The sequence below is a fragment of the Pseudomonas protegens genome (assembly GCF_013407925.2).
In the GTDB taxonomy this organism is placed as follows: Bacteria; Pseudomonadota; Gammaproteobacteria; order Pseudomonadales; family Pseudomonadaceae; genus Aquipseudomonas; species Aquipseudomonas fluorescens_AP.
Genome location: NZ_CP060201.1, coordinates 3,779,616 through 3,893,930, shown reverse-complemented (window position 1 = coordinate 3,893,930; position 114,315 = coordinate 3,779,616). Strand labels below are relative to the sequence as shown.

103 protein-coding genes, 1 pseudogene and 1 riboswitch (2 of these 105 running past the window's edge) are annotated in these 114,315 nt (G+C 63.9%); of the genes and pseudogenes, 46 read left to right on the top strand and 58 right to left on the bottom strand.

The genetic code is table 11. From position 1 onward, the window contains the following. Positions 1-412, top strand: the 3' portion of a protein-coding gene (locus GGI48_RS18030) for a hypothetical protein (RefSeq protein WP_179599439.1). Its footprint begins 167 nt before the window's first position; the window shows 412 of its 579 coding nt (coding positions 168-579); its start codon lies beyond the left edge, outside the window; the stop codon is at positions 410-412. 62 nt (positions 413-474) lie between these two features. Here the strand turns inward: GGI48_RS18030 and GGI48_RS18025 are convergent, their stop codons facing one another. After that, a complete protein-coding gene (locus tag GGI48_RS18025) occupies positions 475-789 on the bottom strand; it encodes a type II toxin-antitoxin system YafQ family toxin (RefSeq protein ID WP_179602052.1) in 315 nt (104 codons plus the stop codon). Then, positions 755-1,045, bottom strand: coding sequence for a type II toxin-antitoxin system RelB/DinJ family antitoxin (locus GGI48_RS18020; RefSeq protein ID WP_060841436.1), 291 nt, complete (start codon positions 1,043-1,045; stop codon positions 755-757). Before GGI48_RS18020 ends, GGI48_RS18025 begins: the two co-directional genes overlap by 35 nt. A 445-nt stretch (positions 1,046-1,490) precedes the next feature. Between GGI48_RS18020 and GGI48_RS18015 the strand changes: the two genes are divergently transcribed. Beyond that, positions 1,491-1,763 carry a hypothetical protein gene (locus tag GGI48_RS18015; protein WP_047306413.1) on the top strand — a complete coding sequence of 91 codons (273 nt, stop codon included), beginning with the start codon at positions 1,491-1,493 and terminating at the stop codon, positions 1,761-1,763. Between the two features lie 205 nt (positions 1,764-1,968). Here GGI48_RS18015 and fdhA read toward each other — a convergent pair whose 3' ends face one another. The 8 genes from fdhA to GGI48_RS17975 form a co-directional block, all read right to left on the bottom strand. Then, a complete protein-coding gene (fdhA, locus tag GGI48_RS18010; protein WP_047306414.1) occupies positions 1,969-3,168 on the bottom strand; it encodes a formaldehyde dehydrogenase, glutathione-independent in 1,200 nt (399 codons plus the stop codon). A 183-nt stretch (positions 3,169-3,351) separates the two neighbouring features. Then, positions 3,352-4,209 carry a formyltetrahydrofolate deformylase gene (purU, locus tag GGI48_RS18005; RefSeq protein WP_179599437.1) on the bottom strand — a complete coding sequence of 286 codons (858 nt, stop codon included), beginning with the start codon at positions 4,207-4,209 and terminating at the stop codon, positions 3,352-3,354. A 118-nt stretch (positions 4,210-4,327) separates the two neighbouring features. Beyond that, a complete protein-coding gene (locus GGI48_RS18000; protein ID WP_047289634.1) occupies positions 4,328-4,960 on the bottom strand; it encodes a sarcosine oxidase subunit gamma in 633 nt (210 codons plus the stop codon). A 157-nt stretch (positions 4,961-5,117) separates the two neighbouring features. Next, entirely contained in the window at positions 5,118-8,135 is a 3,018-nt protein-coding gene (locus GGI48_RS17995; RefSeq protein ID WP_179599435.1) for a sarcosine oxidase subunit alpha, read from the bottom strand. Next, the gene (locus tag GGI48_RS17990) at positions 8,132-8,434 is read right to left on the bottom strand and encodes a sarcosine oxidase subunit delta (RefSeq protein WP_011063902.1); all 303 of its coding nucleotides are present in this window, start codon (positions 8,432-8,434) and stop codon (positions 8,132-8,134) included. Before GGI48_RS17990 ends, GGI48_RS17995 begins: the two co-directional genes overlap by 4 nt. A gap of 14 nt (positions 8,435-8,448) precedes the next feature. Beyond that, entirely contained in the window at positions 8,449-9,699 is a 1,251-nt protein-coding gene (locus GGI48_RS17985) for a sarcosine oxidase subunit beta family protein (protein WP_060841439.1), read from the bottom strand. 23 nt (positions 9,700-9,722) lie between these two features. Then, positions 9,723-10,976, bottom strand: coding sequence for a serine hydroxymethyltransferase (locus GGI48_RS17980; RefSeq protein ID WP_047306418.1), 1,254 nt, complete (start codon positions 10,974-10,976; stop codon positions 9,723-9,725). Between the two features lie 355 nt (positions 10,977-11,331). Continuing rightward, positions 11,332-12,072 (bottom strand): TraX family protein, encoded by a 741-nt coding sequence (locus GGI48_RS17975; RefSeq protein ID WP_179599433.1) that lies wholly within the window; start codon positions 12,070-12,072, stop codon positions 11,332-11,334. A gap of 100 nt (positions 12,073-12,172) precedes the next feature. Here GGI48_RS17975 and GGI48_RS17970 point away from each other — a divergent pair, with 100 nt between their 5' ends. From GGI48_RS17970 to GGI48_RS17960, 3 genes are all read left to right on the top strand, one after another. Continuing rightward, entirely contained in the window at positions 12,173-13,213 is a 1,041-nt protein-coding gene (locus tag GGI48_RS17970) for a low specificity L-threonine aldolase (RefSeq protein WP_179599431.1), read from the top strand. 249 nt (positions 13,214-13,462) lie between these two features. Continuing rightward, the gene (locus GGI48_RS17965) at positions 13,463-14,908 is read left to right on the top strand and encodes a purine-cytosine permease family protein (RefSeq protein ID WP_016964287.1); all 1,446 of its coding nucleotides are present in this window, start codon (positions 13,463-13,465) and stop codon (positions 14,906-14,908) included. Continuing rightward, the gene (locus GGI48_RS17960) at positions 14,905-15,732 is read left to right on the top strand and encodes a nitrilase-related carbon-nitrogen hydrolase (protein WP_179599429.1); all 828 of its coding nucleotides are present in this window, start codon (positions 14,905-14,907) and stop codon (positions 15,730-15,732) included. The genes GGI48_RS17965 and GGI48_RS17960 overlap by 4 nt, the downstream gene beginning before the upstream one ends. 78 nt (positions 15,733-15,810) lie before the next feature. Here the strand turns inward: GGI48_RS17960 and gbcB are convergent, their stop codons facing one another. Further along, positions 15,811-16,911: a glycine-betaine demethylase subunit GbcB gene (gene gbcB, locus GGI48_RS17955; protein WP_103740393.1), complete on the bottom strand. Its 1,101-nt coding sequence runs from the start codon at positions 16,909-16,911 to the stop codon at positions 15,811-15,813. A gap of 290 nt (positions 16,912-17,201) precedes the next feature. Here gbcB and gbcA point away from each other — a divergent pair, with 290 nt between their 5' ends. Next, complete coding sequence (gene gbcA, locus GGI48_RS17950) at positions 17,202-18,497, top strand: glycine-betaine demethylase subunit GbcA (protein ID WP_016964284.1); 1,296 nt, start codon at positions 17,202-17,204, stop codon at positions 18,495-18,497. Between the two features lie 57 nt (positions 18,498-18,554). Here the strand turns inward: gbcA and GGI48_RS17945 are convergent, their stop codons facing one another. The 9 genes from GGI48_RS17945 to GGI48_RS17905 form a co-directional block, all read right to left on the bottom strand. Next, a complete protein-coding gene (locus GGI48_RS17945; RefSeq protein ID WP_179599427.1) occupies positions 18,555-19,811 on the bottom strand; it encodes a metallophosphoesterase in 1,257 nt (418 codons plus the stop codon). Between the two features lie 47 nt (positions 19,812-19,858). Beyond that, positions 19,859-21,727 carry a hypothetical protein gene (locus tag GGI48_RS17940; protein ID WP_179599425.1) on the bottom strand — a complete coding sequence of 623 codons (1,869 nt, stop codon included), beginning with the start codon at positions 21,725-21,727 and terminating at the stop codon, positions 19,859-19,861. 129 nt (positions 21,728-21,856) lie between these two features. After that, complete coding sequence (locus tag GGI48_RS17935; RefSeq protein WP_179599423.1) at positions 21,857-25,309, bottom strand: GMC oxidoreductase; 3,453 nt, start codon at positions 25,307-25,309, stop codon at positions 21,857-21,859. A 1,189-nt stretch (positions 25,310-26,498) separates the two neighbouring features. Then, positions 26,499-27,269, bottom strand: coding sequence for an electron transfer flavoprotein subunit beta (locus tag GGI48_RS17930; RefSeq protein ID WP_179599422.1), 771 nt, complete (start codon positions 27,267-27,269; stop codon positions 26,499-26,501). A 9-nt stretch (positions 27,270-27,278) separates the two neighbouring features. Then, positions 27,279-28,499: an electron transfer flavoprotein subunit alpha/FixB family protein gene (locus GGI48_RS17925; protein WP_179599420.1), complete on the bottom strand. Its 1,221-nt coding sequence runs from the start codon at positions 28,497-28,499 to the stop codon at positions 27,279-27,281. Beyond that, a complete protein-coding gene (gene dgcB, locus GGI48_RS17920) occupies positions 28,499-30,448 on the bottom strand; it encodes a dimethylglycine demethylation protein DgcB (RefSeq protein WP_179599418.1) in 1,950 nt (649 codons plus the stop codon). Before dgcB ends, GGI48_RS17925 begins: the two co-directional genes overlap by 1 nt. Positions 30,449-30,651: 203 nt before the next feature. Next, positions 30,652-32,712: a dimethylglycine demethylation protein DgcA gene (gene dgcA / locus GGI48_RS17915; protein ID WP_179599416.1), complete on the bottom strand. Its 2,061-nt coding sequence runs from the start codon at positions 32,710-32,712 to the stop codon at positions 30,652-30,654. Positions 32,713-32,727: 15 nt separating this feature from the next. After that, complete coding sequence (locus GGI48_RS17910; RefSeq protein WP_016962810.1) at positions 32,728-33,258, bottom strand: 4-vinyl reductase; 531 nt, start codon at positions 33,256-33,258, stop codon at positions 32,728-32,730. A gap of 161 nt (positions 33,259-33,419) precedes the next feature. Next, the gene (locus tag GGI48_RS17905) at positions 33,420-34,397 is read right to left on the bottom strand and encodes a dipeptidase (RefSeq protein ID WP_179602050.1); all 978 of its coding nucleotides are present in this window, start codon (positions 34,395-34,397) and stop codon (positions 33,420-33,422) included. A gap of 235 nt (positions 34,398-34,632) precedes the next feature. On the opposite strand from GGI48_RS17905, the gene GGI48_RS17900 reads away from it, so the two are divergent. Further along, the gene (locus tag GGI48_RS17900; RefSeq protein ID WP_016967158.1) at positions 34,633-35,034 is read left to right on the top strand and encodes a lysozyme inhibitor LprI family protein; all 402 of its coding nucleotides are present in this window, start codon (positions 34,633-34,635) and stop codon (positions 35,032-35,034) included. A gap of 122 nt (positions 35,035-35,156) precedes the next feature. Here the strand turns inward: GGI48_RS17900 and GGI48_RS17895 are convergent, their stop codons facing one another. Genes GGI48_RS17895 through GGI48_RS17885 form a run of 3 tightly spaced genes read right to left on the bottom strand, consistent with a single transcriptional unit; the run spans position 35,157 to position 37,408 of the window. After that, positions 35,157-35,507, bottom strand: a complete 351-nt coding sequence (locus GGI48_RS17895; protein ID WP_047306429.1) for a hydroxyisourate hydrolase — start codon at positions 35,505-35,507, stop codon at positions 35,157-35,159. Continuing rightward, positions 35,504-36,013: a nucleoside deaminase gene (locus GGI48_RS17890; protein WP_179599414.1), complete on the bottom strand. Its 510-nt coding sequence runs from the start codon at positions 36,011-36,013 to the stop codon at positions 35,504-35,506. The genes GGI48_RS17895 and GGI48_RS17890 overlap by 4 nt, the downstream gene beginning before the upstream one ends. Positions 36,014-36,070: 57 nt before the next feature. Further along, entirely contained in the window at positions 36,071-37,408 is a 1,338-nt protein-coding gene (locus GGI48_RS17885; protein ID WP_179599412.1) for a nucleobase:cation symporter-2 family protein, read from the bottom strand. 177 nt (positions 37,409-37,585) lie between these two features. Here GGI48_RS17885 and GGI48_RS17880 point away from each other — a divergent pair, with 177 nt between their 5' ends. From GGI48_RS17880 to GGI48_RS17870, 4 genes and pseudogenes are all read left to right on the top strand, one after another. After that, entirely contained in the window at positions 37,586-38,500 is a 915-nt protein-coding gene (locus tag GGI48_RS17880) for a LysR family transcriptional regulator (protein WP_179599410.1), read from the top strand. Between the two features lie 99 nt (positions 38,501-38,599). Next, a pseudogene (locus GGI48_RS31175) lies at positions 38,600-38,853 on the top strand (type II toxin-antitoxin system RelE family toxin). Beyond that, positions 38,837-39,160 carry a helix-turn-helix domain-containing protein gene (locus tag GGI48_RS17875; RefSeq protein WP_016967163.1) on the top strand — a complete coding sequence of 108 codons (324 nt, stop codon included), beginning with the start codon at positions 38,837-38,839 and terminating at the stop codon, positions 39,158-39,160. The pseudogene GGI48_RS31175 and the gene GGI48_RS17875 overlap by 17 nt, the downstream one beginning before the upstream one ends. Before the next feature lie 34 nt (positions 39,161-39,194). Continuing rightward, positions 39,195-39,611, top strand: a complete 417-nt coding sequence (locus GGI48_RS17870) for a DUF3010 family protein (RefSeq protein WP_016967164.1) — start codon at positions 39,195-39,197, stop codon at positions 39,609-39,611. 53 nt (positions 39,612-39,664) lie between these two features. On the opposite strand, the gene GGI48_RS17865 is transcribed toward GGI48_RS17870, so the two are convergent. Continuing rightward, positions 39,665-40,624, bottom strand: a complete 960-nt coding sequence (locus GGI48_RS17865) for a GlxA family transcriptional regulator (RefSeq protein ID WP_103740381.1) — start codon at positions 40,622-40,624, stop codon at positions 39,665-39,667. Between the two features lie 194 nt (positions 40,625-40,818). Here GGI48_RS17865 and GGI48_RS17860 point away from each other — a divergent pair, with 194 nt between their 5' ends. The 5 genes from GGI48_RS17860 (at position 40,819) to GGI48_RS17840 (ending at position 45,589) form a co-directional block, all read left to right on the top strand. Then, entirely contained in the window at positions 40,819-41,763 is a 945-nt protein-coding gene (locus tag GGI48_RS17860; RefSeq protein ID WP_047306438.1) for a choline ABC transporter substrate-binding protein, read from the top strand. Between the two features lie 88 nt (positions 41,764-41,851). Beyond that, complete coding sequence (locus tag GGI48_RS17855; protein WP_047306439.1) at positions 41,852-42,739, top strand: 3-keto-5-aminohexanoate cleavage protein; 888 nt, start codon at positions 41,852-41,854, stop codon at positions 42,737-42,739. Positions 42,740-42,850: 111 nt separating this feature from the next. After that, on the top strand, positions 42,851-43,816 hold the full coding sequence (locus GGI48_RS17850) for an L-carnitine dehydrogenase (protein ID WP_179599408.1): 966 nt from the start codon (positions 42,851-42,853) through the stop codon (positions 43,814-43,816). Between the two features lie 110 nt (positions 43,817-43,926). After that, positions 43,927-44,403, top strand: coding sequence for a thioesterase family protein (locus GGI48_RS17845; protein WP_016962897.1), 477 nt, complete (start codon positions 43,927-43,929; stop codon positions 44,401-44,403). Positions 44,404-44,428: 25 nt separating this feature from the next. Continuing rightward, entirely contained in the window at positions 44,429-45,589 is a 1,161-nt protein-coding gene (locus GGI48_RS17840; RefSeq protein WP_179599406.1) for a gamma-butyrobetaine dioxygenase, read from the top strand. Positions 45,590-45,906: 317 nt separating this feature from the next. Here the strand turns inward: GGI48_RS17840 and GGI48_RS17835 are convergent, their stop codons facing one another. The 3 genes from GGI48_RS17835 to GGI48_RS17825 are packed head-to-tail and all read right to left on the bottom strand — an operon-like array spanning position 45,907 to position 47,626. After that, positions 45,907-46,335: a DUF4952 domain-containing protein gene (locus GGI48_RS17835; RefSeq protein WP_260620460.1), complete on the bottom strand. Its 429-nt coding sequence runs from the start codon at positions 46,333-46,335 to the stop codon at positions 45,907-45,909. Between the two features lie 3 nt (positions 46,336-46,338). Continuing rightward, positions 46,339-47,109, bottom strand: coding sequence for a hypothetical protein (locus GGI48_RS17830; RefSeq protein WP_179599404.1), 771 nt, complete (start codon positions 47,107-47,109; stop codon positions 46,339-46,341). A 10-nt stretch (positions 47,110-47,119) separates the two neighbouring features. Further along, the gene (locus tag GGI48_RS17825) at positions 47,120-47,626 is read right to left on the bottom strand and encodes a PAAR domain-containing protein (protein WP_179599402.1); all 507 of its coding nucleotides are present in this window, start codon (positions 47,624-47,626) and stop codon (positions 47,120-47,122) included. Between the two features lie 271 nt (positions 47,627-47,897). On the opposite strand from GGI48_RS17825, the gene GGI48_RS17820 reads away from it, so the two are divergent. Together GGI48_RS17820 and aac(6') are read left to right on the top strand one after the other, a co-directional pair. After that, positions 47,898-48,161, top strand: coding sequence for a hypothetical protein (locus tag GGI48_RS17820; RefSeq protein WP_016962894.1), 264 nt, complete (start codon positions 47,898-47,900; stop codon positions 48,159-48,161). Between the two features lie 66 nt (positions 48,162-48,227). Beyond that, the gene (gene aac(6') / locus GGI48_RS17815) at positions 48,228-48,674 is read left to right on the top strand and encodes an aminoglycoside 6'-N-acetyltransferase (RefSeq protein ID WP_179599400.1); all 447 of its coding nucleotides are present in this window, start codon (positions 48,228-48,230) and stop codon (positions 48,672-48,674) included. On the opposite strand, the gene GGI48_RS17810 is transcribed toward aac(6'), so the two are convergent. Further along, entirely contained in the window at positions 48,675-49,778 is a 1,104-nt protein-coding gene (locus GGI48_RS17810) for a GlxA family transcriptional regulator (RefSeq protein ID WP_016962892.1), read from the bottom strand. Between the two features lie 446 nt (positions 49,779-50,224). Then, entirely contained in the window at positions 50,225-51,601 is a 1,377-nt protein-coding gene (locus GGI48_RS17805; RefSeq protein WP_047306446.1) for an L-serine ammonia-lyase, read from the bottom strand. 427 nt (positions 51,602-52,028) lie between these two features. Here GGI48_RS17805 and GGI48_RS17800 point away from each other — a divergent pair, with 427 nt between their 5' ends. The 3 genes from GGI48_RS17800 to choV all read left to right on the top strand — a co-directional run bounded on the left by GGI48_RS17800 (position 52,029) and on the right by choV (position 55,062). After that, positions 52,029-52,976: a choline ABC transporter substrate-binding protein gene (locus tag GGI48_RS17800; RefSeq protein ID WP_179599398.1), complete on the top strand. Its 948-nt coding sequence runs from the start codon at positions 52,029-52,031 to the stop codon at positions 52,974-52,976. Between the two features lie 65 nt (positions 52,977-53,041). After that, positions 53,042-53,887 carry a choline ABC transporter permease subunit gene (gene choW, locus GGI48_RS17795; RefSeq protein WP_016966356.1) on the top strand — a complete coding sequence of 282 codons (846 nt, stop codon included), beginning with the start codon at positions 53,042-53,044 and terminating at the stop codon, positions 53,885-53,887. Then, a complete protein-coding gene (choV, locus tag GGI48_RS17790) occupies positions 53,884-55,062 on the top strand; it encodes a choline ABC transporter ATP-binding protein (protein WP_016966357.1) in 1,179 nt (392 codons plus the stop codon). The genes choW and choV overlap by 4 nt, the downstream gene beginning before the upstream one ends. A 185-nt stretch (positions 55,063-55,247) precedes the next feature. Here the strand turns inward: choV and GGI48_RS17785 are convergent, their stop codons facing one another. Continuing rightward, entirely contained in the window at positions 55,248-57,200 is a 1,953-nt protein-coding gene (locus GGI48_RS17785; RefSeq protein ID WP_260620676.1) for a BCCT family transporter, read from the bottom strand. A gap of 486 nt (positions 57,201-57,686) precedes the next feature. Between GGI48_RS17785 and betI the strand changes: the two genes are divergently transcribed. The 9 genes from betI to yccS all read left to right on the top strand — a co-directional run bounded on the left by betI (position 57,687) and on the right by yccS (position 71,331). Further along, positions 57,687-58,307, top strand: a complete 621-nt coding sequence (gene betI / locus GGI48_RS17780) for a transcriptional regulator BetI (protein WP_016966359.1) — start codon at positions 57,687-57,689, stop codon at positions 58,305-58,307. An 81-nt stretch (positions 58,308-58,388) separates the two neighbouring features. Then, entirely contained in the window at positions 58,389-59,861 is a 1,473-nt protein-coding gene (gene betB / locus GGI48_RS17775) for a betaine-aldehyde dehydrogenase (RefSeq protein ID WP_016966360.1), read from the top strand. 142 nt (positions 59,862-60,003) lie between these two features. Beyond that, complete coding sequence (betA, locus tag GGI48_RS17770) at positions 60,004-61,707, top strand: choline dehydrogenase (RefSeq protein WP_016966361.1); 1,704 nt, start codon at positions 60,004-60,006, stop codon at positions 61,705-61,707. A 216-nt stretch (positions 61,708-61,923) separates the two neighbouring features. Beyond that, complete coding sequence (locus GGI48_RS17765; protein ID WP_103740372.1) at positions 61,924-63,366, top strand: TldD/PmbA family protein; 1,443 nt, start codon at positions 61,924-61,926, stop codon at positions 63,364-63,366. Continuing rightward, the gene (locus GGI48_RS17760) at positions 63,366-64,703 is read left to right on the top strand and encodes a TldD/PmbA family protein (protein WP_179599397.1); all 1,338 of its coding nucleotides are present in this window, start codon (positions 63,366-63,368) and stop codon (positions 64,701-64,703) included. The genes GGI48_RS17765 and GGI48_RS17760 overlap by 1 nt, the downstream gene beginning before the upstream one ends. 74 nt (positions 64,704-64,777) lie before the next feature. Then, positions 64,778-66,208: a multidrug transporter subunit MdtD gene (gene mdtD, locus GGI48_RS17755; protein ID WP_179599395.1), complete on the top strand. Its 1,431-nt coding sequence runs from the start codon at positions 64,778-64,780 to the stop codon at positions 66,206-66,208. A gap of 145 nt (positions 66,209-66,353) precedes the next feature. Continuing rightward, positions 66,354-67,691, top strand: coding sequence for an ATP-dependent RNA helicase DbpA (dbpA, locus tag GGI48_RS17750; RefSeq protein ID WP_233172385.1), 1,338 nt, complete (start codon positions 66,354-66,356; stop codon positions 67,689-67,691). 39 nt (positions 67,692-67,730) lie between these two features. Then, the gene (locus GGI48_RS17745) at positions 67,731-68,909 is read left to right on the top strand and encodes an NAD(P)/FAD-dependent oxidoreductase (RefSeq protein ID WP_179599393.1); all 1,179 of its coding nucleotides are present in this window, start codon (positions 67,731-67,733) and stop codon (positions 68,907-68,909) included. A 229-nt stretch (positions 68,910-69,138) separates the two neighbouring features. Next, positions 69,139-71,331, top strand: a complete 2,193-nt coding sequence (gene yccS, locus GGI48_RS17740) for a YccS family putative transporter (RefSeq protein ID WP_103740368.1) — start codon at positions 69,139-69,141, stop codon at positions 71,329-71,331. A gap of 96 nt (positions 71,332-71,427) precedes the next feature. On the opposite strand, the gene GGI48_RS17735 is transcribed toward yccS, so the two are convergent. Beyond that, positions 71,428-72,165, bottom strand: a complete 738-nt coding sequence (locus tag GGI48_RS17735) for a substrate-binding periplasmic protein (RefSeq protein WP_047306453.1) — start codon at positions 72,163-72,165, stop codon at positions 71,428-71,430. 277 nt (positions 72,166-72,442) lie between these two features. Here GGI48_RS17735 and GGI48_RS17730 point away from each other — a divergent pair, with 277 nt between their 5' ends. Further along, positions 72,443-72,895: a GNAT family N-acetyltransferase gene (locus GGI48_RS17730; RefSeq protein WP_016966369.1), complete on the top strand. Its 453-nt coding sequence runs from the start codon at positions 72,443-72,445 to the stop codon at positions 72,893-72,895. Positions 72,896-72,898: 3 nt separating this feature from the next. Here GGI48_RS17730 and GGI48_RS17725 read toward each other — a convergent pair whose 3' ends face one another. Genes GGI48_RS17725 through GGI48_RS17715 form a run of 3 tightly spaced genes read right to left on the bottom strand, consistent with a single transcriptional unit; the run spans position 72,899 to position 75,898 of the window. Next, entirely contained in the window at positions 72,899-73,195 is a 297-nt protein-coding gene (locus tag GGI48_RS17725) for a helix-turn-helix domain-containing protein (protein ID WP_011063952.1), read from the bottom strand. Positions 73,196-73,218: 23 nt separating this feature from the next. Then, positions 73,219-73,731 (bottom strand): M48 family metallopeptidase, encoded by a 513-nt coding sequence (locus GGI48_RS17720; protein WP_016966370.1) that lies wholly within the window; start codon positions 73,729-73,731, stop codon positions 73,219-73,221. A 43-nt stretch (positions 73,732-73,774) separates the two neighbouring features. Beyond that, positions 73,775-75,898, bottom strand: a complete 2,124-nt coding sequence (locus tag GGI48_RS17715; RefSeq protein ID WP_179599391.1) for a bifunctional diguanylate cyclase/phosphodiesterase — start codon at positions 75,896-75,898, stop codon at positions 73,775-73,777. A gap of 315 nt (positions 75,899-76,213) precedes the next feature. Here GGI48_RS17715 and GGI48_RS17710 point away from each other — a divergent pair, with 315 nt between their 5' ends. Continuing rightward, the gene (locus GGI48_RS17710) at positions 76,214-76,885 is read left to right on the top strand and encodes a polysaccharide lyase family 7 protein (protein ID WP_016966372.1); all 672 of its coding nucleotides are present in this window, start codon (positions 76,214-76,216) and stop codon (positions 76,883-76,885) included. Between the two features lie 133 nt (positions 76,886-77,018). On the opposite strand, the gene fba is transcribed toward GGI48_RS17710, so the two are convergent. The 6 genes from fba to tkt all read right to left on the bottom strand — a co-directional run bounded on the left by fba (position 77,019) and on the right by tkt (position 83,350). Further along, positions 77,019-78,083 (bottom strand): class II fructose-bisphosphate aldolase, encoded by a 1,065-nt coding sequence (gene fba, locus GGI48_RS17705; protein ID WP_003229012.1) that lies wholly within the window; start codon positions 78,081-78,083, stop codon positions 77,019-77,021. A gap of 211 nt (positions 78,084-78,294) precedes the next feature. Continuing rightward, entirely contained in the window at positions 78,295-78,624 is a 330-nt protein-coding gene (locus tag GGI48_RS17700; protein WP_179599389.1) for an MliC family protein, read from the bottom strand. 60 nt (positions 78,625-78,684) lie between these two features. Beyond that, positions 78,685-78,906 carry a hypothetical protein gene (locus GGI48_RS17695; RefSeq protein WP_016966374.1) on the bottom strand — a complete coding sequence of 74 codons (222 nt, stop codon included), beginning with the start codon at positions 78,904-78,906 and terminating at the stop codon, positions 78,685-78,687. 32 nt (positions 78,907-78,938) lie between these two features. Beyond that, complete coding sequence (locus GGI48_RS17690; RefSeq protein WP_016966375.1) at positions 78,939-80,102, bottom strand: phosphoglycerate kinase; 1,164 nt, start codon at positions 80,100-80,102, stop codon at positions 78,939-78,941. A 17-nt stretch (positions 80,103-80,119) separates the two neighbouring features. Then, positions 80,120-81,199 (bottom strand): erythrose-4-phosphate dehydrogenase, encoded by a 1,080-nt coding sequence (epd, locus tag GGI48_RS17685; protein WP_179599387.1) that lies wholly within the window; start codon positions 81,197-81,199, stop codon positions 80,120-80,122. Between the two features lie 153 nt (positions 81,200-81,352). Continuing rightward, positions 81,353-83,350: a transketolase gene (tkt, locus tag GGI48_RS17680; protein WP_179599385.1), complete on the bottom strand. Its 1,998-nt coding sequence runs from the start codon at positions 83,348-83,350 to the stop codon at positions 81,353-81,355. Positions 83,351-83,608: 258 nt separating this feature from the next. Here tkt and GGI48_RS17675 point away from each other — a divergent pair, with 258 nt between their 5' ends. The 4 genes from GGI48_RS17675 (at position 83,609) to GGI48_RS17660 (ending at position 88,218) form a co-directional block, all read left to right on the top strand. After that, complete coding sequence (locus GGI48_RS17675; RefSeq protein ID WP_016966378.1) at positions 83,609-84,604, top strand: ArsR/SmtB family transcription factor; 996 nt, start codon at positions 83,609-83,611, stop codon at positions 84,602-84,604. Between the two features lie 19 nt (positions 84,605-84,623). Next, positions 84,624-85,814: a methionine adenosyltransferase gene (gene metK, locus GGI48_RS17670; protein ID WP_047306459.1), complete on the top strand. Its 1,191-nt coding sequence runs from the start codon at positions 84,624-84,626 to the stop codon at positions 85,812-85,814. Between the two features lie 211 nt (positions 85,815-86,025). Beyond that, positions 86,026-87,699: an NAD-dependent DNA ligase LigB gene (gene ligB, locus GGI48_RS17665; protein WP_179599381.1), complete on the top strand. Its 1,674-nt coding sequence runs from the start codon at positions 86,026-86,028 to the stop codon at positions 87,697-87,699. Positions 87,700-87,822: 123 nt separating this feature from the next. After that, entirely contained in the window at positions 87,823-88,218 is a 396-nt protein-coding gene (locus GGI48_RS17660; protein ID WP_016966381.1) for a DUF1090 domain-containing protein, read from the top strand. A 28-nt stretch (positions 88,219-88,246) separates the two neighbouring features. On the opposite strand, the gene GGI48_RS17655 is transcribed toward GGI48_RS17660, so the two are convergent. Further along, positions 88,247-88,696, bottom strand: a complete 450-nt coding sequence (locus tag GGI48_RS17655; RefSeq protein ID WP_179599379.1) for a c-type cytochrome — start codon at positions 88,694-88,696, stop codon at positions 88,247-88,249. Positions 88,697-88,827: 131 nt separating this feature from the next. Between GGI48_RS17655 and GGI48_RS17650 the strand changes: the two genes are divergently transcribed. Further along, positions 88,828-90,003, top strand: a complete 1,176-nt coding sequence (locus GGI48_RS17650; RefSeq protein ID WP_179599377.1) for a murein transglycosylase A — start codon at positions 88,828-88,830, stop codon at positions 90,001-90,003. An 80-nt stretch (positions 90,004-90,083) separates the two neighbouring features. Here GGI48_RS17650 and GGI48_RS17645 read toward each other — a convergent pair whose 3' ends face one another. Then, positions 90,084-90,467 carry an MAPEG family protein gene (locus GGI48_RS17645; protein ID WP_016966384.1) on the bottom strand — a complete coding sequence of 128 codons (384 nt, stop codon included), beginning with the start codon at positions 90,465-90,467 and terminating at the stop codon, positions 90,084-90,086. A gap of 35 nt (positions 90,468-90,502) precedes the next feature. Beyond that, a complete protein-coding gene (locus tag GGI48_RS17640; protein ID WP_179599375.1) occupies positions 90,503-91,336 on the bottom strand; it encodes an EamA family transporter in 834 nt (277 codons plus the stop codon). A 365-nt stretch (positions 91,337-91,701) separates the two neighbouring features. On the opposite strand from GGI48_RS17640, the gene GGI48_RS17635 reads away from it, so the two are divergent. Further along, positions 91,702-92,961, top strand: coding sequence for a cation:proton antiporter (locus GGI48_RS17635; RefSeq protein ID WP_016966387.1), 1,260 nt, complete (start codon positions 91,702-91,704; stop codon positions 92,959-92,961). On the opposite strand, the gene GGI48_RS17630 is transcribed toward GGI48_RS17635, so the two are convergent. After that, the gene (locus GGI48_RS17630; protein ID WP_179599373.1) at positions 92,962-93,849 is read right to left on the bottom strand and encodes a formate/nitrite transporter family protein; all 888 of its coding nucleotides are present in this window, start codon (positions 93,847-93,849) and stop codon (positions 92,962-92,964) included. Positions 93,850-93,923: 74 nt separating this feature from the next. Beyond that, complete coding sequence (locus GGI48_RS17625; protein ID WP_011063971.1) at positions 93,924-94,328, bottom strand: acyl-CoA thioesterase; 405 nt, start codon at positions 94,326-94,328, stop codon at positions 93,924-93,926. A 187-nt stretch (positions 94,329-94,515) separates the two neighbouring features. Next, a riboswitch (S-adenosyl-L-homocysteine riboswitch) is annotated at positions 94,516-94,622 on the top strand. Positions 94,623-94,643: 21 nt separating this feature from the next. Between GGI48_RS17625 and ahcY the strand changes: the two genes are divergently transcribed. The 4 genes from ahcY (at position 94,644) to GGI48_RS17605 (ending at position 100,110) form a co-directional block, all read left to right on the top strand. Further along, complete coding sequence (gene ahcY, locus GGI48_RS17620; protein WP_047306464.1) at positions 94,644-96,053, top strand: adenosylhomocysteinase; 1,410 nt, start codon at positions 94,644-94,646, stop codon at positions 96,051-96,053. Positions 96,054-96,240: 187 nt separating this feature from the next. Then, a complete protein-coding gene (gene metF, locus GGI48_RS17615; RefSeq protein ID WP_179599371.1) occupies positions 96,241-97,086 on the top strand; it encodes a methylenetetrahydrofolate reductase [NAD(P)H] in 846 nt (281 codons plus the stop codon). A 119-nt stretch (positions 97,087-97,205) separates the two neighbouring features. Beyond that, positions 97,206-98,003 carry a substrate-binding periplasmic protein gene (locus tag GGI48_RS17610; RefSeq protein WP_179599369.1) on the top strand — a complete coding sequence of 266 codons (798 nt, stop codon included), beginning with the start codon at positions 97,206-97,208 and terminating at the stop codon, positions 98,001-98,003. A 241-nt stretch (positions 98,004-98,244) separates the two neighbouring features. Then, complete coding sequence (locus GGI48_RS17605; RefSeq protein WP_016966393.1) at positions 98,245-100,110, top strand: DEAD/DEAH box helicase; 1,866 nt, start codon at positions 98,245-98,247, stop codon at positions 100,108-100,110. A gap of 303 nt (positions 100,111-100,413) precedes the next feature. On the opposite strand, the gene GGI48_RS17600 is transcribed toward GGI48_RS17605, so the two are convergent. Next, the gene (locus GGI48_RS17600; RefSeq protein WP_011063976.1) at positions 100,414-101,010 is read right to left on the bottom strand and encodes a YceI family protein; all 597 of its coding nucleotides are present in this window, start codon (positions 101,008-101,010) and stop codon (positions 100,414-100,416) included. 32 nt (positions 101,011-101,042) lie between these two features. Next, a complete protein-coding gene (locus GGI48_RS17595; RefSeq protein ID WP_179599367.1) occupies positions 101,043-101,594 on the bottom strand; it encodes a cytochrome b in 552 nt (183 codons plus the stop codon). Positions 101,595-101,912: 318 nt separating this feature from the next. Between GGI48_RS17595 and GGI48_RS17590 the strand changes: the two genes are divergently transcribed. Next, positions 101,913-103,319 (top strand): adenosylmethionine--8-amino-7-oxononanoate transaminase, encoded by a 1,407-nt coding sequence (locus tag GGI48_RS17590; protein WP_179599366.1) that lies wholly within the window; start codon positions 101,913-101,915, stop codon positions 103,317-103,319. Between the two features lie 172 nt (positions 103,320-103,491). After that, entirely contained in the window at positions 103,492-104,211 is a 720-nt protein-coding gene (locus GGI48_RS17585; RefSeq protein WP_016968751.1) for a 16S rRNA (uracil(1498)-N(3))-methyltransferase, read from the top strand. A 53-nt stretch (positions 104,212-104,264) separates the two neighbouring features. Here GGI48_RS17585 and GGI48_RS17580 read toward each other — a convergent pair whose 3' ends face one another. Genes GGI48_RS17580 through GGI48_RS17570 form a run of 3 tightly spaced genes read right to left on the bottom strand, consistent with a single transcriptional unit; the run spans position 104,265 to position 106,810 of the window. Continuing rightward, complete coding sequence (locus GGI48_RS17580) at positions 104,265-105,167, bottom strand: transporter substrate-binding domain-containing protein (RefSeq protein WP_179599364.1); 903 nt, start codon at positions 105,165-105,167, stop codon at positions 104,265-104,267. A 29-nt stretch (positions 105,168-105,196) separates the two neighbouring features. Beyond that, positions 105,197-105,547, bottom strand: coding sequence for a RidA family protein (locus GGI48_RS17575; RefSeq protein WP_047306471.1), 351 nt, complete (start codon positions 105,545-105,547; stop codon positions 105,197-105,199). Positions 105,548-105,568: 21 nt separating this feature from the next. Then, positions 105,569-106,810: a D-amino acid dehydrogenase gene (locus GGI48_RS17570; protein ID WP_179599362.1), complete on the bottom strand. Its 1,242-nt coding sequence runs from the start codon at positions 106,808-106,810 to the stop codon at positions 105,569-105,571. A gap of 122 nt (positions 106,811-106,932) precedes the next feature. Between GGI48_RS17570 and GGI48_RS17565 the strand changes: the two genes are divergently transcribed. Further along, positions 106,933-107,844, top strand: a complete 912-nt coding sequence (locus GGI48_RS17565) for a LysR family transcriptional regulator (RefSeq protein ID WP_179599360.1) — start codon at positions 106,933-106,935, stop codon at positions 107,842-107,844. Here GGI48_RS17565 and trhA read toward each other — a convergent pair. After that, positions 107,832-108,449 (bottom strand): PAQR family membrane homeostasis protein TrhA, encoded by a 618-nt coding sequence (gene trhA, locus GGI48_RS17560; protein ID WP_103740353.1) that lies wholly within the window; start codon positions 108,447-108,449, stop codon positions 107,832-107,834. The two genes, GGI48_RS17565 and trhA, sit on opposite strands and share 13 nt — an antisense overlap. A gap of 154 nt (positions 108,450-108,603) precedes the next feature. On the opposite strand from trhA, the gene GGI48_RS17555 reads away from it, so the two are divergent. Next, on the top strand, positions 108,604-109,521 hold the full coding sequence (locus tag GGI48_RS17555; RefSeq protein ID WP_047306474.1) for a LysR substrate-binding domain-containing protein: 918 nt from the start codon (positions 108,604-108,606) through the stop codon (positions 109,519-109,521). Positions 109,522-109,647: 126 nt separating this feature from the next. On the opposite strand, the gene madM is transcribed toward GGI48_RS17555, so the two are convergent. The 7 genes from madM to GGI48_RS17520 all read right to left on the bottom strand — a co-directional run. Continuing rightward, positions 109,648-110,415 (bottom strand): malonate transporter subunit MadM, encoded by a 768-nt coding sequence (madM, locus tag GGI48_RS17550; protein WP_102881151.1) that lies wholly within the window; start codon positions 110,413-110,415, stop codon positions 109,648-109,650. 5 nt (positions 110,416-110,420) lie between these two features. Then, positions 110,421-110,813 carry a malonate transporter subunit MadL gene (gene madL, locus GGI48_RS17545; RefSeq protein ID WP_047306475.1) on the bottom strand — a complete coding sequence of 131 codons (393 nt, stop codon included), beginning with the start codon at positions 110,811-110,813 and terminating at the stop codon, positions 110,421-110,423. A gap of 67 nt (positions 110,814-110,880) precedes the next feature. Beyond that, positions 110,881-111,816: a malonate decarboxylase subunit epsilon gene (mdcH, locus tag GGI48_RS17540; protein WP_179599359.1), complete on the bottom strand. Its 936-nt coding sequence runs from the start codon at positions 111,814-111,816 to the stop codon at positions 110,881-110,883. Then, positions 111,813-112,439 carry a malonate decarboxylase holo-ACP synthase gene (locus GGI48_RS17535; protein ID WP_179599358.1) on the bottom strand — a complete coding sequence of 209 codons (627 nt, stop codon included), beginning with the start codon at positions 112,437-112,439 and terminating at the stop codon, positions 111,813-111,815. Before GGI48_RS17535 ends, mdcH begins: the two co-directional genes overlap by 4 nt. Next, entirely contained in the window at positions 112,436-113,239 is an 804-nt protein-coding gene (gene mdcE, locus GGI48_RS17530; RefSeq protein WP_179599357.1) for a biotin-independent malonate decarboxylase subunit gamma, read from the bottom strand. Before mdcE ends, GGI48_RS17535 begins: the two co-directional genes overlap by 4 nt. After that, positions 113,236-114,087 carry a biotin-independent malonate decarboxylase subunit beta gene (locus tag GGI48_RS17525; protein WP_047306478.1) on the bottom strand — a complete coding sequence of 284 codons (852 nt, stop codon included), beginning with the start codon at positions 114,085-114,087 and terminating at the stop codon, positions 113,236-113,238. The genes mdcE and GGI48_RS17525 overlap by 4 nt, the downstream gene beginning before the upstream one ends. Further along, on the bottom strand, positions 114,080-114,315 hold the 3' portion of the coding sequence (locus GGI48_RS17520) for a malonate decarboxylase subunit delta (protein ID WP_016968739.1). Its footprint extends 64 nt past the window's final position; only the last 236 of its 300 coding nucleotides appear in the window; its start codon lies beyond the right edge, outside the window — the gene reads right to left on this strand; it ends in the stop codon at positions 114,080-114,082. The genes GGI48_RS17525 and GGI48_RS17520 overlap by 8 nt, the downstream gene beginning before the upstream one ends.

Sequence of the window (114,315 nt, the reverse complement as noted above, 5' to 3'; positions counted from 1 at the left end):
CGGCGCCCACTGGCAAGAGGAAATCAACTCACTGATCATTCTCGGAATCCCGGAGGCCCAGGCCCTGGCTCGCCAGTCCCCGGCCCACTACTGCGACGCCCTGAACCTGTTGGAAAACCCGCAACGCGCGCCCACGGAAAAATTTCATACCGCGGTGCTGATGCTCTCGCTGCCCATCGACTACTACCTGGACTTCATGGACCGCAGCCACCAGCTGTATCAGCGCGGGCTCATCGACCGATCAGTCCTCAGCATGGTGCTGATGCCAAGAGGCACGGCGCTGAACTACTGGTGGCTGCCCCAGTGGCGCTCGCGTTTCCAGCGGGATGCGCCGGGGCTTTTTAGCGATGACCAGATGAAGGAGATCCTTCGGGGAGAACACTGGTTCGACTACCCGGGCCGGGGTTATTGATCGAGTCGGATTTACAGGCAACGAGAAGCCCGCCAATAGGCGGGCTTTTCAGTCGGCATGAACTATCTGAACAATTCGGCATGGCTGCCCAGGTCGACAAAGGTCACAAGACCGGCTCGGGCCACGTCATAAATCAGCAGAAAATCGCCACCGATATGACACTCCCTGAAACCGTCCCACTCCCCCTTCAGCGCATGATCGAGGTACTGCGCCGGTAGCGGCTCCCCCAGGAACAGCAGCACCATGACCTTGCGCACTTCGTGCATGTCGCGACGCCCCGCGCGCTGGTAGCGCTCCCAGGACTTTTTAAACTCCGGCGTTTGTGCGCATTGCCTGGGCCGCTCAGCGCGCTTTTGCTTCTTCTCCGGCTTCGCCATCAGCATCCCTCAACATCTCGTCGATCGAATCGTACTGACGACGAATCTCCCGCGCCTGCGCCATGGCACGAGCGGTTTTCTCCGATGGGACACGCACTTCGAAGGGCAGCCCCTGCACGGCCACAACCTGACGCAGGAACAGGCGCATGGCCTCACTGAGGCTCAGCCCGCAGGCTTCCAGCACAGCAGTAGCACTGACCTTCAAGTCCTCGTCTATGCGGCAACGCACGTCAGTGGTTTTCAGTAATGCAGCCAAGGTATCACCTCTATTGGTTATTTGTAGCTACATTGTCGCTACGTTTTTCCATTCTGCGAGGTCGACTCTTTGCGGTCAACCGATTTCAGTGGACCGGCCTCGTGGACAGCGCCTCGTGCACGTTCAGCGACGCTTCAGCGGACGAAACCTTCTGCAAGACATCCACCCCCCAGCGCCTTGCTGCCTCACGCACCAGCGGCTTATAGTCCGCCGGTCGCTCAAATAGCGACCGGGTTTGGCGACCCGACGAACTACGGTCAGAAGCGTCCTGCTTTGTTGGCAGGACGTTCTGCACCCGCAACGTTGCCGTTATGGCAGCTGTGCGTGGGAGACCTTCGGGTCTGCCGGTTCCGTGTGTTCCCGGTTCGCCAACCTGCGTACAGCTGCCACCCATCGTTTGGCGACGAATCCGTGGCGGTTCTCACTGAACTGCGGAGAACTTTCCATGAACCGTTACATGCCGATCACCGGCCACGACTGCAATATCCCCTCCCTACTGATCGACACTCAGGCGCCGCTGGATGTGCTCCATGAAGCCGCCGCCTTCCGTATCCGTGCCGTGACCCAGGTGCTGGAGCAACTGGCCTTGAGCGATGCCCTGGGCAAGGACCCGGTACTGGCCCAGGAGCTGGCCCAGCTCTGCGCCATTCCCCTGCGCGATGGCTGCGACCTGATGGATGTGCTGGGACGGCGCTTGCGCGCCACGCTGATCGCCTGATTGAAAGCGGCTGCTGTGGCGAGGGAGCTTGCTCCCGCTCGGCCGCGCAGCGGTCGTAAAACCTGCCGGCGCGATTCATCAGGCTCACCGCGTAGACGTTGGTGGGGGCGCTGCGCACCCCATCGGGAGCAAGCTCCCTCGCTACAAAAGAAAAAAACGCCGCCTTCTCGGCTAGAGAAGGCGGCGCTTTCGTTACTGACGGTCCTCAGGCAGCGCTGAACAGCTTGTGCGGGTCGATGACGAATTTCTTCGGTACACCGGCATCGAACTCGCCATAGCCGCGCGGGGCATCGTCGAGGCTGATGACTTGCACGCCCACCACTTCGGCGATGTTGATGCGGTCCCACATGATGGCCTGCATCAGTTGGCGGTTGTACTTCATCACCGGGGTCTGGCCGGTGTGGAAGCTGTGGGACTTGGCCCAGCCCAGGCCGAAGCGGATGCTCAGGCTGCCCATCTTCGCCGCGGCGTCCACCGCGCCCGGATCTTCGGTGACGTAGAGGCCGGGAATGCCGATCTTGCCCGCTACCCGCACCACGCCCATCAGCGAGTTGAGCACCGTGGCCGGGGCTTCGTGCTGGGCACCGGCATGGCCGTGGCCCCGGGCTTCAAAGCCCACGGCGTCCACCGCGCAGTCGACTTCCGGCTCGCCCAGCAGGGCGGCGATCTGTTCGTGCAACGGGGTGTCCTTGGACAGGTCGGCAATTTCAAACCCCTGGGCCTTGGCGTGGGCCAGGCGCACCGGGTTGACGTCACCGACGATCACCACCGCCGCCCCCAGCAGGCGCGCCGAGGCCGCAGCCGCCAAGCCGACCGGGCCGGCACCGGCCACATAAACGCTGCTGCCCGGGCCAACGCCGGCAGTCACCGCGCCGTGATAACCGGTGGGCAGGATGTCGGAGAGGCAAGTCAGGTCGCGGATCTTCTCCATGGCCTTGTCGCGATCCGGCAGTTTCAGCAGGTTGAAGTCGGCGTAAGGCACCAGCACGTACTCGGCCTGGCCGCCGGTCCAGTCGCCCATGTCGACGTAGCCGTAGGCGCCACCGGCGCGGGCCGGGTTGACGGTCAGGCAGACCCCGGTGTGTTGCTCCTTGCAGGAACGGCAGCGCCCGCACGCCACGTTGAACGGCACCGACACCAGATCACCGATCTTCAGGTTCTCGACGTCGCTGCCCTTCTCGATCACTTCGCCGGTGATTTCATGACCCAGGACCAGGCCGACCTGGGCGGTGGTACGGCCACGGACCATGTGTTGGTCCGAACCGCAGATGTTGGTGGAGACTACGCGCAGGATGACGCCGTGCTCGATCTTCCTGCCGCGCGGGTCCTGCATTTTTGGATAGTCGATTTTCTGTACCTCGACCTTGCCGCTGCCCAGATACACGACACCACGATTACCAGACATGCTTTCACCTCGCTGTTGTTGTTATGGAACCGCGTTACCCAAAGGGGGAAACACGTGGATTGCTCGGGTACAGATGCTGTTTCGTTTTCAAAATCGCTTCGCGAGCAAGCTCGCTCCCACACGGCGTGCCCCCTGTAGGAGCGAGCTTGCTCGCGAAGGGCTGCGCAGCAGCCCCAATAATCATCAGAGCACCACCGTGCGATTGCCGTTCAAGAACACCCGCCGTTCGATGTGATACCCCACCGCCCGGGCCAGGGTCAGGCCTTCAATGTCACGCCCCTTGGCGATCAAGTCTTCGGGGTAGTAGCTGTGGTCCACCACCTCCACGCCCTGGGCGATGATCGGGCCTTCGTCCAGGTCGTTGTTGATGTAGTGCGCGGTGGCGCCCACCAGTTTCACGCCTTTGTTGTAGGCCTGGTGATACGGCTTGGCGCCCTTGAAGCCCGGCAGCAGCGAGTGGTGGATATTGATCGCCTTGCCATCGAGCTTGCGGCACAGCTCCGGCGACAGCACTTGCATGTAGCGGGCAAGGATCACCAGTTCGGCGCCGGAGTCCTCGATCACCTGCCACACCCGGCGCTCCTGGGACGGCTTGTCGTTGGGGTCGAGGGGGAAGTGGTGGTAGGGAATCTGGTGCCAGTCGGCCAGGGGCTTGAGGTCCGGGTGGTTGGACACCACCGCCACCACGTCCATGGGCAACTGGCCGATGCGCTGGCGGTAGAGCAAGTCGTTGAGGCAGTGATCGGCCTTGGAGACCATGATCACCACCTTCGGCCGGTAGTTGGGCGCGGTCAGTTCGAAGTTCATCGCGAAGGCTTTGGCGCGCTCGGCCAGCCCCTGGCGAAAGCCCTGCTCGTCGAGGCCGTCGGGCTGGCGAAACTCCACGCGAATGAAGAAGCGCCCCGAAAGCCGGTCATCGAAGGAGTGGTGTTCAGTGACGTAGCAGCCCTGCTCGAACAGAAAGCGGGTCACCGCGTCCACCGTGCCGAGCACGCTGGGGCAGTCGGCGGTGAGAATCCAGGTATCGGGGGCGCGGCTCATTCAATAGGCTCCTGTTGATGACGGCACTGTAGCCGCTGCCGAAGGCTGCGATCGGCCCCGCAGGGGACGGCTCTTCGAGCCTTGTCGCAGCCCGCGGCAGCGGCCACAGGGTTAGGGTTCAGGCCTGGACGCTAAGGCCGTATTCGGCGGCCGCATCCTGCAGCCACATCCACCAGTAATCGGAAAAACTGCGACGCACCAGCAATTCCCAGGTGTCTTCGCCGGTGCGGCGGATCACCAGCTGCGACTTGGCGAACACCGTGCCCACCGCCTTGCCCACCGGGAAGTTGTTGGGGTGCACGTCGTAGCTGGTGGACTTCATCAGCACCTGGCGCACGTTGGGGCCGGACAGTTCGAGGATCTGCTGGCCGCCGCTGACGTTGACGATCTGGATATGCAGGTCGCCCAGGGCCGCCCGCAGGTTCTGCTCGGCGGCGAATTCTTCGCCGCTGGGCACGATCAGCAGCCACTCATCCGGGCCCAGCCATTGCAGGCTGGTTTCACCCTTGACCACCACGCTCAGGGCACCCGGCAATTCGATGCCCAGGGCCTTGTGCACGCCGGCGGCGAAGGCCGGGTCGTGGCCGTCGCCACGGATCGTCAGGTGACCGAGGAGTTTTTTCTCGCGCAGGATCACCCCGGCGTTCTTGCGGCCCTTGCCCACCAGGCTCGGCAGGTCGGCGTGGTGCAGGGGCGACTCGGCCTTGGCCCCGGTGGTGGGGCGCTGTTGGTAAACGTTGACTGCGGTCATGGAGCACCTGTCCTTTATTCTGTGGTCCGGTTCCGGTTGCCGCTGCCGGAGGCTGCGGTCGTATGAGAACCGGGCGCAAGCTTTTGCATCCCGGGAAGGTCCTGCGGACCTTGGCGCAGCCTGCGGCAGCGGCTACAGGGTGCGCCCCGGGTTCATGTCATATGTTCTGGCGGTCGCCCTTGGGGTCGAAGAACACCGAGGAAACGATTTCCGCCTCGATCACCCGGCCATCGGCCAGCGGCGCGAAGACCCGCTCGCCCAGGCGCTGGAGGCCGCCCTTGACCACGCCCAGGGCAAAGGAATAACCCAGGGAGTTGTGGGCGTAGCTGGAGGTCACGTGACCGACCATGCTCATCGGGATCGCCTGCTTGGGGTTGAACACCAGTTGCGCGCCTTCCGGCAGCCACTGGGTCGGGTCGATCGGCTTGAGGCCCACCAGTTGCTTGCGCTGCTCGCGCACGCAGTCTTCACGGTTCATGCCGCGCCAGCCGATCCACGAGAACGGCTTGGTCCGGCCCACGCACCAACCCATGTTCAGGTCGTCCGGGGTCATCGAGCCGTCGGTGTCCTGGCCGACGATGATGAAGCCCTTCTCGGCCCGCAGCACGTGCATGGTTTCGGTGCCGTAAGGGGTCAGGTTGTACTTCTTGCCAGCCTCGACGATCTGCTCCAGCACGCCCATGGCGTAGTCAGCCTGGACGTTGACCTCGTAGGACAGCTCGCCGGTGAACGAGATGCGGAACACCCGCGCCGGCACGCCGCCCACCAGGCCTTCCTTCCAGGTCATGAACGGGAAGCCGTCCTTGTCCAGGTCGATGTCGGTGACTTCGCTCAGCAGCTTGCGGCTGTTGGGGCCCGACAGGGTCATGGTGGCCCAGTGGTCGGTGACCGAGGTGAAGTACACCTTGAGGTCCGGCCATTCGGTCTGCTGGTAGATCTCCAGCCACTGCAGCACGCGAGCCGCGCCGCCGGTGGTGGTGGTCATCAGGAAGTGGTTGTCGGCCAGACAGGCGGTGACGCCGTCGTCGAAGACCATGCCGTCTTCCTTGCACATCAGGCCGTAGCGGGCCTTGCCCACGTCGAGCTTGGTCCAGGCGTTGGTGTAGATGCGGTTGAGGAACTCGCGGGCATCCGGGCCCTGGATGTCGATCTTGCCCAGGGTCGAGGCGTCCAGCAGGCCGACGCTGTCACGCACCGCCAGGCATTCACGCTTGACCGCGGCATGCAGGTCTTCGCCGTTTTTCGGGAAGTACCAGGGGCGCTTCCACTGGCCGACGTCTTCGAACTCGGCGCCGTTCTTCACATGCCAGGCATGCAGCGCGGTGAAACGCACCGGCTCGAAGATGTGCCCGCAGTGCCGGCCGGCCACGGCGCCGAAGGTGATCGGCGTGTAGTTCGGGCGGAACATGGTGGTGCCCATCTGCGGGATGCTGACGTTCAGCGAACGGGCGGCGATGGCCAGGCCGTTGACGTTGCCCAGCTTGCCCTGGTCGGTGCCGAAGCCCAGGGCGGTGTAGCGCTTGACGTGCTCCACCGACTCGAAGCCCTCGCGGGTCGCCAGTTCGATGGCGGCGGCGGTGACGTCGTTCTGCAGATCAACGAACTGCTTGGGCGCCCGCGCCGTGCCTTTTTCATGGGGCACCTGGAACAGCGCCAGGGTCGGTTCTTCCAGGCGGGTCAGAGCCTTGGGCAACACGCCCTCAACGCTCTGGAACCCGGCTTCGCTGGCGGCGCGCACACCGCCCTCGAAACCATCGGCCAGGGTATCGCCGAGGCTGTAGACGCCGTTGATGCCACCGACGCACACGCGCTTCTGCGGTGCTTCACCGGGCACGAAACCGAGGATGTCTTCACGCCACACCGGCTTGCCGCCCAGGTGCGAGGCCAGGTGCACCACCGGGCTGTAGCCGCCTGAGCTGGCGATCAGGTCGCAATCGAGCCATTCGCCGGGGCTGGTGACCTTGTGCGCCTTGACGTCGATGGCCGCTACGCGGGCGCCGGTCACGTGCTTGCTGCCACGGGCCTCGATCACCGCGCTGGAGGTGAGGATGCGAATACCCTTGGCCCGGGCTTCTTCCACCAGGGCGCCGCGGGGGTTGTGCCGCGCATCGGCGATGGCCACCACTTGCAGGCTGGCGTCGAGCCAGTCCAGGGCCACGCGGTAGGCGTGGTCGTTGTTGGTGGACAGCACCAGTTTCTTGCCCGGGGCCACGCCGTAGCGGCGCACGTAGGTGGAGACGGCACCGGCCAGCATGTTGCCCGGCACGTCGTTGTTGCCGTAGACCAGCGGCCGCTCGTGGGCGCCGGTGGCCAGCACCACGCGCTTGGCGCGGACCCGGTGGATACGCTGGCGCACCTGGCCGATGGGCGCGCGGTCGCCGAGGTGATCGGTAAGGCGCTCGTGAATGGTCAGGAAGTTATGGTCGTGGTAGCCGTTGACCGTGGCCCGTGGCAGCAGCAACACGTCCGGCAGCGACTTGAGCTCGGCGATCACGCTGGCCACCCACTCCACCGCCGGCTTGCCGTCCAGGCTTTCGCGGCTGTCCAGCAGGCTGCCGCCGAACTCTTCCTGCTCATCGGCGAGGATCACCCGGGCGCCACTGCGGGCAGCGGCCAGCGCGGCAGCAAGACCGGCGGGGCCGGCGCCGACAATCAGCACGTCGCAGTGCTGGTTCATGTTGTCGTAGGTGTCCGGATCGTTCTCGGTAGGCGAGCGACCGAGGCCCGCGGCCTTGCGGATGTACTTCTCGTAGGTCATCCAGAACGATTGCGGGTACATGAAGGTTTTGTAGTAGAAGCCCGGCGGCATCAGCTTGCCGCCGACCTTGCCGAGAATCCCCATCATGTCGTTGTTGACGCTGGGCCAGCCGTTGGTGCTGGTGGCCACCAGGCCCTGGTACAGCGCCTGTTGGGTGGCGCGCACGTTGGGGATCTGGGTGGCTTCGGTGGCGCCGATCTGCAGCACCGCGTTGGGCTCTTCGCAGCCCGCGGCGAAGATGCCCCGGGGCCGGGAGTACTTGAAGCTGCGACCGATGATGTCCACGCCGTTGGCCAGCAGGGCCGAGGCCAGGGTGTCGCCCTCAAAGCCTTTGTAGGTCTGGCCGTTAAAGGTGAAGGTCAGGACTTTGTTGCGGTCGATGCGTCCGCCGTTGGACAGGCGATTGGTCTGGCTCATACCTTCTCTCCAGCAGCCTTGGCGGTGAACTGCGGTTTGGTGCCTATCTTGTAGGTTTCAAGAATTTCGTAGGTCACGGTGTCGCGGGTGGCGTTGAAGTACTGGCGGCAACCGGCGGCGTGGATCCACAACTCGTGGTGCAGGCCGCGGGGGTTGTCGCGGAAGAACATGTAGTCGCCCCACTCCTCGTCGGTGCAGGCGTTGGGGTCCAGCGGCCGGGGAATATGGGCCTGGCCGGACGAGTGGAATTCCTCTTCGGAGCGCAGCTCGCCGCAGTGAGGACAGAAGATATGCAACATAGGGAGTTGTCCTTTTAGTGGGCGACCGCAGCAGCGCCGTGTTCGTCGATCAGCGCGCCGTTGTGGAAACGGTCGATGGAGAAAGGGGCGGCCAATGGATGCATCTCGCCCTTGGCCAGGCTCGCGGCAAACACGTTGCCCGAGCCCGGGGTGGCCTTGAAGCCGCCGGTGCCCCAACCGCAGTTGAAGAACATGTTCGGCACCGGGGTCTTGGAAATGATCGGGCAGGCGTCCGGGCTGGTGTCGACGATGCCGCCCCACTGGCGGTTCATGCGCACCCGGGAGAGGATCGGGAACATCTCGACGATGGCCTGGATGGTGTGCTCGATCACCGGGTAGGAGCCGCGCTGGCCGTAGCCGACCCAGCCGTCGATACCGGCACCGATCACCAGGTCGCCCTTGTCCGACTGGCTGATATAGCCGTGCACCGCGTTGGACATGATCACGCTGTCGATGATCGGCTTGATCGGTTCCGACACCAGCGCTTGCAGCGGGTGGGATTCGATCGGCAGGCGGAAGCCCGCGAGTTTGGCCATGTGCCCGGAGTTACCGGCGGTGACCACACCGACGCGCTTGGCGCCGATAAAGCCCTTGTTGGTCTCGACGCCGATGCATACGCCGTTTTCCTTGCGAAAACCGATGACTTCGGTCTGCTGGATCAGGTCCACGCCCAGGGCGTCGGCGGCCCGGGCAAAGCCCCAGGCCACGGCGTCGTGACGGGCCACGCCGCCACGGCGCTGGACCGTGGCGCCGAGGATCGGATAACGGGTGTTTTTCGAGCAATCCAGGTAGGGAATCTCGTCCGCCACCTGCTGGGTGTTGAGCAATTCGCCGTCGATGCCGTTGAGGCGGTTGGCGCTGACCCGACGCTCGGAATCACGGATGTCCTGCAGGGTGTGGCACAGGTTGTAGACCCCGCGCTGGGAGAACATCACGTTGTAATTGAGGTCCTGGGACAGCCCTTCCCACAGCTTCATCGCATGCTCGTAAAGCTGCGCCGACTCGTCCCACAGGTAGTTGGAACGCACGATGGTGGTGTTGCGCGCAGTGTTGCCGCCGCCCAGCCAGCCCTTTTCCACCACCGCGACATTGGTGATGCCGTGTTCCTTGGCCAGGTAGTAGGCGGTGGCCAGGCCATGCCCGCCACCGCCGACGATGACCACGTCGTAGACCTTCTTCGGGGTCGGCGTGCGCCACATGCGCTGCCAGTTTTCATGGTGGCTGAGAGAGTGCTTGAAGAGGCCGAAGCCCGAATAGCGTTGCATAGTCATTGCTCCAGTTGCGGCTCTCAGCGGTAAACCGGGAAATCAGCGCACAGGGCTGCCACCTGGCGCGCGACATTGGCCTCGACGTCGGCATCGCCGAGGTGATCGAGGATGTCGCAGATCCAACCGGCCAGTTCAGTGCACTGGGTGACCTTGAATCCGCGGGTGGTGACCGCCGGGGTGCCGATGCGCAGGCCGGAGGTGACAAACGGCGACTGCGGGTCGTTGGGCACGGCGTTCTTGTTCACGGTGATGTGGGCGCGGCCCAGGGCGGCATCGGCATCTTTACCGGTCAGGCCCTGACGGATCAGGCTGACCAGGAACAGGTGGTTGTCGGTGCCGCCGGACACTACATCGTAGCCGCGTTTGATAAATACGCCGGCCATGGCCTGGGCGTTGTCGATCACCTGTTGCTGGTAGGCCTTGAACCCCGGCTCCAGCGCTTCCTTGAAGCACACCGCCTTGGCGGCGATCACATGCATCAACGGACCGCCCTGGGCACCCGGGAACACCGCGGCGTTGAGTTTCTTCTCGATCTCTTCGTTGGCCTTGGCCAGGATCAGCCCGCCACGGGGACCGCGCAGGGTCTTGTGGGTGGTGGTGGTGACCACGTCGGCATAGGGCAGCGGGTTGGGATACAGACCGGCGGCCACCAGCCCGGCGACGTGGGCCATGTCGACGAACAGCAGCGCCCCGACCTTGTCGGCGATCTGCCGGAAACGCGGGAAGTCCAGGGTCTTTGAGTAGGCCGAGAAGCCGGCGACGATCATCTTCGGCTTGTGTTCCACGGCCAGGCGCTCGACTTCGTCGTAGTCGATCAGCCCGGTGGTGGTATCGATGCCGTACTGCACGGCGTTGTACAGCTTGCCCGAGGACGACACCTTGGCGCCGTGGGTCAAGTGACCGCCATGGGCCAGGCTCATGCCGAGAATGGTGTCGCCGGCCTGCAGCAGGGCCAGGTACACCGCGCTGTTGGCGGAAGAACCGGAATGCGGCTGGACGTTGGCGTAATCGGCGCCGAACAGCTGCTTTGCGCGCTCGATGGCCAGGGCCTCGACCTTGTCCACGTGCTCGCAGCCACCGTAGTAGCGCTTGCCCGGATAACCTTCGGCGTACTTGTTTGTCAGCCCGCTGCCTTGCGCCTGCATCACCCGCTTGCTGGTGTAGTTCTCCGACGCGATCAGCTCGATGTGATCTTCCTGGCGTTGTTCCTCGGCATTGATCGCCGCCAGCAGTGCATCGTCGTAACCCTGGATCTGGTCTTGCTTGCTGAACATCACGTCTCTCCCAGCGGCGGCGCTGCGCCTTTCGTCTCGGTGAGGCGAGCCTTACAGCTGCGCCCTTTGGATGCGATGGTATGACCGGCAAGGGGAACTCAAATGCCTATGGACGCCACGCAAAGGTGCGTTTACGACATGCTTTGGCGCACGCAGATAAATGCCTCGGGCCACAGCCGGGGGAAGGCTCTGGATCGGCGCCCTGCGGCCCTGTAGCCGCTGCTGAGCCCGCGAAGCTGCGCAAAGGTCCGCAGGACCTTGCCTGGCGATCTCCAGCCAAACCTCTAAACCTTCAAGATCGCCCCGTCTGCCACGTCGAAATGCCGCCCAAGCCGTTCGCAGCCTGCGGCAGCGGCTACAGGAGTTGGCGCAGGGCCAGCAGCAGGAGAAAGTGCGCCGGGTACAGCAGGTAGGCCCAGCGGCGCATGGCCGGCACCGACCCGCCACGCAGCCCCCGCAGCAGCATCAGCCCGAGCAACGGCGCCAACAGACAGGCGGCAATACCGCAGGTCGCCACCCAATTGCCCAGGCGCGCCGCCGGGAACAAGGTTTCCCATTGGTTGGCCGCCAGGCACAAGGCCCCGGGCAGCAGGCTGAAATACCAGGGGCGGCGCTGCACCAGCAGCAGGGCCAATGGCAGCAACACCCCGAACGCGCCAAACATCAGCCAACGGGAAAACCCCAGCGCCAGCAGCAGAGCCGCCAAGCCAAGCGCCAGCGCCAGCCCCCTGGGCCGCTGCCAGCCCCGGGCCACCAGCAACCCCAGGGCCAGGGTCGGCAATACATTCAAGGTGTCGGGATCGGGCACGAACAGGCGATAGGGAATCTCACTGAGCCCGCTGAACAGCAGCAGCCTGCCCAGGTAGCGCCATTGCCCGAGCTGGTGGCCAGACCGATCAGCAACCCGCGCCAGATTCACCGCCATCGCCAGGCAGAACCAGGGAAACGCCAGACGCCCGGGTACGTAAAGCCAGTCCAGGCTCAGGCCTACATAACGCAGGTGATCGAGGACCATGCTCAGCAGCGCCAGCCACTTCAGCGCATCCAGCGCCCCATCGCGCCGAGGGTTGTCGGTTTTCAGCATCGCATCACGCATAAATCCTTATGGGCCCTGCATTATTCCGGCATAAACAGAGCGTGTGCTGAGCCATTGTTCTTGGGTAAAGTGCGCACCATCATCGACCACGGAGCCGGCCATGACCGACAAGAGCCAACAATTCGCCAGCGACAACTACTCCGGCATCTGCCCCGAAGCCTGGGCCGCCATGGAGCAGGCCAACCACGGCCACGAGCGCGCTTATGGCGACGACCAGTGGACCGCTCGCGCCGCCGATCATTTCCGCAGATTGTTCGAAACCGACTGCGAAGTGTTCTTTGCCTTCAACGGCACCGCCGCCAACTCCCTGGCCCTGTCGTCGCTGTGCCAGAGTTACCACAGCGTGATCTGCTCGGAAACCGCCCACGTCGAAACCGACGAATGCGGCGCCCCGGAGTTCTTCTCCAACGGTTCCAAGCTGCTGATCGCCGGCACCCAGAACGGCAAGCTGACCCCGGAATCGATCCGCGAGATCGCCCTCAAGCGCCAGGACATCCACTACCCCAAGCCGCGGGTGGTGACCCTGACCCAGGCCACCGAAGTGGGCAGCGTCTACACCCCGGAAGAAGTGCGCGCCATCAGCGCCACCTGCAAGGAACTGGGGCTGAACCTGCACATGGACGGCGCGCGCTTCTCCAACGCCTGCGCCTTCCTCGGCTGCACCCCGGCGGAGCTGACCTGGAAGGCCGGCGTCGACGTGCTGTGCTTTGGCGGCACGAAAAACGGCATGGCGGTGGGTGAAGCGATCCTGTTCTTCAACCACCAGCTGGCGGAAGACTTCGACTACCGCTGCAAGCAGGCCGGCCAGCTGGCCTCGAAAATGCGCTTTCTCTCGGCGCCCTGGGTCGGCCTGCTGGAAAACGACGCCTGGCTCAAGCACGCCCGCCACGCCAACCACTGCGCGCAGTTGCTGGCCCAGCTGGTGGCCGACACTCCTGGCGTGGAGCTGATGTTCCCGGTGCAGGCCAACGGCGTGTTCCTGCAACTCTCGGAACCGGCGATTGCCGCCCTGACCGCCAGGGGCTGGCGCTTCTACACCTTCATCGGCAAGGGCGGCGCGCGCTTCATGTGCTCCTGGGACACCGAAGAAGAGCGCGTGCGCGAACTGGCAGCCGACATCCGCACCGTGATGAGCGCCTGACCCACCCCCCCCCCGCATGTAGGAGCTGGCTTGCCAGCGAACAGGCCCGCAACCCGGGCGCCAGTCTCACGGACGCCTTCGCCGGCAAGCCGGCTCCTACAAAGACACACCCTCCTCCACAGGAACTGGCTGGTCAGCGAAAGCATCAGTTCACAAATTCCTGAACTGATTATTTGCCCCTGCTGATTCAACATCCGCCGCCTTTATCCGAGACTCCGGGGTCGACCTATAAAAACAAAGGCTCCACCCATGACGACTCAGTCTTGCGTCACCGAAAAGGCCCAGTCTCCTGGCCTGAAGATCGAAACCCGCTCCATCGACTACGTGCCGCGCAACGAGCGCCACGGCAAGGTCTGGCACCAGGGCCCCTTCTGGTTCACCGGCAACTTCGTGCTCACCACCATGGTCACCGGCTTCACCGGCGCGGCCCTGGGTCTGGCCCTGCAATACGCCATCCTGGCGATCGTCATCGGCGTGTGCCTGGGCACCTTCTGCATGGCCTTCCACGCCAACCAGGGCCCGCGCATGGGCCTGCCGCAGATGATCCAGTCCCGCGCGCAGTTCGGCCTGCGCGGGGCCATCGTGCCGTTCACCGCGGTGGTGTTCGTCTACATCGGCTTCAACGTGTTCAACGTGATCCTCGCCACCGACGCCATCAACACGGTGATCCCCGGGGCCCGGGCGCCCTGGTACACCTTGATGATCGCCATCGCGGTGCTGATCGCGGTGGTCGGCCATGACCTGCTGCACACCGTGCAGCGCTGGCTGACCTACGTGATGATCAGCGTGTTCGCGGTGCTCACCGTCAGCGCCCTGCTGACCCTGCAGGCCGATGCCGCCGTGGCCGACGCGCATTTTTCCTGGTCGGCGTTCCTGATCCAGCTGTCGGCCGCCGCCGGTTACCAGATCAGCTATTCGGTGTACGTCTCCGACTATTCGCGCTACCTGCCGCACCAGACGCCATCGCGCAAGGTGATCTTCTGGACCTACCTGGGCGCCGCCGGATCGGCCCTGTGGCTGATGTCCCTGGGGGCCTTCCTAGCCTCGGCACTGCCCTCGCCGGACGCCATCGCCAGCGTGCGCGAAGTGGGCAACCAGCTGATTCCGGGCTTCGGCACCTTCACCGTGCTGATCGCGGTGCCGGCGCTGGTGGGCATCATGGCGGTCAACTGCTACGGCGCCATGCTCACCGGCATCAGCGCCATCGACGGCTTCAAGTCGATCCAGCCCACGCTCAAGAGCCGGGTGACCGGCATCCTCCTGGTGGCGGTGGTGATCTTCCTGATCGCCATGAACATCCCCGAGAGCTACCTGGGCAGCTTCAACACCTTTGTCCTGCTGATGCTGTACTTCCTGGTGCCCTGGACCGCGGTCAACCTGGCGGACTTCTACCTGGTGCGCAAAGGCCGCTATGCCATCAGCCACATCTTCAATCCCGCCGGCATCTATGGCCGCTGGTCCAGCGCCGGGTTGCTGGCCTACTTCCTCGGCCTGCTGGCGATGGTGCCGTTCATGTCCCTGAGTTTCTACCAGGGCCCACTGTCCCAGGCCCTGGGCGGCGCCGACATTGCCTTCGTGATTGGCCTGGCGGTGGCCGGGCTGGTCTACTGGGCCCTGACCCGTAACCTGGACCTGGAAGCCGAACGCCTGGCTATCCAGGCCAGCGAACAGCAACTGGAAGGAGGCGCGCAATGATCCCCCAGACATCCCTGAAAGTGGCCTGCCAGCAACTGGCACCGCGAATCGGCGACCTGGACTACAACCGCAACCTCAGCGCCGAGGCCATCCGCCTGGCCGCCGCCCGCGGCGCCCAGGTGGTGGTGCTGCCGGAACTGGTGCAGAGCGGCTACGTGTTCCGCGACCGCCAGGAAGCCCTGGCGCTCTCGGAAAGCCTCGACGGGCCGACCCTGAGCCTGTGGAAAACCCTGGCTGAAGAACTGCAGGTGGTGATCGTCGGCGGCTTCTGCGAGCGCCTGGACGATCAGCGCGTGGCCAACAGCGCGGCGCTGATCGAGCCGGAAGGAACGCTGACGGTGTATCGCAAGGCGCACCTGTGGGACCGGGAAAACCTGATCTTCACCCCCGGCGACGAACCGCCACCGGTGGTGCCCACCCGCTTCGGGCCGATCGCCATGATGATCTGCTATGACCTGGAGTTCCCCGAATGGGTGCGCCTGCCGGCCCTGGCCGGGGCGGCGCTTTTGTGCGCGCCGGTGAACTGGCCGGACGGCCCGCGCCCGGCCAGCGAACGCCCGGCGGAGATGATCCGGGTACAGGCCAACGCAGCAGTCAATCGGATGTTCATCGCCGCCTGCGACCGCTGTGGCGAGGAGCGTGAGGTGAACTGGGTCGGCGGCTCGACCATTGTCGACGCCGACGGTTATCCGCTGGCGGGCAAGGATCGGGAACGCACCGAGCAGTTGCTGCTGGCGGAGCTGGATCTGGCCCAGGCCTGGCACAAGTCCATCAGTGAACATAACCACGTGCACCTGGATCGGCGCCCGGCGTTGTATCAGTAACCGGGGGATCAGGTTGCACCTGTTCGCTGGCAAGCCAGCTCCTACAGCAGATGGGCGTAGGCGCGGGCTTGCCGGCGATCAGAACTCCACCCGCACGTCGCCCTTGGGCACGCTGCAGCAGGACAGGATGTAGCCTTCGGCTTCGTCTTCCTCGGTGATCCCACCGTTGTGTTCCATCACCACTTCGCCCCCCAGCTTGAGCACCTTGCAGGTGCCGCAGATGCCCATGCCGCAGGCCTTGGGGATCATCAGGCCGAGCTTGGCCGCGGCCGCGTGCACGGTTTCCCCCGGGGCCACGCGGATGCTCTTGCCGGAGGCGGTGAACTCCACCTGATGCAGATCGGCCAGGTCCGGCTCCGGCGCTTCGGCCGCCTGTTCGGCATGTTCCACGGCGTCGGCCCGGGCTTCGGGCGGGGTCGCACCGAAGGATTCCTCGTGGTAGCGCGCCATGTCGAAACCGGCGGCTTCCAGCAGGCGCTTGACCGCGTTCATGTAGGGCGTGGGGCCGCAGCAGAACACTTCCCGTTCAAGAAAGTCCGGGGCCATCAGCTCCAGCATCTTGTGGTTCAGGTAGCCGCGATAACCGGCCCAGGGCTCGCCCAGGCCGTGTTTCTCGCAGATCAGGTGCAGGCTGAAGTTGTCGATCCGCGAGGCCATGTGCTCCAGCTCGCGGTGGTAAATGATGTCCTTGGGTGAGCGGGCGCTGTGGATAAACACCATGTCGACGTTGGCGTTGGTGTCGTAGAACCAGCGCGCCATGGACATCACCGGGGTGATGCCGACGCCGCCGCTGAGGTAGAGCACTTTCGGGCTGGGGAAGTCGATGGCGTTGAACAGCCCCACCGGCCCGTGCACCGCCAGCTCCTGGCCCTCATGCAGGGTGTCGTGCAGCCAGTTGGAGACCTTGCCGCCCGGCACGCGCTTGATGGTCACCGAGAAGCTGTAGGGCACTGAGGGCGAGCTGGAAATGGTGTAGGAGCGCATCACCGGCTGGCCTTCGATCTCCAGCTCCAGGGTGACGAACTGCCCGGGCTTGAAGAAGAACATGATCGGCTGGTCGGCCATGAAGCAGAAGGTCCGCACGTCCCAGGTTTCCTGGATGACTTTGACGCAACGGACGATGTGACGGCCATTGGCCCAGGTCTGGGTGGTTACCGGGTTGAGGAAGGTGTTGGACATGCTGTTCTCCGCGGCCGACTGTCGGCGTCTTGTCAGCGATTCTGCGTAAGGCTTCTCGCGCCCATTTACCTATCTGCGACATTCACATGCTTATCGCGACCAGCCCCCAGCTGCCGGGGCTGGCGCGTCGGGAACAGATTGGGCCATGTCGCCCACGGATAAGGTTCAAGGCGCCCGCGGACCCACACTCGCCTCAAACACGACAACCGATTTTTCGTGACTTGCGTAGCACCCACCGTAGCCACTATTTAATTCGCCGGCCGCACCGAACGGCCATGAGGACTTGAACGATGGACGTCACCGCAACCCTGAGCTTGGGCGATCCACTGGAACCTGCACGCAAGGCCACTGCACAGATGCTGCAGGAGCGCGAGCGGACCTTCTCCCTGCCGCAGCCCTTCTACTGCGATGAAAGACTGTTCGATATCGACATGCAGGAGATCTTCCAGAAGGAATGGCTGATCGCCGGCATGACCTGCGAGATCCCCACCAAGGGCAACTACATCACCCTGCAGATCGGCAAGAACCCGATCATCGTCATCCGCGGCGCCGACGGCGTGGTCCACGCCTTCCACAACGTCTGCCGCCACCGCGGTTCGCGGCTGTGCACCAGCGACAAGGGTAAGGTCGCCAAGCTGGTCTGCCACTACCACCAGTGGACCTACGAACTGGACGGCCGCCTGCTGTTCGCCGGCACCGAGATGGGCGCCGACTTCGACATGAAGCAGTACGGCCTGAAACCGGTGAACGTGAAGACCGCCGGCGGCTACATCTTCATTTCCCTGGCCGAGAACCCGCCGGCCATCGACGACTTCCTCTCCACCCTGGCCCATTACATGGAGCCCTACGACATGGAGAACACCAAGGTGGCGGTGCAGACCACCTTGCATGAAAAGGCCAACTGGAAGCTGGTGCTGGAGAACAACCGCGAGTGCTACCACTGCGGCGGCTCGCACCCCGAGTTGCTGAAAACCCTGCTGGAATGGGACGACGTCACCGACCCGCGGGCCGACCAGGCGTTCAAGGACCACGTGGCCGCGTCCGCCGCCGCCTGGGAAGCCGAGAAGATCCCTTACGCCCACGCCAGCTTCGGCCTGCGCAACCGCATCGTGCGCATGCCGCTGCTCAAGGGCACCGTGTCCATGACCATGGATGGCAAGCAGGGCTGCGCCAAGCTGATGGGGCGGATCAAGAACCCGGACCTGGGCTCGATGCGCATCCTGCACCTGCCGCACTCGTGGAACCACTGCATGGGCGATCACATCATCGTGTTCACCGTGTGGCCGATCAGCGCCCAGGAAACCGTGGTCACCACCAAATGGCTGGTGCACAAGGATGCCGTGGAAGGCGTGGACTATGACGTCGCGCGCATGCGTCAGGTGTGGGACGCCACCAACGACCAGGACCGGCGCCTGGCGGAAGAGAACCAGCGCGGCATCAACTCCACCGCCTACCAGCCGGGCCCGTACTCCAAGACCTACGAGTTCGGCGTGGTCAACTTCGTCGACTGGTACAGCGAGCGCATGCTGAACAACCTCGGCGCGGAACCGGCGCCCTACCTCAAGGGCGTGCCGGTCACTGGCTGATACCGCCAGCACGGCAGCGGCTACAGGGTTTGTGTAGCCGCTGCCGCGGCAGGGCCTTCAGGGCCGTGACCAACTGATCGCGCCGGTCTCTCCAATGAAGTCTTCGCTGATCTGCGAGCCGCTCAATCTCACCCTCACATAACCATTGCGCACCCGCAGCGGGTAGTTCGGATCACCCGCCGACAGGGTTTCCGACCACAGCACCTGAGGGTTGCCTTTCAGCTCGCGGGTGACGCCATAGGGAATCGCCCCGTGGCCGATGCAGCGCCCGTACATGCCGTCCTTGGGCGCATAGCAGATGCCATTGTGCAGGTGCCCCCAGTACCAGTAATCCGGAACCCGCCCCAGGGCCGCGACCACCTGCTTGTACAGCACCGTCTGCTGCTGGCCGCTGATATCCAGCCCCTGGTGATGACTGAGCACCATGATCCGCCGCCCCTGCCCCTTGCTGACCATCAGGTCCTCGAGCCATTGCTGCTGTGGGAGATTGAGGTTGCCGTCCATGTACAGGTTCATTTCGTCGGCGGTATAGGCACTGTCCAGGCCGACGATCAGCCAGTGGCTGTTGAACAGGGCGAAGTAGCTGGTGCCCTGCTGCTTGGGAAACAGCGCGGCGATCTCGGCAAAGTAGCCATGGGCACCGCTGTACATCTCGTGGTTGGAGTTGAGGCTGAATGACGCCAGGCTGCCCTGGGGCCAGTCGACCAGGTCGGCGCCCTCCTCGGTGCCGGTGCCGGCGTAGTACACATCCCCCAGGTGGACGGTGACATCCGGCTGGTCCTGCTTGATCAGGTCCGCCACGCGCTGCGCCGCCGAATTGGGCTGAAAATAGCCGGTGCCCCAGTCTCCGGCCATGTCCAGCAGCACGTTGTCGGCCATCTCGATCAGCGCCGGGGTGCTGCCGAAGGGCGCGTGCTTGTGCAGGTTCTCGATCCAGTTGAGCAGGGCCTCGCTCCAGCGCAGGTCCAGCAGTTCCCATTGGCGACAGCCCAGCAGGGTGCCGTCCTTCATCACCTGGGTCTGCAGCTCGGCCACCGTTTGCGGCAAGGGCTTGGCGTTGCCCAGGTGCAGGACCGACAGGCCGTGGGCCAGTTCCCAGGGCACCGGCGCCTGACCGGGGGGCAAGTCGCCATGGATCAGGGCGTACTGCGCCTGGTCATGGGCCCGCTGCAGCAGTTGCACGATCGCCTGCAGTTCCGCCGGCTCAAGCTGGCTGGCGAGTTTTTGCCAGGCCAGGTCGAGCCTGGCCAACAGCCCGTCGACCCGGGCTTTCACCTGTTCGTATTCGTGTTCCAGATTGCTCACAAATGACATGCTGGCATCCCTCTTGATGGTCCCTCTGCTCAAACGCCGAACGGGCGTCACAGGGTCTTCATGTATTCGATCAACTGCCACTTCTGCTCTGCGGAAAGCTGCGTGCCGTACAGATGGCCGCTGTTGCTGTTGCCCTCCAGATGCGTGTCGTACTTGAAGTAGCCAGGGCCCTGTACCGTCGCGCCACTGGTGATGAAGCCGACTTTTTGCGGGTCATACACATCCGAGCCGGTGAAGAACACCTGGGGCCGCAATTCCGGCGCCTGCAACAGGTCCCACAGGCTCGGCACCGAGCCGTTGTGCAGGTACGGCGCGCGCAGCCAGATGCCGTCGGTGGGGGTGTTGCTGTAGCTCTGGGTCTTGCGATAGGCGCCAAAGTCGAACGGCGGCTTCTTGAAGCCGTGGAAGGCTTGCACCAGGCCGGTGGTGAAGGAGTCCAGGCGATGGGGGTCGGTGCCCAGCGCCTGAATGTTGGTGGTGACCTGGCCGGTGTCGGCCTTGCCGAAATCATGGCAACCGGCGCAGTTGGCCTCCCACAGCGGCTTGCCCTGGGCCACCTTGGCCTGATCCAGGGCGAACGGCCAGGCCGGCGGCTTGTGCCCCAGCAGCCAGTTGGTGACCCGGTTGAAGCTCTGCGGCAGCACCGATTGCGGGGTAGCGCCCACCGCCATCGCCGCCGCGTAGTTGCGCTCGCGGATCTGGTTGTTGTTGCCGTCCCAGTGCAGGTACATCGATTCCCGGGGCTTCTGGTTCCAGATCTGCGGCAGGTCCACGGTGCCGATGGTCGAGTCGTCGGGAAAGCCGAACACCACCATCTTGGTCGGGTTGAAGGTGTCGGTACGCCCCGGCCCCTGCTGCGGCCGCAGCTTCTGCCAGGCATAGGCCTGCTTCTGCTTGAGCAGCGCGCTCTTGGCCATGGGGATGATCAGGTAGCGGTTGTACAAGCGCTCGATGAAGCCCAGCTGGAACTTGGCGTTGATCGCGTTCATCACCGCATCCACGGTGAATTTAGGGTCGCTGGCGCAATCGTAGGCGAACCACTGGAAGGCCTGGAGCTGCATCAGGTTGGCCGGTGCGGTGGGCACCACCTGGGACACATCGCTGGCGCTGGCGCGGTAGGCACCGGTGTGGCACAGGGCGCAGTTGGGCTCCACCGTGGGGTAGCCGAGCTGCCGCTTGGCCATGCCCACCGGCAGGTCCCGGCCGTTCTCGTAAAGGAAGCCGAAGACCTCGTAGCCACCGGCTCGCGGCAGTTTTTCCGGGCACATCTGCGGCAGCACGGCGAACAGGTAGTAAGGAATCCGCGCCTCGATGCCCAGGCCGATGGCGGCGTACTTGAAGTGATCCTCGTCGGAGGCTTCCACCGGCTGCGGCACCTCGCGCAGCATGTTGACCCAGGTCTGGTAGCCGACAAACCCCAGGACCAGCAGCGACACCAGGGCGCCGACGCGAAAGCTGTGGCGTGCCCAGCAGGCGACCCAGTGTTCACGCAGGCCCTGCAGTCCGGCACAGAGCAAAGCCCAGGGCCGGTTGGCCGGGGCACTGCCCAGGTACAGCAGGATGCCGAGGATCAGGAACATGCCGAGGTCGCCCATCAGCATGGGCACGAACACCTGGGACTGATTGCTGGTGTCGATCAGGTAGATCCAGAACACCACGGCAATCAGCCGCGACAGCACGCACAGCCAGGAATGCACCACGAAACGCGGCGCGTTGCAGCCCGAAGGCAGGTAGAACAGGCTGATGCCCACCAGCAGCATGCCGGTGTTTTCCAGCCAGGGATCGGACAGCACCGGCGGCAAACCGACCACCGCGGTCAGCAGCGCCGGGGCAAACAGCGCCGGCAGGGCGAACACCATGTTCATGGCGATGCCCAGCCAGATGAAGCGTTGGAACCAGCGGATATAAGCGTTCATCTCAACCTTCCCTGCATCCATGTGGAGCGGCCGCCGCAGCCTGCACTCGGCCTCCAAGTGCGCTTGCTGCGGTGCCTGTTGCCTGATCTGGCGCGGGCCCGCGGTGATCTTGCCGCGGGCTGGCCTGGGTCAGCCCTGGGCGGTCTTATCCAGGTGCGCGAGGATCAGCGGGTACACATCCACCACGGCGTTCTTGCCGAAAATGCAGTCGATGTGCCCGTAACCCTGCACCACGTGGCGGCTGAACAGCTCGGGACCATGCAGTTGGCACAGGCGCTCGTAGGTCTTCTGTGTGCTTTGCGGCAGGTAGCACTGGTTGTCGGCACCGCTGATGAAGCAGATCGGCAGCTTCAGCCGGTCGAAATGCGCCATGTAGACGTCGCGCCCCTTGAAGTCCACCAGATGCCCTTTGCGGCAGATCAACGCCAGGTGCTCGAAGGTTTCGATATTGGACGCGCCGAACAGCTCGTGCAGGTTGTCGTGCAGGGTCTGGTTGAGGGTGTCGTGGCGGTACAGCGAGGCGTACATGAAGGTGATGCGATGGCACACCGGGTTGGTGCAATAACCCTGGGCTTCAAGCCGGGCATAGCCGTTGAGGGCCGTGTCGTAGAGCTTGTTGAACCAGCTTTCCTTGCTGTCGGCATAGGCCGTCAGCGACTTGATGCCGATGGCGTCGAGCATGCCCGGCAGGTGCAACCCGGCCTTGATCCCGGTGGCAGTGGCCACCACGGCGTCGGCGGCGATCTGCGAGCAGACCACCGAGCGCACGTCCTTCAAGCCCGCCAGCAACGACATGAAGAAGGTCGTGGCGCCGTAGCAGTGCACCACGCACTGCACGTCCCGGGCCCCGGTCGCCTGCTTGATCTGGCCGATGGCGGCCTTGAAATCGTAGGCAGCGATCTGGTCGCCATTGCATTCCTGCTTGCTCGCCGGCAGCAGGATGCTGACCCGGAAATCCAGGAGCCAGACGTCATAGTCGTGCTTGCACAGGTACTCCAGCAGGTTGGTCTGGATGGTGTCGGTGGAGAAGATATTCGAGCCCACGCCCAGCCCGTGCACCAGCATCACCGGGCCTTTGCTGCCGGCCTGATAACGGGTGAGGCGCAGGTGCACCTGGTCCTCGGTCTGGAAGAAATGCACGGTCGGCGCCGGCGCGTCCAGGGGCCGTTTCAGCCGGGGCGGCGCGTCGGGGTTGAAGTAGATATCCCCGGCGAACACCCCGCCGTAGCTCTCCCAGAGAATCCCGGCGAAAAACTTGCCAAAGCGCGCCAGGCCCTCGATGCGCTCGCGTTCGTTGCGTGCGTTGAGCACCTTCATGGTGGTCATCTGCTTGGCGAAGTCCGCCGGCAGGATGTGCATCACCCCGCTGCCCAGCACCGGGCCGCTCTTGTCCTGGCCGCGGTACAGGGTCACGTAGAGGGTGCTGGTGTCGGGCCAGATGTTCAGCACGCCGTGGTCCTCGGGCACGGTCTTGAAGGCGCTGAAAAAATACTCGTGGCCGTCCTCGGCGCTCAGGCGCATGTCGTAGTTCATGTGGCGCACGCCCACTTGCTGCTGATACTCCTCGAACAGGTTGAACACGCCGTGGCTGGCCACCAGCGGCTGGGCCGACAGCGCCGGGGCATTCAGGGTGCCGACCAGGGTCGCGGCGTGCGCGGGTTCCTTGATCATCCGGTCGAGGTCGTCGGCGGTGATGGTCAGGGTGAACTCGATGGGGGAGTTCTGCGCCTCGCCGCGCTTGGCCGCCGCCTGATAGAGCGTCAGATCGGTGCCCTGGGGCTGGGTGAAGGCGGTGGAAAAATAACCCTTCATGGTCTCGGTGAACTGCACGCCCAGGGTCGGCGCCGGCACCGCCTTGCTGGGGGCCGAGGGCAGGCTGTAGTCGATCTTCCAGCCGCGATCCTCGGCCAGCAGGCGCATGTTGCGCTCGCTGACCGCCGAGATGGTCAGCAGCGGATTGACCGCCAGTGACGTCGGAATCACCGCGCCGTCCGCCACATACAACCCGGGGTAGACCTCGGTGCCGCTGGCGCCGCAAAACACCTGGCCCTTGTGGTTGACCACGCCCTGCCCGGCATCCTCGCCCATCACGCAGCCCCCCAGCGGGTGCACCGAGACGATGCTGTGCTTGAGCAGCTGAGTCCAGATCGGGTTCTCCACCCAGATCCCGCCCAGGGCCTTGGTGCACTGGTACAGGCGCTCGTTGCCGAGGACCACGTTGGGTTGCTCGCCAACGCCCGGCCAGTCGATGCGCAACTGGTCCTGGTCATCGAGCAGCATGCGCCCGCGGCCATTGTCGTGACTCATGATCAGGTAGGTCTGCATATTGTGCAGGGCGCCGTAGTAGGGCCCCCGCACAAAGCTTTCGGCCTCGCGCGCCTTGTAGCCCAACCGACCGCCAAGGCTGTCGTCGGTGGCCTTGCCCAGGGTCCCGGCGAACAGCGCCATGCTCGGCACCATGGCCCGCCCCAGGGCGCCGGGAATCGAGCCCTCCTCGATCACCATGCGGCTGCGCCAGTCGCCCTCGCCGCGCATGTCGATCACCGAAGTGATGCACGGCCCCACGGGCTTGAGTTCATCGGCCGAGTGCGTGCCGAAGCCGATGCCATTGATGGTCTGCTCGCAGTTGTGGCCAAAGCCGAGGATGTCGCCGTTGCCGCTCATGTGCTCGCCGAGCTGGGCCGAGGTGGACAGGCCCTTGGCCTTGGAGCGCAGGAGGATTTCCGTGGAACCCAGGGTCCCGGCGGACAGCACGACGATGTCGGCCTTGACGAACAGGGTCGGCGCCGAGAACGTCTCGCGGCCGCTGTCCAGGTACTGGAAGTGCACGATCCAGCCGTCGCCGTCACGCTCCAAGTAGCGCACCTGGGCCTGGCAGAAAATCTGCGCGCCATGATTGCAGGCGTCCGGCAGGTAGTTCATCAGGGTGGTGTTCTTGGCCTTGTTATTACAGCCCGAGACGCAGTCGCCACAGTGATTGCAGGGCAGTTGCTCGACCCCGACGTGGTTGAGGTTGTTGGGCAGCTTGTTGAAGGTCACGTTGATCGGCGGCTTGTAGAAGTGCGAGCCCTGCTTGAGAAACTCCGCGGATTTGCGATGAGCCACCAGCTTGGGCAAGGTCGGCGCCGAATCCGGATAGGGATTGGGCTTGAGCATCTCCCGGGCCCGGGCGAAGCCCTCCTTGAGCAGGGTGTCACGGTGCTCGCGCACCGCCTGGGGCCAGCGTGGGTCATCGAACACCCCCGGTTCGGGTTCCAGGGCGACGTTGGCGTTGATCAGCGAAGTGCCCCCCAGGCCACAGCCCACCACCACGTTCTGCTGGGCGTTGACGTGCAGATCGAAGAGCCCGGTACGCGAACCGATATGACCTTCGGGGTCATGCACCTGCAACTCCTCGGTGGCGCTGGCCAGGGTGTTGGGGTACTCGCCGGGCTGGATCTCCCGGCCCCGCTCCAGCAGGCAGACCCGGCGGCCGGCCCGGGACAATCGGGAAGCGGCGATGCCGCCCCCGTAGCCGGAGCCGATGACAATCACGTCGTAGTGTTCCTGGATCTCGCTGATGGGGGTCGCGATCCGAGTCATGGCGGGGTTCCTCTCAGGCAGATGGGGCAACTCGTGGGTCGCCTCTAATGGGTGCATCCGTTGGCGCGCAGGCAGCCGAACAGGCAGGCCTTGGCGCCTGAAACACCTGCAGTGCAGTCAGTGAAGGGACAGAACGAAGGGCAGGTCTATAGGCGTGCGCGCTGGTTGGCGGCACGGCGACGGGTACGTCGAGGGAGGGGGGCCCCGGTCGGATAAACCTGCGATGAACGACAATCCATTGCCTGCGCTCCCTGAGCCGGATGTGGATAAGTTGCCGCTAAGTCCTTGATGCCTCAGTGAAGACAGGCCCATTGCCAGTGTCAAGAAAGCCCTTAGAACTGTATGAAATTTGACCTATTGCCGCGCACGCTATGAATCACAAGGGGTCCAGCCGTTGGCGAACACCTTATCCACACCTTGACCCACAGCAACTGTGGGCAAGTGCCTCGGGGTTGGGGATATTTCGCCGGGCAATGCCAATAAAAACCGTGACTTATGCAGAAGCAGCGGTTTTTGGCTGCATTGGTCAGTTTTTGAACAACCACCTGAAAGCCACGGAATCAGAAGCCTGTAGCGGAAGGCGAACACCTTATCCACAGAAAGGCCAACAGACTTTGGGGGCAACTGTGGGCAATGCCCCGGGGCATTGTGGAAAACCCCTGAAAGCCGCGAATAATCGGGTTCCTGACGGGGTAACGGGCGGAAAAACCGGCATTTGGCTATTTTTTGAGCAAAACCCTGCAAGGCACGATCTGCAAGTCCTGTAGCGCTAAGCGAACATCTTATCCACAGAAGCGCCAACAGACTTTGGGGGCAAGTGCTGTGCAAAAGTCGCTTCGGCGATTTCCCCGCCCAGGAAAAAAAGCCTTAAAAAACGCCCGCTTAGCCTGATCAAATTCTGTACAGACGGCTACAGGGCTTGTTGCACATGGGCTGGAGCAAGGCGCGAACACCTTATCCACAGCTCCGCGCACAGGGATTGTGAGTAACCCATCGCTACTCTAGTAGGCGCTGGCTTGCCAGCGAATGGCGGTCCCCAGAGATGTGCAAAACCCCAGCGACCCCTTCGCCGGCAAGCCGGCTCCTACGGTGGGTGCAGACGCGATTTCCCTGGTAGGAGCTGGCTTGCCAGCGAACCGCGGAGCCCAAAGGTGGGTGCACGGCCCGAGGGTTGTGCATAAACCTGAGCTCAGCGAACCACGCCTTCTTCGATCAGCAGTTTGAGGATGGCCTCGGCGCCGGCCTCAGGGCTTACGCCCTTGAGCACTTGACCGGTGCCGCCGCTGGCCTTGGCGGTGGCGGCCTTCATGCGGTCGGCGCCGCTCTTGGCCTTGATCACTTTCAGGCGCTTGGGCCGGGGCTTGGCCGGTTGCAGGCTGGAGGCTGTGAATAACTCGTCTTCCACCACCACGACCTGATCGGCCTGCAGTACGCCACGGCGCGCCGGGCCGTAGGCGCTTTGCCGCGGTTTCGGCGCGGCGTTATCCACAGTGGCGAGAAACGGCAGGCGCACCTTGAGCCGCCGCCGCTGGCCACGGGGCAAGGCTTGCAGCACATGAGCCACGCCGTCGGCCAGGGACTCGACTTGCGCCAGCCCCACCACCAGCGGCCAGCCGAGGTTCTCCGCCAGCAGGAACGGCAGCATGCCAGAGCCCTCGCCGGTTTCCGCCTGGCTGCCGGTGAGCACCACTTGGGCGCCCGCGTCGCGCAGGTACTGGGTCAGGATCGGCAGGGCATCGGCGCCTACCGGTTGCTCCAGCACGTGCAACTGCTCCAGGCCCATGCCCAGGTAAGCGCGCAGGGCCGGTTCGGCGACGTCGCCGGCATGCAGCACCTGCAGTTTGTCCCCCGCCAGTTGCAGGCCCAGCTCCACCGCGCGGGCGTCCTGTTCGGCGCGCCGTGGACGGCCGGAGGTCGGGTGCGCGCCTATCGATACCAGGCTGATCACATTGCTGTTCATAACGTCCCCTTAAGCCGCATCGCGCTTGGCGTCGTTGCGGTAGGCCGCTACCGCCGCGATCAAGGCCTTGAGAATGTCCGCGCTGTCGCCAATCACCGACAGATCGGCGCGTTTGATCATGTCGCAGCCCGGGTCGAGGTTGATCGCCACCACCTTGTCGCAGGCGCCGATGCCCTGCAGGTGCTGGATCGCCCCGGAAATGCCCACCGCCACATAGACCCGCGCGGTGACCCAGATGCCGCTGGCCCCCACTTGCCGATCCCGGGCCATGAAGCCGTCGTCCACCGCCACCCGCGAGGCGCCTTCGGTGGCGCCCAGGGCCGCGGCGGTCTGGTGAAACAGTGGCCAGTCCTTGACCCCGTTGCCCCCGGAAAAGATGAATTCGGCCTCGGCCATGGGAATCACCGCCGGGTCCACCGCCACCGCGCCCAGATCCTCGATCCGCGCCAGGCTGCGGGCCACCGTTGTGGATAACTCCACCGGCAAGGCTTCGTGGCGGGTGTCGCTGACCGGCTCGGCGCATTCGGCGGCGGCCAGGATCAAACGTGGCGCTGGTCGCGCCAGGTCCTGTAGACCGGCGCCGGCACGGCCGATGCACTGCCCGTCCTTGACCTGCCAGACCCGGGTCGCTGGGCGTTCGCCCAGGGCCGCGGCCAAGCGCCGGCCCAGTTCGCCACCGCCGCTGCGACTGTCAGGCAGCAGCCAATGGCGCGGGCTGAACTGGTTATCCACAGCCCGCAGGCCCTGCACCCGTTGTTCCGGTGCATAACCGTCGAACTCGCTGCCGTGCAGCACCAGCAGGCGGTCGACACCCGCCGTGGCAAAGGCCGATTCCTTGTGCTCGCCAAACACCACCGCCAGCACCGCGCCGTCCTGGCCCGCCAACTGATGGGCCAGGCCCAGCAGGTCGCGGTCGTGGCTGCTCAGGCGGCCGCCGACCATATCCGGCACCACGCTGATGTAGAACGCCGGCTGCGCCACTTGATGCAGCGGCAACTGCACCTCGGCCGCCGCCGTGCGCTTGGCGCTGCCGCCCTGCTGGGCGCCACTGCGGTCGATGCGCTTGAGGCCATTGGGCCCGATGAAACCGATGCCGTGGGGGTTCTTGCGGATCAGGCCATTGGGCCCCATACAGCTGTGTTGCGCCGGCTGCATGGCCGCGTGCAGCGGGTGCAGGCGGTTGCGGGCGATCCATTCGGCGCGGGGATCGCGGCGGATAATCTCGCTCATCAGTGCACCTCCGCAGGTTCAGGTTTCACCGACGCCGGCGCTTTGCTCGGGGCGGCGTCTTCGAGCAAGGCGTCGGCCACCAGTTCGGCGATGTCCTTGATCATCGGCCGCGGCTCCACCACCCCTTCGAGCATGGCCGTGCACTGTGGACAACCCACGGCCACCAGCTCGGCGCCGGTCTCGCGGATGTCTTCCATGCGCATGTCGGGAATCCGCTGCTTGCCCGGAATGTCGGTGATCGGCGCCCCGCCGCCACCGCCGCAGCAACGGGAACGGAAGCCCGAGCGCTGCATTTCCTTGATCTCGATACCCAGGGCCCGCAGCACTTCGCGCGGCGCTTCGTACTCGCCGTTGTAGCGGCCCAGGTAGCAAGGATCGTGATAGGTCACGCTGCTGCCTTTGTGCTGGCCCAGGTTCAGCGCACCGGCACCAATCAACTCGGCCAGGTAGGTGCTGTGGTGCTGCACCAGGTAGTGGCCGTTGAAGGCGCCGTACTCGTTTTTCAGCACATGGAAACTGTGGGGGTCGCAGGTGACGATGCGCTTGAAGCGGTACTTGGCCAGGGTCTGGATATTGCGCTTGGCCAACAGCTGGAAAGTTGCTTCGTCCCCCAGGCGTCGGGCCACGTCGCCGCTGTCGCGTTCTTCCAGGCCGAGCACGGCGAAGTCCACCTTGGCTGCTTTCAGCACTTTGACAAAGGCCCGCAGGGTGCGCTGGTTGCGCATGTCGAAGGCGCCGTCGCCGACCCAGAACAGCACGTCGGTGCTTTGCTTTTCGCTGAGCAGGGACAGGTTCAGGTCCGCCGCCCAGTTCATCCGTCCGCCGGGGTTGAAGCCGCCGGGGTTGTCGGTGGCGATCAGGTTTTCCAGGACCTCGGCGCCCTTGTTCGGGGTCGCGCCCTTTTCCAGGGTCAGGTGACGACGCATGTCGACGATGGCATCGACGTGCTCGATCATCATCGGGCATTCCTCGACGCAGGCCCGGCAAGTGGTGCAGGACCACAGCGTCTCGGCGTCCACCAGGCCGTTGACGATGGGCTGGTGCGGATGGCCGCCGTGTTCGCCAATGGCTTTGCCAGGGTACGGGCTGCCAGCGAACTGCGCGTCGGTGCCACCGGCCAGGCCGACCACCATGTCCTGGATCAGCTTCTTCGGGTTCAGCGGCTGGCCGGCGGCGAAGGCCGGGCACGCCGCCTCGCACTTGCCGCACTGCACGCAGGCGTCGAAGCCCAGCAGTTGGTTCCAGGTGAAGTCCTTGGGCTTTTCCACCCCCAAAGGCGCACTTGGGTCTTCCAGGTCCAACGGCTTGAGGCCGGTGGAGCGACCGCCGCCAAAGCGCTCGGCGCGCCGGTGCCAGGCCAGGTGCAGGGCGCCAGCGAAGGCGTGCTTCATCGGCCCGCCCCAGGTCATGCCGAAGAACAGCTCGGACACGCCCCACAGCACACCCACCACCAGAATCGTCGCCAGCACCCAGCCACCAAAGTGTTCCGGGAGAATCCCGGCCACCGGCAAGGTCACCACAAAGAAACTCACGGAAAACGCCAGCAGGCTTTTCGGCAAGCGCATCCACGGGCCCTTGGACAGGCGTGCCGGCGGGTTGCGCCGACGCTTGGCGACGAACAGCGCGCCGACGAACATCAGCGTGGTGGCCAGCAGCAAGGCGTAGCCGAGGATGCGGTTATGCAGGCCGAAACCATGCACCAGGATCGCCAGCACCGCCGCCAGGACGAAACCGCCGGCGGTGGCCACGTGGGTGTTGGCCATGTATTTGTCCCGGGCCACCACATGGTGCAGATCCACCATGTAGCGCTTGGGCATGGCCAGCAGGCCGCCGATCAGATCGACCTTGGAGGCTCGCCCCCGGCGCCACAGGGCCACGCGTCGCAGCGCGCCGAGGAGCGCCAGGCCGACGGCGGCGAACAGCAGAATGGGAAGCAGGGTGTTCAACATCACAATCACCTTAGGGTCAGCTGCAAGCGGCTAGCTTCAAGCGGCAAGAAAAAGCAGGGCTGAGCATGCGCTCTCACTGGCCGCGCAAAACGTGCAACGGCGGCTAAAAGTCCTTACAGAGCGTAAGAGGCATGCGACAAGCAAAAGCACTGCCGAATGCCTGCTTTAGCTTGCCGCTTGCCGCTTGAAACTTGCCGCTGCCGTCAGAAATCCTTGCACAGGCGCAGTGCGTCGTAGATCGCGGCATGGGTGTTGCGCTGGGATACGCAGTCGCCGATGCGGAACAACAGGTAGCCCTCCCCCGTCTCGCTCAGGCACGGCTGCGGCTTGATCGCGAACAGCGCCTCGACGTCGATCTGGCCCTTGTTGCGCGAACCTTCCTTGAGCCCGTAGTAGAGCTCTTCGTCGGGACGCACGCCGTTTTCCACCACCACCTGGTCCACCACCCGCTCTTCGCGGGCGCCGGTGTATTCGTTCTCCAGCACCGCCACCAGCTTGTCGCCCTCGCGGTAGACCTTCTCCAGGGTCAGGTCCCCGGTCATGATCACTTCCTTGGGGTACAGGCTGCGGTAGTAGGTGGGGAACGAGGTGCCGCCGACGGCGATGCCCGGCTTGATGTCGTCGGTGACGATCTCCACTTGCGAGCCCTTGTCGGCGATGAAGTCGGTGACCGACATGCCGGTGAACTCGCAGATGGTGTCGTAGACCAGCACGTTCTTACCCGGCGCCACCTTGCCGTCGAGGATGTCCCAGCTGCTGACCACCAACCCTTCGGCGGCGCCCCAGTGTTCGTTCTGCTCGATGAACGGATGGCCGCCCACGGCCAGCACCACCACGTCGGGGCGCAGGTCGAGGATGGTCGCGGTGTCCGCCGCGGTGCCCAGGCGCAGATCGACCTTCAAGCGCGCCAGTTCCAGCTGGTACCAGCGGGTGATGCCGGCGATCTGGTCCCGTTGCGGGGCCTTGGAGGCGGTGGTGATCTGCCCGCCAATGGCGTCTTTTTTCTCGAACAGGGTCACCTCGTGGCCACGTTCGGCGGCGACGCGAGCGGCTTCCATGCCGGCAGGGCCGGCGCCGACCACCACCACCTTGCGCTTGATGCCGGTGGTCTTCTCGATGATGTGCGGCACGCCCATGTATTCACGGGAGGTGGCGGCGTTCTGGATGCACAGCACGTCCAGGCCCTGGTACTGGCGGTCGATGCAGTAGTTGGCGCCGACGCACTGCTTGATCTGGTCGATCTGGCCCATCTTGATCTTGGCGATCAGGTGCGGGTCGGCCATGTGGGCGCGGGTCATGCCGACCATGTCGACGTAGCCGCCTTCGAGAATCCGCGTGGCCTGGTTCGGGTCCTTGATGTTCTGTGCGTGCAGCACCGGGACCTTGACCACTTCCTTGATGCCCGCCGCCAGGTGCAGGAACGGCTCCGGCGGGAAGCTCATGTTGGGGATCACGTTGGCCAGGGTGTTGTGGGTGTCGCAGCCCGAGCCGACCACGCCGATGAAGTCCAGCATGCCGGTGTCGTCGTAGTACTTGGCGATCTGCTTCATGTCCTCGTGGGACAGGCCGTCCGGGTGGAATTCGTCGCCGCACAGGCGCATGCCGACGCAGAAATCGTCACCCACTTCAGCGCGCACCGCCTTGAGCACTTCCAGGCCGAAACGCATGCGCTTCTCAAAGGTGCCGCCCCATTCGTCGGTACGCTTGTTGACCCGCGGGCTCCAGAACTGGTCGATCATGTGCTGGTGCACCGCCGACAGTTCGACGCCGTCCAGGCCGCCGGCCTTGGCCCGGCGCGCGGCCTGGGCGTAGTTGCCGATCACCCGCCAGATCTCTTCCGGCTCGATGGTCTTGCAGGTGGCGCGGTGCACCGGTTCGCGCACCCCGGACGGCGACATCAGGGTTGGCCAGTTGAAGCCGTCCCAGCGCGAGCGGCGGCCCATGTGGGTAATCTGGATCATGATCTTGGCGCCATGCTTGTGCATGGCGTCGGCCAGGTTCTGGAAGTGCGGGATGATGCGGTCGGTGGACAGGTTCACCGAGCTCCACCATTCCTGGGGGCTGTCGATGGCCACCACCGAGGAACCGCCGCAGATCGCCAGGCCGATGCCGCCCTTGGCCTTTTCTTCGTAGTACTTCACATACCGATCAGTCGTCATGCCGCCGTCGGTGGCGTAGACCTCAGCGTGGGCGGTGCTCAGCACACGGTTGCGGATGGTCAGTTTGCCGATCTGGATCGGCTGGAACATCGCTTCGAAAGCCATTTTTCTTAACTCCGCTTACAACGGTTTGACGACGAACAGGCCATCGTCGTGGCCTTCTTCGGAACCACCGTAAACCTGCTCTGCCACGGTGCGGATCTTGCTGCCCCGGGCGGCCAGGATCTGGTCCATGGCGCCGGCGAACCAGCCGGTGAACATGTAGTCGACCTTGCGCCCGACCTTGCCGTACACGTAGACGAACGCCGAGTGTTCGAGCTTGACGCTGGCGGTGCCTTTATCCAGGTCGATGTCCTGGATCTTGAACAGGCCCCAGCCACGCTGGGACAGGCGCTTCATGTAGTGTTCGAACACCGCGACGCCTTCCAGGCCGTGGCATTCGGCTTCTTTTTCGCACCAGTGCCAGGCGGACTTGTAGCCGGCCTTGTAGAGGATCTCGGCATAGGCCTCGGCGCCCAGGACTTCCTCGATGCCCATGTGGTTGTTGACGAAGAAATGCCGTGGCACGTAGAGCATCGGCAGGGCGTCGGAGGTCCAGACACCGGTTTCGCTGTCGACTTCGATAGGCAGTTGCGGGGCGATCTTGGCCATGTTTCAAAACTCCGGAATTCTGTAGATAAGTACGTCTGTAGCCGCTGCCGCAGGCTGCGAAAAGGCTCGAAGAGCCTTCCGAGGGCCGCAAGAGCGCGTCTCCTTCGGAGCCGATCGCAGCCTGCGGCAGCGGCTACAGGAATGTGCTGTGGGGGGAGGCCTTATTCGCCCCAGACGTCCTTGAGGACACTGACCCAGTTCTCGCCCATGATCTTGCGCACCACGCGCTCGCTGTGGCCGCGTTTGAGCAGGGTCTCGGTGAGGTTGGGGAACTCGCCCACGGTGCGGATGCCCAGCGGGTTGATGATCTTGCCGAAGTTGGTCAGGCGGCGGGCGTAGCCCTTGTCGTGGGTCAGGTACTCGAAGAAGTCCTGGCCATGGCCCTGGGTGAAGTCGGTGCCGATGCCGATGGAATCCTCACCGACGATGTTCATGGTGTACTCGATGGCTTCGGCGTAATCGTCGATGGTCGAATCGATGCCCTTGGCCAGGAACGGCGCGAACATGGTCACGCCGACGAAACCGCCGTGGTCGGCGATGAATTTCAGTTCGGCATCGGACTTGTTGCGCGGGTGCTCCTTGAGCCCCGACGGCAGGCAGTGGGAGTAGCAGACCGGTTTCTTGGATTCGAGGATCACTTCCTCGCTGGTCTTGGAACCGACGTGGGACAGGTCGCACATGACCCCGACGCGGTTCATCTCGGCAACGATCTCGCGGCCGAAGCCGGAGAGCCCGCCATCACGCTCGTAGCAGCCGGTGCCCACCAGGTTCTGGGTGTTGTAGCACATCTGCACGATGCCCACGCCCAGCTGCTTGAACACCTCGACGTAGCCGATCTGGTCTTCGAAAGCGTGGGCATTCTGGAAGCCGAAGAGGATGCCGGTCTTGCCCAGCTCCTTGGCCTTGCGGATGTCCGCGGTGGTGCGCACCGGCATCACCAGGTCGCTGTTTTCGCGGATCAGTTTCTGGCTGGCGGCAATGTTGTTGACCGTGGCCTGGAAGCCTTCCCAAACCGACACCGTGCAGTTGGCCGCGGTCAGGCCGCCCTTGCGCATGTCCTCGAACAGCTCGCGGTTCCACTTGGCAATGATCAGCCCGTCGATAACGATGCTGTCGGCGTGTAATTCGGCTGGGCTCATCAGGCTGTCCCCTTGTTGGCGATTCATGCGCCGAATCGTCTGCCGGCGCTTTGGGGTCAGCATATGCTTGAGGGCCGGGGCGCCTGGGTGCAAAAACGACAGGGGAATTGCCGAAAGCGTCAAGCACCGACAAAGGGCCGGACGCAGGGCACAGACCGCCTCTGTTCTTTACCGGGGGCTTGCGCCAGAATTCGCCGCTTCAACGAAAGCGTCACTGGATGAGGGCAGCGCTGCAATGAAACCGATCTTCCTGGCCTTGTTACTGATAACGACCGGCGTACAGGCGGCCGAAGAGGCCGACAACACGCCCTGCGACGGCGTGGAAAACGACGTGCAGACCCTGGAATGCGCGACCTACAACCGCACCACCGCCGAACAGTTGCTGAGCGACAACGTGCAAAGCCTGCTGGAACGCCTGGGCACTCTGTACGGCAACGACAAGGCGCAACTGGCCGACATCAGCGCCAAGGTCAAGAACGCCCAGCAGCTGTGGCAGAAGCAGCGCGAAGCCGACTGCGCGGTGGAATCCTTCCCGGCCAAGCCCGGGACCAAGGCCTACACCATCGCCACCAATGATTGCCTGGCGCGGATGAGCGACGAGCGTTCGGAGTTCATCGAGTCCATCGCCCAGGAATGACCCGCCACCGCGGGTGGGAGCGGGCTTGCCCGCGAAGCATGTCCGGCCCGAACCCATGTCGCGGCTGGAAGAGCTTCGCGAGCAAGCTCGCTCCTACACGGGTCAGGGAGTCCGCGGCGGGGTCAGGCGCCGCCGCGAAAGCATGAGACGCCCCAGGCGGTGAGCTTGAACGGCAGGTGGTAGTGCTGGCGCGGGTCGTCCAGGCCGAAGCGATACACCAGCACATCGAGAAACGGCACGTGCGGCGAGGCGTGGCCCTGGGCTCGATAGAACGCCGCCACGTCCAACTCCACCTCGTAGACGCCCCGTTCGAAGCGGTTCGCCAGCTCGCTCAGCGGGGCCAGCAGGCCGTTGTCGGCAATCTGCCCTTCGCAGAGCCACTCCTCGCCCAGGCGGCGTACCCGAACCTGCATGCCTGCGGCCACCTGGCCGCTGGCGACATCCACCACATGGATGGACACTCCGCCGTTCATTTCCAGAACCCCACATGGGCCTGGGCCGCTTCGTTCTCCAGCATCGGCCCGAACACCGGGATCTGCCGTTGCCCGCGGGCAAAGACTTCCCGGCATGGCAGGGAAAAGGTCGGGTTTTCCGGGTGATCGCCGGTCAGTTCCAGCAAGGCGTGTTCGGACAGGGCGTAGACCACCCGGCCAATCCCGGTCCAGTAGATGGCCCCGGCGCACATGCAGCAGGGCTCGGCGCTGGTGTACAGGGTGCACTGGGCCAGCTCCTCGGGGCCCATGAGCCTTGCGGCCTTGGCGGCAGCGGCCAGTTCGGCGTGCTGGGTCGGGTCGCCTTCGGGGGGCATGGAGTTGTTGCCGGCACTGGCAACGATCTTGCCGTTGCGGTCCGCCACCAGGGCGGCGAACGGGTGGCGACCGCGGGCCTTGGCCTCTTCGGCCAGTTCGATGCTCTGACGCAGCAGGTGCAGGTCCAGTTCGCTGACGCCGGCAGGGATAGGAGAAAGCATCTGGGTCATGGAGACCTCCTTTTCATGGGCAGAGTCCCGTCGAAAAAGACGGGTTGAAAGCAACTGTCAGTCATCGAGTCCGGCATGGATCGGCAGCGCGTCGGCCGCCGGCTCGCGGGGGTTGAGCAGCAGATTGAGGACGATGGCGGTGATGGCGCCGAGAAAGATGCCGCTTTCCAGCAGCAGTTTGAGGGGCCCATGGGCGTGGGCGAACAGCGCCGGAAAGGACATCGGCAGCACGCCGACACTGACCGACACCGCGACGACGATCGCGTTGCGGGTGCCCTCGAACCTCACCCGCGACAGCTCCTGGATCCCGGCCACGGTGGTCATGCCGAACATCACGATGGCGCAACCGCCGAGCACCGGAGTCGGCACTGCGGCCACCAGGGCGCCGAGCTTGGGAAACAGGCCCATGAGCACCATGATGGCGCCGGCGGCGGCCACCACGAAGCGGCTCTTGACCCTGGACAGCGCGATCAGCCCGGTGTTCTGGGTAAAGGCGTTGTAGGGAAAGCTGTTGAACAGGCCGCCCACCAGGGTCGACAGACCATCGGCGCGAAAGGCATCGCCCAGGGTGCGCTGGGTGGTTGGCTTGCCGGTGAGCTTGCCGATGGCCAGGCAGTTGCCGGTGGTCTCGGCCATGATCACCAGCATCGCCAGGGTCATGATCAGGATCGGCATCAGGGAGAACTGCGGGGTGCCGAAAGCCATGGGCGGGCTCAGTTCGAACCAGGCCGCGTCGCCGACCTGGGCGAAGTGGGTCATGCCGAACGCCGCGGCGATCAGGCTGCCGACCAGCAGGCCGATCAGCACGCTGAGGTTGCCGACAAACCCGGAGAACCTGCCGTAGATCACCAGGGTCACCGCCACCGTGGCCAGGCCCAGCAGCAGATTGGCCGGCGCGCCGAAATCCGCCGCCGCCGGGTTGCCGCCCCCCAGCCAGATGGCCGCCGCCGGCATCAGGGAAATGCCGATGATGGTGATCAGGCTGCCGATCACCACCGGCGGAAAGAACCGCAGCAGACGACTGAACAGCGGCGCCAGGGCAATGGTCAGGGCACCGGCGGCGATCACCGCACCGAACACTTCGGTCAAACCAAACTGCTTGCCGATCATGATCATTGGCGCCAGGGCAATGAACGAACAGCCCTGGATCAAGGGCAGCCGCGCGCCGAACCGCCAGAAGCCCAGGGTCTGGATCAGAGTGGCAATACCGGATGTGAGCAGGTTGGCGTTGATCAACAAAACCACCTGGGCCGGGGTCAGGCCCAGGGCATTGCCTAGAATCAACGGCACCGCCACGGCGCCGGCGTACATCACCAGCACGTGTTGCAGGCCGAAGCTGAACAACTGGCGAACGGGCAGGACCTCGTCCACGGGATGTACACGGGAAATAGTCATGTCGCAGGTCTCCTGAAGGTGCGGCTTTTGTTGTTCTGGCAGGCATCCGGGAGCAGCGCCCCGGCAGGAAGTTCGGACGGCGGCGCCCATGATCTGTGCTTGAATGCGATGCAACAAATGAGCACCCATCGTTTTTAACGATGGATGGCACAAGCCTGTCTGGGCTCGGGAGACGCGATGCGCTTTTCACTGGAACAACTGCAGATGTTCGTCCAAGCGGCACAAACCGGTTCGTTTTCGGCGGCTGCACGCAAGCTGGGCAAGACCCAGTCCACGGTCAGCGTGGCCATCGCCAATCTGGAGGACGACCTGGGAGTGGAGCTGTTCGACCGCAGCAGCCGCAGCCCGGTGCTGACTGCCAGCGGACGCAAAATGCTGCTGCAGGCCGAGGCGGTGCTGGAGCGCTGCCTGACCCTGCAGGCCAGTGCCGACTGCCTGTCCCAGGCGCTGGAGCCGCAACTGACGCTCGTCATCGAAACGCCCTACGGCCCGCTGATGCCGGCGTTGCAAGAGTTCGAGCAAGCCTTCCCCTATGTCGACCTGCTGATCCGCCATCCGCTGTCCGGCGATGCCAGCGAACTGGTGACCCGGGGCGAGGCGGTGCTGGGCATCGCCTTTTCGCAACCCGGCTATCCCCAGGAACTGGAGTTCCAGCAGTTGGGCAAGCTGATCATGTTGCACGTCTGCCACCCGGACCACCCGCTGGCGCGACTCGACAGCGTGACCTTCGACGACCTGCATGGGCATCGGCGCCTGGCCTTCAGCGCCCACGCCGACAAGCTGCCCAGCAGCGAGTACCTGCGCTGCAGCCAGCTGTGGCAGGCGGAAAACTACCTGGCGCTGCTGGAGATGGTCCGCGCCGGCCTGGGCTGGGCCACCCTGCCCCGGCAACTGATCCAGCGCGAACTGGCCAAGGGCGAGCTGGTGGAACTGCAACTGGGCGCCTACCCCCATACCGACTGGCTGGTGGGCGTGGACCTGCTGTGGGCCCGGCAGCGAGTGATGGGCAAGGCCGAACGCTGGCTCAAGGAACGGCTGCTGCGCCAGAAGGTGTACGAAGTGGACCGGCGCGGGCAGTCCACGACCTGGTAACGCTGGCGCGGGCAACAAAGCGACAAGGTTCCAGGCTTGGCCGGACAGAAAATATAAGCAAGGATTCGTAATCCTTATAAAAGGCTTATATAGTCCGCCATGAACGAGATCCTCTGGAGTCGAAAAGCGGTCAAGCAGTTGATGCGACTGCACCACGAGCATCAGGTCCAGGTTCGTGATGCGATTGCCCTGCTGGCCGACATGCCCGCCAGTGGCAGCGTCAAAGCCCTGTCCGGCCACACTATGCCTATCGCCTGCGGGTCGGGCAGTACCGGGTCCTGTTCGACTGGGATCGAGTTATCCACATCGTCAGTGTTCAAGAGGTCAAGAAACGTGATGAACGCACCTACTGACATCCAGATCATCCACGGCCCGGACGGCAGCCCGGCATTCGTGGTGATTCCCTACGCGCAGTACATGGCACAACACCAGGAAGCCGATCTGATTCCCCATGACGTCGTCAGCCGCATGGTCGACGGCGCCACGCCGATCCGCGCCTGGCGCGAGCACCTGCACCTGACCCAGGACGAAGTCGCCAGGCGCCTGGGGATTTCCCAGCCGGCCTTTGCCCAGCAGGAAAGCGTCGCCCGCCCGCGTCGGGCCACCCGGGAAAAGATCGCCGCCGCCTTCGGCATACGCGCCGACCAGCTGGAGCTGTAAGCTGCGCCTCACTCACTGATTGAAAGGGTTCCCCATGAGCATTTGCGGTATCGAGATCAAAGGCAGCGAAGCCATCTTCGCCCTCGCCACCCTGCAAGACGGCGCGCCGCAGCACCAGCCGCTGAGCGTCAAGAAAATCGCCCTGGAAGACGACGATGAAGCGGGCAACGTCCGGGCCTTCGCCGCCCGGATCGATGCCTTTGTCCGCGAACACCGGATCACCCGCATCGCCATCAAGAAGCGCAGCAAGAAAGGCGAGTTCGCTGGCGGCCCCACCACCTTCAAGATCGAAGGCGTGTTGCAACTGCTGGAACACTGCGAAGTGACCCTGCTGTCGCCGCAGACCATCAATGCCCAGCACAAGAAGCACGACTTCGCCCTGCCGGCGAGCCTCAACAAGTACCAGCACGAAGCCTACAAGACCGCCTGCGCCGCCCTGTTCAAACAATAACCGTAGGAGCCGGCTTGCCGGCGAACAGGCTCGCCAGCGCTACCGAGCCCGAGTCAAACCAGTTCCCGGCTACCCCCCGACTGCCGCCGATCCTCCCGCGGACAATTCACGAAGCGCGCGCGGTAGCTGCGGGTGAAGTAGGACGGCGACTCAAAGCCGCAGGCGATGCTCACCTCCAGCACGCTCATGTCGGTCTGGCGCAGCAGTTGCCGGGCTTTCTCCAGGCGCAGGCCGAGGTAGAAGTTGCTCGGGGTGTCGTTCAGGTGCAGGCGGAACAGGCGCTCCAGCTGGCGCCGGGTGACCTTGATCGACTCCGCCAGAGCCAGGGTGCTCAGGGGCGGCTCGCTGTGCTGCTCCATCTCGCCGATCACCTGCACCAGCTTCTTGTTGCTGATGCCGTAGCGGCTGGCCACTTCCATGCGCTGGTGATCCTTGCGCGGGCGGATGCGCCCCAGCACGAACTGCTCGCTGACCTGAATCGCCAGTTGCGGGCCGTGGGCCTGGGCGATCAGGTCGAGCATCATGTCGATGGACGCGGTGCCGCCGGCGCAGGTGATCCGCCGCCGATCGATCTCGAACAGTTCCTGGGTCACGCTCAGTTGCGGGTAGGACTCCTTGAACGCCTCGATGGCCTCCCAGTGCAAGGTCACCCGGTGCCCCTCCAGCAGCCCGGCCTCGGCGAGGATCACGCTGCCGGTGTCGATGCCGCCCAGGGTCACGCCCTCCAGGTCCAGGCGGCGCAACCAGTGCTCCAGGGCTGGCGTCAGGCACTTCAGCGGTTCGAAACCGGCCACCACCCACAAGGTGGCGCCCTTCTTCAGCGGCTCCAGGGCCGCGTCAACATTGACCGACATGCCGTTGCTGGCCAGCACCGCGCCGCCGTCGGCACTGAGCACATGCCAGCGATACAGCTCGCCACGAAAGCGATTGGCCACCCGCAGCGGCTCGATGGCGGAAATGAAACCGATGGCGGAGAACCCCGGCATCAGCAGGAAGTAGAAGTCCTGGGACATGCAACGCACTCCGGTGACGGCCAGCGTGGGCCCTGTGATACGCCAAATGCCCCCCTGTCACAAGGGGCCAGGTCGCTGCAGTGCAAGAGTCGGTCGCCGCTGTGCGTTTGCCGTCCCTGGCGCCTGCGTACCTTGAGCTCACCGACGCACCAAGACGCCGGGATCGACAATAACGACCTGCCGAGGGAACCCACATGAAACGACTGATCAGCCGCTGTGTGCTTGCGCTTAGTGGTAGCGTTTTTCTGATGTCAGGGGCCATGGCCGCCGACGCCCCCAGTTGCCAGAACGTGCGCCTGGGCGTGGTCAACTGGACCGACGTGATCGCCACCAGCGCCATGACCCAGGTCCTGCTCGATGGCCTGGGCTACAAGACCAAGCAGACCAGCGCCTCGCAGCAGATCATCTTCGCCGGCATCCGTGACCAGCGCCTGGACCTGTTCCTCGGCTACTGGAACCCGCTGATGACCCAGACCATCACCCCCTTCGTCGAGGCCAATCAGGTCAAGGTCCTGGCCGAGCCCAGCCTCAAGGACGCCCGCGCCACCCTGGCCGTGCCCTCCTACCTGGCGGACAAGGGCCTGAAGACCTTTGCCGACATCGCCAAGTTCAAGAAGGAGCTGGGGGGCAAGATCTACGGCATCGAGCCCGGCTCGGGCGCCAACACCCAGATCAAGGACATGATCGCCAAGAACCAGTTCGGCCTGGGCCAATTCCAGCTGGTGGAGTCCAGTGAGGCCGGCATGTTGTCGGCGGTGGCCCGGGCGGTGAAGCGCAACGAGGCCATCGTGTTCTTCGGCTGGGCGCCGCATCCGATGAACGTCAACTTCAAGATGACCTACCTCAGTGGCAGCCAGGACGCCCTGGGCCCGAACGAGGGCCAGGCCACGGTGTGGACCGTCACCGCGCCGACCTATGCCGAGCAGTGCCCGAACGTGCACCGGCTGCTGACCAACCTGACCTTCAGCGCCGAAGACGAGAGCCGCATGATGCAGCCGCTGCTGGATCACAAGGACGCCCTGGAATCGGCCCGCCAGTGGCTCAAGGACCACCCGCAGGACCAGCAGCGCTGGCTTGAAGGGGTCACCACCTTCGATGGCAAGCCGGCCGCCGAACACCTGCAACTGACCAGCAAGTAAACAACCGCCACTACCGCCGCGCAGCCCGCCCAGGGCTGCGCACGGCCACCTCACGCCCCCAGCAAACCCGCCTGTAAGGAATCGCACCATGAACCACGACGTCATCATCACCTGCGCACTCACCGGTGCTGGCGACACGACCGCCAAGAGCCCCCACGTGCCGGTCACCCCGAAACAGATTGCCGCCGCCGCGGTGGAGGCCGCCAAGGCCGGGGCCACGGTGGTCCACTGTCACGTGCGCGACCCGGCGACCGGCAAGTTCAGCCGGGACGTGGCGCTGTACCGCGAAGTCATGGAGCGCATTCGCGAGGCCGACATCGACATCATCGTCAACCTCACCGCCGGCATGGGCGGCGACCTGGAGATTGGCGCCGGTGAACGTCCCATGGAGTTCGGGCCCAACACCGACCTGGTGGGGCCGCTGACCCGCCTGGCCCATGTCGAGGAGCTGCTGCCGGAGATCTGCACCCTGGACTGCGGCACCCTCAACTTCGGCGATGGCGACACCATCTACGTCTCTACCCCGGCCCAACTGCGGGCCGGCGCCAGGCGCATCCAGGAACTGGGGGTGAAGGCCGAACTGGAGATCTTCGACACCGGCCACCTGTGGTTCGCCAAGCAGATGATCAAGGAAGGCCTGCTGGACGACCCGCTGTTCCAGCTGTGCCTGGGCATTCCCTGGGGCGCCCCGGCGGACACCACCACCATGAAGGCCATGGTCGACAACCTGCCGGCGGATGCGGTCTGGGCCGGCTTCGGCATCGGCCGCATGCAGATGCCCATGGCCGCGCAGGCGGTACTGCTGGGAGGCAACGTGCGGGTCGGCCTGGAAGACAACCTGTGGCTGGATCGCGGCGTGCTCGCCACCAACGGCCAACTGGTGGAGCGGGCCACGGAAATCCTCAGCCGCCTTGGCGCCCGGGTCCTGACCCCGGCCGAGGGCCGGCAGAAGATGGGCCTGAAGCAACGCGGCTAACCCACACACCCTCCCCCTGTAGGAGCGAGCTTGCTCGCGAAGAGGCCCGCAAGGCCGCCGACAGCTTCGCTGGCAAGCCAGCCCCTACGGGGTGTTTATCTGGAGCACGCAATGACCTTTATCACCGAAATCAAAACCTTCGCCGCCCTGGGCAGCGGCGTGATCGGCAGCGGCTGGGTGGCCCGCGCCCTAGCCCACGGCCTGGACGTGGTGGCCTGGGACCCGGCCCCCGGCGCCGAAGCCGCCCTGCGCAAGCGAGTCGCCAATGCCTGGAGCGCCCTGGAACAACAGGGCCTGGCGCCCGGCGCCTCGCCACAGCGCCTGCGCTTTGTCGCCACCATCGAAGAATGCGTGAAAGACGCCGACTTCATCCAGGAAAGCGCCCCCGAGCGCCTGGAACTCAAGCTGGAACTGCACAGCAAGATCAGCGCCGCGGCCAAGCCCGAGGCCCTGATCGGCTCCAGCACCTCGGGCCTGCTGCCCAGTGAATTCTACGAGGGCTCGACCCACCCGGAACGCTGCGTGGTGGGCCACCCGTTCAACCCGGTGTACTTGCTGCCGCTGGTGGAAGTGGTGGGCGGCCAGCGCACCGCACCCGCCGCGATACAGGCGGCGATCCGGGTCTATGAATCCTTAGGCATGCGCCCCTTGCACGTGCGCAAGGAAGTGCCGGGTTTCATTGCCGACCGCCTGCTCGAAGCGCTGTGGCGCGAAGCCTTGCACCTGGTCAACGACGGGGTGGCGACCACCGGTGAGATCGACGATGCGATCCGCTTTGGCGCCGGCCTGCGCTGGTCGTTCATGGGCACCTTCCTCACCTACACCCTGGCCGGGGGCGACGCCGGCATGCGCCACTTCATGGCCCAGTTCGGCCCGGCGCTGCAACTGCCCTGGACCTACCTGCCGGCTCCGGAGCTGACCGACCAGCTGATCGACGACGTGGTCGAAGGCACGGCCGAACAACTGGGCAGCCACAGCATTTCGGCCCTGGAGCGCTATCGTGATGACTGCCTGCTGGCGGTGCTGGAGGCGGTCAAAACCACCAAGGCCAAGCACGGCATGCACTTTCACGATTAACCCCAACCTCCGTAGGAGCTGGCTTGCCAGCGAACAGGCCGTCAAGCCAGGCGCAACCCCAACGGACGCCTTCGCCGGCAAGCCGGCTCCTACCGTTATCCGGTGACCTTATGCCTGCCCTGACCACCTACAGCACCCGCATCATCAACGACTGGGTCGACTACAACGGCCATCTGCGCGACGCCTTCTACCTGCTGATCTTCAGCTACGCCACCGATGCCCTGATGGATCGCCTGGGGCTCGACAGCGACCACCGCGAAGCCAGCGGCCACTCGCTGTTCACCCTGGAACTGCACCTGAACTACCTGCACGAAGTGAAGCAGGGCACCGAGGTCCAGGTGCGCACCCAGATCATCGGCCACGACCGCAAGCGCCTGCACCTGTATCACAGCCTGCACAAGGTCGGTGATCCCCAGGAGCTGGCCGGCAACGAACAGATGCTGCTCCACGTCGACCTGGCCGGACCGCGTTCGGCGCCGTTCAGCGAGCCGGTCCTGCAGCGCCTGCAAGCTCTGACCGTCGAACAGGCCGATCTGCCGCGCCCGGCCTACATCGGCCGGGTCATCGGCCTGCCCGCAGCGCAATAGCAACCCGCCCGAAAAGGAGATCACCGTGAACACCGCCGCCCTTGCCGACTATCGCCGTTACCCGCTGATCAGCCCGTTGAGCGCCCTGCAGCTATTGCCGGACCGGGTTCAGGTGCGCTGGGGCGATAAGCGCCTCAGCCCCTTTCACCATCAGTGGCTGCGGGACAACTGCCCCTGCCCGGAATGCGTCTACAGCGTGACCCGCGAACAGGTACTGGAAATCGTCGACGTCCCCGAAGACCTCGGCTGCCTCGGGGCGCGCATCGATAGTCAGGGCTGCCTGTGCCTCGACTGGTCGGACGGCCACCAGAGCCGCTTCGACCCCGGCTGGTTGCGGGCCCACGCCTATGACCGGCAATCCCGCGAGGAGCGCCGCGCCAACCAGGCGCAGCACCAGCTGTGGGACAGCCAGCTGCAACTGCCGGTGTTCGACTATCAGGCCCTGATGGAAGACTCCAAGGCGCTGCTGCAATGGCTGCTGGCCCTGCGCGACATCGGCCTGACCCAGGTACGCGGCGCGCCCACCGAACCCGGATCCCTGGCCCTGATCGCCCGGCGTATCTCATTTATTCGCGAGAGCAACTTCGGCGTGCTGTTCAACGTGCAGTCCAAGGCCGACGCCGACAGCAATGCCTACACCGCCTTCAACCTGCCTTTGCACAGCGACCTGCCGACCCGCGAACTGCAACCGGGGCTGCAGTTTCTGCATTGCCTGGTGAATGATGCGACGGGCGGCGAAAGCATCTTCGTCGACGGTTTTGCCATAGCCGACGCCTTGCGCCGCGAAGACCCCGACGCCTTCCGCGCGCTGTGTGAAATACCCGTGGAGTTTCGCAACAAGGACCGCCACAGCGACTACCGCTGCCTGGCGCCGATCATCGCCCTGGATGCCCTGGGCGAAGTGGCGGAAATTCGCATGGCCAACTTCCTGCGTGGTCCTTTCGACACCACCGAACAACAGATGCCGCGGCTGTACCGCGCCTACCGGCGCTTTATCGGCCTGACCCGCGAAGCCAGGTTCCGGGTGATCCGTCGCCTCGACCCGGGCCAACTCTGGTGTTTTGACAACCGCCGCACCCTGCACGCGCGCAACGCCTTCGACCCGGCCAGCGGCGCCCGACACTTCCAGGGCTGCTACATCGACCGCGACGAACTGCTCTCCAGAATCCTCGTGCTGCAACGCTGATCCTCATCCCTCAGCACCGGCGCCCCCCGCAGGAGCCGGCTGGCCGGCGACGCATGCCGGCCAGCCTTCCACAGGCAAAAAAAAGCCCCGATCAAGCCGTGACAGGATCGAGGCAGGGACTACTACTGAGGAGCTGCGGTGAGAAGGTGACCAAACCATCATGACGCGAGCTAAGTGCAGTCTGCCGACTCTACTCGCGAGCCGGTTAGCCGAAAGCGACGTGTTCGTAGGTAATAGAGCCAGCGGCGCCCTTCAGACCGCCTCGGTAAACAGCACCACCCTCACATAGAAACAGCCGGCCTTAGACATGAACAGCGTCAAAGGGGCTCTCTCAAGTGAACAACCGTTATATAGAAATACCCAATCTTGCTCCACTCTTCCCTTTTATTGTGAATCGTTTCTTCAGACCCCATTCTGATGTGGTACCCGAGCCCGGTTTTCTTATCTTTATAGAAGGTTTCACCTCTCACCTCCCAGACACAGCAGACAAACTTCATACGCTCCGTTACACCCATCTTTTTATCAAGATAGAGTTCTACGGCAAGTGCATCCTTTCCTTTAACTCTATATAAAGCAGTCAAGGGAGCACCCTGCCTCGTGGGCTCCGACTCACAACCAACGAACTCAATAGTATCCGGCGGGCTGGCAATACTCCTCAAAAAATCCCCGCAACCAATTGACGCTGACGCGCCGTTAGATGCCGCCATCAGAAAAAAAATAAAAACAGCTCTGAAGATATTTCTCACTTATCACAACTCCACTATCAGCTCACCAATGAATTTCCCAGCAGTATTGGGAACTCGTTTATTTATAAGGTAGTCATAAAGTGGATTCCATTTAAGAAGTTCGTAAAAAGTAACACAACCTTCCGAAACATGTCCGACGTGGAGATATCGAGTGCTATTTACTTTCGTCCCTTCTAATGCGATAGGAAACCAAACATCAGTACAAAGAACCTTACCAGGATGGGCGGCTCTGTATGCTGCGGTGCTGACATGGGCATGAGAATAATCTGGCGCCATGATCTTGTGTTTCCCAGGTGGGATGGGAGTATAAATCCCATTCCAAACACTGTTGAGCGTTACCTGCGCACTAAGACCAGCAAAAGTTGCCACCGCCCATTGTTGCCTGAAAAAAAGCCGCCTGATTTTTGACTCGACGTTGTCTTGCAGAGTTGAGTACTTAACCCTGACTATTGCGCCACTTTTTTCTGGGCCAACATCAGACATATACAAAGGAACATTAGAGTTACTCAGCGCAACTTCCTTACCCACATACTCTCCATTGCCATCCATCACTTTGAAAGCCGTATATTTACTATCAGCCCTCAACATTATTAATTTCGTATACTCGCACAAATAAACACGATCATATTTATATGGAAACAGTGGTTTAACACCTAACCAGCCACCTTTATCATCCGCCCGTCTCACATACTTGGTAGTCACACCAACGCGCTGTCGAGTGTTTGCATCCCTGGTAGTAGCATGCACATTGTTAGCCAGCACTATCTGATTCATGAGCGGCTCCTTAAACGACATCATCCGGTTCTATACGAAGCAGTTCGCTCGCGTTGGTAAAGACACGTTGCGTCAATCCATTGGAGTCCGTTACACCCCGATAGACTTTCCCTCCCGGGGTCACAATCTTGTAGCTAAAACCGGGAACCGGTTCGCCTTCAGCATCCAGCAGTTCAAACTGTTCGTTGTATGACTGTTGAATAGTCAGAGGAACAATAGGAGTGAATTCAGCAACGGTGACTGTAGTTCCGATAATGACCGTTCCCGATCCACCAATAACCACATTACCGTGGCTGCCCAGCGAATCCGTGGTAGCAACAGGTCGGCCATTGATCAATACATTACTGATCAAGTTACCCGTCAACGTCGCTCCACAAGCCGTCTGATCCCCCTCACGAGCAACTGGTAATCCATCGAAAATGACATCGGGCGAGCCACTGACGATGGGATTCACTCCATGCCCGGGAATCGGGCAGGCGGTGGGGTCGGTGGCTCGTGCAGCGGGCTTCCCTGACATGATGATTGCTCCTTGAGAACGGCGTTCAGCGATAAGGCCTGAATCATTGCGCTACCTCTTATGCCGCCAGGAGACAGGTCAAACAAGGCAGAAGAATCTGAAATGCAAGTCAGATCCGTAGCTAGACGACGACAGGGCCCATAGCACCGAGTTAGCCGAAAACGACCTGTTCATAGGTAAACGGGCCATCGCGACAATCTGCCCTTGCCGCCACCCGGACGGCCTACCAGAATCGGTTGACGACCACGCTCCCTGAACAAGGATAAAAGTCATGATGCATGCGGATCTGATTGACCAGGACGACCTGTTGGGACAACTCCGGGCCCTGGGTTTCGAAATGCCCGCAGGCGCCAGCGCCGAGCAGGCCTGCGAATGTGCGGTAAGGGGTTTGAGCGACGCGCGGGCCAAGGCGCTCAAGGGCATGGTGGAGCAGATGCTCACCGGCAATGCGACCATTCTGCCGGCGGTGCGCCAGGCCATCGACCGTCAGTTGCTGCCGGCGCTGGCCGAATACCTGCAGCACAAGCGCGCGTGAAAGTCCCCAAGGCCTGAGTCGGTTGCTAGAGTCCGCTCTCCCCAAACCGACACAGGCAATTTCCTCATGATCCGCATTCAACCCGGCGCCCTCAGCGAACCGTCCGGCTGGCTGCAATTGCGCCAGGAGCTATGGCCCGACTGCCCGCCGCAAGAGCACCTCGCTGAAATCCGCCAGATGCTGGCGCAGCCCGAGCGCTATGGCAGCTGGCTGGCCTATGGACAGGACGGTACGGCGGTGGGACTGGCCGAGGCGGCATTGCGCCACGACTACGTCAACGGCACCGAGAGCTCGCCGGTGGTGTTTCTCGAAGGGATCTATGTGGCTCCCGAGCAGCGGCGCCAGGGCATTGCCCAGCGGCTGATCGAGCAGGTGGCGGCATGGGGACGACAACAAGGCTGCGTGGAACTGGCCTCGGATACCAGCCTGGACAATCTGCCCAGCCAGAATTTGCACCACGCGCTGGGCTTCGAGGAAACCGAGCGCGTGGTGTATTTCAAGAAGCGTCTTTGACTACAGGCGCACGCTGGCGAAGGTCGACTCGTTGCGCGCCTGGCTCAAGGCCGACAGCGGGCCGGACAGCGGCGCCAGGACCATGGCTTGCGGCAGCGGCATCATCGCCACCTGCTGGGTGGTGTTGGAGCCGATGCGCTCGTCACGAGGCGGAATGCCGAAGTATTCGCGGTAGCACTTGGAGAAGTGCGGCGTGGAAACAAAACCACAAACCGAAGCCACTTCGATGATCGACATCGGCGTCTGCTTGAGCAGTTGCCGGGCACGGATCAGTCGCAGCTTGAGGTAGTAGCGCGACGGCGAACAGTGCAGGTACTTTTGGAACAACCGCTCCAGCTGACGCCGGGACACAGCGACGTACACCGCCAACTCGTCCAGATCGATCGGCTCTTCGAGGTTGGCCTCCATCAGGGCGACGATTTCCTGAAGCTTGGGCTGGTTGGTGCCGAGCATGTGCTTGAGGGGCACGCGCTGGTGATCCTGTTCGTTGCGGATGCGCTCATAGACGAACATTTCCGAGATTGCCGCCGACAGTTCGCGGCCATGATCACGGCTGATCAGGTGCAGCATCATGTCCAGCGGCGCGGTGCCACCGGAGCTGGTGAAGCGGTTGCGATCGAGGGTGAACAGGCGGGTGCTCATGGACACCCGAGGGAAGGCTTCCTGCATCGCCGCCAGGCATTCCCAGTGCACGCTGCAATCGAAGCCGTCCAGCAGGCCGGCACAGGCCAAGGCCCAGCTGCCGGTGCACACCGCACCCAGACGACGGGACTGGCGCGCCTGGCTTTGCAACCAGGACACATGCTCGCGGGTCACGGTGCGCTGGATGCCGATGCCGCCGCAGACGATCACGGTGTCGAGGCTGGGGGCTTTGTGCATGGAGGCGTCGGGGGTGATTTGCAGACCGTCACTGGCCCAGACCTGACCGCCATCGACGCTGAGGGTGGTCCAGCGATACAGCTCGCGGCCGGACAGTTGGTTGGCCATGCGCAGGGGTTCGACTGCGGAGGCCAGGGAAATCAGCGTGAAATTGTCCAGCAGCAGAAAGCCGATGGATTGAGGCGCACGGTTCTGGGGTTGGGCCCCGGAGTTGAACGACGTCATCGCGATATCTCCTCACACAAAGCGGGTGATGGCCTCAGGCGGAGGCTCTTTTTATGTGCCCTGCGACTCATCGGAGGCGGGCTTGATATTCACAGAGCAATTGCCATGCCTAAAGTTGAATGGGCATTCAATAACTCCTGAAAACGACGTCGCGACGCGTCTATATAGCCCTTGTCAATGTGCGGATAAGAAGCGCCGAAAGGCGCGGCGCAGCGGCGCCGACAAAAGCGGTGAGCAGTTAGGTAGCACTTGGGCCGCCAAGGCGTTGCGCCAAGGCCGGCGAGTGTCACTCAAAGCACAGCGCGCCGACCCACGGACAGGTCCGCCGGCGCGCCGGGCAACTTGTCTATTCGCGACGCGCTAAAAGGTGGCGCGCCACGGCTCGAGTGAGCCATTTGCGCGCGCCGGCGCCCCTGGTTCACACCCGGCAGAGCGTCGAGGGAGGCTCAGCATTCCACCGCGCTCACGGCCAGGCCGCCACGGGAAGTCTCTTTATATTTGTCATGCATGTCCGCCCCGGTATCACGCATGGTGCGAATCACCCGATCCAGGGAGATGAAGTGCTGGCCATCGCCGCGCAAGGCCATCTGCGCGGCATTGATCGCCTTCACCGCGGCAATCGCGTTGCGCTCGATGCAGGGCACCTGCACCAGCCCGCCCACCGGATCGCAGGTCAGGCCCAGGTTGTGCTCCAGGCCGATTTCCGCGGCGTTGCACAACTGCTCGGGGCTGGCCCCGAGGATCTCCGCCAGCCCCGCCGCCGCCATGGCGCAAGCCGAACCCACCTCGCCCTGGCAACCGACTTCGGCACCGGAGATCGAGGCGTTCTTCTTGCACAGGATGCCGATGGCCGCCGCGCCGAGGAAGAAATCCACCACGTTGGCGTCGGTCACGTCCTCGCTGAATTTCATGAAGTAGTGCAGCACCGCCGGAATGATCCCCGCCGCGCCATTGGTGGGGGCGGTAACCATGCGTCCACCGGCGGCGTTCTCTTCGTTCACCGCCAGGGCGAACAGGTTGACCCACTCCATGGCGCTCAAGGTGGAGCCGATCACATTGGGCTTGTTCAATTCCTGCAAGCTACGGTGCAACTTGGCCGCACGCCTGCGCACATTGAGCCCGCCGGGCAGGATGCCTTCGTGCTTGAGGCCCTGCTCCACGCAATCCTGCATGGCGCGCCACAGCGCCATCAGGCCGCTGCGGATTTCCTCCTCCGAGCGCCAGACCTTCTCGTTGGCCAGCATCAGCTCGGCGACCCGCAGCTTGTGCTGCTGGCACAGATCCAGCAGCTCCACCGCGCTGGAGAAGTCATAAGGCAGCTCGCTGCGATCCAGGTCCGCCACACCACTGCTGGCCTGGGCCTGGTCGACGACAAAACCGCCGCCCACCGAATAGTAGGTATCGCGGTACAGCTCCGTGCCTTCAGCCTCCGCCACCAGGGTCATGGCGTTGGGGTGAAACGGCAGGTTCTCATCCAGCAGGCGCATGTCCCGGGCCCAGACGAAAGGCACCGGCAGGCGCCCGTCCAGCAGCAAGGTGTCGGTTTCCCGCAGCTGCTGGATACGCGGGCCGATCAGCGCAGGGTCGATCGCGTCCGGCCACTCCCCCATCAGCCCCATGATCACCGCGTTGTCGCTGCCATGGCCGATGCCGGTGGCCGACAGCGAGCCGAACAGCTGCACCTCGACCCGCCGCACCCGCTCCAGCAGTTGCCTTTCCTTCAATGCCTGAACGAACAGCGCCGCGGCACGCATGGGTCCGACGGTGTGGGAACTGGAGGGGCCGATGCCGATCTTGAACAAGTCGAAAACACTGATAGCCATTACTGCGTAACTCCTCGATGAGCACAGTCCAGGCGTCGAAAACGCCCTCTGACGGAGCTGCTACGCTCAAGCTGCAATCCGCCGAGAAGGGCGCATCATCAGGCTTTTACCGTGCCTCGCGACGTCTGACACCGACCCACTCATGCCCACCAACGCCGCCTGGCGCGAGGCTCGGGTTGCGGGCGTTTTTTGCGGTGCAGATGCTGGAAAAAATGCCCGGAAACACTGTAAGCGACCTCACCGACACTGGATGCGACCCTCCCTGTACTGGATACGACGCACCCCGTAGGCGACAGTTTTTCACTGGTACATGATCAGTCTCGACTCGATTGCAAGGCACGGTGGTAGAGCTGTCCCCGGCACACCAACCGCCACACTTATAAGCGCGGTCCACACGCCGCCAGAAAAACATCCAGGAGTCCCCCCTATGAAAGGTTCCCCGTCGTTGTTGTTGGCCGCCATGCTGAGTCTGCCGCTTCTGGCACACGCCGCAGAACCGGAGCAATGCAGTACCGTAAACTTCTCCGATGTCGGCTGGACCGACATCACCGTGACCACCGCCACCACCAGCGTTGTGCTCAACGCCCTGGGCTACAAGACCAAGACCACGATGATTTCCGTGCCGGTGACCTACAAGTCCCTGGCCGACGGCAAGAACATGGACGTGTTCCTCGGCAACTGGATGCCGACCATGGAAAACGACATCAAGCCTTACCGCGACGCCGGCACCGTGGAAACCGTGCGCGCCAACCTGGAGAACGCCAAGTACACCCTGGCAGTCCCCGAGTCCTTGTATGACAAGGGCCTGAAAGACTTCGCCGACATCGTCAAGTTCAAGAAGGAACTGGACGGCAAGATCTACGGCATCGAGCCGGGCAACGACGGCAACCGCACCATCCAGACCATGATCGACAAGAACGCCTTCGGCCTGAAGGACGCCGGCTTCAAGGTGGTGGAGTCCAGCGAAGCAGGCATGCTGTCCCAGGTCGAGCGCGCTCAGCGACGCGACACCGCGGTGGTGTTCCTGGGCTGGGAACCGCACCCGATGAACACGCGCTTCAAGATGAAGTACCTGACCGGGGGTGACGAGTACTTCGGCCCCAACTTCGGCCAGGCCACCATCTACACCAACACCCGCAAGGGCTACACCACCGAATGCAGCAACGTCGGCCAGTTGCTGAAGAACCTGTCGTTCACCCTGAACATGGAAAGCAGCCTGATGGGCAACGTGCTGGACGACAAGATGAAGCCTGAAGCGGCCGCCAAGGCCTGGCTGAAAAAGAATCCACAGGTGCTCGATACCTGGCTCGCCGGCGTGACCACCATTGACGGTAAACCCGGCCTGGAAGCCGTGAAAGCCAAGCTTGCCCAGTAATCGCTTACGCCGGGCGGGCTTGCCCGCCCGGGCTGTTTTTTCCTTGCATGCGGACGTTCAATACCATGCTCACTGATCAGAAAATCCCCCTGGGCCAGTACATCGCGGCTTTCGTAGAGTGGTTGACGAAGCACGGCGCCGGCACCTTCGACGCGATCGCTACCACCCTGGAAACCATGATCCACGGCGTGACGTTCGCGCTGACCTGGTTCAACCCCCTGGCCCTGATCGGCCTGATCGCCCTGCTGGCGCACATGATCCAACGCAAATGGGGCCTGACCGTATTTGTCGTGCTGTCCTTCCTGCTGATCCTCAACCTGGGGTACTGGCAGGAAACCATGGAAACCCTGGCCCAGGTGCTGTTCGCCACCCTGGTCTGCGTGGTCATCGGCGTACCGCTGGGGATCGTCGCCGCGCACAAGCCGCTGTTCTTCACCATGATGCGTCCGGTCCTGGACCTGATGCAGACCGTTCCCACCTTCGTCTACCTGATCCCGACCCTGACCCTGTTCGGCCTGGGTGTGGTGCCCGGCCTGATTTCCACCGTGGTGTTCGCCATCGCCGCGCCGATCCGCCTGACCTACCTGGGCATTCGCGATGTTCCACAAGAGTTGATGGACGCCGGCAAGGCCTTTGGCTGCTCGCGCCGTCAGTTGTTGTCGCGCATTGAGCTGCCCCACGCCATGCCGAGCATCGCCGCCGGTATTACCCAATGCATCATGCTCTCGCTGTCGATGGTGGTGATCGCCGCCCTGGTCGGCGCCGACGGCCTGGGCAAACCCGTGGTCAACGCACTCAATACCGCCGACATTGCCCTGGGCTTTGAAGCCGGTCTGGCCATCGTGCTGCTGGCGATCATGCTCGACCGTATCTGCAAACAACCTGAAGCCAAAGTAGGGGGTGACGCATGAGCATAATCCGCTTCGACAACGTAGACGTTATCTTCTCCAAGGATCCTCGGGAGGCGCTCAAGCTGCTGGACCAGGGCATGACCCGCAACGAGATCCTGAAAAAGACCGGACAAATCGTCGGCGTGGAAAAAGCCAGCCTGGACATCCAGAAAGGCGAGATCTGCGTACTCATGGGCCTTTCCGGCTCCGGCAAGTCCAGCCTGTTGCGTTGCATCAACGGCCTCAACACCGTGAGCCGCGGCAAGCTGTTCGTCGAGCACGAAGGCAAGCAGATCGACATTGCCTCCTGTACCCCCGCCGAGCTGAAGATGATGCGCACCCAGCGCATCGCCATGGTGTTCCAGAAGTTCGCCCTGATGCCCTGGCTGACGGTGCGCGAGAACATCAGCTTCGGCCTGGAGATGCAGGGCCGACCGGAGAAGGAACGGCGCAAGCTGGTGGACGAGAAACTCGAACTGGTGGGCCTGACCCAGTGGCGCAACAAGAAGCCCGACGAGCTGTCCGGCGGCATGCAGCAGCGCGTGGGCCTGGCCCGCGCCCTGGCCATGGACGCCGATATCCTGCTGATGGACGAACCCTTCTCGGCCCTCGACCCGCTGATCCGCCAGGGGCTGCAGGACGAATTGCTGGAACTGCAACGCAAGCTGAGCAAGACCATCGTCTTCGTCAGCCACGACCTGGACGAAGCCCTGAAACTGGGCAGCCGCATCGCCATCATGAAAGACGGGCGGATCATCCAGTACAGCAAGCCGGAAGAGATCGTGCTCAACCCCGCGGACGACTATGTGCGCACCTTCGTCGCCCACACCAACCCGCTGAACGTGCTTTGCGGTCGCAGCCTGATGCGCAGCCTGGACAACTGCAAGCGGGTCAACGGCTCGGTGTGCCTGGACCCGGGCGGCGATTCCTGGCTCGACCTGGCGGAAGGCAACACCATCAAGGGCGCCCGCCGCAACGGCTCGCACATGGACCTGCAGAACTGGACTCCAGGGCAGGCGGTGGAAGAACTGGGCCGGCGTCCGACCCTGGTGGACTCCAATATCGGCATGCGCGACGCGCTGCAGATCCGCTACCAGACCGGCAACAAACTGGTGCTCCACGACAACCAGCAAGTGGTGGGCATCCTGGGCGACAGCGAGCTTTACCACGCGCTGCTCGGCAAGAACCTGGGTTAAGCCGCAGACACGAAAACGCCGCGAGCAATCGCGGCGTTTTGCTTTAACGGCCCCCCCCTTCTGTAGGAGCTGGCTTGCCAGCGAACAGGCCCTGAAGCCTTGCAGTGCCCTGAAGGGCGCCTTCGCCGGCAGCCGACTCCTACAGCGGCTGGAGCCGCTCCGTCGGGAGCGGTCCGTTACTTCACTCAGCTATAGACACGGCCGAGGAGCTGCCGATGGCTTTCGAACTGATCGAGCACATCACGGGTGATCTGCTCCTGGGTGAAGCCCATCAAGTCGTATTCCTGGCTGCCGTTGTGCAGGTAGACCTCGGCGCGGTAGAAACGGCTGCGCACTTCGCTGTCCGCCCCTTCCGGCTGGGTCGATTCGCTCGGCGCCGCCAGGTAGCCGTCCAGGCTCACTTCATAGACGAAGGGATTGCCCTCTTCCATTTCCACCCGCAGGCCCAGCAGATTCTTGGACTTGCCCAGGTTGGCCTGCACCTCATGGCCCAGGTTGCGCAGTTGCGCGGCGGCTTCCTGCAGGGCCGGGCTGATGTGCTTGTCCATGTAGCGCTGCACCACCGACTGGGTCGGTTGCAGGTCCAGCTGGCTCAGGCGTTCGCTGAAGCCGCGACGGCCGCGCTCGGCCAGTTGCGCTTGTTCCTGCTCGATCTGCACGTCCTGGCGCATGGCCTTGTGCAAGCCGAACATGAAGAAGATCAGCACCACCGAGAACGGCAGGCCGGCCAGCACCACCATGGTCTGCATGGCTTCGAAGTTGCCGGCGAACAACAGACCGATAGTCACCAGGGTGATCACCACCGACCAGAAGATCCGCAGCCAGTGCGGGGCGTCTTCGTCGACGTTGCCGCCCTTGCAGGACAGGTTGGCCATCATCACCGCGCCGGAGTCGGCGGGGGTCAGGAACAGCACGAAGCCGACGAAGATCGAGACACCGATGACAATCTTCGATGCCGGGTAGTGCTCAAGCAGTTGGTAGATCGCCATGGACGGCTGTTCCAGCGCCGTCTTGCCCAGCTCCACCGCGCCCTGGTTGACCACCAGGTCCAGGGCCGAGTTACCGAAGATCGACAGCCAGGCCAGGGTGAAGCCCAGGGGAATAAGCAGCACGCCGGCCACCAGCTCCCGCACGGTGCGACCGCGGGAAATACGCGCAATGAACATGCCCACGAAAGGTGCCCAGGAAATCCACCAGGCCCAGTAGAACAGGGTCCACAGGCCCAGCCAGCGGTCGGACTTGGCGTTGTCGCCTTCATACACATAGAGGTCGAAGGTCTTGAGCACCACACCGTTGAGGTAGTCGCCGATGTTCTGCACGAAGCCGTTGAGCAGGTGCAGGGTCGGGCCGAACAGCAGGACGAAGATCAACAGGCCGCTGAACAGCACGATGTTCAGGTTGGACAGGCGGCGAATGCCGTTCTCCACGCCGGACACCGCAGCGATGGTGGCCACCGTGCTCATGACGATGATCACGATCAGCAGGTTGGTGTTGCTGTGCTCCATGCCGAACAGGTTTTCCAGGCCGGAAGACACCTGCATCGAACCAATCCCGAGGTTGGTCACCAGGCCCAGCAGGGTCACGAACATGCCGAAACCGTCCACCGCGTGGCCGGCCGCGCCCTTGACCCAACGCTCGCCCACCAGCGGGTACAACGCCGAACGCAGCGCCAGCGGCTGGTTATGCCGATAGGCGAAGTACGCCACCGCCAAACCCACCAGGGCATAGATCGCCCAGCCATGCAGGCCCCAGTGCAGGAAGGTCAGCTGCAACGCCTGGCGTGCCGCCAGGTTGCTGCCGGGTACGCCTTCCGGCGGATTGAAGTAGTGGTCCAGGGGCTCGGAAGCACCGAAGTACAGCAGCGAGATACCGATGCCGGAGGAGAACAGCATCCCCGCCCAGGCGCCGTAGCTGAAGTCCGGGGTGTCTTGCTTGGTCCCCAGCTTGAGCTTGCCGTAGGAGGAGAACGCCAGGCCCACCACGAACACCAGGTAGGCGGCGATCACCACCATGTAGTACCAGCCGAAGCTGCGGGACAACCAGGCCTGGGCAATGCCCAGCAATCTGCCGGCCTCTTGCGGGGCGATGATCAGAATGGCGGTCAACAACAGGATCAGCGCGGTGGAGGTGTAGAACACCCAACCGTTGACCCGCACCTTCTCCGGTGGGGTCTTTATAAGAGAGGCAGAACTCATTGCACAGATGCTCCAGGCAGTGCGAGAGAAGGACACAAGGCAACACCGCACCCGACCAATCGGTTAGTTGGCAGCCGATCATCGGGTGATATAAAGACACCCCGAAAAAGCCCGAAACCGCAAAAGCCGCGTTGCGCACCCGCATCCAAGGTCAGTGACGAACCTGCAGCTCGTCGCCTGTTCCCCGGAGCGTCCTGCCCCTTCAACACGTTCTTACTCTTGCCGGTCCACGCCATGCCACGTGTAAGTTTTGGGCTATTTCGGAGGTCGTTTTCCCGCCGTCCGCGAGTAGGAAAACCTCCCCAGGCAGCGACGATTTGTCGCAGATCTTATTCTTTGTTGATTGAACGTTCAATCAAAACAAAATAGACTGGCCCACAAGTCGACTGGCGTCATACGCCCGCCGACAGGCCTAAGGAGAGGTATCAGATGCCCAAGGTCGGTATGCAACCCATACGCCGCCAGCAATTGATCGAAGCCACGCTGCAAGCGGTCGATCAGGTCGGAATGGGGGACGCCAGCATTGCGCTGATCGCCCGTTTGGCCGGTGTTTCAAACGGCATCATCAGTCACTACTTTCGGGACAAGAACGGCCTGATCGCAGCGACGATGGGTTACATCATGAGCATGCTCAACGAAGGCGTCAGAGCACGCCGCCAGGCCCTGACGGACGACAGTCCGCGCGCTCACCTGAAAGTGATCATCGAGGGCAACTTCGATGCCAGCCAGGTGAACGGCCCGGCAATGAAAACCTGGTTGGCCTTCTGGGCTTCCAGCATGCACCAGCCCGATTTGCACAGGTTGCAGCGGATCAACGACCACCGCTTGTATTCCAACCTGTGTTGCCAGTTCCGCCGTGCCCTGCCGCTCTACCATGCGCGCAAGGCTGCCCGCGGCCTGGCGGCTTTGATCGACGGTTTGTGGCTGCGTGGTGCCTTGTCGGGTGATGCATTCGACACCGACCAGGCGATACGGATCGCTTACGAATACATGGATCTACAACTGGCTAAGCAGGAGCGCCAGAGCACAAAAGAGACGCTCGGCCCCTGAACCGCCACTGATCAGCGCGCCCTGAACTTCGGGACACGCCCGGTGGTCAAGCCCACTACTTAATGCACTTGCGAGGACACTATGGCCCGTTTCGGACTGCAAAAACTCTACATCGACGGCGGCTACACCGATGCCGGCAGCGACGCTACCTTCGATGCCATCAACCCGGCCAACGGTGAAGTTCTCGCACAAGTGCAACGTGCGACCTTTGATGACGTGGAACGCGCCGTGGTCAGCGCCGAAAAAGGCCAGAAGATCTGGGCCGCCATGACCGCCATGGAGCGTTCGCGCATCCTGCGTCGCGCCGTGGAAATCCTCCGCGAGCGCAATGACGAACTGGCCGCCCTGGAAACCCTGGACACCGGCAAGGCCTTCTCCGAAACCAAGTACGTGGACATCGTCACCGGCGCCGACGTGCTGGAGTACTACGCAGGCCTGGTACCGGCCATCGAAGGCGAGCAGATCCCGCTGCGCACCACCTCCTTCGTCTACACCCGTCGCGAGCCCCTGGGCGTGGTGGCCGGCATCGGCGCCTGGAACTACCCGATCCAGATCGCCCTGTGGAAATCCGCGCCGGCCCTGGCCGCCGGTAACGCGATGATCTTCAAGCCCAGCGAAGTGACTTCGCTGACCACCCTGAAACTGGCCGAGATCTACACCGAAGCCGGCCTGCCGGCGGGCGTGTTCAACGTGCTGACCGGCAGCGGCCGTGAAGTCGGCACCTGGCTGACCGAGCACCCGCGCATCGAGAAAGTCTCCTTCACCGGCGGCACCGACACCGGCAAGAAGGTCATGGCCAGCGCTTCCAGCTCCTCGCTCAAAGACGTGACCATGGAACTGGGCGGCAAGTCGCCGCTGATCATCTTCGACGACGCCGACCTGGACCGCGCCGCCGACACCGCGATGATGGCCAACTTCTACAGTTCCGGTCAGGTCTGCACCAACGGCACCCGAGTGTTCGTACCGAGCCACCTGAAGGCCGCTTTCGAAGCCAAGATCGCCGAGCGCGTGGCGCGCATCCGCATCGGCAACCCGGAAGACGAAAACACCAACTTCGGTCCGCTGGTCAGCTTCCAGCACATGGAAAGCGTGCTGGGCTACATCGCCAAGGGTAAAGAAGAAGGTGCCCGCGTACTGTGCGGCGGCGAGCGCCTGACCGACGGCGAATTCGCCAAGGGTGCCTTCGTGGCGCCGACCGTGTTCACCGACTGCACCGACGACATGACCATCGTCCGTGAAGAAATCTTCGGCCCAGTGATGGCGATCCTGACCTACGAAACCGAAGAAGAAGTGATCCGCCGCGCCAACGACACCGACTTCGGCCTGGCCGCCGGTATCGTCACCAAGGACCTGAACCGCGCCCACCGCGTGATTCATCAGCTCGAAGCCGGTATCTGCTGGATCAACGCCTGGGGCGAATCCGACGCCAAGATGCCGGTTGGCGGCTACAAGCAATCGGGTGTTGGCCGTGAGAACGGCATCAGCTCGCTGAACAACTTCACCCGCATCAAGTCGGTGCAGGTCGAGCTGGGCGACTACGCCTCGGTGTTCTAAGCAGCTGCCAGCAGCCAGCTACAAGCGGCAGGCCCAGGCAACAGCCTGGCTTGCCGCCTGCTCCCCATTCAATGCCAAGCCCGCTTCGCTGCCTTCCCTGCAGCTTGAAGCTTGAGGCTTGCAGCTCTCCACGGAGGCTCCAATGGCCCAAGAATACGATTACATCATTGTGGGTGCCGGTTCGGCCGGTAACACCCTGGCGACCCGTCTGACCGAAGACGAAGGCGTCACTGTCCTGCTGCTGGAAGCCGGCGGCCCGGACTATCGTTTCGACTTCCGTACCCAGATGCCGGCGGCTCTGGCCTTCCCTCTGCAAGGCCGGCGCTACAACTGGGCCTACGAGACCGACCCGGAGCCACACATGGACGGTCGGCGCATGGAATGCGGTCGCGGCAAGGGCCTGGGTGGCTCGTCGCTGATCAACGGCATGTGCTACATCCGCGGCAACGCCATGGACTACGACGGCTGGGCCAAGCTGCCCGGCCTGGAAGACTGGACCTACCTGGACTGCCTGCCGTATTTCCGCAAGGCGGAAACCCGTGATATCGGCCCCAACGACTACCACGGTGGCGAAGGCCCGGTCAGCGTGACCACGCCCAAGGCCGGCAACAACCCGCTGTTCCACGCCATGGTCGAAGCCGGCGTACAAGCCGGTTACCCGCGCACCGAAGACCTGAACGGCTACCAGCAGGAAGGCTTCGGTCCGATGGACCGTACCGTGACCCCCAAAGGCCGTCGCTCCAGCACCGCCCGCGGCTACCTGGACATCGCCAAGAAGCGTTCGACCCTGACCATCGTCACCCACGCCCTGACCGACAAGATCCTCTTTGAGGGCAAGCGCGCGGTGGGCGTGAGCTACCTGCAAGGCAGCACCGAAGAGCGCGTGGAAGCCCGCGCCCGCAAGGAAGTGATCGTCAGCTCCGGCGCCATCGCCTCGCCGCAACTGCTGCAACGCTCCGGCGTCGGCCCCCGCGCCCTGCTGGAAAGCCTGGACATCCCGGTGGTTCACGACCTGCCGGGCGTGGGTGAAAACCTGCAGGACCACCTGGAGCTGTACCTGCAGTACGCCTGCACCCAACCGGTGTCGCTGTACCCATCGCTGCTGTGGTGGAACCAGCCGGCCATCGGTGCCGAGTGGCTGTTCAACGGCACCGGCATCGGCGCCAGCAACCAGTTCGAAGCCGGCGGTTTCATCCGTACCCGTCCGGAATTCGAATGGCCGAACATCCAGTACCACTTCCTGCCGGTGGCGATTAACTACAACGGCAGCAACGGTGTGAAAGAGCACGGTTTCCAGGCGCACATGGGTTCCATGCGCTCGCCGAGCCGTGGCCGCGTGCAGCTCAAGTCCAAGGACCCGCGCCAGCACCCGAGCATCCTCTTCAACTACATGGCCACCGAGCAGGACTGGCAGGAATTCCGCGACGGCATCCGCCTGACCCGGGAAATCATGCAGCAGCCGGCCCTGGACGCCTTCCGCGGTCGCGAGATCAGCCCGGGCATCGAGGTGCAAACCGATGAGCAGCTGGACAAGTTCATCCGCGAGCACGCCGAGACTGCGTTCCACCCGTCCTGCTCGTGCAAGATGGGCACCGACGACATGGCGGTAGTGGACGGCCAGGGCCGCGTGCACGGCATGCAGGGCCTGCGCGTGGTGGATGCCTCGATCATGCCGATCATCACCACCGGCAACCTCAACGCGCCGACGATCATGATGGCCGAGAAAATCGCCGACAAGATCCGTGGCCGTCAGCCGCTGCCCCGCAGCAAGGCCGACTACTACGTAGCCGGCGACGCTCCGGTACGTGGCAAGCCACTGCGCGACGTCAGCCCGACCGCGCAGTAAGCGACACGGGCGCCGACCGCAAGGGTCGGCGCCCTTTCTCACTTCCCCGCCCCACCCCGCAAAACGACCGCCTTGATCGCAGCCTTGGGCAGCGGCTACAGTTCTGCAACTTGCACATCCCCTTCGCCCCAGAGCCCATCAGCACCTACACCTGTAGGAGCCCGCTGGCTGGCGAAACGCGCCAGCCCGCTCGCGCGCCTCACAAGGAGGTCCTCCATGTTCGACTTTCACCCCCAGCTCAAGCAGCGCTTCGCTGCCTTGCGCACGGGCGCCGAATTCTTTTCCCTGCGCTATGTGCGCGAGTCGAACCAGTACCTGTCGGTACGCAAGAACATTGCCGAACCACCGAGCCTGGGCCGTGACGAAGGGGCGATGCTGACCGTGCGGGTACGTGGCGTGGAAGCCTACGCCGCCACCAACGACCTGTCGCCACGCGGCCTGCAAGCCGCCCTCGACCGCGCCGAACAACAGGCCCGGGTGATTGCCGCCCATGCCCTGCTGGACCTGCGCGAGCAGCCGGTGTCCAGCCAGCGTGGGGACTACTTCTCGCCCAACCTCGACCAGCCCTTCCCCTCCCTCAGCGACTGCTACCAGTTGCTGGGCGACGAGTCGGCCTCGGTGCCCAAGGATGAACGCCTGGTGAACTGGCAAGTGGGCATCGGCGTGACCCAGGTCGAGCAGATCTACCTCAACAGCGCCGGCGCCGAGCTGCGCCAGGCCCAGCGCTTCGTCTACCCGGGCCTGGACGTGACCGCCTACGACGGCAGCGACAGCCAGACCCGCAGCCTGGGCCGGGAAAACTTCGGCCAGCAGGGCGCCGGCGATGTGATCAGCCGCTGCGGCCTGCTGGGCGCCGCGCCCCGGGTGGCCGACCAGGCCCTGCAACTGCTGCTGGCGCCGAACACCCCGCCAGGCCAGCGGGACCTGCTGCTGATGCCGGACCAGATGATGCTGCAGATCCACGAATCCATCGGCCACCCCCTGGAGCTGGACCGCATTCTCGGCGACGAGCGCAACTACGCCGGCACCAGCTTCGTCAAACAGGAGGATTTCGGCCGCCTGCAATACGGCTCGGCGCTGCTCAACGTGACCTTCGACCCACAGATTCCCGAGGAGCTGGCCAGCTATGGCCATGACGACGACGGCACGGCGGCGAGCAAACAGTTCCTGATCCGCGAAGGCCTGCTGGTGCGGCCGCTGGGCAGCGCCCTGTCGCAATACCGCAGCGGCCTCGACGGCGTGGCCAACAGCCGCGCCAGCAGCTGGAACCGCGCGCCCATCGATCGCATGGCCAACCTCAATATCGAACCCGGCGACCAGCCTCTGGAACGCCTGATCGGCCAGATCGAGCACGGCATCCTGATGTCCACCAACCGCTCCTGGTCCATCGACGATGCGCGCAACAAGTTCCAGTTCGGCTGCGAATGGGGCCAACTGATCGAGAACGGCGAACTCAAGGGCGTGGTCAAGAACCCCAACTACCGGGGCATTTCCGCGCAGTTCTGGCGCAACCTCAGCGCGGTGGGCGATCGCAGCACCTTCCAGGTCCTGGGCACGCCCAACTGCGGCAAGGGCGAACCCAACCAGGTGATTCGCGTGGGCCATGCTTCGCCGGCCTGCGTGTTCAGCAAGATTGACGTATTTGGAGGAGACGCCTGATGACCAGGACGATGAATCAGGCCGAGCAGTTCAAGGACCTGGTGCAATGGCTGCAGGAGGCAATCAGGGCGCCGGAGCAGTTCACCCTCAGCTACTCGGCCGAAGCCTCGGAGTTCATCCGTTTCAACCACGCCAAGGTGCGCCAGGCCGGGCAGGTGCAACAGGCCAGCCTGCGTTTCAAGCTGATCGACGAGGGGCGTCACGCCGACCTGGACATCACCCTGAGCAATGACCCCGAGGTCGATCGCCAGCGCCTGGCCGAGGGCTTGCACCAGCTGCGGGACACCCTGGCGCTGCTGCCGGTGGACCCCTACCTGATGCTCAATCACAGCCAGTGGCAATCCCATCACGTACAGGAACACCCACTGCCCGGCAGCGAGCAGGTGGTGGCGCAGATCGGCCGCGCGGCGGCGGGCCTGGATCTGGTGGGCATCTACGCCGCCGGGCCCATCAGTCGCGGCTTCGCCAGCTCCGCCGGGGCTTTCGGCTGGCACCAGGCCAACAGCTTCAATTTCGACTTCAGCCTGTTCCACGCCAACGGCGAAGCGGTGAAGGCCAGCTATGCCGGACACGCCTGGGACAGCGACGCCTTTGCCCAGCGCTTCGATCAGGCCCGCCAGCAACTGGAGTTCCTCGGTCGCCCGCTGCGCACCCTGGCGCCCGGGCAGTACCGGGCCTACCTGGCACCGGCGGCCCTGGAGGAGATCATGGGCATGCTGGCCTGGGGCGGTTTCTCGGCCCAATCGATTGCCAGCAAGCACAGCCCCTTGCAGAAACTCTATGCCGGTGACGCCGCCCTGAGCCCGCAGGTATCACTCGACGAACAGGTCAGCGGCTCCCTGAGCCCGGCGTTTTCCGACGAAGGCTATCCGCGCAGCGACCTGTCGCTGATCGCCCGGGGCGCGGCCAATGACCGCTTGATCAACTCCCGCAGCGCCGCCGAATACGGCCTGAGCAGCAACGGCGCCGGCAATGGCGAGTACCCCAGCGCGCTGAGCATGGCGGCGGGCCAGTTGCCCCGGCAGGAGATCCTCAAGCAACTGGGCACCGGCCTGTACATCAGCAACCTGTGGTACCTGAACTACTCGGACCTGCCGGCGGCACGACTGACCGGCATGACCCGCTTCGCCACCTTCTGGGTGGAAAACGGCGAGATCCAGGCCCCGGTCAGCACCATGCGTTTCGACGACAGCGTCTACAGCCTGCTGGGTTCGCAACTGGAGGCCCTGACCGAACAGCGCGAACTGCTGCTCTCCGCCAGTACCTACGGCCAGCGCCAGACGGCTTCGATGCACTTGCCCGGAGCACTGATCAGCCGCCTGACCCTGACCTTGTGAAATCAGCCTCAAGCTGCAAGCCACAAGCTTGCAGCCTGAGGCTGGCCACTTAACGCTGCCCTGACTGAGGTCCCATGCCCGAACGCTCGCCGCTCGACGCCACCACTGCCCGCTGGCTGCCCTGGGTGGTGGCCATCGCCTTCTTCATGCAGTCCCTGGACGGCACCATCCTCAACACCGCACTGCCGACCATGGCCCAGGACCTGGCGGAAGACCCGCTGCGCATGCAGGGGGTGATCATCGCCTACATGCTCACCGTGGCCCTGCTGATCCCGGCCTCGGGCTGGATCGCCGACCGCTTCGGCACCAAGAAGATCTTCTTCGGCGCCATCTTGCTGTTCAGCATCGGTTCGCTGCTGTGCGCCCTGTCCAACACCCTGAGCCAACTGATCGGCGCCCGGGTGATCCAGGGCCTGGGCGGAGCACTGATGCTGCCGGTGGGGCGGCTGGTGGTGCTGCGGGCCTACCCGCGCTCGGAGCTGGTGCGGATCATGGGCTTCATTACCATTCCGGGGCTTTTGGGGCCGTTGATCGGCCCGACCATGGGCGGCTGGATGGTGCAGTACCTGACCTGGCACTGGATCTTCCTGATCAACCTGCCGGTGGGGGCCGTGGGCTGCTACGCGGTATGGCGCTTCATTCCCGACCTGCGGGGCAGCGAGCGCACGCGCTTCGACGGCCTGGGCTTTGTGCTGTTCGGCGCGGCGATGGTGCTGATCACCATTGCCATGGAAGGCCTGGGTGAACTGCACCTGCCGCACCTGCGGGTGATGCTGCTGCTGTTTGGCGGCCTGGCCTGCCTGGCGGCCTACTGGCTGCGGGCCGGACATGTGGACAACCCGCTGTTCGCCCCGTCGCTGTTCAAGGTACGGACCTTTGCCGTGGGCATCCTCGGCAACCTGTTCGCCCGCCTCGGCAGCGGCGCCCTGCCGTTCCTGGTGCCGCTGCTGCTGCAGGTGGCCCTGGGCTACTCGCCGTCCCAGGCCGGGATGAGCATGCTGCCCCTGGCCGCCGCGGCCATGGTGGCCAAGTCCATTGCCCGCCCCCTGATCGAGCGCCTGGGCTACCGCATCGTGCTGACCGGCAACACCCTGGCCCTGGGCCTGATGCTGGCGAGCATGGGCCTGGTCAGCGAACAGACGCCCTACCCGCTGCTGCTGGCCATGCTGGCGGTGCTGGGGGCAATCAACTCGCTGCAGTTCACGGCGATGAACACCGTGACCCTGATCGACCTCGACGACGCCGCCGCCAGCAGCGGCAACAGCCTGCTGTCGGTGGTGGCGCAACTGTCCCTGAGCCTCGGGGTGGCCTGTGCCGGTGCGCTGCTGGGGGGCTTTACCGCGCAAGTGGGCAATGACGGCGTGGACACCGTGCTCGGTGCCTTCCAGCTGACCTTCCTCACCGTGGGCATCATGGCGATGCTGGCGGCGGCGATCTTCCTCCAGCTGTCGCCCACCGATGGCCGAAGGGCGCGCAAGGTCGAAGAGCAGCACATCGAGCATTGAGCCGCACACCTCCCTGCGCGGTTGCTCGTCCAGAATTTGCAGGTTGTGGGAGCGGGACTGATACACTGCGCGACATTTTGTTTTGCAGGCCAGTCCCGTGACCACCATCGCCACCGCTTTTAATACTTTGCCCCTGTCTCCCGCCATGCTGGCTAACCTCGACTCCCTCGGGTATGCCCAGATGACGCCGATCCAGGCGCAGAGCTTGCCGGTGATCCTCAAGGGCATGGACCTGATCGCCCAGGCCAAGACCGGCAGCGGCAAGACCGCGGCCTTCGGCATCGGCCTGCTGAACCCGATCAACCCGCGCTACTTCGGCTGCCAGGCCCTGGTGATCTGCCCGACCCGCGAGCTGGCCGACCAGGTGGCCAAGGAAATCCGGCGCCTGGCCCGTGCCGAAGACAACATCAAGGTCCTGACCCTGTGCGGCGGCGTGTCCTTCGGCCCGCAGATCGCTTCACTGGAACACGGCGCCCACATCATCGTTGGCACCCCGGGGCGTATCCAGCAACACCTGCGCAAGGGTTCGCTGGTGCTTGATGGCCTGAACACGCTGATCCTCGACGAAGCCGACCGCATGCTCGACATGGGCTTCTACGACGCCATCGAAGACATCATCGAAAAGACCCCGTCGCGCCGGCAGACCCTGCTGTTCTCCGCCACCTACCCGGTGGGCATCAAGCAACTGGCGTCGAAGTTCATGCGTGATCCGCAGACGGTGAAAGCCGAAGCGTTCCACGACGACACGCAGATCGAACAGCGTTTCTACGAGATTTCCCCGGAAGAACGCATGAGCGCAGTGACCAAAGTCCTGCACCACTTCCGCCCGGCTTCCTGCGTCGCTTTCTGCTTCACCAAGCAGCAAGTGCAGGAAACCGTCGATCACCTGACCTCCAAAGGCATTTCCGCCGTCGGCCTGCACGGCGATCTGGAACAGCGTGACCGCGATCAGGTACTGGCGATGTTCGCCAACCGCAGTACTTCGGTACTGGTCGCCACCGACGTGGCCGCCCGTGGCCTGGACATCGATGCGCTGGACATGGTGATCAACGTCGAGCTGGCCCGCGATTCGGAAATCCACATTCACCGCGTTGGCCGTACCGGTCGCGCTGGCGAAAAAGGTATCGCGGTCAGCCTCGTCGCACCGTCCGAAGCCCATCGCGCGCAAGCCATCGAACAGCTGCAGAAAGCCCCGCTGAACTGGGATCAGATCGACAACCTCAAGTCCCAGGGCGGCGCCCCGCTGCAACCACCGATGAGCACGCTGTGCATCGCGGGCGGGCGCAAGGACAAAGTGCGTCCGGGCGATATTCTCGGTGCACTGACTGGCGACGCCGGCATCCCGGGCGCCCAGGTCGGCAAGATCGCGATCTTCGACTTCCAGTCGTATGTGGCGGTTGAACGCACCGTGGTCATGCAAGCGCTGCAACGTTTGAACAACGGCAAGATCAAGGGCCGTTCGCTGCGCGTGCGCGTCCTCTAACCCCATCGCCCCTACACAAATTTGTGCGAGGACACCGTTTTGCGTTCTACCCAAGTCGTGATCATCGGCGCCGGCGCGGCCGGCCTGATGTGCGCCCTGACCGCGGCCGGCCGCGGTCGCCAGGTCTTGCTGCTGGACCACGCCAACAAGGCCGGCAAGAAGATCCTGATGTCCGGCGGCGGCCGCTGCAATTTCACCAATATGTACACCGAGCCGGCCAACTTCCTCTCGCAGAACCCGCATTTCTGCAAATCGGCCCTGGCCCGCTACACCCAGTGGGACTTCATCGGCCTGGTGGCCAAGCACGGCGTGCCCTACCACGAGAAGAAACTCGGCCAGCTGTTCTGCGATAACAAGTCCAGCGACATCCTCGGCATGCTCCTCGACGAGTGCGATCAGGTGGGCGTGGAACTGCGCCTGGACACCTCGATCCAGCAGATCGAGAAACTGGAGTCGGGCTATCTGTTGCAGACCACCCTGGGCGCCGTGCAGTGCCAGTCCCTGGTGATCGCCACCGGCGGCCTGTCGATTCCGACCCTGGGCGCTACCGGTTTTGGCTATCAGGTGGCCAAGCAGTTCGGCCACGAGCTGCTGCCGACCCGCGCCGGCCTGGTGCCGTTCACCATCACCGACCAGCTCAAGGAACTGTGCGGCGAGCTGTCGGGCACCTCGGTGGACTGCCTGGTGAGCTGCAACGGGCAGAGTTTCCGCGAAAACATCCTGTTCACCCACCGCGGCCTCAGCGGCCCGGCGATCCTGCAGATTTCCTCCTACTGGCAGCCCGGCGACGCCGTCGAGATCAACCTGCTGCCGGACCACGACGCCCTGGGCTGGCTGCAACAGCAGCAGGCCGAGCGCCCCAACAGCGAGCTGAAAACCCTGCTGGGGGAAATCTTCACCAAGAAGATGGCCGGGCTGCTGGCCGAGCACTGGTTCGTCTCCAAGCCGATGAAGCAATACACCCCGGCGGAACTGGCGGACGTGGCGCAGAAACTCGGCAGCTGGCAGCTGGTGCCGGCGGGCACCGAGGGCTACCGCACCGCCGAAGTGACCCTGGGCGGGGTCGACACTCGCGAAGTGTCGTCCAAGACCCTGGAATCGCTGAAGAGCCCGGGGCTGTATTTCATCGGTGAAGTGCTGGACGTCACTGGCCACCTGGGGGGCTTCAACTTCCAGTGGGCCTGGGCCTCGGGTTACGCGGCGGCGCAGTACGTCTGAGCCGCTGCGTGTCCCTGTAGCCGCTGCCGCAGGCTGCGAACGACCCGAAGGGGCGCGGCGATCCAAAGTCCGCTGAGGTCCTGCGGACCTGTCGCAGCCTGCGGCAGCGGCTACAGATGCCCGACCGGCAACGGCAACAGAATTTGCTGGCAGATGTGACGGCGGCATTGCGCCGTCGTCAATACTGGCTCAATTTAGCTGCATCGCCCCGGAAGGCCTGTCCCACTCCATGTCATCGACTTCTTTTCGTCAGTCTCTGCGCCGTCTCTGGGCGCTGGATAAATTCAGCTACAGCGTGCGGGTGTTCATCGCCCTGACCGGCAGCATGGCGCTGTGCTGGTATCAGGATGAGATGGGCCTGTTGATCCCGCTGTTCCTCGGCATCATCGCCAGCGCCCTGGCGGAAACCGACGACAGCTGGCAAGGCCGGCTCAATGCCCTGGCCGTGACCCTGGTGTGCTTCAGCATCGCCGCGCTGTCGGTGGAGCTGCTGTTCCCCTACCCCTGGATCTTCGCCATCGCCCTGGCCCTGGCCAGCTTCGGCCTGACCATGCTCGGGGCGCTGGGCGAACGCTACGGCGCCATTGCCTCGGCGACCCTGATTCTCTCGGTCTACACCATGATCGGCGTCGATCAGCGCGGCGGCGCAGTGATCGATTTCTGGCACGAGCCGGTGCTGCTGGTGGCCGGCGCCGCCTGGTATGGCCTGCTCTCGGTGCTGTGGCAGGCGCTGTTTTCCAACCAGCCGGTGCAGCAGAGCCTGGCCCGGCTGTTCCGCGAGCTGGGTTTCTACCTCAAGCTCAAGTCGTCGCTGTTCGAACCGATCCGCCAGCTGGATGTGGAGGCCCGGCGCCTGGAGCTGGCCCAGCAGAACGGCAAGGTGGTGGCGGCCCTCAACGCGGCCAAGGAGATCATCCTGCACCGGGTCGGCAATGGTCGGCCGGGGTCGAAGGTCAGCCGCTATTTGAAGCTGTACTTCCTGGCCCAGGACATCCACGAACGCGCCAGCTCGTCCCATTACCCGTACAACGCCCTGGCCGACGCCTTCTTCCACAGCGACGTGCTGTTCCGCTGCCAGCGCCTGCTGCGCCAGCAAGGCAAGGCCTGCCGCGCCCTGGCCGAATCCATCCAGTTGCGCCAGCCCTTCGTCTATGACGCCAGCTTCGCCGAAGCCCTGGGCGATCTGCATGCCTCCCTGGAGCACTTGCGCATCCAGAGCAACCCGGCCTGGCGCGGACTGTTGCGTTCGCTGCGGGCCCTGGCGGCCAACCTCGGCACCCTCGACCGCCTGCTCAGCGACGCCAGCAACCCCGATGCCCTGGCCGACGCCACCGACAGCAGCCTGCTGGATCGCTCGCCGCGCAACCTCAAGGATGTCTGGACCCGCCTGCGCACCCAGCTGACGCCGACGTCGCTGCTGTTCCGCCATGCCCTGCGCCTGCCCCTGGCGCTGAGCATCGGCTACGGCATGGTGCACTTGATCCACCCGTCCCAGGGCTACTGGATCATCCTCACCACGCTGTTCGTCTGCCAGCCCAACTATGGCGCCACCCGGCGCAAGCTGGGCCAGCGGATCGTCGGCACCGCCATCGGCCTGACCATCGCCTGGGCGCTGTTCGACCTGTTCCCCAGCCCCTTGGTGCAATCGTGTTTCGCCATTGCCGCCGGGGTGGTGTTCTTTACCAACCGCACCACCCGCTACACCCTGGCCACCGCCGCCATCACCCTGATGGTGCTGTTCTGCTTCAACCAGGTGGGCGACGGTTACGGGCTGTTCCTGCCGCGGCTGTTCGATACCCTGCTGGGCAGCCTGATCGCCGGATTGGCGGTGTTCCTGTTCCTGCCGGATTGGCAGGGCCGACGCCTGAACAAGGTGCTGGCCAACACCCTGACCTGCAACAGCATCTACCTGCGCCAGATCATGCAGCAGTACGCCGCCGGCAAGAGCGACGACCTGGCCTACCGCCTGGCCCGGCGCAACGCCCACAACGCCGACGCGGCGCTGTCCACCACCCTGGCCAACATGCTCATGGAGCCGGGGCATTTCCGTAAGGAGGCCGACGTGGGTTTCCGCTTCCTGGTGCTGTCCCACACCCTGCTCAGCTACCTGTCGGGCTTGGGCGCGCACCGGGAAACCCGGCTGCCGGACGAGGTTCGCGAACAGCTGATCAATGGCGCGGGCGTCAGCCTGGCGGCGAGCATCGACGAAATCGCCCAGGGGCTGGCCAACAAGACCCCGATCGCCATCCAGAGTGATGCCGAGGAAGCGCTGGCCAATGAGCTGGAGCAGATGCCGGACGAGATCGACGAAGGCCAGCGCCTGGTGCAGACCCAACTGGCGCTGATCTGCCGTCAACTGGGCCCATTGCGGACCCTGGCGGCGCACCTGATCAAAGACACCAGCGACACCGCAAAACCCTAGGAGCCGGCTTGCCGGCGAAAGGGGCCTGAGGACTTACCCAGCATTCAGGGCCGCGTTCGCTGGCAAGCCAGCTCCTACAGCCAGCCTCCTGCTCGTTTACATGCCGTGCTGGCGCAGCAGGCGGTCGTAGCTGCCGTCGGCCTTCATGGCGGCGATCTCCCGGTCGAACCGCGCCACGATCTGCGCATGCTCGGGATTCTTCAGGCTCACCAGGATATGCAGGCTGTTCTCGCTCAACGGCTTGGGCAGGAACTCCACGGCGTTGCGCACTCGCGGTGACTCGCGGGCCAGGTAATAACGGGCGACGTATTCATCTTCCAGGGTCAGCTTGACCCGGTCCGCCGCCAGCATGCGCACCGCCATGGCGAAGTTGTGCACCGGGACCTTCTGCAGGTCCGGGTCATTGTCGAACTCCGGGGAATAGGCGTAGCCGCGCACCACGGCCACCGGGTACTCGTGCAGTTGCTTGAGGTTGTTGTATTCCAGTGCGGCGTCCTTGCGCTTGATGAAGCGCACCCGGTTGACCATGTATTCCGAGGAGAACTGTCCCAGGTGGGTGCGCTCCTCGTTGTACCAGGCATTGACCAGCACGTCGTAGCGACCCTCGCCGATGCCCAGCAAGGCCCGGGCCCAGGGCACTTGTTCGAATTCGCTGGCATAGCCGGCGCGGGACAGTGCGGTACTGACGATGTCGGTGGCCACGCCACCATTGACCAGGGTCGCGTCGGTGAAGGGAGGCCAGGCGTCAGCGACCAGTCGCAACTTCTCCGCAAAAGCGCTGTGGCCCAGCAACAGCAATCCGATCAAGGCTAACGCTCGATGCAATCGCAGCATGCTAATAGATCCTTAGCGGGCACTGAGCCCGGCGCGTTCCAGCCCACACTCAAGGGGGGCGACCCGCGCTCGACGGCTCGCCCCAGGTCCTAACATTAGCTCATCAAAACCAATGCACAGGACTCGAAAGCAGATTACACAAAGAAGACAAACGTCGGTTAGCCGAGTAATGGCATTTTGATTCATCTCACAGAAACAACTTCTCCGTGATATCCGACAAGACATCCTCCGGCGATGTACCTAGTATTTCGCGCAGCACTTTCTAGAGGAGCTGGAAATGACCATCGAATGGGTCTGCAAGCATCACACCGATCTGGGCAAGGAGCAGCTGTACGCCATCCTGCAACTGCGTACCGAAGTCTTTGTCGTGGAACAGAAATGCCCCTATCAAGAGGTCGACGGCCGTGACCTGGAAGGCGACACCTGCCACCTGATGGCCTGGGACGGTGACCGGCTGGTGGCTTACCTGCGCCTGCTGGACCCCATCTCCCAAGGCGGTGACGTGGTCATCGGCCGCGTGCTCATCGCTGAACAAGCACGTGGCCAGGGCCTGGGCCACACCCTGATGGAACAGGCGCTGAAGCAGGCCGAACGGCATTGGCCCGACACCCCGATCTACCTCTCGGCCCAGGCGCACTTGCAGGCCTACTACAGCCGCTACGGTTTCGTGGTGGCGGGCGAGCCATACCTGGAAGACGGTATTGCCCACATCGGCATGCGCCGGCCCTGAGCCTCAGGGATAGCCCAGCACGGCCTTGATCTGCCGCAGGTTGGGCTCGATCCAGCCCTTGTCGATGGCGCCCCAGTTGTGGATCCGATAGCGCCCGGCGTGATTGCGGGCGCCGTCTTGCTGTTCGAATTCGCAGAGGATGTCCAGGTCCGCCAGGGCGGCGATGGTGTCCTGGGCGGTGCGCCGGGGCATGCCCGTGACTTCGGTGAGCGCCGGTACGCTGCTGGCCAGCCCGCTGTCGATCAGATACGCCACATACAGACGGCGGTAGAAACTGCTCTTGGTCTTGCTTACATCCATCGCCCACTCCCTATTGCCATGAATTAATCCGCCGTCCCCGCCCTGGCTTGCAAGTCGCGCCAGGTCAGGTAGACCCGCAGGTCGAACTCCAGTTGGTGATAGCCCGGCAGCATGTGCTCGCAGAGCTTGTAGAACGCCTTGTTGTGCTCCGATTCCTTGAAGTGCGCCAACTCGTGCACCACGATCATCCGCAGGAACTCCGGCGCCGCCTCCTTGAACAGCGAGGCAATGCGGATCTCCTTCTTGGCCTTGAGCTTGCCGCCCTGCACCCGGGACACCGTGGTGTGCAGGCCAAGGGCGCGATGGGTCAGGTCCAGGCGGTTGTCGAACAGCACCTTGTCGATGGCCGGCGCGTTGCGCAGGTACTCCTGCTTCAGCTCCAGGGCGTAGCTGTACAGCGCCTTGTCGCTCTGCACCGCATGCTTGTGCGGATAACGCCCTGTGAGGTAGTCCCCCAGGCGATCTTCGACGATCAGTTGACGCACTTGCTGTTGCAGGGCGACGGGATAGGCCTGGAGGTATTTGAGTGCGGTCATGGAGGGGGCAGCGCAAGGTACGAAGGGCGCCAGTGTAGCGAATTCAGGCCGACAACGCGCTCCAGTCAAAGGGCTGGGCAAACTGGCTGGCGCTGGCGGCGGTCAGCGGCCGGGCCACCAGGAACCCTTGCACGTATTCGCAACCGTTGGCCTTGAGCCATTGGTACTGCTCGTGGGTTTCCACGCCTTCGGCGATCACCAGCAAGCCGAACTGCTTGCACAGGTCGATCACGCTGCGGGCGATGGCGGCGTCCCGCGGCGACGTCAGCAGGCGGGCGATCAGGTGCCGGTCGAGCTTGAGGGTGTCCAGTTGCAGGTCGCGCAGATAGGCCAGGCAGCAACTGCCCGAGCCGAAATCGTCCAGGGCCACTCGCACCCCCAGTTGATGCAGCTGCTGCAACTGCTTGCGGGTCTCGGCCAGGTTCTGGGTCAACGCCGCCTCGGTGACCTCCACTTCCAACTGGCGCGGCTGCAAGCCATGGCGCACCAGCACCTGGCGCAGTTCATTGGCCAGATTGGGCATGCCGAACTGGGTGGCGCTGAGACTGACGCCCAGCACCAGGTCGGGGCTGAATACCTGCTCCCAGTCCTTGCGCTGGGCGGCGCCCTGTTGATAGATCCAACTGCCCAAGCGACTGATCAGCCGCGCCTCCTCCAGCAGCGGCAGGAACAGCCCCGGCGGCACATCGCCGACACTCGGGTGACGCCAGCGCAGCAGGGCTTCGAAGCCGCGCAAACGGCCATCGGCGATGGCCACCTGGGGCTGATACACCAGGGTGAATTCCTTGCGTTCCACGGCGCTGCGCACGCTCTCTTCGAGCATCAGCCGGGAACGTGCGCGGCCATTCATCTCGTGATCGTAGTAGCGGTATTGCTGGCGACCCGCGCGCTTGGCTTCGTACATGGCGATGTCCGCGGCACGCAGCAAGCCGTCCAGGTTGGAGCCGCAGTCAGGATAGATGGCGATGCCGATGCTGGCGCCCAGCACCACTTCCAGACCGTCGATCTGCTGGCTGATGGACAGGCGCTCGATCAGCCTCTCGGCGATTTTTGCCGCCTGCTCGGGAAAACTCAGCTCCAGCAGAGCGGTGAACTCATCACCGCCCATGCGCCCGAGAATGTCGAAGGAATGCAGGCACTCCTTCAACTGCTCGGACACCCAGCGCAGCACCCGATCGCCGGCGTCGTGCCCCAGGGAGTCATTGACCCGCTTGAAGCCGTCAAGATCCAGGTAGAGCAGCACCAGAGTCTTGCCCGGACGATCACCGCGCAACAGGATGTTTTCCACCGTCTGATAGAAACCGCGGCGGTTGAGCAACCCCGTGAGCGGGTCGGTGACCGCCTGATACTCCAGTTGCTGGTGCAGGTGGCGCACTTCGGACATGTCCAGCAGGGTCACCACCATGGCCTTCTGCTCGCTGGGCAAGGGTGCACAGGACAGCGCCACGCTGAGCTGCTGGCCGGGCACGGTACGCAGCAGAGCGTCATGCAGGCGATAGGTCTGCCCACGCCGATAGCAGGCCAGGAGCTCGGATTCGTTCCAGTCGGGAACATGGGGTTTTTGCAGGTAGTCGAGGAACAGCGATCCTTCCAGCTCTTTCACCTGGGCATTGAGCAAGCGCGAAACCGCCGGATTGGCGTAGCGCACCAGCCCGCCCTCATCCACCACCAGGATGCCTTCGGCAGCGTTGTCCAGCACCGAGGCGTTGAACGCCCGCGCCACTTCCAGATCGTGACTGAGCTGCTGCAGGGCCCGACGATTGCGCTGGTGCTCCAGCAGCGCCTGGACCTTGGGCTTGAGGATCTGCGGGTCGAACGGCTTGAACAGGTAATCCACCGCGCCGCTGGCATAGCCCTTGATCACCGCGTCCTGGGACTGTTCGTTGGCGGTGAGGAAGATGATCGGGGTCAAACGCGTGCGCTGGCTGCCGCGCATCAGGCGGGCCACTTCGAAACCATCCATGCCGGGCATCTGCACATCCAGCAGGACCAGATCCACTTCATGCTCGAGCAGCAGGCCCAGGGCCTCGAGTCCGGAGGCGGCGGTCATCACCCGCCAGTCCTGGCGCTGCAACAGCGCCCGCATGCTCAGGAGGTTTTCAGGATAGTCATCAACGATCAGAAGAGTGGAGTCGCCTGCGACGGCCTCCGGTTGCACGCATTCCATGCTGCTTCTCTTGTCTGTAATAAGACTGAACGGGCGAGAAAACCTGACAAATCTGTGGACCACTCTAGACCCGGATCCTGAAAAGCAGAAGCTGCCACCCTGCCATCACTTCACCAATGGCCCCGGCACCCGACTAACGGTCACAGTTATGCCGTATAAAACCCGGGGAAGATGGCATTTCGACATTTTGCTGACGTCATTTATCCGCCATACGGACATTCCAGGCGGGCGGTTCTGCGCTATAAAGACGGCCTAAGAAGCGCAGGCTAAAGCCTTCGGCGCCCTGCACCAGACACCCCTTGCGGAATCTCCAGCATGATCGACCTGGCAACCTGGAACCTCAGCGTTCCCGTCGGCAATCCGCCGGCGACCATCGACACCCCGACACTGGTCAAAGGCTTCAAGGACCGGTACTTCCACGCCGACAGCGGCACTCTGTTCTTCTGGTCACCGGTCACCGGCTCGAAAACCGAGAACGCCATCTACCCGCGCACCGAGCTGCGCGAAACCTACGCCGACGGCACTTTGCGCAACTGGACCTACCCCGAAGCCGACAACCTGCTGTACGCCACCCTGGCGGTGAACCAGGTGCCATCGTCGGGCAAGATCGTCGTGGGTCAGATTCACGCCTACAACAGCACCAAGCCCCTGGTCAAAGTGGAGTACCAGTACAAGACCAGCAAAGGCAGCGGCAATATCGTGGCCAAGGTGCGCCTGCGCCCGGACGACGAAGAGGGCCGGGTCATCACCCTGGCCGAAAACGTGCCCATGAATCGCGACTTTTCCTACCTGATCCACCTGAGTCCAGGCGGCGCCCTGGGCATCAGTGCCGCCGGCCAGCAATGGGATGGGCAGTTGAGCGCCAGCTGGCGCGACAAGCCGCTGTATTTCAAGGCCGGGGTCTATGTACAGGACAACAGCGGCTACACCAGCGAGGGCGGCAAGGTGACCTTCTCCAAGCTGGATATCGACCACAACAAAACCTAAACACCCCCTTCTTGACGGCGGCCCAGCGTATTCCCAAAGGCCCTGTTCGCTGGCAAGCCAGCTCCTGCGGAGGCGGGAATTGCGGGCACAAAAAAGCCCGCATCGCTGCGGGCTTTCCGGATGACGCTAAGGCTTAGTTGACCTTGGCGTTCAGCTCACCCTTGAGGTAGCGCTGGAACATCGCTTCCAGGGAGATCGGCTTGATCTTCGAAGCGTTGCCGGCGGTGCCGAAGGCTTCGTAACGGGCAATGCACACGTCGCGCATGGCGGTCACGGTGGCGCCGAAGAACTTGCGCGGGTCGAACTCGCTCGGGTTGGTGGCCATCAGGCGGCGCATGGCACCGGTGGACGCCAGGCGCAGGTCGGTGTCGATGTTGACCTTGCGCACGCCGTACTTGATGCCTTCGACGATTTCTTCAACCGGCACGCCGTAGGTTTCTTTGATGTCGCCGCCGTACTGGTTGATGATCGCCAGCCACTCTTGTGGAACCGAGGACGAACCGTGCATCACCAGGTGGGTGTTGGGGATGCGCTTGTGGATTTCCTTGATGCGGTCGATGGCCAGCACGTCGCCGGTAGGCGGCTTGGTGAACTTGTAGGCGCCGTGGCTGGTGCCGATGGCGATGGCCAGGGCGTCGACCTGGGTCTTCTTGACGAAGTCCGCGGCTTCTTCCGGGTCGGTCAGCATCTGGCTGTGATCCAGCACGCCTTCGGCGCCGATGCCGTCTTCTTCACCGGCCATGCCGGTTTCCAGGGAACCCAGGCAGCCCAGCTCGCCTTCCACCGACACGCCGCAGGCGTGGGCCATGGCCACGGTCTGCTGGGTGACGCGCACGTTGTATTCGTAGTCGGTCGGGGTCTTGCCGTCTTCGCCCAGGGAGCCGTCCATCATCACCGAGGAAAAGCCCAGCTGGATCGAGCGCTGGCAGACATCAGGGCTGGTACCGTGGTCCTGGTGCATGCACACCGGGATATGCGGGAATTCTTCGATCGCCGCCAGGATCAGGTGACGCAGGAACGGCGCGCCGGCGTATTTGCGGGCGCCGGCCGAAGCCTGGACGATCACCGGGGAGTCAGTCTTGTCAGCGGCTTCCATGATGGCGCGCATCTGCTCAAGGTTGTTGACGTTGAAGGCTGGAACGCCATAGCCGAATTCGGCTGCGTGGTCCAGCATCTGGCGCATGCTGATGAGTGCCATTGTGTGTGTCTCTCCCGGTCGAGGGTCGTTAATCGTGCAAGCCTGCCGTAGCGGCGACTGCTGTTCAAGTGATTGCAGATCGGGGGTCAGCCCGCTCCGTTGTATCCGTTAAAACCAAATCTCTACAGCCCTGTAGGAGCCGGCTCGCCGGCGAAAGGGGCCTTGAACCTTGCATAGGTCTGGAAGGCCGCCTTCGCTGGCAAGCCAGCTCCTACTGGGCCTTGCAGCCGCGGCCGATCAGGTCGTTGGTGGCGATCCAGTAGACCAGGCCCTCTTCGCCCTTGACGTGAAACGCCAGCATGTCGTCGCTGTACAGCGAGCCCGAACCACTGGGCTCAAGCTTCAGGCGGCGCACCTGGTCGTCGCCCCCCAGGCGCACGTCGACCGCCTTGCGGCTGTCGTCGGTGTAGCGCCACAGCACCTGGGCCTGGCTGTCGCAGGTCCAGGTGGTCCAGTTGTCAGTGGCCGGCGACTTGAGCAGGTTCAGGTTGGCGCAACCGGCCAAGGCACCCAGCATCGCCACGGCGATCAAAGCTTTCATCAATGTTCCTCGGCCGGCAGCCCAGAGGCTCCAGCGCATTGCGTTATCCGATCTGACCGGTCAAGGGCAACCCTGTTCCCTGGTCTTTGACGGTGTCTCGTACTTCTCCAGGCCTTCGGGGCCCAGGCGCTTGTTGATCACCGGCGCGGTCTCGGCCTGCCAATCGGCCTGATAACAGCCCTTGTTCGGCTCGCCCGCCTCGTCCGCCGGTTTTGCCTGCGGGGCACTGGAGCACCCCGCCAGCAACGCCACGGCGATCAACAGTGGCAACGTCTTGACCATCAGAACACTCCTTTGCCCGGCCAACGGGACTCTCAGGCCTTGGCCCGGGCTTCCAGGACTTCAACCGCTGGCAGCACCTTGCCCTCGACGAACTCGAGGAACGCGCCACCACCGGTGGAAATGTAGGAGATCTGCTGAGCCACGCCATATTTGTCGATGGCTGCCAGGGTGTCGCCACCGCCTGCGATGGAGAACGCGGCGCTGTCGGCGATGGCCTGGGCCAGCACCTGGGTGCCGTTGCCGAACTGGTCGAATTCGAACACGCCCACCGGACCGTTCCAGAGGATGGTCTTGGAGGATTTCAGCAGTTCGGCGAACTGCGCGGCGGTTTGCGGACCGATGTCGAGGATCATGTCATCGGCGGCCACGTCGGCGATCAGCTTGACGGTCGCTTCAGCGCTTTCGGCGAATTCCTTGGCCACCACCACGTCCACTGGCAGCGGCACGCTGACCTTGGCGGCGATGGCACGGGCGGTGTCCAGCAGGTCTGGCTCGTACAGCGACTTGCCCACCGGATGCCCGGCAGCAGCGAGGAAGGTGTTGGCGATGCCGCCGCCGACAATCAGCTGGTCGCAGATCTGGCTCAGGCTGTTGAGTACGTCCAGCTTGGTCGACACCTTGGAGCCGGCAACGATGGCCGCCATCGGCTTGGCCGGGTTGCCCAGGGCCTTGCCCAGTGCATCCAGTTCAGCGGCCAGCAGCGGGCCAGCGGCGGCGACTTTGGCGAACTTGGCCACGCCGTGGGTCGAGCCCTCGGCACGGTGCGCGGTGCCGAAGGCGTCCATCACGAACACGTCGCACAGGGCGGCGTATTGCTGGGCCAGTTCGTCGGCGTTCTTTTTCTCGCCCTTGTTGAAGCGCACGTTCTCGAACAGCACGACGTCGCCGGCCTTGACCTCGACGCCACCCAGGTAGTCGGCCACCAGCGGCACGTCGCGGCCCAGGGCGCGGCTCAGGTAGTCGGCCACCGGCTTGAGGCTGTTCTCGGCAGAGAACTCGCCTTCGGTCGGGCGGCCCAGGTGCGAGCAGACCATCACTGCCGCGCCCTTTTCCAGGGCCAGCTTGATGGTCGGCAGCGAAGCCAGGATCCGCGCATCGCTGGTGACAACACCGTCCTTGACTGGGACGTTGAGGTCTTCGCGGATCAGCACGCGCTTACCTTGCAGATCGAGGTCGGTCATCTTCAACACGGTCATGGGTCGCAATTCCTGGGTTACTGTTGTTCAGAAACAGAGAGTTTAGTGGCAGAGCGTGGAGTGGCTGTTTGCAGGTAGTGCCCTGCAACATCCAGCATCCGGTTGGCAAAGCCCCATTCGTTGTCGAACCAGGCCAGGATGTTCACCAGCCGGGGGCCGGAAACACGGGTCTGACTGGCATCGACGATCGCCGAATGAGGGTCATGATTGAAATCACAGCTGGCGTGCGGCAACTCGGTATAGGCCAAAAGGCCCTTGAGCGGACCGCTGGTGGCGGCCTCGCGCAGGATCCGGTTGACCTCGGCGGCGTCGGTATCGCTCACAGTCTGCATCGTGATATCGAGGCAAGACACGTTGACCGTCGGCACCCGCACTGCTTTGGCCTGGATTCTTCCGGCAAGTTCCGGCAACAAGCGCTCGATACCGCGCGCCAGACCTGTGGACACCGGAATCACCGACTGGAACGCCGAACGGGTCCGGCGCAGGTCTTCGTGGTGATAGGCATCGATCACCGGCTGGTCGTTCATCGCCGAGTGAATGGTGGTGATCGACACGTACTCCAGGCCAATGGCCTGATCCAGCAGGCGCAACAGCGGCACGCCGCAGTTGGTGGTGCAGGAGGCGTTGGACACCAGCAGCTCGGCGCCGGTCAGGCAGTCCTGATTGACCCCGTAGACGATGGTGGCGTCGACATCCGCCTCGCTGGCCATCGGCTGGGAGAACAGCACCCGCGGCGCGCCGGCGTCGAGGAACCGCTGGCCGTCTACGCGGGTGTGGTAGGCACCGGAGCATTCCAGCACCAGATCGACGCCCAGGGACGCCCAATCGATGCCTTCGGGGGTGGCACTGCGCAGCACTTTCACGCAATTGCCATTGATATGCAGACAATCGCCGTCGACCTTCACCTCGCCGGGAAACCGGCCGTGGGTGGAGTCGAAGCGTGTCAGGTATTCGACGCTGGCCATGTCGGCCAGATCGTTGATGGCGACGATCTCGAACCCGGCCGCAGCCCCTCGCTCGAACAGAGCACGCAAGACGCAACGACCAATCCGGCCGTAGCCGTTGAGTGCAACTTTGTAGGGACGCGGTTGAGGCATGGGGTTCTCAATGACCGGTAATGAAACCATCCGCTTGGTGCTGCCTGCGCCATCGTCATCGCGAGCAAGCTCGCTCCCACAAGGACGGTAAACATCCCGGCAGGAGCGAGCTTGCTCGCGATTGCATCAGTGCAGACAACCCGGCTTCCGGGTTTAGTCTTCCAGCAGCTCTTCGGCCTGGCCCAGGATGTTGTCCAGGGTGAAACCGAACTCTTCGAACAAGGCCGGCGCAGGGGCCGATTCACCGTAGGTGGTCATGCCGATCACGCGGCCTTCCAGACCGACGTACTTGTACCAGAAGTCGGCGTGAGCGGCTTCGATGGCGATCCGCGCGCTGACCTGCAGCGGCAGCACCGACTGCTTGTAGCCGGCATCCTGAGCGTCGAACACGCTGGTGCATGGCATGGACACCACACGCACCTTGCGGCCCTGCTCGGTCAGCTTGTCGAACGCCTGAACCGCCAGGCCCACTTCCGAACCGGTGGCGATCAGGATCAGCTCAGGCTCGCCGGCGCAGTCCTTCAACACGTAGCCACCGCGGCTGACGTCGGCGATCTGCCCGGCATCACGGGTTTGGTGCTGCAGGTTCTGCCGGGAGAAGATCAGCGCCGATGGGCCGTCCTTGCGCTCCAGGGCGCACTTCCAGGACACCGCCGACTCCACGGCATCGGCCGGGCGCCAGGTGTCGAGGTTCGGGGTGCTGCGCAGGCTGGTCAGCTGCTCGATCGGCTGGTGAGTCGGGCCGTCTTCGCCCAGGCCGATGGAGTCGTGGGTGTAGACGTGGATCACCCGCTGCTTCATCAGTGCCGACATGCGCACCGCGTTGCGCGCGTATTCCATGAACATCAGGAAGGTCGCGCCGTAAGGCACCAGGCCGCCGTGCAGGGCGACGCCGTTCATGATGGCGGTCATGCCGAACTCGCGCACGCCGTAGTACATGTAGTTGCCGCTGGCGTCTTCCGCGCTGACGCCCTTGCAGCCTTTCCACAGGGTCAGGTTGGAGCCGGCCAGGTCGGCCGAACCGCCGAGGAATTCAGGCAGCAGCGGGCCGAAGGCGTTCAGGGTGTTCTGGCTGGCTTTACGGCTGGCGATGGTTTCGCCCTTGGCCGCGACTTCAGCGATGTAGGCGTTGGCCTTCTCGGCGAAGTCCGCAGGCAGATCACCGGCAAGGCGACGCACCAGTTCGTTGGCTTCGGTGGGGAATGCGGCGGAGTAGGCGGCGAAACGCTGATCCCACTCGGCTTCGACGGCGCGACCGGCTTCCTTGGCGTCCCACTCGGCATAGATGTCAGCCGGGATTTCGAACGGGCCATGGTTCCACTTCAGCGCAGCGCGGGTCAGGGCGATTTCCTCGGCACCCAGTGGCGCGCCGTGGCAGTCTTCCTTGCCTTGCTTGTTCGGCGAACCGAAACCGATGGTGGTCTTGCAGCAGATCAGGGTCGGCAGCGGGCTCTTGCGCGCGGTGTCGATGGCGGTCTTGATCTCTTCCGGATCGTGGCCGTCGACATTGCGGATCACCTGCCAGTTGTAGGCTTCGAAACGCTTGGGCGTGTCATCGGTGAACCAGCCTTCGACTTCGCCGTCGATGGAAATGCCGTTGTCATCGTAGAAGGCAATCAGCTTGCCCAGGCCCAGGGTACCGGCCAGGGACGCCACTTCATGGGAAATGCCTTCCATCATGCAGCCATCACCCAGGAACACGTAGGTGTGGTGATCGACGATGTTGTGGCCTGGACGGTTGAACTGCGCCGCCAGGACCTTTTCCGCCAGGGCGAAGCCCACGGCATTGGCCAGGCCCTGGCCCAGCGGACCAGTGGTGGTTTCCACGCCTGGGGTGTAGCCGAACTCCGGGTGGCCCGGGGTGCGGCTGTGCAGTTGGCGGAAGTTCTTCAGGTCATCGATCGACAGGTCGTAGCCGGTCAGGTGCAACAGCGAGTAGATCAGCATCGAGCCATGACCGTTGGACAGCACGAAGCGGTCACGGTCGGCGAAGGATGGATTGCTCGGGTTGTGCTTGAGGTAGTCACGCCAAAGTACTTCGGCGATATCCGCCATACCCATGGGGGCACCTGGATGGCCGCTGTTGGCTTTTTGCACGGCATCCATGCTGAGGGCACGAATGGCGTTGGCACGCTCACGACGGCTGGGCATCGCTGATCTCCTGGGGATTGAATAAAACGAAACGGAAAAAAGGCCTGCATTTTCCCTCAGGCGTCTGGCGGGGGCAATGACAGATAGTCACTCAGGCATGTTTTTCCCCTGGATAAGCCGGCAATCCACCGAGGAAACCCGCTTGCCGCCGGCTGACAGGGCAATCAAGGCTCTGGCAAAGGCCCCTCGCGAGGCAATATCAAAACTTTTTGATATTGATCTTGCAGGCCTTTGCAGCCACCTCTAGACTGCGCCCCTATGAACCTGAGCGCACCCACCATTGAGCATGACGATTGCGACGAACTGGCGGCCCTGTGCAAGGCCGGCGGCGATCCTCTGCGACTCAATGTATTGCGCGCCCTGAGCAACGACTCGTTCGGCGTGCTGGAACTGGCGCAGATCTTTGCCATCGGCCAGTCGGGCATGAGCCACCATTTGAAGGTTCTGGCCCAAGCCAGCCTGGTGGCGACCCGCCGTGAAGGCAACGCGATTTTCTACCGCCGCGCCCTGCCCCACACCGAACTCCTGGGCGGCAAGCTGCACGCCGCACTGCTGGACGAAGTCGACCAGGTGCGGCTGCCGCAGGATGTCCAGAAGCGGATTGGCCTGGTGCACCGGCAACGGGCCGCGGCCAGCCAGGACTTTTTTTCCCGGGTAGCGGATAAGTTCCGCGCCCAGCAGGACCTGATCGCAGGACTGCCCCAGTACCGCGACAGCGTGCTCGCGCTACTGGACAAGCTGAGCTTCAACCCCATGGCCACGGCCATTGAAGTGGGGCCCGGCGACGGTGGTTTTCTCCCCGACCTGGCCCGACGCTTTGCCCGGGTCACCGCGCTGGACAACAGTCCGGCGATGCTTGAACTGGCGCGTCAGCTGTGTGAACGCGAAACACTGGCTAACGTCAGCCTGCAACTGGCCGATGCACTGGATGGCGTACAACTGACGGCCGACTGCGTGGTGCTGAACATGGTCCTGCACCATTTCGCCGCACCGGCCGAGGCCCTCAAGCAGATGGCCCAATTGCTGCAACCAGGCGGCAGCCTGTTGGTAACAGACTTGTGCAGCCACAACCAGAGCTGGGCCAAAGAGGCTTGCGGCGATCTCTGGCTAGGGTTCGAACAAGATGATTTGGCCCGCTGGGCCACCGCTGCGGGACTGACTCCCGGGGAAAGCCTCTATGTGGGCTTACGTAATGGTTTCCAGATCCAGGTCCGCCATTTTCAGCGACCGGCTGGCGACACTCACCATCGGTAAATTTTAGGAAACCGTCGAGATGAGCGAATACTCCCTTTTCACCTCCGAGTCCGTGTCTGAAGGGCATCCGGATAAAATCGCTGACCAGATCTCCGATGCGGTGCTGGACGCCATCATTGCCCAGGACAAGCACGCTCGCGTTGCTGTGGAAACCCTGGTCAAGACCGGTGTCGCCATCGTCGCCGGGGAAGTCACCACCAGCGCCTGGGTCGACCTGGAGCAGATCGTTCGCGACGTGATCTGCGACATCGGCTACACCAGCTCCGACGTCGGCTTCGACGGCGCCACCTGTGGCGTGATGAACATCATTGGCAAGCAGTCCCCCGACATCAACCAGGGCGTCGACCGGGCCAAGCCCGAAGATCAGGGCGCCGGCGACCAGGGCCTGATGTTCGGCTACGCCAGCAACGAAACCGCCGCGCTGATGCCGGCACCGATTGCCTTCTCCCACCAACTGGTCCAGCGCCAGGCTGAAGCCCGCAAATCGGGCCTGCTGCCATGGTTGCGCCCGGACGCCAAGTCCCAGGTCACCTGCCGCTATGAAAACGGCATCGTGGTCGGCATCGACGCGGTGGTGCTGTCGACCCAGCACAACCCCGAAGTGTCGTACAACGACCTGCGCGAAGGCGTGATGGAGCTGATCGTCAAGCACGTGCTGCCGGCCGAACTGCTGCACAAGGACACCCAGTTCCACATCAACCCGACCGGCCAGTTCGTCATCGGTGGCCCGGTGGGCGACTGCGGCCTGACCGGGCGCAAGATCATCGTCGACAGCTACGGCGGCATGGCCCGTCACGGCGGCGGCGCGTTCTCCGGCAAGGACCCATCCAAGGTTGACCGCTCCGCTGCTTATGCCGGTCGCTACGTGGCCAAGAACATCGTTGCCGCCGGCCTGGCCGAACGCTGCGAGATCCAGGTGTCCTACGCCATCGGCGTGGCCCAACCGACCTCGATCTCCCTGAACACCTTCGGCACCGGCAAGATCAGCGACGACAAGATCATCAAGCTGGTTCGCGAGCACTTCGACCTGCGTCCATACGCGATCACCACCATGCTCGACCTGCTGCACCCGATGTATCAGGAAACCGCAGCCTACGGTCACTTCGGCCGTACTCCGCAAACCAAGACCGTGGGTGACGACACCTTCACCACCTTCACTTGGGAAAAGACCGACCGCGCCGACGCCCTGCGCGCTGCTGCCGGCCTCTAAGGGTCACCCGCAACAGACGAAGCCTCGCCGGCAACACCGGCGGGGCTTTTTTGTCGCCAGAGGTTTCTCTCTCCAGGGCAATAGCGCGGGAATCCGCTGGCCGAACCAGCGCCCCAGGCCATCGCGAAACACCCCGCAACCACCTCGCCGAACAACCGCCCCACGCCCACCTACCCTTCAAGGCATGCCCATTCAGAGCAAGGACGCTCCCATGCTGCCAAGACTCTTCCTGCTGTTTCTGACCCTCACCGGCCTGCCCGCCCTGGCCCAATGTCCCGACTGGCCCAGTGCCCGGGCCGAACGCGAACTCAGCGCCCTGCACCAACAGCTCGAGGCCTGGGACAACCGCTATCACCGACACGGACAATCGCCCGTCGCCGATGAGCTCTATGATCAGTCCCGTCAGCGCCTGACCCACCTGCAGCAATGCTTCCCCCAGCTGCCCGTCGCCGCGGATCATCCCCTGCTCGGCGCCCGGGGCCCGGTGCCCCATCCCATCGCCCACACCGGAGTGGAAAAGCTCCCCGACGACAACGCGGTACAGCTCTGGCTGAAAGGCCGTGACGGCATCTGGGCTCAACCCAAGATCGATGGCGTGGCGGTAACCCTGATCTACCGCCAGGGCCACTTCCACCAGGCACTGAGCCGGGGAGATGGCGTGCACGGCCAGGACTGGAGCGCCCGCGCCCGGCAGATCCCGGCCATCCCCAAACAACTGCCCCAGCCCGTGGACCTGCTCTTGCAGGGAGAGCTCTATCAACGCCTGGAACAACATATCCAGGCCCAGTCCGGCAGCCTCAATGCCCGCAGCCGGGTCGCCGGATGGCTGGCGCGCAAACACCTGTCGGCGGCAGAGGCGGCGCAAATCGGCCTGTTCGTCTGGGACTGGCCCCAAGGCCCCGCCACGCTGAGTGAACGCCTGGAGCAACTGGCGCAGCTGGGCTTCGACGAAGGCGTCCGATACAGCCGCCCGGTCGCAGGCTTCAGCGAGGCCCGGCACTGGCGGGAACACTGGTACCGTTCGCCCCTGCCCTTTGCCAGCGACGGCATCATTCTGCGCCAGAGCCTGCGCCCCGCCGCCGAACGCTGGCAGGCCAGGGCCCCACATTGGATCGCGGCCTGGAAATACCCCTATGCCCAGGCCCTGGCCAATGTGCGTGCGGTGCGCTTTCGGATCGGCCGCACCGGGCGCATCAGCCCCTTGCTGGACATCGACCCGGTGATCCTCGATGACCGACAGATCCGCCGCGTCAGCGTCGGCTCGCTGCAACGCTGGCAAGCCCTGGATATCGTCCCCGGCGACCAGGTGGCCATCAGCCTGGCCGGACTGACCCTCCCCCGCCTGGATGGCGTGGTCCTCAGGAGCCAGCAGCGCCAGGCCATCCAGGCGCCAGCGCCGGAAGACTTTCATGCCCTGAGCTGCTGGCGGCCAACACCCGGATGCGAAGACCAGTTTGTCGCCCGCCTGACCTGGCTCAGCGGCAAGCAAGGGCTGCACCTGGACAATATCGGCGAACAAACCTGGGCCAGGCTGGTTGCAACAGGCCGTATCAAAGGCCTTTTGGATTGGCTGACCCTGGATCAGGCAGAGCTTGCTAACATTGCCGGCTTCGGCACACGCAGCAGCCTGCGACTGATCGAGAGTCTGCAACAGGCAAGGCAACGCCCCTTCGCACGCTGGCTCAAAGCCCTGGGCCTGCCGCCCAGCGGCTCGGCCGAACTGAACGGTCCGTGGCAGGTTCTGGCTTCACGCAGCAGCCTGGACTGGCAGCACGAAGCCGGTATCGGCCCGGAAAGGGCTGCGCAGCTGGAGGCGTTTTTTCGCGAGCCCCAGGTGCTGGCCTTGCAGGCAACCCTGAATCAGGCCGGCATCAACGGCTTTTAGGCCGCGATCCGGGGCGCACATTGAACCACCCCGGCGGGAATGCGCTCCAACAGCCCATTCCCGGTATGACAGTCAGTCGTTTTCATTGGTTATTTTTTGATCTTTTTTCACCTGGAGCCTTCCATGAAACTGTTTCCGTCCCTCGCTGCCCTGACCCTGTGCAGCCTGATGAGCGCGCCCCTGCTGGCCGCCGAACCCGCCCAGCCACTGACCGGCTGCGCCGCCAAGCGCCAGGCCATCATGACCCAGATCGAACAGGCCAAGGCCCATGGCAACAGCGATCAGCAGGCCGGCCTGGAGCGCGCCCTGAGCGAAGTCACCGCCCATTGCACCGATGCCTCGCTGAAGAAGGACCGGGAAAACAAGGTTCTGGAAGCCAAGCATGAGGTCAGCCGACGTCAGGCCGACCTGGAAAAGGCCATGAAGAAAGGCGACTCGGAGAAGATCAACAAGCGCAAGGACAAGCTCGCCGAGTCCCGTAAGGAACTGCAGCAAGCCCTGGACGAACTGGACAAATAACGGTCGCCCTCCCTGGCAACGACGTCACTCAGTGATTGCGAAACTCTTTGTGGCAGGCACTGCAGACGTCCTCGACTTTCTGCACCGCCGGCCCCAGATTGCTGGCCTTGTAGGGCTGGACCTGGCTGATGGTCACCAACTCGGCGGTGGCCGCTTCAAGGTTGCGCGCCAGCTCCTGGAAACGCGCCTGCTTGCGCCAGACATCATCGGTGGCGCTGCTGTGGTCCTCTTCCTTGACCTCGGGAAAATGCTTCCAGGGCTCATGGGACAAGGCATCCAGCTTCACCGCACCTTCGGCAAAACGTGCGCCGTCGAAAGGAATCCGCCCACGCAGCATGCCCCCCAGGTCCTCGCCGGTCTTGAGCATCTGTTTGAAGATCGCCTTGCGCTGACCCAGGGGCGAGTTGGGGTAGACACCGCCACAGGCAGAAAGCGTCAGGCAGGCCAGCAATACAACGGAAAGTCTTTTTAGCGTCATGGTGGCTTCAGGTCAGGTCACGGAAACGGCGGCCAGTATCCTCGCCTCCCCGGCAAACACCAATAGCCCTATTAACAATAGGGGTTGTCCATCGTCATGCCGCTGATGGACGCCCCCCAAGGAAACACAGCATGAACCCGAGCTTCCTCCGCTGGCGTCGCCACCTGCTCTGGGCCCTGCCGGCCCTGGTGCTGCTCGCCGGCTGCAACGGCGGCGACACCAGCAAGGTCCCGCAGACCCACGCCCTGGCCACTTACAACAGTGCGACCTGGGAGTCCCTGCCCAGCGTCGCCGACAACGACCTGCTCGCCGGCTTCGGCGCCTGGCGCAGTGCCTGCACCCGCTTGAAGGCCGATCCGATCTGGGGCGCCACCTGCAGCGCAGCGGCCAATGTGCCGCAGACCCCGACAGCCATCCGCAGCTTTCTCAAGGAGCACCTGCAGGTCTATGGCCTGCGCTCGGGCAGCGGCAGCAGCACCGGCCTGATCACCGGCTACTACGAGCCGGTGTATCCCGGCAGCCTGACCCAGACGCCGAGCGCCAATGTGCCGGTGTACGGGGTGCCAGACGACATGATCATCGTCGCCCTGGACAGCCTCTACCCGGAACTCAAGGGCAAGCGCCTGCGAGGCCGACTCGAAGGCCGGGTGCTCAAGCCCTATGACGATGCGGCGACCATCGAAACCAAGGGGGTCAAGGCTCCGGTGCTGGCCTGGCTGACCGACCCGATGGACCTGCAATTCCTGCAGATCCAGGGTTCGGGAAGGATCCAGCTGGAGGACGGGCGCCAACTGCGGATCGGCTACGCCGATCAGAATGGCCATCCGTACCGACCCATCGGCCGTTGGCTGGTGGAGCAGGGCGAATTGAAGAAAGAAGAAGTGACCATGGGCACCATCGCCGCCTGGGCCAAGGCCCACCCGACGCGGATTCCCGAACTGCTGGGCAGCAACCCGAGCTACGTGTTCTTCAACCGCAACCCGGACAGCAACGAAGGCCCCCGCGGCTCGCTGAACGTGCCGCTGACTTCCGGCTACAGCGTCGCGGTGGACCGCAAGGTAATTCCCTTGGGCAGCCTGTTGTGGCTATCCACCACGCGCCCGGATGGCAGCAGCCTGGTGCGCCCCGTGGCCGCTCAGGACACCGGCGGCGCGATTACCGGCGAAGTCCGTGCCGATCTGTTCTGGGGCACCGGCGAGGCGGCCGGGCAACTGGCCGGCGACATGAAGCAGCAGGGGCAGATCTGGATGCTCTGGCCCAAGGGCGCGGCGCTGCCCAAAGTGCCCGAAGTGCCCGATACCCCATGACCCGTTGTAGGAGCCGGCTTGCCGGCGAAAGCGTCTTCACGGTCGCCATCGCCGGCAGCCGGCTCCTGCAAGAGGGTGTTTCAGACTGAAACGAAGAAGAAGCTGGCGATCAGGCCCATGCCCACGAACCACACCAGGGAGCGCAGGATCGCCCAGTCCGCCAGGTAGCAGATCATGTACAGCAGGCGGCTAGTGATAAACAGCACCGCCAGCACGTTGATCGTCACCAGCTCAGCGTTGCCCGCCACATGGGCGATGATCACCGCCGCCGCGAATGCCGGGGTCACCTCGAAACCGTTGAGCTGCGCGTTGTGGGCCCGCTTGGGCAGCCCCTCCAGGGTGCTCAGGAACGCCCGCGGATCATGATTGGAACGGAGCCCGTATCGGCCGGCGCCCTTGGCAATGGCGGTACACAGGTACGGCAGGACAATGGCGATCAATACACACCAGAAAGCGACAGTCATGGAGCACATCCTTTTTTAGAGTTTTCAGGGGGTCTTCAGAACTTCATCACCAACATGCCGATCAGTACCAACCCACAGGCTAAGAGCCGTGGCCGGCCGAAAGGTTCTTTCAGGTAGCGCATGCCGAACAGCACCACCAAAATCACACTGATCTCGCGCAACGCCGCCGCTTCGGCAATCGAGCCCAACTGCATGGCCCACAGCACCAGGGCGTAGCTCAACAGCACACAGAATCCGACGCTCAGCCCCAGGCGCCATTGCTCGCGCCAGAACAGGACGAAGGCCGGACGCTTGCTGACCACGGCCAGCAGCGGAAAGGGCCAGGCACTGAGCAGGGTGACCCAGGCCAGGTAGTCCAGCGGATGAGGCCAGCGACGCAAGGCCTGGCCGTCGATGAAGGTGTAGCAACCGATGCACAGGCCGATCAACACCACCACCGGCAACATGTTCCAGGGCAGGCGCACCCCGCCGCCGCCCTGCCAGAGCAGGCAGAGCATGCCGAAGGGAATCAGCAGGATGCCGAGGATCTGCTGCGTATTGAGCGCCTCGCCGGCAAAGATCAGGGTCAAGGCCAGCACCACCAGGGGCGACAGACCGCGCATCAGTGGATAGACCAGCCCCAAATCGCCCACGCGATACGCCTGGATCAACAGATAGCGGTACAGGAGTTCAAGGGCTGCCGAGGCGATGATCCAGGGCCAGAGCGAAAACGGCGGCCATTGCAGGAACAACAGCATGCTCGCCACGAACAACAGCGCCACGCTGTCCATGCAGGCCACCACCAACAGGCGCTCGCCGCTGAACTTGATCAGGGTGTTCCATGTCGCATGCAGCAGCGCCGCCACCAGAACCAGACATGTCGCCAGCACCTCACACTCCCTGTTGGCCCGAAAGAGAATCGATTCGTCCTGCGTCCCCGGCCGCCTATAATGGCGCCGGCCGCCGAGGGCGAATCCTCGCATGATGCTTGCCTGTCTGCACTGGCTGCCGGCCATTTTGGCAGCGATAGCAGGCACTTCGTCAGCATGGGCCTGCCGCCCGACGTCATCCGCAGCCGGGTCCCGATACCCGCCCTTTTAGTCAGGCGCCTGCAACATCGCGCCACTACTGCGGTCAATGGGGCGGGCAAACCCCAGCGCTACCCACCTCAGGCCCTTGGCCAGACGCTGCACACCTGCCGCTTGAAGCTCGTCACTTGACGCTTTTTTCCCTGCGATCATCCAAAGGAGTCCGGATGCTTGAACTTGTCGCCGCCTTTATCTGCCTGACCACCCTGCTCACCTATGTGAATTTCCGTTTTATCGGCCTGCCGCCGACCATCGGCGTGATGGTCACTGCCCTGCTGTTCTCCCTGTTACTGCAGGGCTTGAGCTACCTGGGCTTCCCCGGCCTTGAGGAACACGTCGAGGAACTGATCGGCAAGATCGACTTCGGCGATCTGCTAATGAACTGGATGCTGTCGTTCCTGCTGTTCGCCGGCGCCCTGCACGTCAACCTCAACGACCTGCGCAGCTATCGCTGGCCCATCGGCCTGTTGGCCACCGTCGGTGTGCTGATCGCCACCTTCGTCATCGGCAGCCTGGCCTACTGGATCTTTGGCCTGTTCGGCTGGCATGTGAGTTTCCTCTACTGCCTGCTGTTCGGTGCGCTGATTTCTCCCACCGACCCCATCGCGGTATTGGGCGTGCTGCGGACCGCCAACGCGTCCAAGCCGCTGAAGACCACCATCGTCGGCGAGTCGCTGTTCAACGACGGCACCGCGGTGGTGGTGTTCACCGTTCTGCTGGGCATCGCCCAACTGGGTGAAACCCCGACGGTGGGCGCCACCGCCTGGCTGTTCGTGCATGAGGCCATTGGCGGCGTGCTGTTCGGCGGGCTGATCGGCTACCTGGTGTACCTGATGATCAAGAGCATCGAGCAGCACCAGATCGAGGTGATGCTGACCCTGGCCCTGGTGATCGGCGGCTCGGCGATGGCCAGCGAGATCCATGTCTCGGCACCGATCGCCATGGTGGTGGCGGGCCTGATCATCGGCAACCTGGGGCGCAACCTGGCGATGAACGACATGACCCGGCGCTACCTGGACGGCTTCTGGGAGCTGCTGGACGACATGCTCAACGCCCTGCTGTTCGCCCTGATCGGCCTGGAACTGTTGCTGCTGCCGTTCAACTGGCTGCACTTGGCGGCCGCGAGCCTGCTGGCGGTGGCCATCGTGCTCTCGCGCCTGCTCACCGTGGCCCCGGCGATCCTGCTGTTGCGGCGCTGGCGCAGCGTGCCCCGGGGCACCATCCGCGTGCTGACCTGGGGCGGCCTGCGCGGCGGCGTCTCGGTGGCCCTGGCGCTGGCCCTGCCCCTGGGACCGGAGCGTGACCTGGTACTGAGCATCACCTACATCGTGGTGCTGTCGTCGATCCTGTTGCAGGGTCTGAGCATCGGCAGGCTGGTGCGCCATGTCACCCAGGATGCCCCGGCAGCCAAGGCCGAGGCCCACTGATCATTTTTTGATCTTTCGCGGATCGGGCGCCGCAGCCCGGTCCGCGTTCCTGTTCGGCTGGCCGCTTTCACTGCGCACCTGGGCATGGCTGATCAGGGCAAAGATGAAACTGCCACCGATGATGTTCCCGGCCAGGGTCGGCCCGGCGAACACCCTCCAGAAATCCCGCCACGGCAATTCACCGGCAAACACCAGGTAGGACACTTCCGCCGAGCCCACCACGATGTGCGTGAAATCTCCCAGCGCCATCAGATAGGTAATGAGGATGATGATCCACAGCTTGGCGCTCTCCATGGACGGGATCATCCACACCATGGTGGCGATCATCCAGCCGGAGATGATGCCCTTGGCGAACATCTGCGAGCTGTCGTTCTCCATCACTTTGCGGCCGATTTCCAGAAAGGCCTGGTCGGTGCGGCTGTCGAAGATCGGCAGGTGCAGCATCACGTAGGCCACCAGCAAGGTGCCGCACAGGTTGCCCACCAGCACCACGCTCCACAGGCGCAACAAACGCCCGAAGTTGCTCAGGCTCGGCTTGCTCATCACCGGCAGCACGGCGGTCAGGGTGTTTTCCGTGAACAGTTGCTGGCGCGCGAGGATCACCGCCAGAAAGCCCGCGCAATAGCCAAAGCTGGCGATGACCTTGAAGGCCTCGCCCTCCGGCAGCCGGGAGTTGAGCAAGCCCATGCCCATCAGCGACAGGCCCATGGTCAGGCCAGCCGCCAGGGCCGACCACCACAGGGCGGCGACGCTGCGCTCCAGCTCCTGGTCGCCCTGAGTGCGGATGATTTCGTGCAGGACCGCCGCGCGGGGCGGCTGGTTGTGTTCGACCTCATGCTGCTCTTGAGCGGAGAGGCCGGGGGTCTTGCCGTCTTTTTGCGCGTCCATAAGGCTCCTGAACCAGGCGGGTCATTTAGCTACGACACGCGGGGCTCAGGGCTGTTCCTTTTCTGCGCCTGGCGTCAGGCGTCGGAAGCGTCGTCCTTGAACTGGTCCTTGACGTATTTGATTTCGGTGCGGCCATGGGGGGCCGGCAGGCCGTCTTCGCCGAGGTTGACGAAGACCATCTTCTCGACGGTGAGAATGGATTTGCGGGTGATCTTGTTGCGCACTTCGCACGTCAGGGTGATGGAGGTGCGACCGAACTCGGTGGCGGTGATGCCCAGCTCGATGATGTCGCCCTGGCGTGAGGCACTGACGAAGTTGATTTCCGAGATGTACTTGGTGACCACTCGCTGGTTGCCCAGCTGGACAATGGCGTAGATCGCCGCTTCTTCGTCGATCCAGCGCAACAGGCTGCCACCGAACAGCGTGCCGTTGGGGTTGAGGTCTTCGGGCTTTACCCACTTGCGGGTGTGGAAATTCATGGGGACTCCAGGGTGCTTGAACCAGTGCAATTGACGCTCCCAGCTTCAAGTTTCAAGCCACAAGCTGCAAGTAAAAACCGACCTGCTCTTACTTGCTGCTTGTTGCTTGCACCTTGCCGCTTAAAGAAAGCTATAATCGCCACCGTTTCAGAACGGTCATCTGCACCTGATACCGTTTTCCCGCCACCTGTCCGAGGGGCGCTGCAGCAGGCATGGCCTGTCAGGCTCGGATGGGGCGTTGTCGGTACAGGGTTCCCTGTACGGGCACTAAACGCACAACGGCGCCCATTCGCACACTACGAATGGAGGCTCTTGATGAGCGCTGTAAACACGCCTGCAGATTTTACCGACTACAAAGTCGCCGATATTTCCCTGGCCGCCTGGGGCCGTCGCGAAACCATCATCGCCGAGTCGGAAATGCCCGCTCTGATGGGCCTGCGCCGCAAGTACCTGGCTGAACAGCCGCTCAAGGGCGCGAAAATCCTCGGCTGCATCCACATGACCATCCAGACCGCCGTGCTGATCGAAACCCTGGTTGCCCTGGGTGCCGAAGTTCGCTGGTCGTCCTGCAACATCTTCTCGACCCAGGACCAGGCCGCCGCTTCCATCGCCGCCGCCGGCATTCCTGTGTTCGCCTGGAAAGGTGAAACCGAACAAGAGTACGAGTGGTGCCTGGAGCAGACCATCCTCAAGGATGGCCAGCCTTGGGACGCCAACATGATCCTCGACGACGGCGGCGACCTGACCCAGCTGCTGCACGACAAATACCCACAGGTGCTGGAACGCGTTCACGGCGTGACCGAAGAAACCACCACCGGCGTGCACCGCCTGCTGGACATGCTGGCCAAGGGCGAGCTGAAGATTCCTGCGATCAACGTCAACGACTCGGTGACCAAGAGCAAGAACGACAACAAGTACGGCTGCCGTCACAGCCTGAACGACGCCATCAAGCGTGGCACCGACCACCTGCTGTCCGGCAAGCAAGCGCTGGTCATCGGCTACGGTGACGTGGGCAAGGGCTCGGCCCAGTCGCTGCGTCAGGAAGGCATGATCGTCAAGGTGTCCGAAGTCGACCCGATCTGCGCCATGCAAGCCTGCATGGACGGTTTCGAACTGGTTTCGCCATTCATCGACGGCATCAACAACGGCACCGAAGCCTGCATCGACAAGGCCCTGCTGGGCAAGATCGACCTGATCGTGACCACCACCGGCAACGTCAATGTCTGTGATGCCAACATGCTCAAGGCCCTGAAGAAGCGCGCCGTGGTCTGCAACATCGGCCACTTCGACAACGAAATCGACACCGCCTTCATGCGCAAGAACTGGGCATGGGAAGAAGTGAAGCCACAGGTACACAAGATCCACCGTACCGGCCATGGCGATTTCGACCCACAGAACGACGACTACCTGATCCTGCTGGCCGAAGGCCGCCTGGTGAACCTGGGCAACGCCACCGGTCACCCAAGCCGCATCATGGACGGCTCGTTCGCCAACCAGGTACTGGCGCAGATCTTCCTGTTCGGCCAGAAGTACGCCGACCTGCCGCCGGCCCAGAAAGCCGAGCGCCTGACCGTTGAAGTACTGCCGAAGAAACTCGACGAAGAAGTGGCCCTGGAAATGGTCCGCGGCTTCGGCGGCGTGGTCACTCAACTGACCAAGCAACAGGCTGACTACATCGGCGTGACCGTCGAAGGCCCATTCAAGCCAGACGCCTACCGTTACTAAGATCAGCTGCAAGCCTTGAGCCGCAAGCGGCAAGCAGGGGCCAAAAGCCCAGCTTGCCGCAACCGGCCCTATGCTTGTCCTAACAGCTACAACAGCTGAAGGCAGCCAGCATCAGGCACAAGAGCCGAGCGCATCCCCGCTGTTCTTGCCGCTTGCCGCTCGCAACTTGCAACTGGAGACCCCTTCCATGTCCCAAGAACGTCGTTACAGCTTCGAGTTCTTCCCCACCAAGACCGATGCTGGGCATGAAAAACTGCTCGCCACTGCCCGTCAGCTGGCCGGCTACAACCCCGACTTCTTCTCCTGCACCTATGGCGCCGGTGGCTCGACCCGTGATCGCACGGTCAACACCGTGCTGCAACTGGAGAACGAAGTAAAAATTCCCGCGGCGCCGCACCTGTCCTGCGTCGGCGACAGCAAGGACGACCTGCGCGGCCTGCTCAAGCAATACCAAACAGCCGGCATCAAGCGCATCGTCGCCCTGCGTGGCGACCTGCCTTCGGGCATGGGCATGGCCAGCGGCGAGCTGCGCCACGCCAACGACCTGGTGAGCTTCATTCGCGAAGAGACTGGCAGCCACTTCCATATCGAAGTCGCCGCTTACCCGGAAATGCACCCGCAAGCGCGCAATTTCGAAGACGATCTGCGCAACTTTGTCCGCAAGGCCAATGCCGGCGCCGACAGCGCGATCACCCAGTACTTCTTCAACGCCGACAGTTACTTCTACTTCGTCGAACGCGTGCAGAAGATGGGCGTGAACATCCCGATCGTGCCGGGCATCATGCCCATCACCAACTACAGCAAGCTGGCGCGCTTCTCCGACGCCTGCGGCGCCGAGATCCCGCGCTGGATCCGCAAGCAGCTGGAAGCCTACGGCGACGACAGCGCCAGCATTCAGGCTTTTGGCGAGCAGGTGATCAGCGAAATGTGTGAACGCCTGTTACAAGGCGGTGCACCAGGCCTGCATTTCTATACCCTTAACCAGGCCGACCCGAGCCTGGCGATCTGGAACAACCTGAAGCTGCCGCGCTGATCGGTGAAGCGTCACCAGGCCCCGGCACAGACGGGGCCTTTTTATTTGCATCAGCCTTGAGCTAGAGCGGCTGGCGCTGCCCCTAGCAATTGCATGATCTCCCGTCGTAATCTCCAGCCATGTCTGTCATTGCCCGGCTGCTGATCACCCTTCTCTGCACTTGCCTGAGCCTCGCGGCCCATGGCGAGAAGCTGCGTATTGTCACCGAGCCCTGGGCGCCCTACGTCTACGAAGAAAACGGCAAGGTCATGGGGCTGGACTACGAAACCACGGCCATTGTCTTTCAGCGCCTGGGGATAGACGTGGAGTGGCAATTCTTGCCCTGGAAGCGCTGCCTGGCGATGCTGGAAACCGGCCAGGCCGACGGCGCCCTGGACATCTTTCACAGCGACCAGCGCGACAGCACCCTGCTCTACCCCAGCGAGCCCCTGTCGGACGTCGAGTTCGTGATGTTCTACGCCAAGCAGCGCCCCCATCCGTTCCAGCATCTGGATGAACTCAAGGGGCTGACCATCGGCACCTCCCCCGGCTACCTGTACAGCGATGACTTCAGTCAATCGACCCTGTTCAAGCGCGAACCGGCGCCGACCCATGAAGCCAACTTCGGCAAGCTGCTGCTGGGGCGGATCGACTTGCTGATCACTGACAAACGGGTCGGCCAGCACCTGCTGGACAGCCTGGGCATCCGCGATCAGGTCAGCCAGAATTCCGCCGTCATCAGCCGCCAGAGCCAGTACCTGGCGGTGCGCCGCAATGCCGGGATGGACCTGTTGGTGCAACGCTTCGGCGCCGAGCTCAAGCGCTTCAAGCGCGAACCGGCCTACGCGGCGTTGAGCGCCAAGTACGGCGCGGAACCCATTCTGCCCCCTGTCAGGTCGTCATCCACCCGAGAGTCAGAAAAAACCGTTGAGCAGTAGGAAAGCAGCGCACATCGAATGCTCTGTTATACTCCGGCCTCCCGCCAGGCTCACGCCCGGACGCTGGACCCTGTTCAAGGCCTCTCCACCCCGCTACGGCGCAGCCATCCGGCCCGCGCGAGCCCCCGGTGAATGAGCCTTCAGGCCAGCAGGACCGGACGGGATTGCGTCCTCTTAAACGCCATTCACGCTCGGCAAGATTATCCCTTTGGGCCAAGCCCTCACTAAAACAGGATTACTCATGTCCTTTGCTTCCCTCGGTCTCTCCGAGGCTTTAGTCGGCGCCATCGAAGCCGCCGGCTACACCCAGCCTACTCCGGTGCAACAGCGGGCCATCCCCGCCGTGTTGCAAGGTCGCGATCTGATGGTCGCGGCACAGACAGGTACTGGTAAAACCGGCGGTTTCGCCCTTCCGATCCTGGAGCGGTTGTTTCCCAACGGTCACCCGGACAAATCCCAGCGTCACGGCCCGCGCCAACCCCGCGTACTGGTCCTGACCCCGACTCGCGAACTGGCCGCGCAAGTGCATGACAGCTTCAAGCTGTACGCCCGCGACCTGAAGTTCGTCAGCGCCTGCATCTTCGGCGGCGTCGGCATGAACCCCCAAGTCCAGGCCATGGCCCGTGGCGTGGACGTGCTGGTGGCATGCCCCGGCCGCCTGCTGGACCTGGCCGGCCAAGGCAGCGTCGACCTGTCCCACGTGGAAATCCTGGTGCTCGACGAAGCCGACCGCATGCTCGACATGGGCTTCGTCCATGACGTGAAAAAGGTCCTCGCGCGCCTGCCGGCCAAGCGTCAGAACCTGCTGTTCTCCGCGACCTTCTCCAAGGACATCACGGACCTGGCCGGCAAGCTGCTGCACAACCCCGAGCGCATCGAAGTCACGCCGCCCAACACCACGGTTGAGCGCATCGAACAGCGGGTATTCCGCCTGCCGGCCAGCCACAAGCGCTCGCTGCTGGCGCACCTGATCACCGCCGGCGCCTGGGAACAGGTGCTGGTGTTCACCCGCACCAAGCACGGCGCCAACCGCCTGGCCGAGTACCTGGACAAGCACGGCCTGAGCGCCGTGGCGATCCACGGCAACAAGAGCCAGAACGCCCGCACCAAGGCCCTGGCCGACTTCAAGGCCGGCGACGTGCGGATCCTGGTGGCCACCGATATCGCCGCCCGCGGCCTGGATATCGACCAACTGCCCCACGTGGTCAACTTCGAGCTGCCTAACGTCGACGAAGACTACGTGCACCGTATCGGTCGTACCGGCCGTGCCGGTCGTTCGGGCGAAGCCATCTCCCTGGTGGCTCCGGACGAAGAGAAACTGCTGAAAAGCATCGAGCGCATGACCAAGCAGAAGATCGCCGACGGCGACCTGATGGGCTTCGATGCCAGCGCCGTGGAAGCCGAGAAGCCGGAAGTGCGCGAGCGTCCGGACGTGCGCAACCCGCGCAATCCTCGCGGCCCACGGGGCGACGGCCCGAACGGCGGTGGCGGCGGTGGTGGCCGCAAGGACAAGGGCAAGGACAAGGGCGGCAAAGACAAGCCAGCCCGTGGCGAGCGCCCGGCCCGCGAGCACAAGCCTCGTGAAGGCACTCCAGCCCGCGAACAGCGTCAGCCGACGCCCCGTGCCGATCGGGCACCGGACGAGTTCCTCGACGACGACGTGGACAACTTTGGTAACCGCGCTGACTACGTCAGCCCGTACCAGAACAAGAACAACCAGGGTCGTGGCCGCCGCCCAGGGGCTCCGGCCCAGGGTGCAGGCGCCGGTGCCGGCAATCCGCCTCGCGGCGGCGGCCAGGGTCGCTCCGGCAACCCGCGCAACAGCAACGGCAGCACCACCGGCACCGCGCCCGCCAAGCGCAACAGCGGTCCGCGCAACGGCGCCCCGCGTGACAGCCAGGGCCGTCGCGACGAGTCGCGCAATCGCCGCCCGAACCGGGACGACCAGTCCCGCCAGGAACCGGCCGTGCAGAACCCTCGGAGCAACCAGCCGAAGATCATGCACAAAGAGTCCAAGATCGATCGTTTCCCGACGCCAGAGCAACTGGACCAGTTGCCAAGCCGTCCGCGGGGCGAGAAACCAGCGCTGCTGACCCGCAATCGCTGAGTCGCTGCGCTGAAATGAACAACGCCCCTGGTCGCAAGACCCGGGGCGTTTTTTATGGCGAATGGTCGAGGCCGCTTTCTGTAGCCGCTGCCGCAGGCTGCGAACGACGGGGAACCCGGCGCCAGGGCCTGCCAGGCTCACCGGGGCGCATGACGGGCAATAAAAAACGCCCCCGATTTGTGGTCGGGGGCGCTTTTTTGCCTTGGCGCAGGTTGCGATCAGTCCAATAAAGGCTGTGCGAATTGAATCGCGAAGGCCCTGCGGGCCTTATCGCAGCCTGTGGCAGCGGCTACAGGCGAAGCATTACTTCGCTTTGACACCTTCGAAGCTGATGTACAGGTCGACGTTGTTCGACGCCGGGCCCAGGTCCATCATCTTGCCGAAATCCTGGCGATTGATGCTGGTGGTGCCTTCGAAGCCGGCACGGTAGCCGCCCCATGGATCCTTGCCTTCACCCAGGAAAGTGGCCTTGACCACCACCGGCTTGGTCACGCCGTGCAGGGTCAGGTCGCCCGCCACGTCGGCGGTCAGCTTGCCATCGGCATTCTTGCCGGTGGGCTTGACGCTGGTGGAGACGAACTTGGCGTCGGCAAACTTGCCAGCGTCCAGGAAGTCCTTGCTGGTGATGTGCTTGTCACGTTCGGCGTGGTTGGTGAACACGCTGGCGGTGCGCACGTTGACTTCGATCTTGGCGTCTTCAGGCTTGGCCGCGTCGAAGCTGAACTTGCCGTCCAGGTCCTTGAAGGTACCGGTGATGAAGCTGTAGCCCAGGTGGCTGATCTTGAAGTCGACGAAGGCGTGCTGGCCTTCCTTGTCGATCACGTAGTCCGCTGCCATCACTTGACCGGCCGCCAATACAGCAGATCCGATTGCCAGTGCGGCGAGAGTCTTTTTCAACATGCTTTCTATTCCTTTTGAGTCAAGGTTGAACATCAGGCTTTGCGGCCCAGCATACGGGTGAGGGTCGCATCACGATCGATAAAGTGGTGCTTCAAGGCGGCCAGGCCATGGATGCCGGCGAAGATCACCAGCGCCCAGGCCAGGTACAGATGCACCACACCTGCTACATCCGCCTGGTCCGGCAGTCCGGAAACCAGGGCAGGAACTTCAAACAAGCCAAACACCGGGATACCCACGCCGTCTGCGGTGGAAATCAGGTAGCCGGCAATCATCACCGCGAACAGACCCAAGTACAGGAACCCATGCCCCAACTTGGCCCCCAGGCGGGTCAGACGTCCATGATTGGCCGGTGCCGGTGGTGGTGGGCTGACAAACCGCCACAACACCCGCAGCAGCATGATCGCAAACAGCGTCAGGCCAATGCTCTTGTGCAGGTCCGGCGCGTCTTTGCGCCAGGCGCTGTAGTAGTCGAGACCGACCATCCACAGGCCCAGGGCGAACAGACCGAAGACCGCCAGGGCCACGCCCCAGTGCAGAACAATGCTTACCCAGCCGTAGCGAGAAGAAGAATTACGTAACTGCATCAGTTGCATCCTGTAAGAAACGCTGACCAAGACTAGCGATTTACCTATCGAATTAAAGCGAAAAAATTTGCTTTGAAATATCGAGAAATACGATCGGTACTCTGGGCTCGGGGTATTAAGAAAAGATTAAGGGCGTTTTCTGACGCTTTCGAGGCGCTCGCCGCCAGTGCCCTGGCAGTGAGCACCTGCGTCTTTACCCTGGGCCGCGCCGTCCCCGGTTGCCGCCTCACACAATAGGTTGTCCCGCGGCCATGCATTGCATAGGCTTGCCCGATTGTTCGCCCGCCCCCTCAGCGAGCTGCCTCCAGGAGACTGTACATGGGCCTGAATAACCAGTGGATGCAACGCGATCTTGCGGTGTTGTGGCATCCCTGCACCCAGATGAAAGACCACGAGCAACTGCCGTTGATCCCCATCAAGCGCGGTGAAGGCGTCTGGCTGGAAGATTTCGAAGGCAAACGTTACCTGGACGCGGTCAGTTCCTGGTGGGTCAACGTCTTCGGCCACGCCAACCCGCGCATCAACCAGCGCATCAAGGACCAGCTGGACCAGCTGGAGCACGTGATCCTCGCCGGTTTCAGCCACCAGCCGGTGATCGAGCTGTCCGAGCGCCTGGTCAAGATCACCCCCGAAGGCCTGACCCGCTGCTTCTACGCCGACAACGGTTCGTCGTGCATCGAAGTGGCGATGAAGATGAGCTTTCACTACTGGATCAACCGCGGCCAACCGAACAAGAAGCGCTTCGTCACCCTGAGCAACAGCTACCACGGTGAAACCATCGCCGCGATGTCGGTGGGCGACGTGCCGCTGTTCACCGAAACCTACAAGGCCCTGCTGCTGGACACCCTCAAGGTGCCGAGCCCGGACTGCTACCTGCGCCCCGAGGGCATGAGCTGGGAGGAGCATTCGCGAAACATGTTCGCCGCCATGGAACAGACCCTGGCCGAACACCACGAAACAGTGGCTGCAGTGATCGTCGAACCGCTGATCCAAGGCGCCGGCGGCATGCGCATGTACCACCCGGTGTACCTCAAGCTGTTGCGCGAGGCCTGCGACCGCTATGGCGTGCACCTGATCCATGACGAGATCGCCGTCGGCTTCGGCCGCACCGGCACGATGTTCGCCTGCGAGCAGGCCGGCATCCGCCCGGACTTCCTGTGCCTGTCCAAGGCCCTGACCGGCGGCTACCTGCCCCTGGCCGCATGCATGACCACCGACGAGGTCTACAGCGCCTTCTACGACGACTACCCGACCCTGCGCGCCTTCCTCCACTCCCACAGCTACACCGGCAACCCGCTGGCCTGTGCGGCGGCCCTGGCGACCCTGGACATCTTCGAGCAGGACAAGGTCATCGAGAACAACCGCGCCCTGTCCCAGCGGATGGCCAGTGCCACCGCGCACCTGGTGGATCACCCCCACGTCGCCGAAGTGCGCCAGACCGGCATGGTCCTGGCCATCGAGATGGTCCAGGACAAGGCCAGCAAGACCGCCTACCCCTGGCAGGAGCGCCGCGGCCTGAAGGTGTTCCAGCATGCCCTGGAGCGCGGCGCGCTGTTGCGCCCCCTGGGCAGCGTGGTGTACTTCCTGCCGCCCTACGTGATCACCCCGGAGCAGATCGACTTCCTCGCCGAAGTCGCCAGCGAAGGCATCGACATCGCCACCCGCGACAGCGTCAGCGTGGCCGTGCCCAAGGACTTCCACCCCGGCTTTCGCGATCCGGGCTAGAGCGGGTCATTGATCGTGGCGAGGGAGCTTGCTCCCGCTGGACCGCGCAGCGGTCGCCAAACCCGGTTGTGCGGGTGCCCGGCGGATTCAACGACGGCTTCGCCGCCGACCGGGAGCAAGCGCCCTCGCCACAGAATGCCGTCCACCGATTCACCTTCAACAGAGAACCCAGATGAGATTGTCCCGCTTCTTTATCGACGCCCCCCTGAGCCTCGGCGAGCACGAACTGCCGGAAGCCCAGGCCCACTACATCGGGCGCGTGCTGCGCATGGCCGAAGGCGCTGCGCTGCAAGTGTTCGACGGCTCGGGAACGGAGTTTCGCGGGACCCTGGTGGAAGTGGGCAAGAAGCGCGTGCGCGTACAACTGGATGAAAGCTTCGCCGGTCAGGACGAATCGCCACTGCAGATTCACCTTGGCCAGGGCCTGTCCCGCGGTGAACGCATGGACTGGGCGATCCAGAAAGCCACGGAGCTTGGGGTCAGCGAAATCACCCCGATCTTCAGCGAGCGCTGCGAAGTGCGGCTCAAGGACGAACGCGCCGACAAGCGCCTGCTGCACTGGCGCCAGGTGGCCATCAGCGCCTGCGAGCAATGCGGTCGTTCCCGCGTTCCGCTGATTCATCCGCCCGTGCTGCTGGCGGACTGGATCAAGCAGACCCAGGCCGACCTGAAGCTGGTGCTGCACCCGGTGGCCCAGCCCCTGGAAAGCCACGCCAAACCCCAGACCCTGGCCTTCCTGATCGGCCCGGAAGGCGGCCTGTCCGATGCCGAAGTGGAGCAGGCCCACAGCGCTGGCTTCCTGCCTGCCCGCCTCGGCCCTCGCGTGCTGCGCACCGAAACCGCCCCGGTGGTCGCCCTGGCCGTGGCCCAGCAACTGTGGGGCGATTTCTAACCCCTCCCTAGCCCGCTACAACAGCCCGGCATCCACGGCGGCGCCACAGCCGGTTATTCCACCGGGTCGCTGGTGGGCTGGGCGATGATGGCTTTCAGCTCGGCAGTCATGGGGAATTCCAGGTTCAGGCCCTTGGGCGGAATCGGCTGCTGGAACCAGCGCTGGTAGATGCCGTTGATCTCCCCGGAACGGTACAGGTCCGCCAGGGCGCCGTTGACCAGCGCCAGGAACTGCGGATCGTCCTTGCGCACCATGCAGCTGTAGATCTCCCGCGACTGCTCTTCCCCCACCACCACCCAATTGTGCGGATCGCGGGCCTTGGCCCGTTCGCCGTAGAGCAGCGCGTCATCCATGTAGAACGCCGCCGCGCGCCCCGACTGCAGCATCTGGAAGGCCTCGCCGTGGTCCTTGGCACTGATCACGAACATATCGATCTTGTGCTCGACGTTGTAGTTCTTGAGAAAACGCTCGTTGGTGGTGCCCGCCGTGGTCACCACGTTCTTGCCCCGCAAGTCGGCGAAGCTCTTGATCCCGCTGTCCTTGGCCGTCAGCAGCTGGCCCTTGACGTAGATGAAGCCGTAGGAGAACGCCACCTGCTTCTGCCGCTCGGCGGTGACCCCGGTGGAGCCGCATTCCAGGTCCACGGTGCCGTTCTGCACCAGGGGAATGCGGGTCTGCGAGGTCACCAGGTTGTACTTCACCTTCAGCTTGGGCAGGTGCAACTGCTGCTGGATGCGCTCCACCACCTTGCTCGCCAGCTCCACCGAATAGCCCATGGGCTGGCCGCTGTTATCCCCCACGTAGGAAAAGGGCACCGAGGCATCGCGATAACCCAAGGTAATACTGCCGCTGTTGGCGATCTTGGCCAGGGTGCCGTCCAGGGGCGCCTCGTTGGCCTGGGAAACGGCGCTGAACAACAGCCCCAGGGTGCAGCCGAGCAACGTGATCTTATGCATTGTTATTCTCCGTTGTGGGTAAGGGCGGCTCAGCGGCGAACCGCGATGACGCTGATTTCGACAAGGATCTGCGGGCGCGCCAGGGCCGCCTGCAAGGTGGTGCGCGCCGGCGCCTGGCCGGGAGACAGCCAGGCCGACCAGACTTCGTTCATCACCGCGAAATCGGCCTGGATATCCTTGAGGTAGATGGTCGCGCTCAAGAGATGGTCCTTGTCGCTGCCGGCCTCGGCCAGCAGGCTATCTATCTTCGCCAGCACCTCGCGGGTCTGGCCGCCGATGTCGCTGCTGGCCCCAGGCACCTGCCCGGAAAGGAACACCAACCCGGCAAAGGTCACCGCGCCACTCAGGCGCTCGTTGCTGTGGATACGCTGGATACTCATCTGAAGACTCCTGTTGAACGTTCAGGCGACGCGGGGCGTCAGGCCCTGCATGTCGATGCTGGTGCAGCGCTGGCCGATCAGCTCGCCCAGCAACTGGCCGCTGCCACAGGCCAGGGTGAAACCCAGTGCGCCATGGCCGAGGTTGAGCCACAGGTTGCGGTAGGCGGTGGCGCCGATCAGCGGCACGCCGCTGGGGGTGGCCGGGCGCATGCCAGCCCATTCGCTGGCGGCCTGATAATCGCCGGCGGCGGCGAAGGTCTGCTCGGCCTGCCGGCGCATCAGGGCCAGGCGTGCCGGGTCCGGGGACGGATCGAAACCGACGATGTCGACCATCGCCGCCACCCGCAACTGCTGGCCAATGCGCGCGTAGACGATCTTGCGGTTGTAGTCGGTGATGCTGATCTCCGGCGCCCGGTGCTGCGGGCCGATGGGTACGCTGAGGCTGTAGCCCTTGAGCGGATACAGCGGCAGCTTGAGCCCCGGCAGGCGCAACTCGGGGCTGCGGTGCCCGGCGGCCAGCACCAGATGCTCCACCGGCAATTGGCGCTCGCCCAGGTCGATGGACTGGACCCGATCCCCCACGTGGCGGATGGCCCGGACCCGCTGGCCGAGAAGAATTTCGCAACGCCCGGAAGCCCGCAGCCGCGCCGCCAGTTGCTGGCAGAACGCGTGGCAGTCGGCCACTTCTTCATCCGGGGTATAGATGCCACCGACGAAGGGCGTATCCCCCAGGGTCGGCTCCAGCACGGAACATTCGGCGGCGGACAACACCTGCTGCTGGCGGCTGTCCGCCAGGTTGTGTCGGGCATGCTCGAAGCTTTGACGCTGGCGAAAGGTCACCAGCTTGCCGTTGCGCCGCCAGTCGAAGCCTTGCAGGCCATCCTCTTCGCGCCAGCCTTGCAGGGTGCTCTGGCTGAGCAGGGCCAGGCGCAGCAGGTGCGCGCCATTGCGCTGGTTCACCGAGTGCCGGCAGGCCCCGAGAAACCCCGCCAGCCAGCGCCACTGCGCCGGGTCCAGGCGCGGGCGCAGCTTGAGCGGCGAGTCCCCCTTGAGCATCCAGCCCAGGGCCTGCCAGGGCACGCCGGCATCGGCCAGAGGCGCCACATAGCGATAGGACAACTGCCCGCCGTTGGCGAAGCTGGTCTGGCTGCCCAGGGACTCCTGAGCCTCCACCAGGGTCACCTCGAAGCCCTGGCGGACCAGGGCGTAGGCACTGGCCAAGCCGATAACGCCGCCACCGATGATGCAAACCTGCTGACTCATGACTGCCCCTGGCCCGTTGTTCGATGACCGATTGTTCGATGGCCCAAGGTTAGGGGCAGGTGACAGGCGCCGGACAATGAATAAAGATGCACCTCCCATAAACAAAGGTTATGGAATGCCCCATGCGCCTGCGTCATATCGAAATCTTCCAGGCCATCCGCCAGGCCGGCTCCATCAGCGGCGCCGCGCAGTTGCTGCACGTCTCGCAACCGGCGGTGACCAAGGTCCTGCAGCACGCCGAATTGCAGCTGGGTTTCCCGCTGTTCCTGCGGGTGCGGGGCAAATTGCAGCCCACTCCGGAAGCCCTGGAGCTGGAACGCGAAGTGGACAAGGTCAGCGAAAGCCTGCAAGGCGTGCGGCGCCTGGCCCAGAACCTGCGTCGGGCGCCGGGCCACAGCCTGCGCATCGGCGCCACCCCGGCCCTGGCCCTGGCGTTGCTGCCGCCGGCCATCAGCGAGTGGACCCAGCGCTACCCGGACAGCCTGTGCGAACTGTCCAGCGCCCACAGCCGCGAACTGGTGCAGAACCTGCTGATGCGGGAAATCGACGTGGCCCTGACCCTGCAACGCCCGGATCACCCCGGGCTCTGCGCACAGCCCCTGGCCGAGGGCGTGCTGGTGGCCCTGGCCCCACGGGACTACTGGCCGCCCGCCATGCGCGGCAAGCCGCTGGCGTTGATGGAATTGGCGGATGCACCACTGATTGGCCTGAGCAGCAGCGACCCGCTGTCGGCGCGCCTCGACAGCTACCTCAAGGCCGTGGAACCGCCGCCGCGGATCAGCATTGCCGTACAGACCTATTCCCTGGCCCGGGCCATGGTCGAATCCGGCGCCGGGTTGGCGCTGATCGACCCCTTCACCGCCCTGGGCGCCTCACCGGCCAGCACCGCCAGCCGCCCGCTGAGCCCGCCACTGCCGATCACCCTGTACGCCGTGACCCGCGCCGCCGAACCACCGCCCCACACCCTGGCCAGCCTGCTGGAGATCTTCGCCCGCCAGGCCCAGGCCCAGTTGGACAGTGCCTACAGAACGTAGAACAGGATGGCGATAAAATGCAGCAGGCTGCCGGCGATCACGAACAAGTGCCAGATGCCGTGGGCATGGCGCAGGCGGCTGTCGAGGGCGAAGAAGATGATGCCCACGGTGTACAGCACCCCACCCGCCGCCAGCCAGGTGAACCCGGCGGTGCCCAGGGCCGCCAGCAGCGGCTTGACCGCCACCAGGACAATCCAGCCCATCACCGCGTAGATCACGATGGAGAGGATCCGCGCCTCGGAACGCGGCTTGATCTCCTGAAGGATGCCGATCAGCGCCAGCCCCCAGACGATGCCGAACAGGGTCCAGCCCCAGGGCCCGCGCAGGGTCACCAGGCAGAACGGCGTGTAGCTGCCGGCAATCAGCAGGTAGATGGAAAAGTGATCCACCTTCTGCATGATGTTCTTCGCCCGTCCGCGCACGCTGTGGTAGACCGTGGACACGCTGTAGAGCACCAGCAAGGTGAAGGCATAGATCGCCACACTGACGATCTTCCACGGGCTGCCGTCGAGGCTGGCCAGCACCACCAGCCAGATGCCGCCGATAAACGCCGCGACGGCCCCCAGCAAGTGGGTCCAGGCGTTGAATCTTTCTCCGTGATACATCGGTCGCTCACCCTTGAAACATGAAAAAACACGCAAGGCTCAGGCCTGCCGTTCGAAAGCGCAATAGGTCTATGGGGGCACGGCGGATAAAAAACCAGCGGCCACTTTCTGACTCATCGGGCATCATCAGCCCCTCATCAGCCGAGGCCCGTCCATGCTCATCGACGAAGAGTTGACCCTGAAAAAGCTCGAAGTGTTTCTGGCCTTCATGCGCACCGGCAACCTGGCCCGCGCCGCCGCCGAGTTGCAGACCAGCAATGTCAGCGTGCACCGGGCCATCCACTCCCTGGAAAACGCCCTGCGCTGCCCGCTGTTCAAGCACGAAGGACGCAACCTGACGCCGCTGGAAAGCGCCTTCGTCCTCGAAGAACGCGCGCAGAAGCTGGTGCAGGACGTGGTCGAAAGCGTGCGCCTGACCCGTGAAGCCGCGGGCTTTTCTGCAGAACGCTTCAAGCTCGGCGCGCTTTACTCGCTGACGGTGAAAACCGTACCGCAACTGATCATGGGCCTGAAGCTGCGCCGCAGCGAACTGAACATCGACCTGATCCTGGGCTCCAATATCGACCTGCTGTACAAGCTCAAGAACATGGAAGTGGACGCCATCCTGATTTCCCTGGACGACAGCGTCAACGACCCGGATTGCGAGCAGTTGCCGCTGTTTTCCGACGATATCTTCCTCGCCACCCCGGCCGATTCGCCCTTCGCTCAGCAGCGCGAAGTCGACCTGGCCGACGTGCGCGACGCCACCTTCATCACCCTGACCCAGGGCTTTGCCACCCATCAGGACGGCGTGCGAGTGTTCAAGCAGGCGGGGTTCGAGCCGAAGGTGGCGATGCAGGTCAACGACATCTTCACCCTGCTGAGCATGGTCAGCTCCGGGGTTGGTTATGCGTTGCTACCGGGAAGGATCGCCGCGGTGTATGAAAACCGCGTGAAGCTGATACCGCTGCAGGCGCGCTACCGCCTGCAGCAACATATCGGCGTGGTGTTTCTCAAGGCCAAGGAGCGCGACCCGAACCTCTTGGCGCTGCTGGCCGAATGCCGGATGTACGCCAATCGGCAAATCACGTAGGAAGCCGGTTCCTGCCAAAACGCGTCATTCACAGCACCGCAACCCGCCGTAGGAGCTGGCTTGCCAGCGAAGGCGTCCATAAGACCTGTGCACGTCTCAAAGGCCCCTTCGCCGGCAAGCCGGCTCCTACGCGCCCAGCAGGCCACGCATCAGCAGGAACAGCAACGACGGCCCCAGCAGGCAGCCCAGGGCGGTGTAGAACGCCGCCGTCAGGCAACCGTAGGGCACCAGCTTCGGATCGGTGGCCGCCAGCCCCCCGGCGACGCCGCTGGAAGTGCCCATCAAGCCGCCGAAGATCACCGCGCTGCGCGGGTTGTTGAGGCCGATCAACGGCGCCACGAAGGGCGTCATCACCATCACCAGGATCGCCTTGATCAAGCCCGCGGCAATCGACAGCGCCATGACTTCGGAACTGGCGCCAATCGCCGCCCCGGTCACCGGGCCAACGATGTAGGTCACCGCCCCGGCGCCAATGGTGGTCAGGCTCACCGCATCGGTATAACCAAAGGCCATGGCCACGCCGACCCCGGCGACAAAGGACGAGCCAACCCCGACAAACAGCGCCAGCACGCCGACGAACCCGGCGCGCTTGAGCTCCTCGACACTGACCCCGAAGGCCGTGGCGACAATCGCGAAGTCCCGCAGCATGGCCCCACCCAGCAGGCCGATGCCCGATAAGAGCGGAATGTCCACCACGCCCTTCTGCCCGCCGGTGAAGGCGCCGCCCACGTAGGACAGCACCAGCCCCAGCAGAATGGCGATGGCCGAGCCGTGCAGGCGGCCCTTGGTAAAGGTGTTGGAGATCCAGTAGGACACCCACATGGTGATCCCGATCACCGCGAAACCGCTGATCAGCCCGTAGCCGCTAATGACCTTCATCATCGATTCGTACATGGCCCTTACCCCGCTGTTTTCTGAGCAACGGCCGCATCCGGCGCCTTGTTGCCGATGCGCACCAGCACCGGCACCAGGGCGAAGGCGATCACCACCGCCAGGGTGCCGGCGAGAATCGCCATCGGCCCGCCCTTGAGCGCGCCGTAGACGTTCTGCTGGGCGGCCATGGCCACCACGATGGGGATGTACACCGCGCCCCAGAACTCCACGCCCTGTTCGGACTTGCCGGCGAACAGCCCGCGCTTGTGCAGGTAACTGCCCAGGCCGATCAACAGCAGCATGGCGATACCGACCCCGCCGACATTGGCCGGCACGCCGATCAATTTGCCCAGCAGCTCACCGATGAAAATACCCACCAGGGTACAAAAGGCCAGGAAGGCCACACCGTAGATAATCATTGTTGTTGTCCTCAAAGTGCATCGTCGAAGTTGTTGCTCTTGTGCTTCGTCAGCCTGAGTCGGTGCTCTATCGGTCGCGGCTTCCCTCCTCACTCAACAGGGCTTGCAGGGTGTCCAGGCGCGCGCCGTCGCAGGCGATCACCGTCCCTTGGACAAACACCCGGCGAGCCAACCCGGTCAGTACCACACCGGGGGGCAATTCGATCTGCAGGCGCACCCCGCGCTCGTAGGCGCTTTGCACGGTGCCGCGCCAGTCCACCACCCGGCACATGTTGAACGCCAGGTCGTCGCGCAATTGCTCCAGCGTGCGCAGCGGTCGGGCCCGGCTACCACTGAGGTAGCCCAGCGTCGGCAGTTGCAGGGGCACCTCGGCAAAGGCCGCGGCCAGGGCCTGGGCCGGTTGTTCCAGCAACGGACAGTGAGACGGCACGCTGACCGCCAGACGCTTGGCCACGCCGACCCCGCAACCCCGGGCCAGCTCGGCCACCGCCTGCATCGCCGCATCGCTGCCGGCGATCACCACCTGGCTGTCGGCGTTGATATTGGCCAGGTACACCGGCGTCTGCGGGCTGTGGACCTGGGCCAGCAAATCCTCCACCGCCGCCAGCTCCAGGCCGATCAGGGCGGTCATGCCATAGCCCCGTGGATACGCCTGCTGCATCAACTCGCCCCGCAGGCTCACCAGGCGCAAGGCATCGGCAAACTCCAGGGCCCCGGCCACCACCGCCGCCGGATAGGCACCGATGGACAGGCCCGCCACATAGTCCGCCTTGAGCGGCGCTTGCAGCAGGGTCCGGGCACTGGCCACCCCGGCGATCAGCAGGCACAACTGCACCGCCCGGGTGCTGGCCAGGGCCTGGGGCGAATCCAGGGTCAGTACGTCTTCCCCCAGAACCTCACTGGCTTCCTGCAGGCAGGCGCGGGTTTCCGCGCTTGGCGGCAGACGCTGGAGCATCCCCGGCTGCTGCGCGCCCTGGCCCGGAAACACCAGCAGGCTGCTCATGCTGCCTGCTCCCGAGAGTTCCAGGGATCGTCGACCAGCCGCGCGCCACTGGCGCTTTTGAGCAGAACCCGGGCAGCGGGGCCGGCCCATTCGCGCAGGGCCACGGCCCCGGCGGGAACCTGCAGTTGCAGGTCCACCGGGCACTCGGCGCGCTCCAGCAGGGCCAGCAGCTCGCGGGCCTGAGCCCGGGAGAAAGGCTCCGGCGTGCGCAGGATCAGGTCCAGATCGCTGTGCTGATGCAGCGCAGCCACCCCAGAGGCCAGCTCGAAACCGGCACTGCCGCTGACGCCCCAGACCAGGCCCAGGGCATCCAGCTCACCGCGCAGTTGCTGCAACGCCTGCAGCGCCGGCAATGAGCGCGTGCCACTCAACTGGCACAGCGCTTCGGGATACACCCCGCGCTGCACCGACTCCAGCGCCAGCACAGCCGGGTAGCGCTGCTCGCGGGTGCGACCGCGCAGGCCGACCGCGATCTGCCCGGGGGCCGTCAGCGCCCGCCGCACCACCACCGGCTGCCCCGCCTCCAGCACGGCAAAGGCCCAGTCCGGCGCATCGGCGGCCAACTGCGCCGGGGTCATGCCCCACAGCAGGTCGTGGGGCAGCCAGGGGCCGAGATCGTTCACCATTGTTCCCGCAGCAATTGGCGGACCCGGCTCGACGCCGCTCGGTTCGACGCTCCCAGACGACCGCTCAGGTCGACGCCCTTGATCCGCACATCGGCGATGGCCGTCAGCAGGCACTCCTCGACCGCGACCAGATCCTCGCTGGTGGGCTGTTCAATCTGCCGCACCGACAAGCTTTCCCAGAGCAGCCCCAGGCCGGCGTAGCTGTCGATGTCATAGGCCATGGGCGGCACGCTGGCGGCCAGGGTTTCCAACTCCTCGACGCTGCGCAGGGTGACCCGCGCCGCCGAAGCCTTGCCCATGGCGTGCACCATCACCCCGGGATCGCGCAGGGCGATCAGGCGGTTGGCCTGATAACCGTGGGCCAGAAAGGCCCCGGACATGGCCTTGCCCACCAGCAGGGCAATCACCGGGTGCCCGGCCAAACGGGCCCGGGCGTAGCTGTCGGCGGCGCCGGCCAGGGCCTGATGAATGCCCAAGGCCTCTTCACGCCGGCCATAGGCCTGGCTCGGCACATCGACAATGGCGATCAGCGCCCGCTTGTGGGGCTGGTCGCGGTCGGCATCGATCACCTCATCCACCGCCTTGGCCAGGCCCCAGCCTTCCAGCAGGCCGACCTCGCCCTGGCGGGCACGGGGAAAACGGTTTTCCGGGTCAGCCACCACGGCGATAAAACGCACCGGCTGCCCCATCAGTTCGCTGTCGGCCACCCGCAGCGACGGCGGCAGGCCAGTTACCGGCGCGGCGCCGCCACTCAGGGCGTTGAACCAGTTCTGGCCCCGCAAAGAATAAGCACTCATGGGCGGTCTCCTTGATACAGGTCGCGAACCGTCGCCGCATCGATTTGCGGCGTGGTGTCCAAACGGGCCAGGCGTTGCAGATAGTGTTCGGCCTCACGGCTGCGTTGCCGCTGGGGCAAGCCAAGGGCCAGCAACTCGCGGACCTGGGCCTGGATCTGCGCCACATCATCCGCCACATAACGGTCCACCAAACCGCTGGCGAAACGCTGCTCGCCGCCGGTCAGGCTCCAGATGAACGGCCGATCCCGCGAGTCGTATTCCTCAAGCCCGGCCTCCTGCTCGATCACCTGCGGGCCGTTGAGCCCCAGGCGCGCTTCCTGGGTGACCACGAGATAACTGCACAGCCCGGCGGCAATCGACATGCCGCCAAAACAGCCAACGCTGCCGGCCACCACGCCGACCACCGGCTGGTACTGGCGCAGGTCGACGATCGCCGCGTGGATGTCGGCAATCGCCGCCAGCCCCAGGTTGGCTTCCTGCAAGCGCACGCCACCGGTTTCCAGCAGCAGCACGGCACAGGTCGGGATGCCGTTGCGGTTGTCCTCGGCGGCCAGCTCCAGGGCGCCGGCGATCTTCGCCCCGCCCACTTCGCCCAGGCTGCCGCCCTGGAACGCGCCTTCGATGGCGGCAATCACCACCGGCAGGCCATCGATGCTGCCCTTGGCGATCACCACCCCGTCATCGGCCTGGGGCACCACGCCCTGGCGCGCCAGCCACGGCGACATGACCCGCTGGAACGGGTCCAGCAGCTCACGAAAACTGCCGGCATCCAGCAAGGCCCGAGCTCGCTGCCGGGCGCCCAACTCGACGAAGCTGTGCTTGTTCAACAACGCTGCGCTGTCAGTCATGGCCGATCTCCTCGAAGCCCTGTTCCAGGCGCAAGCGCACCACCCCCGGGGTGGCGCCGAAATCATGGATGTCGATCAGCAGCGCCGGCGGCGTCTGGCCGTCGAACATGCGCTCGAACAGGTGCTGCCAGCGCGCGGCGCTGCCGTTCACCGAGGTCTGCACCTGGATGGTCAATTTGCCGGGTTGGCCCGGCTCCAGCAGCACTTCCAGGTCGCCGGAGCCGACAC

Bases quoted from the DNA above. Each gene is read 5' to 3' on its own strand.
- GGI48_RS17905 (WP_179602050.1), bottom strand. From the start codon at position 34,397: ATGAGCCCAGCCGAATTACACGCCGACAGCATCGTTATCGACGGGCTG.
- GGI48_RS17570 (WP_179599362.1), bottom strand. From the start codon at position 106,810: ATGAGTCAGCAGGTTTGCATCATCGGTGGCGGCGTTATCGGCTTGGCC.
- GGI48_RS17910 (WP_016962810.1), bottom strand. From the start codon at position 33,258: ATGGCCAAGATCGCCCCGCAACTGCCTATCGAAGTCGACAGCGAAACC.
- madM (WP_102881151.1), bottom strand. From the start codon at position 110,415: ATGTACGAATCGATGATGAAGGTCATTAGCGGCTACGGGCTGATCAGC.
- fba (WP_003229012.1), bottom strand. From the start codon at position 78,083: ATGGCACTCATCAGCATGCGCCAGATGCTGGACCACGCAGCCGAATTC.
- GGI48_RS17575 (WP_047306471.1), bottom strand. From the start codon at position 105,547: ATGAGTATCCAGCGTATCCACAGCAACGAGCGCCTGAGTGGCGCGGTG.
- GGI48_RS17700 (WP_179599389.1), bottom strand. From the start codon at position 78,624: ATGAAAGCTTTGATCGCCGTGGCGATGCTGGGTGCCTTGGCCGGTTGC.
- dbpA (WP_233172385.1), top strand. From the start codon at position 66,354: ATGCTGGCTAACCTCGACTCCCTCGGGTATGCCCAGATGACGCCGATC.
- GGI48_RS17975 (WP_179599433.1), bottom strand. From the start codon at position 12,072: ATGCGTGATGCGATGCTGAAAACCGACAACCCTCGGCGCGATGGGGCG.
- GGI48_RS17820 (WP_016962894.1), top strand. From the start codon at position 47,898: ATGATGCATGCGGATCTGATTGACCAGGACGACCTGTTGGGACAACTC.
- choV (WP_016966357.1), top strand. From the start codon at position 53,884: ATGAGCATAATCCGCTTCGACAACGTAGACGTTATCTTCTCCAAGGAT.
- GGI48_RS17860 (WP_047306438.1), top strand. From the start codon at position 40,819: ATGAAACGACTGATCAGCCGCTGTGTGCTTGCGCTTAGTGGTAGCGTT.
- GGI48_RS17805 (WP_047306446.1), bottom strand. From the start codon at position 51,601: ATGGCTATCAGTGTTTTCGACTTGTTCAAGATCGGCATCGGCCCCTCC.
- trhA (WP_103740353.1), bottom strand. From the start codon at position 108,449: ATGTATCACGGAGAAAGATTCAACGCCTGGACCCACTTGCTGGGGGCC.
- yccS (WP_103740368.1), top strand. From the start codon at position 69,139: ATGTCATCGACTTCTTTTCGTCAGTCTCTGCGCCGTCTCTGGGCGCTG.
- tkt (WP_179599385.1), bottom strand. From the start codon at position 83,350: ATGCCCAGCCGTCGTGAGCGTGCCAACGCCATTCGTGCCCTCAGCATG.
- GGI48_RS17580 (WP_179599364.1), bottom strand. From the start codon at position 105,167: ATGCATAAGATCACGTTGCTCGGCTGCACCCTGGGGCTGTTGTTCAGC.
- GGI48_RS17720 (WP_016966370.1), bottom strand. From the start codon at position 73,731: ATGACCGCACTCAAATACCTCCAGGCCTATCCCGTCGCCCTGCAACAG.
- GGI48_RS18015 (WP_047306413.1), top strand. From the start codon at position 1,491: ATGAACCGTTACATGCCGATCACCGGCCACGACTGCAATATCCCCTCC.
- GGI48_RS17825 (WP_179599402.1), bottom strand. From the start codon at position 47,626: ATGTCAGGGAAGCCCGCTGCACGAGCCACCGACCCCACCGCCTGCCCG.
- ligB (WP_179599381.1), top strand. From the start codon at position 86,026: ATGCTGCCAAGACTCTTCCTGCTGTTTCTGACCCTCACCGGCCTGCCC.
- mdtD (WP_179599395.1), top strand. From the start codon at position 64,778: ATGCCCGAACGCTCGCCGCTCGACGCCACCACTGCCCGCTGGCTGCCC.
- GGI48_RS18025 (WP_179602052.1), bottom strand. From the start codon at position 789: ATGGCGAAGCCGGAGAAGAAGCAAAAGCGCGCTGAGCGGCCCAGGCAA.
- GGI48_RS17990 (WP_011063902.1), bottom strand. From the start codon at position 8,434: ATGTTGCATATCTTCTGTCCTCACTGCGGCGAGCTGCGCTCCGAAGAG.
- GGI48_RS17855 (WP_047306439.1), top strand. From the start codon at position 41,852: ATGAACCACGACGTCATCATCACCTGCGCACTCACCGGTGCTGGCGAC.
- GGI48_RS17970 (WP_179599431.1), top strand. From the start codon at position 12,173: ATGACCGACAAGAGCCAACAATTCGCCAGCGACAACTACTCCGGCATC.
- GGI48_RS17525 (WP_047306478.1), bottom strand. From the start codon at position 114,087: ATGACTGACAGCGCAGCGTTGTTGAACAAGCACAGCTTCGTCGAGTTG.
- GGI48_RS17875 (WP_016967163.1), top strand. From the start codon at position 38,837: ATGAACGCACCTACTGACATCCAGATCATCCACGGCCCGGACGGCAGC.
- GGI48_RS17865 (WP_103740381.1), bottom strand. From the start codon at position 40,624: ATGTCCCAGGACTTCTACTTCCTGCTGATGCCGGGGTTCTCCGCCATC.
- choW (WP_016966356.1), top strand. From the start codon at position 53,042: ATGCTCACTGATCAGAAAATCCCCCTGGGCCAGTACATCGCGGCTTTC.
- betI (WP_016966359.1), top strand. From the start codon at position 57,687: ATGCCCAAGGTCGGTATGCAACCCATACGCCGCCAGCAATTGATCGAA.
- metF (WP_179599371.1), top strand. From the start codon at position 96,241: ATGTCCCAAGAACGTCGTTACAGCTTCGAGTTCTTCCCCACCAAGACC.
- GGI48_RS17945 (WP_179599427.1), bottom strand. From the start codon at position 19,811: ATGTCATTTGTGAGCAATCTGGAACACGAATACGAACAGGTGAAAGCC.
- mdcH (WP_179599359.1), bottom strand. From the start codon at position 111,816: ATGAGCAGCCTGCTGGTGTTTCCGGGCCAGGGCGCGCAGCAGCCGGGG.
- GGI48_RS17635 (WP_016966387.1), top strand. From the start codon at position 91,702: ATGCTTGAACTTGTCGCCGCCTTTATCTGCCTGACCACCCTGCTCACC.
- epd (WP_179599387.1), bottom strand. From the start codon at position 81,199: ATGCCTCAACCGCGTCCCTACAAAGTTGCACTCAACGGCTACGGCCGG.
- GGI48_RS17655 (WP_179599379.1), bottom strand. From the start codon at position 88,696: ATGACGCTAAAAAGACTTTCCGTTGTATTGCTGGCCTGCCTGACGCTT.
- GGI48_RS17695 (WP_016966374.1), bottom strand. From the start codon at position 78,906: ATGGTCAAGACGTTGCCACTGTTGATCGCCGTGGCGTTGCTGGCGGGG.
- fdhA (WP_047306414.1), bottom strand. From the start codon at position 3,168: ATGTCTGGTAATCGTGGTGTCGTGTATCTGGGCAGCGGCAAGGTCGAG.
- GGI48_RS17935 (WP_179599423.1), bottom strand. From the start codon at position 25,309: ATGACTCGGATCGCGACCCCCATCAGCGAGATCCAGGAACACTACGAC.
- GGI48_RS17595 (WP_179599367.1), bottom strand. From the start codon at position 101,594: ATGCAGTTACGTAATTCTTCTTCTCGCTACGGCTGGGTAAGCATTGTT.
- metK (WP_047306459.1), top strand. From the start codon at position 84,624: ATGAGCGAATACTCCCTTTTCACCTCCGAGTCCGTGTCTGAAGGGCAT.
- GGI48_RS17715 (WP_179599391.1), bottom strand. From the start codon at position 75,898: ATGGAATGCGTGCAACCGGAGGCCGTCGCAGGCGACTCCACTCTTCTG.
- GGI48_RS17645 (WP_016966384.1), bottom strand. From the start codon at position 90,467: ATGACTGTCGCTTTCTGGTGTGTATTGATCGCCATTGTCCTGCCGTAC.
- gbcB (WP_103740393.1), bottom strand. From the start codon at position 16,911: ATGTCCAACACCTTCCTCAACCCGGTAACCACCCAGACCTGGGCCAAT.
- GGI48_RS17710 (WP_016966372.1), top strand. From the start codon at position 76,214: ATGATCGACCTGGCAACCTGGAACCTCAGCGTTCCCGTCGGCAATCCG.
- GGI48_RS17980 (WP_047306418.1), bottom strand. From the start codon at position 10,976: ATGTTCAGCAAGCAAGACCAGATCCAGGGTTACGACGATGCACTGCTG.
- GGI48_RS17880 (WP_179599410.1), top strand. From the start codon at position 37,586: ATGCGCTTTTCACTGGAACAACTGCAGATGTTCGTCCAAGCGGCACAA.
- GGI48_RS17610 (WP_179599369.1), top strand. From the start codon at position 97,206: ATGTCTGTCATTGCCCGGCTGCTGATCACCCTTCTCTGCACTTGCCTG.
- GGI48_RS17940 (WP_179599425.1), bottom strand. From the start codon at position 21,727: ATGAACGCTTATATCCGCTGGTTCCAACGCTTCATCTGGCTGGGCATC.
- GGI48_RS17555 (WP_047306474.1), top strand. From the start codon at position 108,604: ATGCTCATCGACGAAGAGTTGACCCTGAAAAAGCTCGAAGTGTTTCTG.
- GGI48_RS17585 (WP_016968751.1), top strand. From the start codon at position 103,492: ATGAGATTGTCCCGCTTCTTTATCGACGCCCCCCTGAGCCTCGGCGAG.
- GGI48_RS17725 (WP_011063952.1), bottom strand. From the start codon at position 73,195: ATGGATGTAAGCAAGACCAAGAGCAGTTTCTACCGCCGTCTGTATGTG.
- GGI48_RS17930 (WP_179599422.1), bottom strand. From the start codon at position 27,269: ATGAACAGCAATGTGATCAGCCTGGTATCGATAGGCGCGCACCCGACC.
- GGI48_RS17830 (WP_179599404.1), bottom strand. From the start codon at position 47,109: ATGAATCAGATAGTGCTGGCTAACAATGTGCATGCTACTACCAGGGAT.
- GGI48_RS17690 (WP_016966375.1), bottom strand. From the start codon at position 80,102: ATGACCGTGTTGAAGATGACCGACCTCGATCTGCAAGGTAAGCGCGTG.
- dgcB (WP_179599418.1), bottom strand. From the start codon at position 30,448: ATGTTGAACACCCTGCTTCCCATTCTGCTGTTCGCCGCCGTCGGCCTG.
- GGI48_RS17730 (WP_016966369.1), top strand. From the start codon at position 72,443: ATGACCATCGAATGGGTCTGCAAGCATCACACCGATCTGGGCAAGGAG.
- purU (WP_179599437.1), bottom strand. From the start codon at position 4,209: ATGAGCCGCGCCCCCGATACCTGGATTCTCACCGCCGACTGCCCCAGC.
- betB (WP_016966360.1), top strand. From the start codon at position 58,389: ATGGCCCGTTTCGGACTGCAAAAACTCTACATCGACGGCGGCTACACC.
- GGI48_RS17630 (WP_179599373.1), bottom strand. From the start codon at position 93,849: ATGGACGCGCAAAAAGACGGCAAGACCCCCGGCCTCTCCGCTCAAGAG.
- ahcY (WP_047306464.1), top strand. From the start codon at position 94,644: ATGAGCGCTGTAAACACGCCTGCAGATTTTACCGACTACAAAGTCGCC.
- GGI48_RS17565 (WP_179599360.1), top strand. From the start codon at position 106,933: ATGCGCCTGCGTCATATCGAAATCTTCCAGGCCATCCGCCAGGCCGGC.
- dgcA (WP_179599416.1), bottom strand. From the start codon at position 32,712: ATGGCTTTCGAAGCGATGTTCCAGCCGATCCAGATCGGCAAACTGACC.
- GGI48_RS17650 (WP_179599377.1), top strand. From the start codon at position 88,828: ATGAACCCGAGCTTCCTCCGCTGGCGTCGCCACCTGCTCTGGGCCCTG.
- GGI48_RS17960 (WP_179599429.1), top strand. From the start codon at position 14,905: ATGATCCCCCAGACATCCCTGAAAGTGGCCTGCCAGCAACTGGCACCG.
- GGI48_RS17765 (WP_103740372.1), top strand. From the start codon at position 61,924: ATGTTCGACTTTCACCCCCAGCTCAAGCAGCGCTTCGCTGCCTTGCGC.
- GGI48_RS17885 (WP_179599412.1), bottom strand. From the start codon at position 37,408: ATGACTATTTCCCGTGTACATCCCGTGGACGAGGTCCTGCCCGTTCGC.
- GGI48_RS17660 (WP_016966381.1), top strand. From the start codon at position 87,823: ATGAAACTGTTTCCGTCCCTCGCTGCCCTGACCCTGTGCAGCCTGATG.
- GGI48_RS17810 (WP_016962892.1), bottom strand. From the start codon at position 49,778: ATGACGTCGTTCAACTCCGGGGCCCAACCCCAGAACCGTGCGCCTCAA.
- GGI48_RS17735 (WP_047306453.1), bottom strand. From the start codon at position 72,165: ATGCTGCGATTGCATCGAGCGTTAGCCTTGATCGGATTGCTGTTGCTG.
- GGI48_RS17845 (WP_016962897.1), top strand. From the start codon at position 43,927: ATGCCTGCCCTGACCACCTACAGCACCCGCATCATCAACGACTGGGTC.
- betA (WP_016966361.1), top strand. From the start codon at position 60,004: ATGGCCCAAGAATACGATTACATCATTGTGGGTGCCGGTTCGGCCGGT.
- GGI48_RS17965 (WP_016964287.1), top strand. From the start codon at position 13,463: ATGACGACTCAGTCTTGCGTCACCGAAAAGGCCCAGTCTCCTGGCCTG.
- GGI48_RS18000 (WP_047289634.1), bottom strand. From the start codon at position 4,960: ATGACCGCAGTCAACGTTTACCAACAGCGCCCCACCACCGGGGCCAAG.
- GGI48_RS17895 (WP_047306429.1), bottom strand. From the start codon at position 35,507: ATGAACGGCGGAGTGTCCATCCATGTGGTGGATGTCGCCAGCGGCCAG.
- GGI48_RS17925 (WP_179599420.1), bottom strand. From the start codon at position 28,499: ATGAGCGAGATTATCCGCCGCGATCCCCGCGCCGAATGGATCGCCCGC.
- mdcE (WP_179599357.1), bottom strand. From the start codon at position 113,239: ATGAGTGCTTATTCTTTGCGGGGCCAGAACTGGTTCAACGCCCTGAGT.
- GGI48_RS17600 (WP_011063976.1), bottom strand. From the start codon at position 101,010: ATGTTGAAAAAGACTCTCGCCGCACTGGCAATCGGATCTGCTGTATTG.
- GGI48_RS17625 (WP_011063971.1), bottom strand. From the start codon at position 94,328: ATGAATTTCCACACCCGCAAGTGGGTAAAGCCCGAAGACCTCAACCCC.
- GGI48_RS17985 (WP_060841439.1), bottom strand. From the start codon at position 9,699: ATGCAACGCTATTCGGGCTTCGGCCTCTTCAAGCACTCTCTCAGCCAC.
- GGI48_RS17900 (WP_016967158.1), top strand. From the start codon at position 34,633: ATGAAACCGATCTTCCTGGCCTTGTTACTGATAACGACCGGCGTACAG.
- madL (WP_047306475.1), bottom strand. From the start codon at position 110,813: ATGATTATCTACGGTGTGGCCTTCCTGGCCTTTTGTACCCTGGTGGGT.
- GGI48_RS17870 (WP_016967164.1), top strand. From the start codon at position 39,195: ATGAGCATTTGCGGTATCGAGATCAAAGGCAGCGAAGCCATCTTCGCC.
- GGI48_RS17800 (WP_179599398.1), top strand. From the start codon at position 52,029: ATGAAAGGTTCCCCGTCGTTGTTGTTGGCCGCCATGCTGAGTCTGCCG.
- GGI48_RS17760 (WP_179599397.1), top strand. From the start codon at position 63,366: ATGACCAGGACGATGAATCAGGCCGAGCAGTTCAAGGACCTGGTGCAA.
- GGI48_RS17995 (WP_179599435.1), bottom strand. From the start codon at position 8,135: ATGAGCCAGACCAATCGCCTGTCCAACGGCGGACGCATCGACCGCAAC.
- GGI48_RS17590 (WP_179599366.1), top strand. From the start codon at position 101,913: ATGGGCCTGAATAACCAGTGGATGCAACGCGATCTTGCGGTGTTGTGG.
- GGI48_RS17850 (WP_179599408.1), top strand. From the start codon at position 42,851: ATGACCTTTATCACCGAAATCAAAACCTTCGCCGCCCTGGGCAGCGGC.
- GGI48_RS17605 (WP_016966393.1), top strand. From the start codon at position 98,245: ATGTCCTTTGCTTCCCTCGGTCTCTCCGAGGCTTTAGTCGGCGCCATC.
- GGI48_RS17890 (WP_179599414.1), bottom strand. From the start codon at position 36,013: ATGACCCAGATGCTTTCTCCTATCCCTGCCGGCGTCAGCGAACTGGAC.
- GGI48_RS17675 (WP_016966378.1), top strand. From the start codon at position 83,609: ATGAACCTGAGCGCACCCACCATTGAGCATGACGATTGCGACGAACTG.
- gbcA (WP_016964284.1), top strand. From the start codon at position 17,202: ATGGACGTCACCGCAACCCTGAGCTTGGGCGATCCACTGGAACCTGCA.